Origin of the sequence: Corynebacterium sp. AOP12-C2-36 (assembly GCF_052379185.1) — a bacterium.
GTDB lineage: Bacteria > Actinomycetota > Actinomycetes > Mycobacteriales > Mycobacteriaceae > Corynebacterium.
The window spans coordinates 115,344-198,019 of the sequence record NZ_JBQSYJ010000006.1; the positions used below are offsets into that span (position 1 = coordinate 115,344).

Below are 82,676 nucleotides of genomic sequence, written 5' to 3' on the forward strand. Positions count from 1 at the left end.
TGGCGTTCAGCCCGAGGTTCCGGCCCTTGATGACCTTGATGTAGTCGTCGGCGAAGCCGAGCCCGCCGAGTGCCAGGGTCAGTCCCAGCACCAGCCAGCCGGAGACACCGGGGCCGGTGCCGTTGGTCAGCAGACCCACGAGCACGGCGGCGAGGTAGCCGACGGTGATGCCGGCGAGGATGGCGATACCGCCCATGGTGGGCGTACCGCGCTTACGCAGGTGGGACTTCAGCCCCTCCTCGCGGATCTCCTGGCCGATGCCCTCGGCGGAGAACCGCCGGATCAGGACCGGGGTCAGGAAGATCGAGACGAAGAACGCCGCGAGTGCGGCGACGATGATCTGTGTCATGGCTGCGGTTACCTGCTCTCTTCTTCACCGACGAAAAGGCCTTCGGCGACACTCCACAGGCCGTCGGCGTAGGACGCCTTGACCAGGACCACGTCGTTGGCACCGACGTTGAGGTCCAGGAAGTTCACCGCGGCGTCGGCGTTCTCGACCTGGCGCACGGAGACCCCGTGGGCCTCCGCGGACTCGGCCAACGCGTTCTGGTTGACACCGTTGCCGACGACGACGGCATTGCCGATGCGGCGCTGTGCCAGCACCTCTCCGAGCAGGGCGTGCTCCTCGCGGGCCCCGTCGCCGAGTTCACCCATCTGTCCGAGGACGGCCCAGCTCTGCGCGTCGGGACGTCCCGTGGCGGTGTAGGCCAGGGCGTCGACGCCGGCGCGCATGGAGTCCGGGTTGGCGTTGTAGGTGTCGTTGATCACCGTGACGCCGTCGGCGCGGGTGCGCACGTCCATCCGGTTCTCGCTGGCGGCGACGTGGCTGTTCAGCGCGCCGGCGACGGTGGCGGCGTCCAGGCCGCTCTCCATCCCGACCGCGGCGGCGGCCAGCGCGTTGGACACCTGGTGGGCGCCGAAGACGCCCAGGGTGACCTGCACGGGCTCGCCGTGCGGGTGGTGCATCGTGAACGAAGCACGTGCCACCTCGTCGAGGGTGATGTCGGAGGCGCTGTAGTCCGCCTCGTTGCCGTGCATGGAGAACCGGACGATGCGGGCGTCGGTGCGCGAGCGCATCGCCGAGACGAAGTCGTCGTCGGCGTTGAGCACGGCCAGGCCGCCGTCCGCCGCCGAGGGCAGCGACTCGACGAGCTCACCCTTGGCGCGGGCGATCGCCTCACGCGAGCCGAACTCGCCGAGGTGGGCGGTGCCGACGTTGAGCACGACACCGACCCGCGGCGGGGCGATACGCGCCAGGTGGGCGATGTGCCCCTGGCCGCGTGCGGACATCTCGGCCACGAGGAAACGGGTGTCTCGTCCCGCCTTGAGGGCGGTGTAGGGGTGCCCGATCTCGTTGTTGAAGCTCCCCGGGGGCGCCACGGTCTCACCGCCACGGGTGAGCACGGCGCCGAGCAGGTCCTTCGTGGAGGTCTTGCCGGCCGAACCGGTCACGCCGACCACGGTGAGGCCTTCCTCGGCGACGAGGGTGTCGGTGTTGTAGCGGGCCAGACGCCCGACGGCGGTGAGCACGCGCTCCCCGACCCCGTCCGGGTCGCTGTCCAGGTAGGCGGCGTTGCGCTGGGCGGAGTCCGCCCCCTCACCGGCGCTCTCGTCGGTGCAGAGCAACGACGGGGCGCCGACGGGGCGTCCGACCATGACCAGTGCCGCACCGTCGCGCAGGGCACCGGGGACGAAGTCGTGGCCGTCGACGCGCTGGCCCGGCAGCGCCATGAAGACGCTGCCCGGGGTGATCCGACGGGAGTCGAACTCGACAGGCCCCGTCACGACGGTCTCCGCGGTGGCGCCGTCGACGAGCTGCCCTCCGGTGACCTCGGCGATGGTGCCGCTTGTCATCTCTATCATCGTGTCGGTTCCTGTCCGTCCTGTCTATCCCTGAGTGCTTGTGCAACTACTGCCACGTCATCGAACTCGAGGACGGTGTCCCCGACGATCTGCCCGGTCTCGTGGCCCTTCCCGGCAACAATGACGATATCGCCCCGACGGGCCCAGGCGACCGAGGCCCTGATCGCGTCGGCCCTGTCACCGATCTCACGGAGGTCCACACCCGTGTTTCCGCCACGGGCCGCGAGCTCCCCGCGGGCCCCGGCGAGGACCTCGGAACGGATCGTCGCCGGGTCCTCGTCGCGTGGATTGTCGTCCGTGACGACGACCAGGTCGGCGACCTTCGCCGCCTCGGAGCCCATCAGCGGACGCTTCTCGTGGTCACGGTTGCCACCGGCGCCGAGCACCACGCCGACCCGCCCACCGTGGCCGGCCCGCTCGATCTGGTCGGCGAGGGTGGACAGGGCCGCGGCGACGGCACCCGGCTTGTGGGCGTAGTCCACCAGGACGAGGAAGTCATCGGGGTAACGCGAACCGTCTGCCTCCACCGTCACCGACTGCATGCGGCCCGGGACGCGGACGTCGCCGAGCTTCGCGGCGACGGTCTCCTCCGACTCCCCTGTGCCGCCGGCGGCCGCCACGCAGGCCAGCGCCACCGTCGCATTGGCGACGTTGAAGGTGCCGGGCAGGGAGACGGGGAAGGTCACGTCCTGACCAGCGTGAACGGCGGTGACGTGCTGCAGACCGTCGGTACCGACCTCCACCGAGGACACCGACCAGGTCGCGGCGTCCTGCCCGTGGGCGCCGGTGGTCGACACCGTGACCGGCGAGGTGCCGCTCGCCGAGAGCGTGCCGGCGAGGCTGCGGCCCCACTCGTCGTCCACGCAGACCACCGCCGCCGGCAGCCCGGCGCCGGGATCCTGCGGGGTGGTGAACAGCAGGGACTTCGCCTCGAAGTAGTCCTGCATCGTGGGGTGGAAGTCCAGGTGGTCGCGGCTGAGGTTGGTGAAGGCGGCGACGTCGAAGTCGACACCGCGCACCCGTCCCATCACCAGCGCGTGCGAGGACACCTCCATGACGACGTGCGTCACGCCCTCGTCGCGCATCCGGGCGAACAACGCCTGCAGCGTCGGTGCCTCCGGGGTGGTCAGCGAGGTGGGCACCGCGGTGCCGTTGATCCGGGTACCGGTGGTGCCGATGAGGCCCACGCTGTGGTCGTCGAGCAGCATGCGCTCGACCATGTACGAGGTCGTGGTCTTGCCGCTGGTTCCGGTCACCCCGATCACGGTCATCGACCGGGAGGGGTGGCCGTTGATCTCCGCCGACACCGGGCCGAGCCACGCACGGCAGTCGTCGACCACCAGCACGTCGGTGGTCACGCCGTCGGCGCGCAGCACCTCCAGGCCGGCCTCGTCGGTGAGCACGCTCCCGCCTGCGGACTGGTCCGCGTAGGACGCACCGTGCGCCCGGGTGCCGGGCACGGCCATGAACATGCCGCCGGACGGCACCGAGCGCGCGTCGATCGCCGCGCCCGCGACGACGGTACCGGCGGCAGCACTGGAGTCACCAGGGTCACCGCTCTCGCCGAGCGCCACCAGGCGCCCTCCTGTCAGTTCCGCGAGTGCGGACAGGGTGGGTGGTTTCACGCTCACTGCGCCTCCAACGTCAGTCGAGGTGCGGCCTCCGGGGAGAGCGGCACATTGTAATGGTCGAGCAACCAGGACGTGATGTCCCGGAACAACGGGGCGGCGGACTGTCCGCCACTGCCGTCGGTGCCCCGCTCAGGGTCGTCGAGCATAATCGCCACGACGAAGCGGGGGTCGTCCGCCGGCGCGATGCCGGCGTAGGTGATCCAGTAGTCCGAGTTCGAGTAGGCCCTCGTCTCCGGGTCGATCTGCTGGGCGGTACCGGTCTTTCCGCTGGTCTGGTAGCCCTCGATGCCCGCGGTGGGAGCGGTGCCCTGCTGGACGCCGCTGGGGTCGGACTGGTTGACCGCGCGGAACATGTCCACCACGCTGCGTGCCGTCTCCGGGGAGACAACCTCCACCGACTCCGGCTCGTCCTGCGGGATCTCGTTGCCGGAGGCGTCCGTGGCGGACTTGATGATGCTGGGAGTCACCCGCACACCGTCGTTCGCCATGGTCTGGTAGATGCTGGCCATCTGGAGCAGGCTCATCGACATGCCCTGGCCGATCGGCAGGTTGGCGAACGTGCCGCCCGACCACTGGGAGAGGTCGGGGACGTACCCGCTGGTCTCACTCGGCAGGCCCAGGTCGGTGGCCTGGCCGATGCCGAACTTCTGCACGTAGTCCCAGAAACTCTCCTCGCCCACCCGGTCGGCCAGCATCAGCGTGCCGACGTTGGAGGACTTACCGAAGATACCCGTGGTCGTGTACGGCACCACGCCGTGGTCCCAGGCGTCCTTCACCGTGACACCGGACATGTCGATACTGCCCGGTACCTGCAGGACCTCGTCCGGGGTGGTCTTGCCGTCCTCGATCGCCGCCGCGGCGGTGATCACCTTGGCCACCGAACCGGGCTCGTAGGCGTCCTGCACCACACGGTTACCGAAGACCTTGCCGTCCTCCAGCTGCTCGTCGATGTTGCCCTGCGGGTTGATGGTGTCGGACGTGGCCATCGAGACGACCTCGCCACTGGCCGAGTCGAGCACCACCGCCGAGGCGGAGTCCGCCCCGGACTTGTCCTTGGCCTGCTGCACGAGCTGCTGGATGTAGGTCTGCGCCTCCAGGTCGAGGGTGAGCTCGTAGGCGTCCCCGTCGACGGCCGGGTGACGGTCACGGGTGGACCCCGGGATCGCCAGACCGTTGGCGCCGACGTCCACGGTGCGCGAGCCGTTCGTGCCCTGCAGGCGGGAGTCCTGGGCGAGCTCCAGGCCGAACTGGCCCTCGTTGTCGCGGCTGATCTTGCCGACGACGTTCTGGCCCACCGCACCGTTCGGGTACTGACGGATGTCCTGGCGCTCCACGGTGATCTCCGGGTACTCCGCGCTGACCTTCTCCGCGACGTCCGGGTCGACGTCGCGCACCAGCACCTCGTAGGTGGAGTCGGAGTTGAGCTTGTCGAGGATCTCGTCGGACTTCACCTCCGAGGCGGTGGAGGCCTCGTCAGACTCCGACTCCCCGGACTGGGCGTCCGACTCCTCCAGCAGACCGGGCAGACCGTCGGCGATCTCCTTGATGCGTTCCTCGGGCTCCGACACCCCCTCCGGGTCGAGGTCGTGGCGGTCCTGCATGAAGGACTCCAGCAGGTGCGGGTTCACCGACAGTGAGCGTGCCTCCATGGTGTAGGCCAGCCGCTGTCCGTTGCGGTCCACGATGTCTCCACGGTGGGCGGGTTCGGTGATCACCGCGGTGCGCTGCTCACTGGCCATCGCCGAGAGTTCCGGCCCCTTGATCAACTGGACCCACACGAGCCGCAGCAGCAGGGCGAGCACCAGGATGACGACGATGATGAGCACCACGGCGCCGCGGCGTCCGAAGCTGCCGACACCGATGTCGAGGGTCCGCCAGGAGTTGCCGGGCACACCCCCCTGGGCCGGACGGGACTGGCGTTGCGGGGGTCGCTGACCTCGGTTGTCGCGCCCGGCGTGCCTACTCCGGTCCCTGTCCTGGGCCAATGTGACCTCTCCCTTCCGCGAAGCTCAACACAAGATCGTCTCGACCGGGCCCCTGACGACCCGCAGCGAATGCATGCCGTCCATTGTCGTGCCACGGACACCACACCCGGGGCATTGGACTCCGGGCGTGTCTTTGAAGTGTCTCAGTAGGGAAGCTCTCCGGTCGAGGCCGCACCGTTGTTCTGATCGGCGGGAGCCCCGTCGTCATTACCGTTGTTGCCGGTGTTGCCGTCGTTCCTGTCCTCCAGCGCCTGCGGGGCGAGCCCCGGGACCTGGTCGGTGGCGTCGGGGTCACTGGTGGGACGCTGGGCGGTGACCTCACCGTTGATGTCGGTGATCGGCAGCGTGGAGCCGGAGTCCGCCGCGCGCAGCTCGTTGACCTCGTCACCGTCGACGTTCAGCACGCCGGCCTGCGCCGGGGCGACCATACCCAGGCGGGATGCCTCGGCGGCGATGCGCTGGGTCGAGGAGGCGTCCTCGACGTCGCGGTGGAGCGACTCGAGCTCATTGGACAGCGACGTGCTCTGCTCCTGGGCCTCGGACAGCTGGAAGGACTGCTCGGTGGTCTTGCCGGACAGGTACATGGCGAACGCCACACCGGCGACGAAGATCAACAGCAGGACGACCCACGTCCGGACGACGGAACGTTCCTTCGCCGTGGGCACCGACACGCGCCGACCGCGGACGGAGACCTGCTGGCGCGAGCCGCGGCGGCGCACCGGACTGCTGTGCGTCTGCCGGCGGTCGAGGCTGCTCGGGCCCGAACCCGACCGACCGGTGCGGACGGCGCCGTGGGCGCCCGAAGTGCCGTGGTCGTCGCGTCCGGTCGAACCGGAGTGCTCGCGGGTGCGCTGACGGGCTGCGGTGGCGGTGCTCATCTGGTTCCTCGCTGTGCGTCTCGGTGGGTGTTCTGGGAGTTCTGGATGCGGGTGACGGCCCTGACACGGACCGGCGCGGCCCTCGGGTTCTGCTCGATCTCGACCTCGGAGGCCTTCTCTGAACCACGTGTGACCAGTTCGAAGTCGGGGGCGAACTCCGGGAGCGCCACCGGCAGGCCCGGCGGCGTGTGATCCACCGTCAGGTCGGCGAGCGCCTTCTTGACGATGCGGTCCTCCAGGGACTGGTAGCTCATGAAGACCGCCACGCCCCCGACGTGCAGTCGCGCCGTCGCCTCGGGGATGACCGCCGCGAGGGAGTCGAGCTCGGCGTTGACCTCGATCCGCAACGCCTGGAAGGTGCGCTTCGCCGGGTGCCCACCGGTACGTCGCGACGCCGCCGGGATCGTTCGGTAGAGAAGCTCGACCAGGCGGGCCGAGGTGGTGAACGGCTCGACCTCACGCTCGCGCAGCACCGCCGAGGCGATCTTGCCGGCGAAGCGCTCGTCCCCGTAGGTCTTGAGGATCCGGGCCAGGTCGCCGTGGGCGTAGGTGTTGAGGATGTCCGCGGCGGTGACGGGCAGGTCCGGGTCCATGCGCATGTCCAGCGGCGCGTCCTGCGAGTAGGCGAACCCGCGGCCGGCCTGGTCGAGCTGCATCGACGACACACCCAGGTCGAAGAGGTAGCCCGAGACCCCGACCTCACGGGCGGTGGCGGGGATCCTCCCCTGCTCCACCAGGGTGTCGATCGCGTCACCGAGCCCGTCGAACCGGGTGCGGTAGGCGACGAACCGCTCGCCGAACCGGGCGAGGCGCTGCTCCGCCTGGGCGATGGCGGCCGGGTCGCGGTCGAGTCCGACGACGACGGCCTGCGGGAATCGTTCGAGGAAGACTTCGGTGTGGCCACCCGCGCCCAGGGTTCCGTCGACGATGACGGGGGTCTCGGGCGCCTGCCCGGAGTCCGTGCCCGTGCCGACGCCCTTGCCGACCAGGTCGACCATGCGGTCGCGCATGACCGGGACGTGCCCGTGCTCGCCAGAGACGCGTGGCTGCTTCTCGTCGTCGGCGACGGTCATCGGGGTGGTCCTTTCTTCAGGGGCGCTCGTCCGGTCCTGTTGTCTTCACGTGGTCATCGCAACGCCGCCGGGACTGTACACGGGGCCTCACCTGCACGGGCCAGGTTTGATGTCGGGGAAGTACATCAAAGTCAAGGTCGTCCGCGCAGATGAGGGCCGGCACACAGTCCCACCGGCGTCGCGGGGCATACGGCGGAGGGCGGGCGGTAGCTCAGATGATCCCGGCGAGGGAGTCGTCGTCACCGTCGGCGAAGTCCGACTCGTGTTCCGCCAGGTAGGCGTCCCACGCTTCGGCATCCCAGATCTCGATGAAGTCGACGGAGCCGATGACCACGCAGTCCTTGTTGAGTCCCGCGTAGTCCCGGTGCCCCGCAGAGAGGGTGATCCTGCCCTGCTTGTCGAGCTCCTGCTCGTCGGCGCTGGCCGCCAGGTTCCTGACGTAGGCCCTCGCCTGCGGATTCGACCGGGAGGCTGCGGCGGCTTTCGACGCGCGCACCTGAAACTCCGCCTTCGTGTGCACGGCCAGGCTGTGATCCTGACCGTTGACGACGACGAGGCCGTCCGACAGCTGCTCACGAAACTTGGCGGGAAGGGTCAGCCGACCCTTGTCGTCAAGCTTCGGGGTGAAGGTGCCGAAGAACATGTCGGCTCCCTCCCCCGGCCATCCCGGGCATCTGAAATGTTGTTGCCGTATGCGATCTCTGTGAAGTTGTCCCGGGGACCATTGTGCCCCAGTGCGCCCCACAGTACCCCACTTCCAACCACACTGACTAGCCCATCAGTCACACAAGACCACAGAAGTTGCATCTCATGCCGGAGACCTGAAGATAGCCTCGACACTGCAGGCGCGTGAACTGCAGATATAAGAACAGGTGCATGGTGGGGGAAGGTGGGGGAAGTTTTCGTAGAACTCACTGGGAGCGCCCGCAGGCCCGTGTCGCCGGAGCGCAGACAGGGCAGAACGAGGGACTTTAGGCACGCCAGAGCCCTGCCGAGGCGCATCGGGGTCGACACCCACCGGGCCGGGTGGAGCAAAGTGGGGAAAGCGTGGTGACACACGACAACAGCGGGCGGGTCCGATCAATGATCGGACCCGCCCGCTGGCGGTGTGTGCGGCAGGTTGCTGGTCTCCCCTGACCGGCGGCCTACTGCGGCTGCCTACTCGAAGCGCTTACGGAAGCTGTCCTCCATACGGTCGGCGACCCCGCCGCCGGAGGACCCGGAGCCCTGCTTGCCGGAGGAGGGGTTGGCCTTCACCTTGCCGTTACCCGACCCGGACGGCCCGCGGAAGGCCAGCAGCCCGCCGCCGAACATCACGAGGAACCCGACAACACTGAGGCCCACGAACCACAGGCTGTTCTGCGAGAGAGCGATACCGGCGATCAGCAGACAGACGCCGAGGAGGAAAACCCCCACAGAGCGGATCCCGATATTGAAGCCACCGCCGACGGAGGTGTCCCCGGCTGCCTGCCGGGCGAGGTTGGGGTCGTCGGCAATCAGCGCCTGCTCGATCTCCTGCAGCATGCGCCGTTCCTGTTCCGAAAGTGCCACGATCGTCCTCCCCTGAGGTGTCGGGTGTAGATGTTGACGGTTGTTCTGTCTCTACCGTGTTAACGCACAAGGAGTGAGAAAAGTTCCGCCTCGATGTCCACCAGCCTACCCCAGGGTGAACACAGACCTGTCACGCTACCTCGGGGAGGTATCCGACCATGCCCCGGACGGCGTCGAGGAACTCGCAGGCATCGTGGTAGACCTCGGCCACGGTGTGCTCCCCGAGGTCCGGGACCAGGCCCATCTCCACCTGCGCGACCAGCCGGGCGTGCGGGGCGAAACGGTCGCACCACCGCTCCATCTCCTCGTCACCCGCCAAGGCACGGACCTTCTCCCAGGCACTGCCCGGGGGCAGCCGGCGGCGCTTCTTCCGGGCGAACTGGATGACCGCCCCCGCCGCACGGAGTGCAGCCCGGTAGGCCCACGTGAGCCGCTCCTCCCGGACCAGGTCGGTCCTGCTGAGCTCCAGCAGACGTTCCGCCTCGATGACGAACGTCTCGGGCAGGACCGCCCCACCCCGGCGCGACCGCGCCATCCTCGCGACATTGTCGCCTGCTCCCTGAACCATGACCGCCTCCTTACGTCCCGTTCCACGTTGCGATGATGCACCTGAAACTACGGGGCACCCCGGACACGAAACTGGCGACCGGAACTATACTCGAACAGATGTTCTAGTTTCGGGGAATCCGCCGTCCCTCCTCCCCTGGTTTGCCACAATGGTGGGGTGAACGACGACCTCCGTATCAGTGTGTGCCCCCTGTCCGCCCAGGACTACGTGCGGAGGATCGACCAGCTCGTCGACATCCACCTGCGGGCCATGGACTACCCTCCGGAGACCTTCAGCCAGCGCCGTCAGCTCTGGATCGCCAACGCCCGGAAACCCGGGTTCCGCTGCGTCGTCGCGCTGACCCATCCGGCACACTCCACCCCGGACCCCGGCAGCTCGCGGCACCGCGCGGTGGGCGTGGCGTACGGATTCCCCGGCGACCTGCACAGCTGGTGGTACCGGGAGGTCCACCGTGGGCTACGGACTGCCGGCAGCACGCCCGATGAGGCGGACGACCTGCTCAGCGACTACGACGAGATCTCCGAGGTCCACGTCCACCCCGACTACCAGGGGCACGGCACCGGCCGGGCGATGTTGGACGCCCTGCTCCCCCATCTCCACAGCCCCGTCGCGTTGCTCTCCACCCCGGAGGTTCCCGACGAGTCCAACGCGGCCTGGTCGCTCTACCGGGCGGCAGGTTTCGGGGACCTGCTGCGTGACTTCCGTTTCGGCTCAGACCCCCGCCCCTTCGGCATCCTCACCCTCCCCAGGCGCTGACGCCCCCGACGGCACCCCGTCAGCGGACCATGTCCTGCCCGAGCTCCGGGCCCCAGGCCGGTGCCATGCCCAGGTTGTGCAGCACCTCCTGGGTGGCGCGCACGTTGTTCATCGTCATGAAGTGGAGGTCGGGCGCGCCCTCGGCGATGAGCCGCTCCGCCATCCTCGAGGTCACGTCGATGCCGGCCTCACGGATGGCCGCGGCATTCTTCACCTCGTCACCGGCGGCCGCCCTGGTCAGCTCATCCTCCAGCAAGGCCGGCAGCGACGCCCCCGCCAGCTCCATCTGCCGGCGCACGGAGCGCAACGACGTGATCGGCATCAGACCCGGGATGATCGGCTTGGCCCCGTGCACCGGGTCCGCCGCCGCCAGCCGGTCCCGCAGACGCAGGTAGTGGTCGACGTCGAAGAACATCTGGGTGATCGAGTAGCTCGCACCCGCCTGCAGCTTCTGCAGCGTGTAGCGGGTGTCGTTCTCCAGGCTCCCGGCACGGTAGTGCCCCTCCGGGAAGGACGCGATGCCGATGTCGAAGTCGGAGCACTCCGGCATCGACCGCACGAGCTCGATCAGTTCGTGGGCGAAGTTCAGCCCACCGTCGACCGGCGACCAGTCACCCGTGGGGTCACCCGGCGGGTCGCCGCGCAACGCCAGCAGGTTCGTCAGGCCCAGGGAGGCGAACTCGCGGAGGATGTCGCGGAGCTCCTCCTCACGGTGGTCCACGAGGGTGAGGTGCAGCAGCGTCGTCAACGGCTTGACCGACAGGCGGGATGCGACGCGCTCGGTTCGTTCCCGGCTCGAACCGCCGGCACCGTAGGTGACGGACACGAAGCTGGCGCCGAGGTCGTGGAAGGCCTCCGCGGCGGACCAGAGGCGTTGCTCCGCGTCGTCGTTGCGCGGGGGCATGAACTCCACCGAGAAGGGCACACGTCCGGGCGTACCCCACTTGAGGGTGTCTGCGACGGCGACCTGCAGGCTCGCCGGGGCGGGGCGGTGAGTTTCGCGGTGAATTTCGTTGACCATAGCGCCCCATCCTAGAAGACCACCCGGCGTCTCGGGCAGGTCGAGGTCCGCTTTCCGCGCACCGGTCCCTACTATGGGGATGAATCACCCCGTCCCCTACTTCTTCACGTTACGGAGGCACCCCCCGATGGCCGACGCCGCCCCGACGCCGACCTGGCACGTGGACAGCCCGCTGTCCGACGTCCCGCCGGTCGTCGACGCCACCCTCACGGACTTCCTGGCCGCCAGGCACGCGGAGTTCGACGGCATCGACCCCGTCATCGAGCAGGGCATCAACGAGCTCTCGGCGTTCATCGTCGGCGGTAAGCGACTGCGTCCCCTCTTCACCTGGGCCGGGGTGCGTTGTGCCCTGGAGGGTGGCGGCGGGTCGCTCGACGAGGGGACGGACGCCACCTCACTCGTCGCCGCGGCCAGCTCCCTGGAGTTCATCCAGGCCTGCGCCCTGGTGCACGACGACATCATCGACCGCTCCGACACCCGCCGCGGACGCCCCACCGTGCACCGTTCCTTCGAGGCCCGGCACCGGCACGACGGATGGCTCGGCGACGCCGGCGCCTACGGGGTCAGCCAGGCGATCCTCGTCGGCGACCTGGCGTTCGCCTGGGCCGACGACATGCTGGCCGACTCCGGGGTCTCCGCCGCCGCGCTGCGCCGGGCGCGTGAACCGTGGCGTGCCATGCGCACCGAGGTCATCGCCGGGCAGATGCTCGACATCTCGGTGGAGGCCAGCGGCTCCGAGGACCCGGAGGCGCCGTGGAAGGTCAACACCTACAAGACCGCCGCCTACACCGTGGAGCGTCCCCTGCACCTCGGCGCCGTTCTGGCGGACGCGCCGGCGGAGACCGTCCGGATGCTGCGCTCGGTGGGCCGCGACATCGGCATCGCCTTCCAGTTGGAGGACGACCATCTCGGCGTCTTCGGTGACCCCTCGGTCACCGGCAAGGCCTCCGGCGACGACCTGCGCTCGGGCAAGCGGACCTACCTGGTGGCCTCCGCTCTGCGCGCCGCCGACGCCGCGGACCCGTCCGCGGCCGCCCGGCTGCGCGCCGGCATGGGGACGGTGACCACGGAGGACGAGGTCGACGTCCTGCGCGGGATCATCGTCGACTCCGGGGCGGCGACCGAGTCGACCGCGCTGATCCGTTCCCTCACCGACCGGGCCGTGGCCACGCTGCGCGCCGGCGGGCTCGGCGACGCCGTCACCGACGACCTCGTCGGTGTCGCCGAACAACTCACGGAGCGGAGGAGCTGAACGTGCTGACACGGACCGGGGCCCGGCTACGGGACATGCCCCGTCGCACGGCCGTCATCCTCGGGGTGGTCGGCTCGGTGCTGCTGGCACTGTGCTCGCACTCCGTGGGCGCCACCCGTAACCGCGGTGGCCTCCTGCAGGAACTGGGCTGGTCCAACCTGGGGTTCGGCCACCTCTACGGCATCGTGGTGGTGTTCATGTGGGTGGCGATCCTGCTGATGATCACCTCGTGGATCGTCGTGGGCGGACGGATCGTCCGGCTCGGCGAGAGGCTCGGCGCCTCCACCATCGTCGCGTGGGTCGCCCCGCTGTTCTTCGCCGGCCCGCTGATGAGCCGCGACATCTACTCCTACCTGATGCAGGGCACCCTGGCCCGCGACGGCCTCAACGCCTACGAGGTGGGCGCCTCCGCCAACCCCGGACGCATGTTCTTCGAGGTCAGCGGCGACTGGCGTAACACCACCACGCCCTACGGCCCCCTGCACCTGTGGATCGGCGACGGGATCACCCGGATCACCGGGGACAACATCACCGCCGGGATCATCGCCTACAAGATCCTCTCGCTGGCCAGCTTCGCCGTCCTGGTGTGGGCGGTGGCCGGCCTCGCCCGCAGTATCGGCAGCTCCCCGGAACTCGCCGTGTGGATCGGTGTCGCCAACCCGCTGGCGGTCATCCACTTCATCGGCGGAATGCACAACGAGGTCACGATGATGGCCCTGGTGTGCACCGGCCTGTACCTGGGATTCAGGGCCGCACCGGTCCGTGGGCTGGTCTACGGCTCCGCCCTGGTCGGCGCAGGCGTGGCGCTGAAGGCCACCGCCCTGTTCGCCCTGCCGTTCCTGGTGTGGGTCTTCGTTGCACGTCGTGCCGGCGAGGCCCCCGGGGCGAACGGTCCCCGTCGTAGCTTCCGCGAGGTACTCCGTGACCTGCCCCGCATCACCCCTGCCCGTCTGGTCTGCATGCTGCTCGGCGGACTGGGCTCGGTGGCGGTCATGCTGGTCTCCGTTGCGGCGATCACCTGGGCCAGCGGGCAGACCTGGGGCTGGGTCGCCGAGATCAGCGGCAACACCAAGGTGATCAACCCGCTGTCCCTGGCGTCCCTGTTGGCAGGGTTGCTGGTGCGTCCGCTGAGCCTGTTCAGCGAGGAGATCTACTTCAACGAGATCGTCGCGGTCCTGCGTCCGGTGACCATGGTCCTCATGCTTCTCGGACTCGTGGTCTGCTGGGCCGTGTGGCGCCGTGGCGCCAGGGACGCCATGGTCGGGGCGACCGCGGCCTACGCGGTCACCTGCGTCCTCAACGCCGTCGTCCTGCCCTGGTACTACATGGCACCGCTGGCACTGTTCGGCGTCTGGGTCCGAGACCGTCGCGCGGTGATCGTGGTCGCGTGGCTGTCGATGGTGATGTCGATGACCTTCGACGGCGGCGGCAACAACCGCCTCTACTCGCTGTGGTGGCTCGTGGTCGTCGGCCTGCTGATGTGGTGGGCAACGACCTCCTGCCTCCGGAGCAGCGGGGACAGGTCGCAGACGTCAGGCGATGGCCATGGCCTGGGCGCGGCGCATGACCTCCCGGGCGAGGTGCCCGTGCAGGGCGTCGACGGGACGACCCGGCAGTGACTCGTCCTCGGTGAACAGGAACTCCAGGATCTCCGCGTCGCTGTAGCCACCGTCGGCCAGCAGGGCGACGAGCCCCGGGACGAAGCGGTTGACCTCGCCGCCGTCGGTGAAGAAGCGGGCCGGGACCTGGCGCACGCCGTCGACGTGCACGGCGACCAGGCGGTGACTGTTCAGGTCGTCCATCACGCGGGTCACCAGGACGTCGAGCACCTCGGCGACCTCGGGCACGTTGAGGACCTGCGTACCTGCGGGCAGGCCCGAGACCGCCTCGGCGAGGCGACGGCCGGTGGAGTTGTCGGACGGGATGTTCTCGGAGGTGGCGTCGGAACCGACGCCGTCGTTTTTCTCACTCACGGTCCCCAGCCTATCCCGTCCCACGCACTTTCCGGGCTTTGCCCGCCCTCCCCGTATACTTCCCCGGTAGCCGTAGAAGAAAGGAGGCGGGCCGAGCATCATGGAGCCCCAGCTACAGCCAGGTGACCTGCTGGACAACCGGTACCGCATCGGCGAGACGATCGCCCGCGGAGGAATGTCGGTGGTCTACCACTGCGTGGACACCCGACTGGACCGCGACCTCGCCGCCAAGGTGCTGGATCCCGGGTACGCCCGCGAGCCCGCCTTCCGCGCCCGGTTCGAACGCGAGGCCCGCGCCGTGGCGCGCCTCAACCACCCGTGTCTGGTCAACGTCTTCGACCAGGGGGTGGACCGACGTCCCGACGGCGACCACGTCTTCCTGGTCATGGAGCTGATCAGCGGCGGAACCCTGCGTGAACTGCTGCGCGAGCGCGGCCCCATGCCGCCGCACGCCGCACTCGCGGTGATGGGTCCCGTCCTCGAGGCCCTCGCCCTGGCACACGACGAGGGGATGGTGCACCGCGACGTCAAACCCGACAACGTGCTCATCCGCGACGACCACCAGGTGAAACTCGCCGACTTCGGGCTGGTGCGCGCCTCGCGCCGCGACGTCTCCACCGGCGGACCGGTGATCGGCACCGCCGCCTACCTCTCCCCGGAGCAGGTCCGCGGTGGCCACGTGGGCCCGCAGGGCGACGTATACTCCGCCGGCGTCCTGCTGTTCGAGCTCCTCACCGGACGCACCCCGTTCCGCGGGTCGACCCCGGAGGAGACCGCGCTGATGCGCCTCGACAACGAGGTCCCCGCCCCCTCGTCCTACATCGCCGGCGTACCGCCGGAACTCGACGAACTGGTGCTGCGCGCCACCGGGCGCGAACCCGCCGCCCGCTTCGCCGACGGCAACGGGTTCCTGGAGGCGGTGCGCTCCACCCGCCGCGAACTCAACCTCCCGGACTTCCTCGTCCCCGCACCGACCGCCAGCGCCGTCCACCGCGCACTCGAGGGCTCGCACGTCTCCGACCGGCTGAGCTGGGACGACGACGCGATGGCCACCGGCGTCTTCGGCACCACCGAGACCCGTCAGGACTTCCCGTCCGCCCACACCGCCGAGACAAACCTCGTCGCGCCCTACGCACCCGAGCCGCCGGACGAGCCCCCTGCCGCTCACCCGGAGGAGCACGCCCCGCAGGAGGGCGGACAGAATGCCCCGGTGCCGCGCAACCAGCGACCGCTGACCAACCGCGGCGGGGCCGCCACCCTGGTGTGGGGCGTCCTGCTCGTCGTCGTGGTCGTCGCCGTGGCCATCGCCGGCTGGTGGGTGACGTCCGGACGCTACGGCGAGATCCCCCAGGTCCTGGGGCAGGACGTCACCGGTGCGCGTTCGGCCGTGGAGGCGGCCGGGTTCACCGCCGTGGTCAACGACGTCTACTCCGACGAGGAGCCGCAGCAGACCGTCACCGGAACCGACCCCGACGCGGGGGAACGCGCCGTGCGCGGCGACGACGTCGCCGTGCTCGTCTCCCGGGGGCGTCCCACCGTCCCCACACCCGGGGCGACCGACAGTCTCAGCGCCTACCAGTCGAAACTCTCCGACCGGACGTTGAGCTGGAACGTGGAGGAGTCCGTGTACTCCGACGACGTGGCCGAAGGCATGGTCGCCGAGGTCTCTCCGCAGGCCGGCCAGGAGGTCAACACCGGCACGGTGGTCACCGTGCAGGTCAGCAAGGGCCCCCGCCCGGTCACCGTGCCTGACGTGAACGGCATGTCCGAGAGCCAGGCCCGCCGAGCCATCGAGTCCGCCGGCCTGGAGGTCGGCGAGGTCACCCGCCGGTTCGACGCCGACGTCGACGGTGACGACGCCATCGGCACCGACGTCGACGCCGGAACCGAGGTCCCCGGCGCCTCCTCGGTGACGCTGGTGCTCTCCAACGCGATCACCGTGCCCGACCTCGAGGGGATGGACGCCGAGGAGGCCGCCGCCGAGCTGCGCGACCTGGGACTGTCCCCCACCACCGGTGACGGCGTGGCCGACACCTCGGTCTCCCGCGGTGACATCGCCGCCCAGGAGCCCTCCGCGGGCACCCGGGTGGATCCCTCGTCGTCCACCACGGTGACCCTGAACGAGTCGACGATGGTGCGCGTCCCCTTCATCATCGGACGTTCCGTGGAAAGCGCTCGAGAGGCCCTCGAGGACGAGGGCCTCTCGATGGAGGTCGACGGACGGTCCGACGGGCGGGTCATCACCCAGTCGCCGGGACCGACCTCGCGTGCCGCCGTCGGCGACACGGTGACGGTGCGCACGCTGTAGCGCACCGCGCGGGGCGGCTACTTACGCAGCATCTCCGCTACGAGGAAGGACAGCTCCAGGGCCTGCTGGGTGTTCAGGCGGGGGTCCACCACGGTGGAGTAGCGCGACGGCAGATCCAGGTCGGTGATGTCCTGGGCGCCGCCGACGACCTCGGTGACGTCCTCACCGGTGAACTCGATGTGCACACCGCCGGGGTGCGAACCTGCGGCCCGGTGCACCTCGAAGAAGCCCTGGACCTCGTCGATGATGCGGTCGAAGTCGCGGGTCTTGTAGCCGTTCGAGGAGGTGTAGGTGTTGCCGTGCATCGGGTCGCACTGCCAGATGACCTTGTGCCCGGTGGCCTCCACGGCCTCCACGATCGGGGGCAGGGCGTCGCGGATCTTGTCGTAGCCCATGCGGGTGATCAGCGTCAGCGAGCCCGGCTCGTTGTTCGGGTCGAGCTTGTGGACGTAGGCGACGGCCTCCTCCGGGGTGGTCGTCGGCCCGATCTTCACGCCGACCGGGTTACCGACCATCGCGGCGAAGGCGATGTGGAAGTCCTCCAGGCCACGGGTCCTCTCACCGATCCAGATCTGGTGGGCGGAGAGGTTGTAGAGCACGTCCTCCCCGTCGTCACCGTGGGCCAGGCGCAGCATGGCGCGCTCGTAGTCGCGCACGAGGGCCTCGTGGGAGCAGTAGATGTCCGCGGTCTGCAGGGTGGAGTCCTGCACACCACAGGCACTCATGAACTCCAGGCCGCGCTCGATCTCGCCGGCCAGGGCCTCGTAGCGGGCACCGGCGCGCGAGTTCGCCACGAACTCACGGTTCCACAGGTGGAGCTTCGCCAGGTCGGCGGTTCCCGAGCTGGTCAGTGCGCGGATGAGGTTCATCGCCGCACCGGAGTTGGCGTAGGCGCGCACCATGCGAGACGGGTCGTGGCGACGGTCCTCCTCGGTGGCACCGATCCCGTTGACCAGGTCGCCGCGGTAGTTGAGCAGGCCGTTGGAGTCGCGGTCGGCCGACCGCGGCTTGGAGTACTGCCCGGCGATACGGGCCATCTTCACCACGGGCGTGGACGCGCCGTAGGTCAGCACGACTGCCATCTGCAGCAGCGTCTTGACGTTGCCGCGGATGTGCGGCTCGGTGTTGGACTCGAAGGTCTCGGCGCAGTCACCACCCTGCAGCAGGAACGCCTTGCCCAGTGCCACGTCGGCGAGCTGGGCCTTCAGCCGGCGGATCTCCGGTGCCACCACGATCGGCGGCACGGACTCCAGGATCTTGCGCACGCGGTCGGCGTGCCCCTGGTCCCACGACGGCTGCTGCTTAGCGTCGCGTGCGATGGTGTCCTGAAAGACCCGTTCCAGGGCGCCGGGCAGCGGCGGCAGATCAGGAAGCTCTTCGAGAGGTGCGTCTATTGTCCAACCCATGAGCGTCATCATACGAGACCCGCTGTCCGAATGGTGAACCGCCCTATCTTGACAGGCGGAACTTCACCACATTGGCGCGGGCGTCCTCCAGCGCGTCGTGCGCGCGGGCGGGAGCGGCGGGCAGCTCGGGACGTCCCGCAGACTCCCAGAGCTGCTTGAGCTCGTGGGTGAACCGGGGCAGTTCCTGCGGCAACGCGGTCATGTCCCCCCACAGCTGGGCCAGCGCCACATGGTCGTAGGCGCCCACCCACGCCCACAGCTCCGGACGCTTCGACGCCGGCAGCCAGTCCCCCTCACGGTGCCCCGGGACCAGGAAGGCGAACAGCCGGGCACGGATCTCCGCCCTCGACATCCAGGCCGGGTCGCTGCGCGGCGGCAGCAGCGGCAGGACGTTGCGGCGTACCCAGTCACCGGCCTTACGCTCGCGGAACTCGGTGGAGATCGCGTAGAACTCCCGGCCGTCCTCGGCCACCACCCCGATCGACACCAGGTCGATCGTGGTGCCGTCCTCGATGAACTCGGTGTCGTAGAAGTATCGCACGGGGAGTCAGTCTAGACCGCGACGTTCTCCCGGGCCGCCTCGCGGGTACGTCGGGACGTCCTGCGCGGCAGGGCCGGCGGGTGCAGCACCCACTTGAGCACCGGGGTGCGGCCGACGAGGTAGAACACGAAACCGGCGACCGCGCAGGTGAGCAGACCGGTGTAGACCATCGCGTTGGTGCCGGCCAGGAAGCCCCACGTCTCCGGGTCGTTGGCGAGCAGCGAAGGCACGACCACGGCCATCACCAGGTGTAGCGCGGCGTGGTGGGAGACGTAGATCGGCAGGGTGTTGCGTCCGATGGCCGACAACACGCCGGCGACCACCGGCGTCCGTGAGAGCCACGTCGCCACCAGGATGCCCGCCGGTACGGCCGTGAAGATCCGGACCATGGCGAGCAGCCCCATCAGCGAGGCTTCCCCGGTGCTCCACCCGCCGGGACGCACGTGGTCGGCGACCGCGGAGAAGATCCACTCCCACCCCAGGAAGACCACGAACACCGTGGCGATGACGGCGAGGTTGCCGGCGTGCGCGGCGAGCCGCAGGAACAGCTGGCGGAAGTGCAGGCCCACGAAGAACGCCGGCGCGTACTGGGTGATGTGGGTGATCTCCGGGATCGACGACAACCCGGCCGCCGCGACGACGAGCGCGGGGATGAAGGACACCGCCACCGACCAGACCGGCGGCAGGTGGCGCAGCAGGCAGGCCAGGATGTTGAAGATCATCAACACGTAGAGGAACCAGATCCCCGGGTCACCCAGCAGGATCGCCCGGCCCAACGAGGTCCAGCTCAGGTCGTCGGCCATGTCCAGACGGATCGCCGCCTGCACGGGTGTGAACACCAGGTAGGGCACGAGCAGGAACCACAGTCGCCGGTACCACAGGTCGCCGAGGGTGCGTTCGATCACGCGGTGGGCGAACAGTCCGGAGATGACGAAGAACAACGGCATCCGGATCGGGTCCATGAACTCGTTGAACCAGTTCCACGCCGTGTCGGTCGCACCGGGTACACCGGTGACCACGTGCATGTAGCAGACGCCGATGATCGACAGGCCCTTCGCGCAGTCCGCCCACAACAGACGACCACCGGCAGGGCGCGGCGCGGTGTCGGCTGCGGCGGCTGCATCGGCGGTGGCTGCGGTGGTGGTTTCAGGGGTCCCGGATCGGTCAGACACAGAACCCCACGTTGCCCCATGCCGACGGAAGAATCAATTGAGTGTGCCCTGATATAGAGTCGTATCCCGTGGAAAACCCCAGCAAACCCGATCTCCGTCGCCGCAGCGTTGTGCTCTGTTACCTCGGAGTCCTCCTCGCGGTCACCGTGGCCGGCGTCCTCAGGTTCGTCATCAGCGACGACACCGTCACCTACCACTTCGACTACGACATCTACCGCGGTGGCGGGCAGGCCGTCCTGGACGGGGCGAGCCTGTACAACCAGAGCTTCCAGGCGCAGGGCATCACCCTGCCCTTCACCTACCCTCCCCTGTCCGCCCTGGTCTTCGCGCCGCTGGCGTTGGTCTCCAGCAACCTGGGCTTCACCGTCTTCACGGTGCTGAGCGTGCTCGCCCTCCTGGCGACCACCGTGATCGTGCTGAACGCCCTGGCCGGAGAAGTCGCCGGACGCACCGGGTTCACGGTCACCCGCCGCCAGCTCACACTCGCCGCCCTGTTAGTGCTGCCCCTCGCCGTGTGGCTGTGGCCCGTGACCCACACCCTGGAGTTCGGCCAGATCAACGTGATCCTCATGCTGATGGTCGCCGCCGACCTGCTGCTCCCCCGCACGCCCTGGCCGCGAGGCATGATGATCGGTCTGGCGGCCGCCCTGAAACTCACGCCCGCCGTCTTCGGCCTGTACCTGCTGCTGCGCCGGCAGTGGGGCCCGGCGGTCACCAGCGTGGTGTCCGGCCTCGGGGCCAGCGCCCTGGCCTGGCTGGTGCTGCCGGCCGACTCACGCCAGTACTGGACGGAGACCATCAGCGACCCCTCCCGCATCGGCGGGCTCGCCTACTCCGCCAACCAGTCGGTGCGCGGCATGATCGCCCGGTTCACCGACGACCCCCTGCAGACCGGCCTGTGGTACGTCTTCGCCGCGGTGACCGTGGTCCTGATCGCCGTGGTGATGGTCCGGCTGTTCAGCGTGGGCGCCTACACCGCCGCAGTGTGCACCAACGCCCTGCTGGCCCTGCTGGTGTCCCCGGTGTCCTGGGCACACCACTGGGTCTGGGTGCTGCCGCTGATGCTGGTCGTCGGGGTGTCGCTGTGGACACGGGTGGCGGCCCACCGTACCGGCCCCGGCGTGATCCCCCTCGCCGTGCTCGGTGTGGTGCTCGTGCTGGTGTCCACCGCGTTCCCGGTGCACGTCTACCTGCCGTCGGCCCACGGGGCCGAGCAGGACTGGTCCCTGGTGATGAAACTGCTGGGTTCGGAGTACGTGCTCGCCGCACTGCTGTGGCTCGGAGTGGCCGGGGTGTGGCCCCGGGTCTTCCGGCCCGTCCATCCAGGAGCTGCAGAGTCCCCAGGGGCCCCGGAGTCACCGGAGTCCGGAACCGAACTCAGAGACGGAAACGAAGGAATCGCGGGCGGGGCTTGCTCCCCAGCACCCGGCCCGAACCCGGTTCAGACCCCTCCGGATAACCCCGACCGGCGGTCAGCGACTCCTTGACGTCGGCGGCGTACGCACCCTCCACGTACTCCTGACCGGAGAGTTCGGCGATCCGCTCCATCGTGTAGTCCGTCAGGGCACGGGCGGGGGAGACACCCTCCCCGGCGTCGGCGAAGTCGGCCGGGTCGATCGGGTCACCGACGACGACGCCCACCCGGTGCGGACGCAGCAGCCAGGAGCCGGCCACGTTCGCCTTCTGGGTGTCGATCATCGCCACGGGGTAGATCTTCGCCCCGGAAGCCAGGGCGATACGGGCCATGCCCGTCTTGCCGCGGTACATCCTGCCGTCCGGTGAGCGGGTTCCCTCCGGGTACATGCCCAGCGGGTCGCCCTTGTCCAGAACGCGCAGGGCGGTCTCCAGGGCGGCGTCCTGCGAGTCCTTGTCCTGCCGGTCGATGGGCACCTGCCCGACCGAGGTGAAGAACCACTTCTGGATGGCCCCGGCGAAGCCCGGGGTGGTGAAGTACTCCTTCTTCGCCAGGAAGGTCAGCTGACGCTCCGCCAGCAGCGGGAAGTACAGCGAGTCCATCACCGCGAGGTGGTTGGAGGCCAGGATGGCCGGGCCCTCGGCGGGGATCTTGTCCAGACCACTGGAGTACGGCCGGTTCAGGACCCACAGCCACGGTCCGATGACCACCTTCTTCAACCACCAGTAGGTGCGGTTCTGCACTGATCTATCCCTTTCGCAAGCAGGTCGTGGACGAACTCAGGTGAGCATGCCCGGCAAGGAGCGCCACGCCGATCATACCCGCCTCGGAACCCAGGGACGCCGCTTCGACGCGGGCCATCGGCCGGAAACCCGAGCCGACCACCGAGGCCTCCATCTCGGCGCGGGCCCCGGGAAGGTACAGGTCGGCGTCCGCCGACACCCCGCCGCCGAGCACGATGAGCTCGGGGTCCAGCACCTCCTGGACCGCCGAGAGGCCACGTCCCAGCCAGAGGGCGAAGTCGTCGATGACCTCCATCGCCAGCGGGTCGCCGTCACGTGCCAGGCGCACCACGCTTCGTCCCGTGATCTCCTCCGGGCGCGAGTGGAAGATCCCGGCGAGCATGCTGTCGGGGTGGCGTCCGGTGGCGATGAACTCCAGCGCCGTGGTCTCCAGGGCGCTGCCCGAGCAGTAACGCTCCAGGCAGCCGCGCTTGCCGCACGGGCACGCCCGACCGCCGGGAACCACGGTGAGGTGGCCGAACTCCGGCGCTGCGCCGTAGGAGCCGCGGTAGAGCTGCCCCTCGGTCACCAGGGCGCCGCCGATGCCGGTGCCGACGGCGAAGAGAACCCAGGTGGCGGCGTCGCGTCCGGGGCCGAGGATCTGCTCGCCCCAGGCCGCGGCGTTCGCGTCGTGCTCGAGCACGACGGGCAGGCCCAGGCGCCGGGTCAGCCGGTCACGCACGTCACGGTCGCGCCACGGAAGGTGCGGGGCGAAGCGCACGCGCTCCTGGTCCGCGGTGATGAAACCCGCCACGGCGAGGCCCACCGCCCCCACGGAGTGCCGGGAACACAGGATGCCCACCGCGTGGGCGATCGCCGTCTCGAGCGACTCGACCGTCGACGGGGTGGGCAACTGCTCCACGTCCAGCACCCGTCCGTCCGGGTCGACCACAGCGGCGCGCAGGTTCGTCCCCCCGATGTCGATGCCGATGGTCAGTTGCGTCACTTGTCCTCCTGTACGTCTCGCACCGGCGTCCCGGCGCAACCCGTTCAGGGTATCGGTCACATCCGCCAGTTCCAACTGTGGCGCGGCGGGCGGGCCGCCCCGCCGTCCAGGACGTTGACGAGCTGCTGGCCGAGCACGTCCCAGTTCCAGGCGTCCCGGACGTAGCGTCTCCCCTGCTCGGAGTAGCGTCGCGCCCGTTCCGGGTCGGCGAGCAGGGCGGCGACGCAGGCGGCGACCGCGGCGGTGTCCTCACCGTCGACGACGTCGCCGGTCACCCCGTCCTGCACGGTCTCCGGGGCGCCGCCGCCGTCGCCGGCGATGGTGGGCACACCGCAGGCCTGCGACTCCAGGAAGACGATGCCGAGCCCCTCCACGCTGAAACCACCGCCCTGGGTGCGCACGGGCATGGCGAAGACGTCGCCGGCACAGTAGTGGGCGACGAGTTCGCCGTAGTCCACCGGGCCGGTGACCGTCACCCGGCCCGCCACGCCCAGCGTGGTCGCACGTGCGGCCAGGCGTCCGGTGTCGTCGCCGGGGCCGACGATGAGCAGGTGTGCGTCCGGCACGGCGGCCAGAACCTCCGGCATCGCCTCGACGAGGGTGTCCTGCCCCTTGCGCGGGACGATCCGCGAGACGCACACGATCACGCGGCGATCCTGCAGCCCCAGCCGGGTACGCACCGTCTCCCGGCCCGCGGGGTCCGGGCGGAAGACGTCGGCGTCGACGCCGCCGGGCATCGGTTCCCAGGCCACGTCCGGCCCGAAGGCCGAGGCGAACCGGCTGCGCGCGTAGCGCGAGACGTAGGTCAGGCAGTCCGTCCGGCGGCCGATGGCGCGCAGGACGGAACGTCCGCCCGGCACCATCGACCAGCCGACCTCGTGGCCGTGGGTGGACGCCACCACGCGGGTCGCGCCCGCGGTGCGTGCCGCCCCTCCCATCAGACCCAGGGGCGTGGAGGAACCGAACCACACGGTGTCGATGCCGCGCTCACGGATGACCTCGGCCATCCGGGCGGCGGTCGCCGGGGTGGGCAGCATGACCTTGCGCGGCCAGCGGACCACGTCGTAGGGCAGACCTGCGTCGTGGGACGCGGCGGCCGCGGCGTCCTGCGTGGACGCCAGGACCGTCAGACGCCCCGGGTCGCGGCGTTCCAGCTCCGCGCAGTAGTCGCGCAGGTAGCTCTGGATGCCGCCGACGGCGGGCGGGAAGTCGTTGGTGACCAGCAGGACGCGGGAAGCCACGGGCGAGGGCGTGCGCGCTCTCAGTACCGGGCGGCGCCGGCGAAGGGCATGCTGTCGACGCTGACGACCTGCACCGGGATGCCGTAGTCGGACGCGTGGACGATCTTGCCGTCGCCGATGTACATGCCCACGTGGGTGACACCCGGGTAGAAGCCGACGATGTCGCCGGGCTGCAGGGCGTCCCGCGAGACCGAGGTCCCGCCGGACACCTGCGCGGCGGAGGTGCGCGGCACGGTGGTGCCGATCTGCTGGTAGGCCCAGTACATCAGGCCGGAGCAGTCGAAGGCGTCCGGGCCTGCGGCACCCCAGGAGTAGGGGGAACCCAGCTTGGACATCGCGGCGCCCACGGCGCCGTCCGCGATCGCGCTGACCGCGGCGGCGGCGTCGCCGGCGGCACTGCCGACCCTGCCGAGGAACTCGTCGACATCGACGTCGATCGGGCCGTTGCGGTCCACCCAGCGCTGCTTCTGCTCCGGGCTGAGGCCGTCCACCGCGGTGGAGATCTGGTCCTTGAGACCGTCGAGCTCACTGATGCGCTCGTCCAGGGCCGTCTGCCGCGACTCCAGCTGGCTCAGCTGGAAGTCGGCGGAGGCCTTCGACCGGTTCGCCTTCGACTCCAGGTCCGCCGCCTCCGACAGCCCCTCCTGGAAAGCGGAGAGAGTGGAGGTGCGGTCGTTGTTCAGCGCGGTGGCGAAGGCGCGACGGTCGATGGCGTCCTGCGGGTTCGCAGAACCGGTGACCGCGGAGACCGGGTCGATGACCGCGCCACGGTAGAGCGACTGCGACAGCTCGGTGACGGGACCACGGTTCGCCTCGACCTCCTCGCGGGCCTGGGTGGCCTGCTCGGAGTAGTGCTCGGAGGCACGCACGGCCCGGTCGAGCTGGGCGTGGGTCTCGTCGAGGGCACCGGTGTTCTCCTGCACCGCGTCGCTGGCCTCCTGGGTCTGGCGGGAGACCTCGGCGAGTCGGTCGAGGAGACCGTCCGCGTCGTCCGGGAGGGGTGAGACGTCGATCGCGTCAGCGGCGTCGGAACCGTCAGAGCCTGAGGTGGCTGCGTCCGGGTCCGCGGCGACGATGGAGGTGGAGGTGACGGTGAGCACGACAGCGGCACCGATGCCGATGATGGCCCTGGCCGACGCACTACCGGTGGAACGCTTGGCCCCCGAGGGGCGGATCCTGCTCACAGTAACTTGAACCTCTTCACCTTGTCACGAAAGTCAACGTCGATATAGTGCCATACCAGTACGGGAGGGACGTAGTCCCACACGCACGGCGCCCCAGGTGGGGGTACCCCGGCGGGTACCCACCACGCTGGAGCTGCGGCCGAACACGTCGAACGCGTCCTAGAAGCGGACGGCGTTGTTGATCGGCATGTAGTTCAGGTCGTTGACCTGGACCGGGGAGCCCTCGTTGAGGGCGTGGACGATCTTGCCGTCGCCGATGTAGATGGCGACGTGCGAGGCGCCGGAGTAGTAGGAGACGACGTCTCCCGGCTGCAGGGAGTCGATGGAGACCGGGGTGCCGGCGCCCGCCTGCTCGCCCGAGGTGCGCGGGATGGACTTGCCGGCCTGGCTGTAGGCCCAGCTGGTCAGTCCGGAGCAGTCGAAGGCGTCCGGGCCGGCGGCGCCCCAGGAGTAGGGTGCGCCCTGCTTCGACATGGCGGCGTCGGCGATCTGCTGGCCGACACTGTCGGAGGAGGAGGATGCCGGGGCCTCGGAGGAGCCGGCGGCGGGTGCGGCCTGCTCGGCCGCGGCGATGAAGGGATCCACGTCCACGTGCTGCTTGGCGAAGTCAACGGCCTCGTTCGGAACGTCGACGCTGATGTCGGAGTTCGGAACCTCGACGGTAACGGCCTGAGCGGTGGCAGGCAGGGCGAGGACGGCGCCCATGCCCACGGCAGCGACGGCTACGGCGTTGCGGCGGGAGTGGTCCTTCTTCATACGGTGCTTGCCCATGAGGGATGTTGCCTTTCTGATTGCTGTCGGGGACGTCCCGGATACGTCACGGCGTCGCCCCTTAAGGTCACGAGAAGATTACGAAAACTGCGCGACCGTGTCCAACTGCCGGGCCGTGACCAAGCCGTGAGCAGTTCGTTATTTAACCGTTATCCAATCGCGACCAAAGCTTGACCCGATTCCCCCAACCAGGCAAGTAGCCGAACCTGAACGCCATGACCAGCAGGGACGTTGCCGTCACGCCGACCGGAAGCTGCGGACGCCGCCTCACGCCACCGCCGCAAGAAACTCTACTGTGATCCTCGTCACACTTGCCGCACGGCGGGGCGCCATCGCCACATCGACCACACCCGTACCACCGTCGTGACCTTCCATGTGCGTCTCTATCCGTCCGTGTCGGTCCATGTCCGTGCCGCGCCGTAGACTCTGTGCCTGTGAACACCCCCCTCGAGCACGAACTCGCCGCCGCACTCTCCGACTGCGTGGTCATCGACTGCGAGACGACCGGGCTGGACCCGTCCTGCGACCAGATAATCGAGTTCGCCGCGCTCTCCGTGGTGGACGGTCGACCTGCGGGCCTCTACCACTCGCTGGTGAGCCCCGGGCGCCCTCTGGACCGCGACATCAGCGAACTGACCGGTATCGACGACGAGACGTTGAGCGACACCCCCACCTTCGCCCAGATCGCCGACGACATTGCCTCCGTGGTCGGGGGCCGGTTGGTCGTCGGGCACAACGTCTCCTTCGACATCGCCTTCGTCGACGCGGAGTTCCGGCGCCAGGAGCGCGAGAGCGTCCTGGATGCGCGTCGTTCCGTGTGTACCGCGGCCTCGGCGCGTGAGCTCCTCCCCCGCTCCATGGTCGGCCGGTACAAGCTGGCGACGCTGGCGGACGTCCTGGAGCTGGAGCACCGTCCCTCCCACCGTGCCGTGGACGATGTGCTCGCCACCGTCGACCTGCTGTCCAGGCTGTATGCGGTGGCTGCAGGCGGGGACTGACGGCAAGGACCACGGGTAAGGGCTAAGGAGGGTAAGGAGGGTAAGGAGCGACACGAAGAACCCCGCCCCGCCGACCGTGGTGACACGGTGGGCGGGGCGGGGTTCTCACGGGGTGGAGAGGGTTCAGGGGTTCTCGTGACCCTCGTCGCTGAGCTTGCGACGGTTCTCCTCCTGGAGACGCATCAGCATCTCCTTGTGCTCGTGCTCGTTGGCCTCCTCGATCTCCTCGACCTGGGACACGATGTCCTCCGGGTCCGGGGAGAACAGAGAGCCACGGCCGGGCTGGCCGGCGAAGCCGAGCTGGTTGAGGCGGCGCGGCACCGCGGCACCGGCGTAGTCGAGCGGGATCGGGTGACCGTGCTCGTCGACCGGGCCGAGGGGCTGGTGGACCTCGATGAAGCCACCGGAGGGCAGCTGCTTGATCGTACCGGTCTCGATGCCGTGCTCGAGCACCTCACGGTCGGAGCGCTGGAGACCCAGGCAGATCCGGTAGGTGACGAAGTAGGCGATCGGGGGCAGGATGATGAACCCGATACGACCGATCCACGTCATGGCGTTCAGCGAGATGTGGAAGAACACTGCCACGTGGTCGTTACCACCCGAGATGGTCAGGATCGCGTAGGCGACCAGGGCCATCACACCGAGGGAGGTACGCACCGGCACGTCGCGGGGACGCTGCAGCAGGTTGTGGTGCGCCTTGTCCTTCGTGAAGTGCTGCTCGATGAACGGGTAGGCGAACAGCAGCATGACCAGGATGCCCAGCAGGATCGCGACCCAGACAACGGCGGGAACCGTGTAGCTGCCGAGGTAGAGCTCCCACGCCGGCATGATTCGCGCGGCACCGTCCGTCCACAGCATGTAGATGTCGGGCTGGGAACCGGCGGAGACCTGCGACGGGTTGTACGGGCCGAGGTTCCAGATCGCGTTGATCTGGAAGACACCGGCGAGCAGTGCCACGAAGCCGAAGGTGATCAGACCGAAGGCCGAGGAGTGCACGGCGAACACGGGGATCACGCGGGCACCGACGACGTTGCGCTCGGTACGGCCCGGTCCGGGGAACTGGGTGTGCTTCTGGTACCAGACCAGCGCCAGGTGGGCGGCGATCAGTGCCAGCAGGATCGCGGGGATCAGCAGGACGTGGGCGATGTACAGGCGCGGGATGATGATGTCGCCCGGGAAGTCGCCGGCGAACATGATCCAGTGCAGCCAGGTACCGATGATCGGCAGACCGATGATGATCGCGGACATGATGCGCAGACCCACGCCGGAGAGCAGGTCGTCCGGCAGCGAGTAGCCCATGAAGCCCTCGGCGATGGACAGCAGCAGCAGGACGCAGCCGATGATCCAGTTCGCCTCACGGGGCTTGCGGAACGCACCGGTGAAGAAGATGCGCATCATGTGGACCATGATCGACACGGCGAACAGCAGTGCCGCCCAGTGGTGCACCTGGCGGATGAACAGACCGCCACGGACCTCGAACGAGATGTTCAGGGCCGTCTCGTAGGCACGCGACATCTCCACACCGTTGAGCGGTGCGTAGGCGCCGTCGTAGATGACCTTCGACAGCGAGGGATCGAAGAACAGCGTCAGGTAGACACCCGACAGCAGCAGGATGATGAAGGAGTAGAGCGCGATCTCACCGAGCATGAAGGACCAGTGGCTCGGGAAGACCTTGTTCATCTGCTTCCGGAGACCGCCGGCAGCAGTGTAACGCTCGTCGAAGTTGTTGGCCGCCTCTGCGAGACGGGAGGGCTTTGTGGGTGTGCTCATGACTGACGCTCCCAGAAGGCAGGGCCGACGGGCTCGACGAAGTTCTTGTCCGCGTACAGGAACCCGTCCTCATCGACGTTGATGGACAGCTCGGGCAGGGCGCGTGCGGCCGGACCGAACACCGGCTTACCCCAGTGCAGCGCATCGAACTGCGACTGGTGGCACGGGCAGAGAATACGGTTGGTCTGCTGCTCGTAGAGCGACGTCGGGCAACCGATGTGGGTGCAGATCTTCGAGTAGGCGTAGTAGTCGCCGTAGTGGAAGTCCTCCTGGCCCTCACGCTGGACAGCCCGGACGGCGTCGGCGTGACGGAGGCGGATGAGCATCACGGCGTTGCGCGAACCGTGGATCGAGTGCATCTGCTCCTCGTACACGTCGCGGGTTGCGTCGAAGTCGTCGTGGTCGTTGACCATCTCCTCGGTCATCGGGAAGACCGTCTCCATACCGCCGGCGTCGAGATCCTCCGGGCGGACACGGATCAGGCGGTTGACGCCCTCGGTGCTCCAGTGACCGTCGTGCTCCTCGGCGATAGCACCGGTGTCGCGGCCGAGGTACACCTTCTCCCCCTCGTTGACGAGGGTCCAGCCGGTGGTCCACAGCGTGCCGTCGCCGTCGATGCCCATCGCACGGGGCTTCCACGGGTTCCTCACGATACCGCCCAGCGGCAGGGCGATCGCCACACCGGCGAGCGCCACTCCGGCGCCACCCAGGCCCATGAGGACCTTGCGGCGTCCGAGGGTGGAGGTCTTCCACGCGTCGTTGAGCAGCGCGGTCATCGTCCGGCGGTCCACCTCGTCGGAGGGGCCGTCGTGACGCTTCTGGACCGCGATCTCCTCGGGGACGAACTTCTTGGAGAACTGCACCGCGCCGATACCCAGCGTGATGATCGACAGACCGGAGGTCACACCGAGCAGCGGGGTGTAGAGGCTGTAGACCCACAGCCCGTCCTGCTCGAGGTGCTTGTACTCCCACGGCCAGAACAGGTAGACCGCGATGAATGCGAGGCCGAAGACGACGGAGAGTGCCCACCAGAAGCCGACGCCGCGGGCGGCGCGCTTCTCGGCCGGGTCGTTCTCCACCGGGAAGCGCTCCTTGCGGAAGGCAACGGTGACGTCGTCGAGCTCGGTACCGAGGCGGGCGAGCTCCTCGTCGCTCATGCCCTTGATCTCTTCTTCAGAGTAGGTGCTCTTGATCTCACTCATGACCGGGTTCCAATCCACATGGCCGTGCCGATCAGCACGACGATCCCGACGATCCACATCAACATGCCCTCAGTGACCGGGCCGATCCCGCCGAGGCCGAGGCCGCCGGGGTTGGGGGTCTCCTTGGAGGACTTGATGTACGCGATGATGTCCTTCTTCTCGTCAGCGGTCAGCTGACGGTCGGAGAACTTCGGCATGTTCTGCGGGCCGGTGAGCATGGCCTGGTAGATCTCCTGCTCGTTGGCCGCGTCGAGGTCCGGGGCGTACTTACCGCCGGACAGGGCTCCGCCACGACCGGTGAAGTTGTGGCAGGAAGCGCAGTTCAGGCGGAAGAGGTCGGAACCACGCGAGACGTCCGAGGGGTCGATCTCGCCGTCGTTGTTGTGGGATCCGCGCAGGGACTCCATGGCGATGGTCCCGTCCTCGTCCTTGACGATTCCGGGGCCGCCGCCGTTGGCGTTGACGTAGGCCGCGAGAGCCAGCGTCTGCGCCTCGTTGAAGCGCGCGTCCTTACGGTCGGCCTGGGCCTCGTTGCGCTTCATCGGCATGCGGCCGGAGTGCACCTGGAAGTACACGGCACCTTCGCCGACGCCGACCAGGGACGGACCGCGGTCCTGGACGCCCTGGAGGTTGGCGCCATGGCAGGTGATGCAGGCGACCTCGTAGATCTCCTGGCCCTGGGTGATCATCGACTGCGCGTCCTGCTGCGCGGTCGCGGACTGCGGGTCCGGGGTGAAGGCCTGGGCGACCAGACCTGCGCCGGTCAGACCGAGCACGAGCGCCAGCGCTCCAGCCATGGTCCGGCGCAGTTTACGCCGGGTACGACGCTTCTTGCGTGTTGTGGATGCCGGGGCGGAGGCCGCCACCGGGGTCTCCCCCTCGGGAGTTGGATTGTTCGTATCCATCTTGTTCCCTTAACTCGTCATTTGGAAGGCGATGGGCTTAACGGCCGAGCGTCACACATCGGCCCGTCCGGCCTACTGGATGAAGTAAATGGTGATCCACAGTCCGATCCACACGACGTCGACGAAGTGCCAGTAGTACGACACGACGACGGCGGCGGTGGCCTGGGCTGGAGTGAACTTCGACTTCACCGTGCGGAGCAGCACGACCACGAAGGCAAGCACGCCGGCGAGGACGTGTGCGCCGTGGAAGCCGGTGGTGATGTAGAACACCGACCCGTAGACGCTGCTTGAGATCGTGGTGCCGTGCTGCACGAGGTGGATGTACTCGTACGCCTGCCCGGAGAGGAAGATCAACCCCAGGACAACCGTGAGTGCGTACCACTTCCGCAGACCGAACACGTCCCCGCGCTCCGCGGCGAACACCCCCCACTGGGCGGTGAACGACGACGACACCAGAATCACGGTGATCGCCAGAGCGAACGGGACGTTGAGCTCGGTAGGCTCGGAGGGCCAGTTTCCGTTCGAGTTCGCCTTCGAGACGAAGTACATCGCGAACAGGCCCGCGAAGAACATCAATTCCTGGGACAGGAACACAATCGTGCCGACGCTGACCATGTTCGGTCGGTTCAGCGTCACGGCACGCTGCGGTGCTGCCATGCTTTGGTTTCCAACTGCGCTCGTCACGCGTACAAGTATGACCGACCCCGGCCCCCTAGTCGATTCGCAACCCCGGCGAGTTCAGGGGTTTCTGCAAAACCGCTGGTAGTGGCTTCACGTTTCCTGGCAACTCACCACAAACGGGGTTAGCCGGGAACTCTTGCCGATCATTTACGACGCACCCGCATCACCGCAGGTTGACCGTCTGTCGCGCCGTCCCCCGACGCATCCCCGCCCTCCGTCGCGCCCCTCTCCGACACCCCCGTACCGGGGGGTTGGGAACTGCCAGGAACCTGACCCGTCAGAGACCGGCAGATCACCTGGGCCGTAGAGGCCGATCCATTCCGGGAAGTCTACCCAAGACACGCTGCGACGACCCAATCAGCGGCCCCTCTCCCCCGCCCCTGAACCACGCCGGACCACGTGCCGCGTCCTGCGCCGTCCTGAACGGCCCCGGCGCCGCTGCACGTAATAGGATGGCAACGTCCCCAGGCGGACACAGCCAACGACCAGACCCACCGAGAGGACGGCACCGATGCCGGACGACCTGACCCCGAAATCTCCCGACCACGTCACGCCCCTGGGCTCCGACCGTCTCCCCGGGAGCTACTTCACCTGGCCCGGGGTCCTGGACCGCATCGGACGCCACGAGGAGCTCAGCGAGTCGCAGATCACCTGGGCCGTCAGCCAGGTGATGGAGGGAGGCGCGACGGACGCCCAGCTCGCCGCCTTCGCCTTCGGCCTGCGCGTCAAGGGCATCACCGCCGCCGAGCTCTCCGCCGCGGCCTCCGCCATGCGCTCCTTCGCCACACCGGTCGACTTCAGTGACATCCCCGACGCCGTCGACATCGTCGGCACGGGCGGCGACGGCCACCACACCGTCAACATCTCGACGATGGCGTCCTTCGTCGTCGCCGCGACCGGCGCGCCGGTCGTCAAGCACGGCAACCGTGCGGCGTCCTCAAAGTGCGGCGGGGCGGACGTCCTGGAGGTGCTGGGCCTGGACATCGACCGCTCCCCCGACACCATCCACGAGGACGCCCTCAAGACAGGTTTCGCGTTCATGTTCGCCAAGACCTACCACCCGGCGATGCGCTTCGCCGGCCCGGTGCGTTCCGAACTCGCCGTACCGACGCTGTTCAACCTCCTCGGCCCCATGACCAACCCCGCCGGCCCGAAGTTCGGCCTCATCGGCTGCGCGTTCCGCGACATGATGCCGATCATGGGCGGCGCCTTCGCCCACCAGGGTGTACGCGCCCTGATCGTGCGGGGGCTCGACGGGATGGACGAGATCAGCGTGTGCGCCCCCACCGAGGTCGTCACCGTCGACGAGGACGGCCGCACCGGCGAATTCACGATCAACCCGCGCACCTTCGGCCTCGACGTCTACGACGACGACGCGCTCAAGGGCGGCGACCCGGAGTACAACGCCGACATCGCACGCCGACTGATGGCCGGGGAGATCACCGGCGCAGTCAAGGATGCTGTCCTGATCAACGCAGCCGCCGCCCTGACCGCCGTGCACGGCTGGGACGGCGACCTGAAGTCGGCCCTCGCCGAGCAGCTCGCCGTCGCCCGTGAGGCGTTGGAGTCCGGCGCCGCGGAGAAGAAGATGAACGACATCATCAACCTCTGAGCCTGATCCGGGGGCCATCCCCCGGACATGCCGAAAGGAGCACCCGCGAGGAAGATGCGGGTGCTCCTTGTCACGTGTACCCCGTCGTCAACGGGGCGCAGGTGTCGTTACTCCTTCTCCGGCGGGAGGCCGTACTGGAGGTTCAGCATCGTGGTGGACCAGACCAGCATGACCGCGCCGAGCAGGATCAGCCAGATGAGGAAGAAGGCGATGCCGTAGGCCATCATCACGATGGCCAGGGACATCAGGAAGGGCCAGCCCGAGTGCGGGGAGAAGAAGCCCAGCACGCCGGCGCCGTCCTCGATCTCGGCCTCCTCCCAGTCCTTCGGCTCGATGTCGGCCTTGGAGTTGCTCAGGTGGAAGTACACACCCAGGAACAGGGTCAGCAGGGTCGCCAGGACAAGCCCGGTTCCACCCGCCCACTCGATACCCTGGACGTTTGCGCCGTCGTTCAGCTGCGACGTCGCGTAGAAGTACACGACCGCCATCACCGTCAGGAACAGTGAGAGTCCGTACATCAACTTGGCTGTCTGCCGCATTGTTGTCTCCTAGTGTCTCGTCGCCGACTAGGCGGAACGGTCGATGTAGTTGTCGCCCTCGACACCCCGGGTAGCCTCACGGCCGGGGAGGAAAGGCTGGGTCGAGGTGGCGTAGGGGTCCTCGCCGATCTCCGCCAGCGCCTCAGCATTGGTGGCCTCGGGGTTGGCCTCGCGGTAGGCGATGTAGGCCGCGAAGTTCTCCGGGCTCACAGCACGCACCTCGAAGTTCATCATCGCGTGGTAGGTACCGCACATCTCGGCGCAACGGCCCACGAAGGCGCCTTCGCTGTCGATGCTCTCGATCTGGAACCGTCGCTCGGACTGGTTCGCCTCGGGGTGCGGGAACACGTCGCGCTTGAACAGGAACTCCGGAACCCAGAAGGAGTGGATCACGTCGGAGGACGCGAGGTTGAACTCGATCGGGGTGTTCGTCGGCAGGACGAGCACCGGGACCTCCTCGGAGGTACCCAGGGTCTCGATCTGGTTGTAGTGCAGGTAGGTGAAGTCCTCGGCGGACTTACCGTGGATCGGGCCCACGGACTGGCCGTGCTCGTCACGGTCGTCCTGCGGCACGGCGGCGTTAGCCTCGGCCGCGTCCGCACGGTCCTGGTCCTGGCCCACGTACTCCTGCCCGTCCTCGGTCAGGTCTCCGCTCACCTCGCCGTAACCGAACTTCCAGTTCCACTGGTAGGCCGTCACGTCAACGGTCACCTGCGGGTCCTTGTCCAGTGCGGTGACCTTGTCCTGGGTCTGCACGGTGAAGAAGAACAGGCCCATGACGATCAGCACCGGGATGACGGTCAACGTCAACTCCAGCGGAACGTTGTAGGCCGTCTGCCTCGGGAACTCCGGCTTGCCCTTCTTGGCAGCGCGCTTGTCGCTGTCCCGGAAGATCACGAGGAACATGAGAGCCCACATGATGATTCCGATGATCCAGGCTACGACCCAGGTCCACACCCAGAAGTTACCCATGGACTGGGCCTCCGGGGTGATTCCGTCGGGCCAACCCATGCGCAGGGCATGGAAGAAACCGTTGTCGGGGGGTGCGACATCGCAGCCGACCAGGGCAAGGGATCCGAGTCCCAGCACGCCGGCGAGGCCGAGCTTGCGACCTCTTCCGTGAACTTTTCGCTGTACCACGCGAGTATGCCTTCCTCAATCACACGTCGTGTTCATCGGAACGCCGGTGTCCGTCGCCTGCAGAGGACGGACTCGGGTCCCGTGTCATGATCCGACAATAGTGCATGGAGGGGGCTGCCCCTGCATCATGCACACCATTGTGATTTTCTGTCGGCCCTATTCGGGGTTGCTGGGGGTCAGCTGGAAGCCCACCCGGGTGTCCCGCATGTCCCGTCTGTGCCAGGCCAGCGCCGGGTAGTATCCTAAAGGGCTTACGCACGCGCACGAGGCTGACGTCCGCCGACCGCATCCCCCACCGATGAATCGGCGCAGGGATCCGTCCGGCACCGCGACGTCGGCCACCGACGACACTTACGGAGATGACCCCCAGACCTCATGTGTGGACTTCTTGGATTTCTGACGGCACAGGGTGACGCCCCCGACTACGTGGACACCACCGCCCACGCCCTCCCCTGCATGCGGCACCGCGGCCCGGACGAGGACGGCACCTGGAACGACGACGACGTGGTCTTCGGCTTCAACCGCCTGTCGATCATCGACCTCGAGCACTCCCACCAGCCTCTGCAGTGGGGGCCGGCCGACCAGCCCGCCCGCTACTCGATGACCTTCAACGGTGAGATCTACAACTACCTCGAGCTCCGCGAGGAGCTGCAGGCCGAGGGCTACGAGTTCGAGACCTCCGGCGACTCGGAGACCATCGTCGTCGGCTTCCACCACTGGGGGGCCGACGTGGTCAACCACCTGCGCGGAATGTTCGCCTTCGCCGTGTGGGACGCCGTGGACCGCACGATGTTCCTCGCACGCGACCCCTTCGGCATCAAGCCGATGTTCTACGCCACCACCCCGGCAGGAACCGCCTTCAGCAGCGAGAAGAAGTCGATCCTGGCGATGGCCGAGTCCATCGGTCTAGGCCTCGACCTTGATGACCGTGCGATCACGCACTACACCGACCTGCAGTACGTTCCGGAGCCGGAGACGCTGCACGCCGGGATCCGCCGCCTGGAGTCCGGCTGCCACGCCACCCTCACCCCGGGAGGCGAGGTCAAGGCAGTGCGCTACTTCGAGCCGACGTTCCCCGTCACCCCGGTTCCCGCGGGTTCGGAGCAGGCGCTGTACACGAAGATCGCCGACGCCCTGCAGGACTCCGTGGCCAAGCACATGCGTGCCGACGTCACCGTGGGGTCCTTCCTCTCCGGCGGCATCGACTCCACCGCCATCGCCTCACTGGCCAAGCAACACAACCCCGACCTGTTGACCTTCACCACCGGGTTCGAGCGCGAGGGCTACTCCGAGGTCGACGTGGCCGCCGAGTCCGCCGCGGCGATCGGCGTGGAGCACATCGTCAAGGTCGTCTCCCCCGAGGAGTTCGCCGCCGCCGTCCCGAAGATCATCTGGTACCTCGACGACCCGGTGGCCGACCCCGCCCTGGTGCCCCTGTACTTCGTGGCCGCGGAGGCACGCAAGCACGTCAAGGTCGTGCTGTCCGGTGAGGGCGCCGACGAACTCTTCGGTGGCTACACCATCTACAAGGAGCCGCTCTCCCTCGCTCCGTTCGAGAAGGTCCCCTCCCCGATCAAGAAGGTCCTGCGCACCCTCGGCGACGCCCTGCCGGACGGGATGCGCGGCAAGTCGCTGCTGCAGCGCGGCACCACGCCGATGGAGGAGCGTTACTACGGCAACGCCCGCTCCTTCAACTACGAGCAGCTCGAACGGGTGCTGCGCATCGCCCGCCCGGAATGGGACCACCGCGAGGTCACCGCCCCGATCTACGCCAAGTCGAAGGACATGGACCCGGTCGCCCGGATGCAGCACCTCGACATGTTCACCTGGCTGCGCGGCGACATCCTGGTCAAGGCGGACAAGATCACCATGGCCAACTCGCTGGAGCTGCGCGTGCCCTTCCTGGACCGTGTGGTCTTCGACGTGGCGCAGACGATCCCCCACGAGCTCAAGGTCGGCAACGGGACCACGAAGTACGCCCTGCGCCGCGCCCTGGAGCTCATCGTCCCCGAGCACGTGATCAACCGGAAGAAGCTCGGCTTCCCGGTCCCGCTGCGCCACTGGCTCGCCGGCGACGAGCTCTACGACTGGGCCAAGCGCAACATCGAGGAGTCCAACACCGACCACATCTTCGACAAGGCGCAGGTCCTGGCGATGCTGGACGAGCACCGCGTGTCGATGACCACCGGTTCGGGCCCCGACCACTCCCGGCGCCTGTGGACGGTCATCGCGTTCATGATCTGGCACGGCATCTTCGTCGAGGACCGCATCCACCCGGACATCGACGAGCAGGACTACCCGGTCCAGCTCTAGTCCCCCGCGGCGGTCCCCGCCGCAGTCTCCCCGGGAAAGACGAAACTCCCCGCACCCAGGTCACTGGGGCGGGGAGTTCGGCCGTCCGGGGCCAGACCGTGAGGTCTAGCTGAACGAGTCGCCGCAGGCGCAGGACCCGCCGGCGTTCGGGTTGTCGATGGTGAACCCCTGGGACTCGATCGTGTCGGAGAAGTCGATCTTCGCACCGGTCAGGTACGGCGCCGACATCTTGTCCACGATCAGCCGGACGCCCTCGACCTCGTCGACGAGGTCTCCGTCCAGGGTGCGGTCGTCGAAGAAGAGCTGGTAACGCAGCCCGGCGCAGCCACCAGGCTGCACCGCGATACGCAGGGCAAGGTCGTCGCGACCCTCCTGGGCCAGCAGGCCGGCGGCCTTACCTGCGGCGGCGCTGGTCAGCTCGACACCGGTGGACTTCTCGGCGGTCTTCTCGGGAGCGGTCATGAATTTCCTCCTCGGTAATGCGGATATGCCCAAACTACTATCCATCAACCATGAAATCCAGTGATCTATTCCCGCACCCGGCCGCACACCGGCCCACCAGCCCCGCCCGGATCATCACCCTCGTTGGTCGGGTGAACCTCCCGTGCTCTAGCCTGTGAGGTGTGAAACTTCCGTGGAAGAAAGACGACGACAGCGAGGTGGCGGCCGGTGACGCCACCCTGGACGGCATCGACGGCGCAGCGGACGACGCCGCCCAGACCCCGAAGGGCTACACCCCCAAGAAGGGACGCCCGACCCCGAAGCGCAACGAGGTCGAGCGCTCCACCGGCGTACGGCGCGTCCACTACGACGCCCCGATGACGCCCAAGGAGGCCCGTCAGCGCAAGAAGGACTACAAGAGCTCGATGTCCAAGGACGAGTACAAGGAGGCCAAGCGCAAGCAGCGCGACGAGGCCGCCGAGTCCCGCCGCAAGGCCAACGAGCGCATGATGGCAGGTGACCCGAACTACCTGCTGGCCCGCGACCAGGGCAAGGAGAAGCTGTTCGTCCGTAACTACGTGGACTCCCACCGTTACCTGATGAACTACTTCCTCCCCCTGGCGCTGATCGTGGTCGTCGTGATGATCCTCGGCACCCGTCTGCCCGTACTCGCGCAGTACCTCAGCCTGTTCATGATGGTGATCATCATCGTGCTCATCGTCGAGGGCCTCTTCCTGGGCCGCAAGGTCAACAAGCTGGTCAATGAACGCTTCGCCGACAACTCCTTCGGCAAGTGGTCGATCGGCTTCTACGCCTTCACCCGTGCCACCATGATCCGCAAGATGCGCACACCCGCCCCCCAGGTGAATATCGGCGACGCGGTCTGATGACCGACCAGCCGGTACTCCAGCACCTCGCCGGGTGGGCGGGGTCGACCGGCTGCGCCGAGGCACTCCGGGAACGGGACGTCCGCCCGGAACTGCTCGTCGCGGCCGCCGACCACGCCATCGCCGACCCTGCCGTGGCCGACCCTGCCGCGGCTGGTCCCGCTGACGGGACGGCGAGCCCGGTGTCGACCCTGCCCTGGGGCCATGCCGTGACAGAGGCCGCCCGGATCGAGTCCGGGGACTCGCCGCTGTCCGCCTTCGCCGAGCAGGCGGGTGTCGACGTCACAGTGACGCAGTTCGACTCCACCGACTCCACCGCCGACGGGGATTCCCCGCACTCCCGGTGGCTGGACGCCGGCGCCGAGACGGCGGACGCCCGTGCCGACTCCGGACGCCCCCTGCTGCTCACCGGCACCGTGGGTGCCGGGGCGACCACGACCGCAGCGGCGCTCATCGGCACGCTGTGCAACGTCGAGCCGGTGAAGGTGGTGGGACGCGGAGGCGGCCCCACCCCGATCACCGACGAGCAGTGGAAGCACAAGACCGTAGCGGTGCGCGACCTGATGTTCCGTACCCGGTCGCGGCGTCGACGTCCCGTCGACGAGACGGCCGTACGTGAGATCCTCGACGAGATCGGCTCCCCCGACATCGCCTTCCTCACGGGCCTGCTGTCGCAGTCCGCCGTGCGACGCACCCCGGTCGTCCTCGACGGCGTGACGGGTCTCGCGGCGGCACTTCTCGCCGACGCGGTGTCCCCGGGCACTGCCCGCTGGTGGCTCGTTCCGGACGCGTCCACCGAGCCGGCGTCGGCGCCGGCACTGCGTCGCCTGGACCTGACGCCCGTCATCGACCGGGCGCTCGGCGCCCCGGCCGCGGCGTCCGGCCTGCTCGTGCTCCCCCTGTTGTCCGCGGCCTGCGCCGTGAACTAGCGCCCTGCACTAGCGCCCAGGACCAGCCCCAGGCAGACAGCAACCCCGTGAGGTCGGCGCCACCGACCTCACGGGGTTGTTCCGTGCGTCCTACGCCTGGACGAGGGTGTGGTTCCACCCGTGGGTGTCGTCCACAGTGCCGCGCTGGATGCCGGTCAGCCGCTCGCGCAGGCGCATGGTGATCTCGCCCGGCTCGCCGCCGTTGATCTGGAACTCGCCGTCACGGTCCTTCACGGTGCCGACCGGGGTGATCACCGCGGCGGTGCCGCAGGCGAAGGCCTCCGCCATCTCGCCGGACGCCGCGGTGCGCCGCCACTCCTCCACGGTGAAGCGACGCTCGGTGACCTTCAGTCCCTCGTCCGCGGCGAGCTGGAGCAGGGAGTCGCGGGTGACACCGGGCAGCAGTGAACCGGAGAGCTCCGGGGTGACCAGCTCTGCCGGGCCGCCGTCGGTACCGCCGAAGATGAAGGCGAGGTTCATGCCGCCCATCTCCTCCACGGTGGTGTGCGTGGCGGCGTCCAGCCACACGACCTGGTCGCAGCCCTTCTCCTCGGCGTACGCCTGCGCGGCCAGGGAGGCGGCGTAGTTGCCGGCGAACTTCGCGGCGCCGGTCCCTCCCGGGGCGGCGCGCACGTACTCGGTGGACAGCCACACGCTGACCGGGGTGACCCCGCCCTTGAAGTAGGCGCCCGCCGGCGAGGCGATCACGTAGTAGCTGTAGCTCGACGAAGGGTGCACGCCCAGGCCGACCTCGGTGGAGATCAGGAAGGGGCGCAGGTACAGCGCCGCCTCACCGCCGGCGGCGGGGACCCACTCGCGGTCGACGTCGGTCAGCTGCGCCAGCGACTCCAGGAACAGGTCCTCCGGGACCTCCGGCATGGCGATGCGCCGGGCGGAAGAACGGATCCGGTCGGCGTTCTTCTCGGGGCGGAAGGTGGCGATCGAGCCGTCCGGCTGGCGGTACGTCTTGAGGCCCTCGAAGATCGCCTGCCCGTAGTGGAACACCGACGTCGCCGGGTCCATCGGCACCGGGGCGTAGGGCACGACCCGCGCATCGTGCCAACCGGCGTCCTCGGTCCAGTCCACGACGACCATGTGGTCGGTGAAGTACGTGCCGAACCCCGGGTTGGTGAGTACGTCGGCGATCGTGCCGGACGCGGTGGGGTTCTCCGTCAGTGTGCGGGAGAAGACGGGGGACGATGAGTTGTCGGGCGCGGAATCAGACATGGCCTGTATCTTAGACCCGTCGGTTCCTTCCCGAAACACAAGCCCGGGACACATGCCCGCAGGGGACCGCCCACGACCACTCCGACCAACACTGAGGTGAAGGATGACATCCGCACGCCTGCCCCGGGGCACCATGCCGCCACTCGAACTGCTCACCGACACCACGACGGTCGCCGGTGCGGACGTGGACGTGCTGGTCGTCCCGTCCTTCTCCGGGGACAACGGTGTCGAGATGTCCGTCGGCTCCTCCGCCTTCGACCGGGAGACCCAGGTGGCAATCTGGAAGTCGCTGGTGGCAGCCGGGGCGTCCGGACGCGCCGGCGAGACGTCCCCCCTGCCCACCGTCCCGGGTATCGCGGCGCGTCGGCTGCTGGCCGTCGGCCTCGGTGACGCCGACGCCCTGACCGACGAGGGGCTACGCACGGCGGCCGGGGAGGCGTCCCGCGCGCTCGGCCGCATGGCCGCCACGAGCGCCCCCACAGGGGCCTCCACGGGGACCCCCGGCTCCGCCGGCATCAGCGCCCTGAGCCTGCTGGGCACCCTCGGCACCGGGCCCGCCACCGAGGGCCACGGCCTCGGGGCGTACACCTACACGGGCTTCAGGAGCATTCAGGACGCTGCGCAGGACGCCGTGCTGGACGCCGGGGGCATCGCGCGGCTCATCGTCGCCGCCCCGTCCGGGCCGACGGCGGCGGACGCCGCGCGGGAGGACTTCTCCCACGCCTGCGTCGTGATCGAGGCGGTGAGCTGCGCCCGCGACCTCGTCAACGCGCCGGCGAACGTCCTGTACCCGCAGAGCTACGCCGAGGTCATCTCCGGGCTGGCCACACAGTCCGGGCTCGAGGTCGAGGTGCTCGACGAACAGGACCTGGCGGAGCAGGGGTTCGGGGCGATCATCGGCGTGGGCCGCGGGTCCACCCACCCGCCGCGCCTGGTGCGGGTGTCGTACCGGCCGGACGCCACGGTGTCCGGTTCCTCCCCCGCCGCGCCGCACGTCGCGCTCGTCGGCAAGGGTGTGACCTTCGACACCGGCGGGATCTCGTTGAAGCCCGCGCCGCGCATGGACAACATGATCTCCGACATGGGCGGTTCGGCGGCGGTGGTCGCCGCCGTGGTCGCCGCGGCGGAGCTGGAGCTCCCGGTGCAGGTCACCGCGACCGTGCCGCTGGCGGAGAACATGCCCGACGGCACCGCCACCCGCCCCGGTGACGTCCTGCGCCACTACGGCGGGACGACGACCGAGATCCTCAACACCGACGCCGAGGGGCGCCTGATCCTCGGTGACGCCATGGCCCGCGCCGCCGAGGACGACCCCGACTTCCTCGTGGAGACCTCCACGCTCACCGGTGCCCAGGTCCGCTCCCTCGGCGACCGCGTGCCGGCGGTCATGGGCTCACCGGTGTTCCGCGACCGGGTGTCCGCCGTCTCACGGGCCACCGGCGAGGACGCCTGGCCGATGCCCCTGCCCGCGGAGATCGCCCGCGACATCCGCTCCGACGTGGCGGACCTGCGCAACACCGGCAAGAAGCCCTGGGGCGGCATGGCCGCCGCCGGCCACTACCTGGCGGCGTTCGTGCCGGACGGTCTGCCGTGGGTGCACATCGACGTGGCCGGGCCGTCGTACAACACCGCCGGCGCCCACGGGTACACGCCGCGGCGCGGGACCGGTGTGCCGGTCCGCACGATCATCGCGCTCCTGGAGGAGCTCTCCGCGACGACGGCCGACGACCCCGCCTGACTCACTCCCCGTCCGCGCGGCGCTCCTCGAAGCGCGCCCGGCGCTCCTGCTGCTCGAGACGCTTGCGGATGATCCGGTCGCGTTCGATCCGGTCGCGCATGCGCTGCGGGTAGCCGGTCTTCTCCGCGTCGAACAACCGGACACCGGTGACGTCGGCCACCTCGTCCACGCCGCGGGGACCGCCGATACGCCGGCGCGTCCACTCCCCGGTGGCGTCCACGCGCACCACGGACATCTCGTTGACCAGCGTCTCAGGCTCCACGAACCCCTCCACCCCCTGGCGCTGCGCAGCCCAGTGGCGCAGGTAGTCGAGGTCGTGTTGCCGTGCCTTACCACCCGGGGCCCGGGGCGGGCGGGGTCCGGAACGACGTGATCGGCCAAAGATGTTGAACACGTCACCGATACTAGGTGAACTCCGTACATCCCGACCACGGCCCCGGCTCAGGTCGACTCAGAGCCGGCCTGGGACGGGTCAGGCCCCCGGTTGTGGGAACCCCGTGCCAGCAGAACGACTCCAGCAGCGGTACCATATATAGTATTCGGTCAGAGACCACTTCTCTGTTTTTCTCTGCGTACTTCTCTGGGTACCGCGGACCGATCCACGTACTCCACATCTGTACCCCGTCGTTAACTAGGAGCTTCAACACCATGGCGCACTCCGTCGAAATGCCCGAGCTGGGCGAATCCGTCACAGAAGGCACTGTCACCCAGTGGCTGAAGAAGGTCGGCGACACCGTGGAGGTCGACGAACCCCTGCTCGAGGTCTCCACGGACAAGGTCGACACGGAGATCCCCTCCCCCGCCTCCGGTGTTCTGCTGAAGATCATCGCCGACGAGGACGACACCGTTGACGTCGGTGCCGTCATCGCCGAGATCGGTGAGGAGGGCGAGACCGCAGGTTCCGCCGACTCCGCTGACTCCGCTGACGAGGAGCCGGCCGAGGAGCCTGCCGACGAACCGGCCGAGGAGCCGGCTGCAGAGCCGGCCGCGGAGTCCAAGCCCGCAGCGTCCAACGGCGGTGGCGCGGGCACCGACGTGACGATGCCGGAGCTCGGCGAGTCCGTCACCGAGGGCACCATCACCCAGTGGCTGAAGAAGGTCGGCGACGAGGTCGAGGTCGACGAGCCCCTCCTGGAGGTCTCCACCGACAAGGTCGACACCGAGGTTCCGTCCCCGGTCGCGGGTACGCTGCTGGAGATCCTCGCCGAGGAGGACGACACCATCGACGTCGGCGGTGTGATCGCCCGCGTGGGCGACGCCTCCGCCGCACCGGCCGAGGAGCCCGCCAAGGAGCCGGCCCCGGAGCCCGAGAAGGAGCCGGAGAAGAAGGCCGAGCCCGCCAAGGAGTCGGCACCGGAGCCCAAGAAGGAGGCCCCGAAGAAGGAGGAGCCCAAGGAGGAGAAGGCTCCCGCGTCCGACGCCGGCGAGCCCTCCGACGGCAACCTGCCCTACGTGACCCCGCTGGTGCGCAAGCTCGCCGAGAAGCACGGCGTGGACCTCTCCTCCGTGGAGGGCACCGGTGTCGGTGGACGCATCCGTAAGCAGGACGTCCTCGCCGTCGCCGAGGGTGGCTCCACCAAGAAGGCCGAGAAGGCTCCCGCCAAGGGCGTCGACCCGGAGAAGGCGTCGCTGCGCGGCACCACCCAGAAGGTCAACCGCATCCGTGCGATCACCGCGAAGACCACGCTGGAGTCCCTGCACGGTGCGGCCCAGCTCACGCAGGTCCACGAGGTCGACATGACCCACGTCGCCGAGCTGCGCAAGGCGTCCAAGGCCGCCTTCCAGGACAAGCACGGCCTGAACCTCACGTTCCTGCCGTTCTTCGCCAAGGCCATCGTGGAGGCGCTGGTCGCCCACCCGAACGTGAACGCGTCCTACAACGCCGACACCCAGGAGATGACCTACCACGGCAAGGTGAACCTCGGCATCGCCGTGGACACCAAGGACGGCCTGCTGTCCCCGGTCATCCACGACGCGCAGGACATGTCCCTGCCGGAGCTGGCCCAGGCCATCGCCGACATCGCCGACCGGGCCCGCAACAAGAAGCTCAAGCCGAACGACGTCACCGGTGGCACCTTCACCATCACCAACATCGGCTCCGAGGGCGCGCTGACCGACACCCCGATCCTGGTCCCGCCGCAGGCCGCGATGATCGGCACCGGCGCGATCCGCAAGCGCCCGGTCGTCATCACCGAGGACGGCTCGGACAGCATCGCCATCCGCAGCATGGTCTACCTGCCGATGACCTACGACCACCAGGTCGTCGACGGTGCTGACGCCGGACGGTTCCTGACCACCGTCCGCGACCGCCTGGAGAACATCGACTTCAGCTCCGACCTGGAGATCGGAGTCCGCTCCTGACCCCGTCCTACCCCGTCCCCGCACTTGTGCGGCGGCGGGGTAGAGTCGTTAGTCATGGGATATCAACACGGATCCATCCGGCTGTCGGACTCTCCGGTCACCGTCGACGACCTCGGGACGGTGGACTACCTGTCCACCTGGGACCGTCAGGCCGAACTCGCCCGCCGCCGTGCCGACGGCGAGATCGACGACACCGTGCTCCTGCTCCAGCACCCGCCGACCTACACCGCCGGCAAACGCACCCAGCCCGAGGACCTGCCCACCAACGGCCTGCCCGTCGTCGACGTGGACCGCGGTGGCCGGATCACCTGGCACGGGCCGGGGCAGCTCGTCGCCTACCCGATCGTGAAGCTCGCCGACCCGATCGACGTGGTCGACTACGTCCGTCGGATCGAGGAGGCCGTCCTCGCGACGTGCCGTGAGGTCGGGCTGGAGAACGCCGGACGCGTCCCCGGACGCTCCGGCGTGTGGCTGCCCGCCGGGCTGCGCCGCGGCGAGCTCGTCCCCGCCCGGAAGGTCGCCGCCGTCGGCATCCGCGTCACCCGCGGGGTCACGATGCACGGTGTGGCACTGAACTGCGACAACACCCTGGAGTACTACGACCACATCGTGCCCTGCGGCCTGGCGGACACCGGGGTGACCACCCTGTCGGAGGAACTGGGCCGCGACGTGACCGTCGCCGACGTCACCGGGATCTTCACCGGACACCTGCTCGACGCACTGGACGGGGCGCTCGAGATGTCGGAGGTGGACGTCCCGGAGGAGCTCGCACACGGCGCCGTACCGTCCTGAACAGGCTTTTTGGTCTGCTTTCGACGATGGGAGTCAGTTAGCGTCACTGAACGATGCAGCGTAGGGTGGGGGCCGTGACTGTTACATCAGACGGACGACGACTTCTCCGCATCGAGGCGAAGAACTCCCAGACCCCCATCGAGCAGAAGCCGCGGTGGATCCGCACGCAGGCCAAGATGGGCCCGGAATACCGTGACATGAAGTCCCGGGTCGCCGGTGCCGGGCTGCACACGGTGTGCCAGGAGGCCGGCTGCCCCAACATCCACGAGTGCTGGGAGGAACGCGAGGCGTCCTTCCTCATCGGTGGCGACACCTGTTCTCGTCGATGTGACTTCTGCCAGATCAAGTCCGGCAAGCCCACCCCGCTGGACCGTGACGAGCCGCGCCGCGTGGCGGAGAACATCCGCGAGATGGACCTGCGCTACGCCACCATCACCGGCGTGACCCGCGACGACCTCGACGACGAGGGCGCGTGGCTGTACGCCGAGATCGTGCGCAAGGTCCACGAGGTCAACCCGCACACCGGCGTGGAGAACCTCACCCCGGACTTCTCCGCGAAGCCCGACCTGCTGGCCGAGGTCTTCGAGGCACGCCCCGAGGTCTTCGCCCACAACCTGGAGACCGTGCCGCGCATCTTCAAGCGCATCCGTCCGGCCTTCCGCTACGACCGGTCCCTGGAGGTCATCCGTGCCGCCCGTGACTTCGGCCTGGTGACGAAGTCGAACCTGATCCTGGGCATGGGTGAGACGGCCGAGGAGGTGCAGTCCTCCCTGACCGACCTGAAGGACGCCGGCTGCGACATCATCACCATCACCCAGTACCTGCGCCCGACCTCGATGCACCACCCGATCGAGCGGTGGGTGAAGCCGGAGGAGTTCATGGAGCACTCCGAGTTCGCCAAGGAGCTCGGCTTCGGTGCGGTCATGTCCGGCCCGTTGGTCCGTTCGTCCTACCGTTCCGGGCGTCTCTACGCCGAGGCCAAGGCCGCCCGCGGCGAGTCGCTTCCGGACAACCTCACCCACCTCGGCGAGACCCTGGGGTCCACCACCAGCCAGGAGGCCAGCACCCTGCTGGACAAGTACGGCCCGTCGGTCGAGACCCCGGTCTCGTCCGCCCGGTAAGTTGTTCCCCGCCCCGGCGGATGGCCGTTGTCGGTCCTGGGGCTCCGATGTTCTAAGGTAGGCGGTATGGCGAAGGATCCCCGGGAGAAAGAAAACAAGCGGCTCGAGAAGGCCGCCAAGAAGTCACGTCGCAAGCAGACGCGAGGCCAGATGTGGCAGGCCTTCCAGATGCAGCGCAAGAAGGACAAGAAGCTCATCCCCTACATGCTGCTGGGGTTCCTTGTCCCGGTGCTGGTCATGCTGGGGCTCAGCTACTTCTTCGGCTGGTGGTGGCTGAACCTCATCGTGGGTATCGCCATCGGTGTGATGGTGGGCTTCTGGGTCTTCTCCCGCCGTCTGCAGGCCGGTGTGTACGACCAGATCGAGGGCGAGGCAGGTGCCGCCGGTTGGGCGCTGCAGAACCTGCGTGACGGTGTCGGCGTCAAGTGGATCACCGAGACCGCCGTGGCCTCGAACACCCACATGGACGCCATCCACCGCGTGGTCGGCGTGCCCGGTGTGGTGCTCGTCGGCGAGGGAAGCCGGCACCGTCTGAAGCCGATGATGGCCCAGGAGCGCAAGCGTCTGGCCCGCATCCTCGGCAACACCCCGATCTACGACGTGTACGTCGGCGAGGGTGAGGACGAGGTCCAGATCCGCAAGCTGCAGAACCACCTGGTCCGTCTGCCGCGCAACATCAAGAAGAACGAGGTCGACGGCCTCAACAGCAAGGTGGAGTCGATCGCCCGCCTGCACTCGCGTGAGTCGATGCTCCCGAAGGGTCCGATGCCGCGCAACGCCGCGAACCCGGCCGGCGTGAACCGCCGTGCCCGTCGCGCCGCCCAGCGCAACAAGAAGGGCTGACCCCTCTCCCAGAGGGCCTGAAGAACCCCCGGGGACCGTCCGACACGTGGACGGTTCCCGGGGGTTCCTCGTACGTCGCGCCGCAGTGCACGAAACCCCGCGCGGATGTCGGTCTGAGGGGTCAGGACCACCATCCGCGCGGGGTTTCGTGTGCGAGGTCCGCGACGGTCAGCGGGTGCGGATCACCGCGGTACCCGTCGCCCGGTCGTGCATGCCGCGACTGTCGGTGTCCTGGATCAGCGGCGGGAACAGGAAGATGGTCAGCACGGTGCGCACCACCGCGCGCACGAAGCCGACACGGGCGTCCGGGTCGTCCACGCGGGCGACGCCGATGCCGAGCAGTGCGTGGCCCGGTGACTGCCCGAACAGCCACACCGTGACGACCCGCCACACGACCCAGACCATCAGCACCACGGTGGACACCCCGCCCAGCGCGTCGGTCATCTGGGTGATGAAGAAGGCGATGCCGTAGCAGATCAGCCAGTCCACCAGAAGAGCCAGCGTGCGCGGGAAGATCGGGGAGACCGAGCCCGGCCCGGACGCAGGCAGTCCGAGCAGTTTGCCCGGGTAGGAGCTCAGGTCGTGGGGGTCCTCGTACTTGCCGGGGACCTGGGGCCCCTCCAGCCAACTCGGTTGCCGGGCACGGTCCTCCCGCATGCCTTTGCGACGCTGACGACGCTCATCACCGGTACCACTGCTGTTCTGCCGTTTCGCCATGATGCTCAAGCGTACCGGCCCTGTGACGGCCCCCCAATTCTGCGGTGGTACACCCCGACTGTGCACACCCGAATGCCACTGCCCGTATCCTTGAGGTCACGCCCCGGCCGGGGACGACCATTTCGGCCCCGGAGCGCAACCCCTTTCGTCCCACCGGCAGTGACGACCAGTTACACGCCGGTAACATTGGATTGACATTAGGGCAACAACCCCACAATAGAATCGCTCCCGACGCACCCGGCAGGGTGAAATCCCATCGTGAGACAACGAGACAACGAGTTGGGTCGAACATGACTGCAAGGAGTCCAGAAGTGGCATTTAAGACGGCCGAAGAGGTCACGAAGTACATCGCGGACAACGACATCGAGTTCGTCGACGTCCGATTCACTGACGTCCCCGGCGTGGAGCAGCACTTCACCATTCCCGCGGCCGCCTTCGACGAGGACGCCATCGAGACCGGCCTGGCCTTCGACGGCTCCTCGGTCCGCGGCTTCACCACCATCGACGAGTCGGACATGAACCTGCTGCCCGACCTGGCGACGGCGAAGGTCGACCCGTTCCGCAAGACCAAGACCCTGAACGTGAAGTTCTTCGTCCACGACCCGTTCACCCGTGAGCCCTTCTCCCGGGACCCGCGCAACGTCGCCCGCAAGGCCGAGGAATACCTCGCGTCCACCGGCATCGCCGACACCTGCAACTTCGGCCTGGAGGCCGAGTTCTACCTCTTCGACAAGGTGCGCTACTCCGCCGACCAGAACTCCGCGTTCTACGAGGTCGACTCCAACGAGGGCTGGTGGAACCGCGGTAAGGACACCAACACCGACGGCACCCCGAACACCGGCTACAAGACCCGCGTCAAGGGCGGTTACTTCCCGGTCCCGCCGTACGACCAGACCGTGGACGTGCGCGACGAGATGGTGAAGAACCTCGCGGCCTCCGGTTACGACCTCGAGCGCTTCCACCACGAGGTGGGCACCGGTGGACAGCAGGAGATCAACTACAAGTTCAACACCCTGCTGCACGCCGCCGACGACCTGCAGTCGTTCAAGTACATCATCAAGAACACCGCCGCCGCCCACGGCAAGTCGGCGACGTTCATGCCGAAGCCGCTGGCCGGTGACAACGGTTCGGGCATGCACGCCCACCAGTCGCTGTGGAAGGACGGCAAGCCGCTGTTCCACGACGAGGCAGGCTACGCCGGCCTGTCCGACCTGGCCCGCTACTACATCGGCGGCATCCTGCACCACGCCGGTGCGGTCCTGGCGTTCACCAACCCCACGCTGAACTCCTACCACCGTCTGGTGCCGGGCTTCGAGGCCCCCATCAACCTGGTCTACTCGCAGCGTAACCGCTCCGCCGCGGTGCGTATCCCGATCACCGGCTCCAACCCGAAGGCCAAGCGCCTCGAGTTCCGCGCGCCGGACCCCTCGGGCAACCCCTACCTGGGTATGGCAGCGATGATGCTCGCCGGCCTCGACGGCATCAAGAACCGCATCGAGCCGCACGCCCCGGTCGACAAGGACCTCTACGAGCTTCCCCCGGAGGAGGCCGCCACCATCCCGACCGCGCCGACCTCCCTCGAGGCCGCGCTGAAGGCCCTGGAGGACGACAACGAGTTCCTCACCGAGGGTGGCGTCTTCACCGACGACCTGCTGGAGACCTACATCGCGTACAAGTACGAGAATGAGATCTCCCCGGCCCGTCTGCGCCCGACCCCGCACGAGTTCGAGCTGTACTACGACTGCTAGTCCGGTACACCTCGACGGCACGGAGCCGAACCCCCGCCACACGTTCTTGTGGCGGGGGTTCTCCCGTATGTCTGCCGGACGCCCTGCCGGTCGCCCGGACGACGCCCCCGCGTCACGTGCCGGATCCGTCCCTCCGCCGGCACGCGAAGACCGAATCCGGCACGCGGCGCGGGGTGCTCCGTGTGGTGCCCCGTCCTAGCCGTAGGTGAACAGTTGGTTGTTCAGCAGCGCACTCGGCGTATCCACCAGCCCCTTGGACGCCACACCCTCTCCCCTGGCCTCGAGTACGCCGCCGTAGAGCTGCCGGAAGCCGGTCAACGCCGCCGCGTAGTGGCTGACCGCGGTCTCGTAGGTCACGCCGATGCCACCGTGCAGCTGGATCGACTCCTCGGCCACCACCCGGGCCTGCCGGGCGAGGAAGACGTAGCTGTCCAACGCCGCGGCCTCGAGCTCCTCAAGACCAATTTCGCCGTTGTCTGCCGCCTCTGCCGTCTCCGCCATGGCCGCAGCCCACAGGGCGGTGGAACGGGCCAGCTCCACGTCCGAGTACAGCTGGGCGGCCCTGTGTGTCAGCACCTGGAAGTTGTTGAGGGTCACGCCGAACTGCTTGCGGACCTTCAGGTACTCCACGGTCCGCGTCATCGCCGCGCCCATCAGCCCCGCCGCCCGACCGCCCTCGACGACACGCGCCAGTGCGACGGCACGGCGCAGAGCCTGTTCCGGCGCCTGTTCCGGTGCCTGCTCCGAGCCGTCGCCGTCGAGCCGCTCGGCCGGGGCGTCGCGGAACTCCACACTCCCGACCGGGGCCCACTGCGCGTCACGGTGGACGCTCACCGTCACGCCGTCGTCGGCGGTGACGAGGTAGACGCCGAGGGCACCGTCCTGCACCGCGGTGACGAGGAAGGCGTCCACGTCGCCGGGGGCGGCGACCGCCCGCTTGGTGCCGCTGAGCCGACCGTCGACGACGGTGGCGCCACGCGGGTCGGACCAGCCCGTGCCCGCTTCGGCGTGGGCGAGCGCCACGAGCCGCTCACCGGTGGCGATGCCCGGCAACCATGTCGACTTCTGGTCCTCTGAGCCGAGGTCCTGCAGCAGCCACGCCGGGACGTGCGCCAGGTCGGTGACCGGTTCGGGGACGACGAGGTCGCCGAGCACGCCGGCGGCGGCGTAGGCCTCGCCCACGCCCGCCCCCGCGCCGTCGTACCTCTCGTCGATGACGAGGCCCGTCATCCCGAGTTCCGCGGCCTGCCGCCAGAGGTCCCGGCGGAAGGTGAGCGCCCCGTCCGGGGCGTCGGCACCACTGGTGGGGTCGTCCTCGGCGCCGGAGAAGACGCTGCGGACGGAGTCGGCGAGCATGCGCTGCTCGTCTGTCAGGGAAAGATCCATGGTCGTGTCGCTCCTAGAGTCCGAGGATGGCCTTGGCGATGACGTTCGCCTGGACCTCGTTGGTGCCCCCGTAGATGGAGACCTTGCGGTTGTTGAGGTAGCGCACGACGGCATCGCCGTGCTCGTCCCCGTGCTCGTCACCGGTGATCTCGACGGCGTCGCTGCCGAGCGCCTCGACGGCCAGCTCGTTGATCTCCTGGAGCAGGCGGCTGCCCTCGATCTTCAGCATCGAGGACAGCGGGCTGGGCTTACCGTCCGTGCTCGTGGCGGTCACCCGCAGCTGCGTGGCCTCGACCGCCTTGAGCCGCAGCTTCACGTCGTAGAGGCGGTCGCGGAACAGGGGGTCGTCGATCACGCAGCGCCCGCCGAGGGTGCGCTGCGCCGCCGCCTCCACGACGTCGGCGTACTGGCGTTGGCTCGTGCCGACCTGGGTGATGCCGTTGCGCTCGTTGCCGAGCAGGAACTTGGCGTAGGTCCAGCCCTTGTTCTCCTCTCCGACGAGGTTCTCCACCGGGATGCGCACGTCGGTGAAGAAGAACTCGTTGACCTCCACGGACCCGTCGATCAGGCGGATGGGGCGGCGCTCGATGCCCGGGGTGTCCAGGTCGACGAGCAGAAAGGAGATCCCCTGCTGCTTCTTCGGCGCCGAGGGGTCGGTACGGGCCAGCAGGAACATCCACTCGCCGTACTGGCCCAGCGTGGTCCAGGTCTTCTGCCCGTTGACCACGTAGTGGTCGCCGTCGCGCACGGCGGTTGTCGACAGGCCCGCCAGGTCGGAGCCTGCGCCGGGTTCGGAGAAGCCCTGCGCCCACCAGATGTCCAGGTTGGCGGTCTTCGCCAGGAACCGGTCCTTGATCTCCTCGCTGCCGAACGCGGCGATCACGGGGCCGACCATGCCGGTGTTGAAGGCCAGCGGTTCAGGGATGCCGGCCCGCTGCAGTTCGTTGGTGTAGATGTGGGACTGGACGGGGGTCCAGTCCTGCCCGCCGTACTCGACCGGCCAGTGCGGGACGGCGACACCGTGGTGGTTCAGGACGCGCTGCGCGGCGACGATGTCGTCGCGGGTGACGTGGCCGGCGCGCATGCGGTCGCGGATCTCCGCGGGCACGTCAGCGAAAATACCGCGGAGTCTGTCGCGGAAGGCGACGTCCTCCTCCGAGAGCTCGAGATTCACGGGCACTGCTCCTCACATATGTGCTGCATCACTGATCTTCATGGAACGTGACCCAGACTACGCCCGCGACCACACGCGGAGACGAAGCAGACGGCGCATCCGGAATAGACCGCACGGTCCACCTGTTGTGGGGAGGGACGGCGACCAGAGACGGCACCGTCACACCACACCAACAGGAGGCACAACATGACGAACATTCTCATCATCGGCGGGCACGGCAAGGTCGGACTGCTGGCAGCACCGAAACTCGTCAAGGACGGCTTCGAGGTCACGTCCCTCATCCGCAACCCCGACCAGACCGCGGAGATCGAGTCGCTCGGCGCCTCCGCCCTGGTCAAGGACGTCACCGCCCTCACCCCGGCACAGTGGGACGACGTACTCGCAGGCTTCGACGTGGTGGTGTGGACCGCCGGCAACGGTGGCCGGGCAGGTCAGGACGTGACCTACGCGGTCGACCGCGACGCCGCCCTGGCCGTCATCGACTCCCTCGAGCGGCTGCGTGACTCCGGCGACGCCGGTACCACGCCCCGCTACATCAACGTCTCCTACGCCGGTGCGCGCAACCACACCGTGCCGGAGAGCGACGACTTCTTCGCCTACGCGGACTCGAAGAAGACCGTCGACGACCGCCTCGTCGCCACCGAGGGCCTGGACTACGTGATCCTCGGCCCGGCCGCGCTCACCGAGGAGCCGGCCGGCGGCTTCGCCCCGGTCACCGCCGACCTGGACCGCGCCGACTCGCACACCGCGCGTGAACTCGTCGCCGACGCCGTGGTGGAGTTCGCCGGACGCGACACCGTGTCCGGTCAGCGCACCGTCGAGTTCGTCGACGGCGAGCGCCCCGTCAGCGAGCTCTAACTCGCCGCACCTCCGCTCAGGGGCCCCGCAGGATCCCCTTGAGCCCCGCCGCCGCGGCCCGCGGGTCGTCGGCGGTGGTCACCCCACGCACGACCACCGCGCGGCGTCCCCCGGCCGCGACGACCGCCGGCAGGGTCGCCTCGTTGACCCCGCCGATGGTGAACCAGGGTTTCGTGCTCCCGGCCGCGTCGAGCATCTCCGCGGTACGGGTCACCAGTTCCAGGCCGGTGGCGGTCCGCCCCGGCTTCGTCGGGGTCTCCCACACCGGGCCGGTGCAGAAGTAGTCCAGTGCGTCGTCCCGCATCGCCGCCCTCGCCTGCTCGGCCGAGTGGGTCGACAGGCCCACCAGCACGTCGGGCCCCACGATCCGCCGCGCCTGCGCGACGCTCAGGTCGTCCTGCCCGACGTGCAGTACGTCCGCCCCCACCAGGACCGCGACGTCCGCCCGGTCGTTGACGGCGACGAGTCCGTCGTGCTCGGCGGCGACGCCGGACAGCACCTGCAGCGCGGCAATCTCCTCGCTGGTACTGACCGAACGGTCACGGATCTGCACGATGTCCACGCCCCCGTCGAAGGCGGCGTGCAGGAAGTCCTCCAGGTCGCCCTGCTCCCGGCGCGCCGTGGTGCACAGGTAGAGCGAGGCGTCCTGCAGTCGGCTGCGACGCCGGGAGCCTGTCGTGGCGGGGTCGTTCGTGCGCTGCTGCGGGTCCATGTGGTGTGATGGTAGTCGTTAAGCGAACGACGGGAGCCCCCGACGCCGGGGCTGAGAGGACCGGGGCACACCGGTCGACCGTTCACACCTGATGCGGATCATGCCGCCGGAGGAACAGAACGCAGATGCCCGACATTCTTGTCGTCGGCGCCGGGGTGATCGGGCTGAGTACGGCCTGGTCGCTACGGCAGGCCGGACACACCGTCACCGTCGTCGACCCCGCCCCGGGGTCCGGCGCCAGCCGTGCCGCCGCCGGCATGCTCGCCGCGGTCAGCGAGGTCGTGCACGGCCACGACCGGATCCGCCCGCTGATGCTCGCCTCCGCCGCCGCCTACCCGGAGTTCATCGCCGGGCTGGAGGACGCCGTGGGCCACCCGGTGGGTTACCGCGCCACTGCCACGCTGGGGGTGGGTGCCACGCGCGGTGACGTGGCGGCGTTGTCCGACCTTGCCGAGGTGCAGCGTGCCGGGGGCATGTCGGTGGAGCAGCTCACCGTGCGGCAGGCCCGGCGGCTGGAGCCTGCGCTGTCTCCGGGGATCGCCGGGGCGTTCCTGCTCGCCGACGACCACCAGGTCGACCCGCGCATGCTGGTGGACGCCCTCCTGGAGGCGCTCACGGCGCCGAACGACGCGAGCGGCGCGCCCGGCGTCCCGGGCCCGGCGGGAACGCTGCACCGTGGCCGCGTCCGGACCGTCCTGCGTGAGGACGGTAGCGGGGCCGTGACGGGGGTGCTGCTCGACGACGGCACCCGCCTGCACGCCGACACCACCGTGCTGAGCCCCGGTCTCGCCCTGTCCGACATCGGCGGGCTGCCGGAGGCGGCACGCGTCGCGCTGCGCCCGGTGCACGGCGACATCCTGCGCGCCCGCCTGCGCCCGGGGCGTCCTGCACTGCTGGAACGCACCGTGCGCGGCCTCGTGGACGGCCGGCCGGTCTACCTCGTGCCCCGGCAGGACGGGGGCATGGTGATCGGGGCGACCGAACGCGAGGACGGCTTCGACGGCGTCTCCCTCGAGGGCGCCCACCAGCTGCTGCGCGACGCGCAGATCCTGGTGCCCGGTGCCGCCGACCTGGAGCTCACCGAGATGCTCGCCCGCGCCCGGCCCGGCACCCCCGACGACATCCCCTACCTGGGCCCGGTGCCCGGAGACGACGGTGCGGTGGACGGGGTGCTGGTGTGCACCGGCCACTCGCGTCACGGGGTGCTGCTGGCGCCGGTGAGCGCCCGGCTCGTCGGCGCGCTCGTCAGCGACTCTGCCGGCTCTGCCGGCTCTGCGGATCCTGCCGACACCTCCCTGCTCGCCACCACCTCCCTGGAAAGGACCCTGGACCAACCATGAACCAGATCACCGTCAACGGCACGCCGCGCAGCGTGGACCCGCAGACCACGGTCAGCGACGTCGTCTCCGACGTCACCGGACAGGACCCGGACTCCGACCAGCTCGGCGTGGCCGTGGCCCTGGACTCCGGCATCGTGCCGCGCAGCCGCTGGGCCAGCACCGTGACGCCCGACGGCGCGCAGGTCGAGATCATCACCGCGATGCAGGGAGGCTAGGCGCACCGTGAACACCGACGCACTAACCATCGGCTCGAGCACCCTGGGCTCCCGCCTGATCACCGGCACCGGCGGGGCGACCTCCCTGGAGGTGCTGGAGGACGCGCTCACCGCGTCCGGCACGACGATGACCACCGTCGCCCTGCGCCGCTTCGACCCCACCACCGGCACCTCCCTGTTCGGGCTGCTGTCCCGCCTGGGCATCGACGTGCTGCCGAACACCGCCGGCTGCTACACCACCCGCGACGCCCTGCTCACCGCCCGCCTGGGACGAGAGGCGCTCGGCACGAACCGGGTGAAGCTGGAGATCCTCGCCGACGACCGCACCCTGCTGCCCGACGTCGTGGAACTCGTCGACGCCACCGAACAACTCACCGCCGACGGTTTCGAGGTCTACGCCTACACCTCCGACGACCCGGTGGTGGCCCGCACCCTGGAGTCCGCCGGGGCGGTCGCGGTGATGCCGCTGGGCTCGCCGATCGGCACGGGCCTGGGGGTGCTCAACCCGCACAACATCGCCATGATCTGCGAAAACGCCACCGTACCGGTGATCCTCGACGCCGGGGTGGGCACCGCCTCCGACGCGACGCTGGCCATGGAGCTCGGCTGCGACGGGGTGCTGCTGGCCAGCGCGGTGACCCGCGCGCAGGACCCGGCGGCGATGGCCCTGGCCATGCGCCACGCCGTGGAGGCCGGGCGCCTCGCCCGCGGCGCCGGACGCATCCCACGGCGCCCGTGGGCGCGCGGCGCGGTGGCGTCCTCCCCGCAGGACGGGCTGATCGACCCGGCGGGAGTGCAGTGAATCCCCCTGTGAAACCTCTCCCGAATCCCCTCGTCGAACCGGGTCCGCAGCTCACCGCGCAGGAGTCCGCGCGCTACGCCCGGCACCTGAGCCTGCCGGAGATCGGGGTGACCGGGCAGCGTCGGCTCAAGGCGGCCCGGGTGCTCGTCGTCGGCGCCGGCGGGCTGGGCTCGCCGGTGCTGCAGTACCTCGCCGCCGCCGGGGTGGGCACCCTGGGCATCGTGGACGACGACGTGGTGGAGGTCAGCAACCTGCAACGCCAGGTCGTGCACCGCATCGATGCTGTCGGTGAACCCAAGGTCGACTCCGCCGCCGACGCCGTGGCCGGGATCAACCCGCTGGTCACCGTGGAACGACACGGAATGCGCCTGGGGGCCGCACAAGCCGTGGAGCTGGTCGGCGGCTACGACCTCGTCGTCGACGGTGCCGACAACTTCGCCACCCGCTACCTGGTCTCCGACGCCTGCACCCTGACCTCCACCCCGTGCGTGTGGGGCTCGGTGCTGCGCTTCGAGGGCCGGGTGTCGGTGTTCTGGTCGGGCCCCTCGCACGACGGGATCACCTACCGTGACCTGCACCCGGACCCTCCCCCGCCCGGATCGGTGCCCAGTTGCGCCGCCGGTGGGGTTGTCGGGGCACTGCCCGGCACGCTGGGGTCGTTGATGGCGTCCGAGGTGGTGAAGCTAGTCACCGGGTGCGGTGAGCCACTGTACGGACGGGTGCTGCTGCACGATGCGCTGGCGATGAGCTTCCGTGAGCTGCGTGTCCTCCCCGACCCCGAGGCACCCCTGGTCACCTCGGTGCAGGACATGACGCAGGCGTGCTCACCCGGGCCCGGACCCGCTGTGGCTGCGACGGTGTCGGTCGACGAGCTGGACGCCCGGCTGCGGTCCGGCGCGGTGCTGGTGGACGTGCGCGAGGACTGGGAGCGCGACATCGTGTCGATCCCCGGGGCGCGGGCCGTCCCCCTGGCCGCCCTGCAGCAGGCCGGTGCCGACGCCCTGCCGGACGGCGTCGGCGGGCGGGACGTGATCTTCCACTGCCGTTCCGGGGCGCGCTCGGCACTGGCGGTGGACGCCGTGGCGTCCTCCTTCGCCGGACGTGAGGAGTCCGTGACGCACCTGGACGGCGGCGTCCTGGAGTGGGTGCGTGTCCTGCACCCGGGGCTGCCGACCTACTGAGCAGCCTCGTCCGCGCTATCGGCTGTGGCTGTGGCAGTGGCAGTGGCTGCGGCAGTCCGGTCACGCCAGCGTTGCATCTTCACCCTGCTGACCAGCAGGCCCACGATGCCGAACACCCAGACCACCCCGAGGGCGCACCAGGCGAGGCGGAAGTCGCCCCAGGTGTAGTCCCCGCCGTCGGAGACCGCGTCCAGCACCAGCCCGGCGGCCTGGGCCGCGACCATCGCCGCGAGGAAGCCGCCCATGTTCGACAGGCCCGTCGCCGTGGCGGTGAACCTGCGGTCGACCTCCTCACGCACGGTGTCGAAACCGTAGTTCGCCACCGGGGCCAGCCCAGGCACGATGACGTTGACCACCGCGACGGCCACCAGACCACGCGGGTCCGGGGACATGAAGAACACCGCCCAGGTCGTCGCCACGATCAGCGTGGCGACCAGGGTGACCTCGGGGCGTCGGCGCCTGGCCCGCCCCGAGATCACGCCCATCACCGGGCCCAGGACAACGCTGACGACCATGTTGAGCACCAGGATCCCCGAGGCCTGCGACCCGCTCAGGCCCATGCCCAACGTCATCAGGGGCACTCCCCACAGCAGGGTGAAGACGACCTGGCTCATCAGCGTGAAGTGGATGAAGAAGCCGAGCCAGCAGGCGGGCTGGCGGACCACGAAGGCCAACGTGGCCCGGATCCCGCGCCGCTCGTCCCGCCCCCGGTCCGTCCCCCGGTCCTTCCCTGCGTCCGTGAGCGTGCGGTCCGGGAACGGGGAGTCCGCCACCGCCACCCACGCCAGCAGCGCCACCAGCACACTTCCCGCCCCCAGCGACAGGAACGCCGGGGACCAGCCGTAGGCGTGCAGCAGCATCGAGAACGGCACGGCGGACATGAACTGGCCGATGTAGCCGAGCCCACCGGTGAGCTGGGTGAACACCGGGGCCTCACGCGGCGGGATCCAGGCGGGCAGGATCCTCATCACCGACAGGAACGCAGTGGCGTCCGCCGACCCGATGATCACCCGGGCGACGATCGCCACCGGATAGGACGTGGTCAGCCCGAGCAGCACCTGACCGAGACCCATCATCAGCGCGCCGACGACAAGCATGCGGCGGGCACCGAAGCGGTCGATGAGCATGCCCATCGGGATCTGGGCGCAGGCGTAGACCCCGAGCTGCACGGAGGTGAACACGGCCAGCCGGGAGGCGTCGATGTGGAACTGGTCCATGGCCTCGACACCGGCGACACCCAGGGAGGTGCGCCCGGTGATCGCGAGGATGTAGGCGATGACCGCGGCGAACCAGACAACCAACGCCCGTCGGCTCAGCCGTCCGGACGGGACAGTTGCTTCTGCAGTTGAATCGCGCACGTGTGCCCACCTTAGACCACCGTGGCCCTGAGGGGGGCCGTGCCCCCGTCAGGCCAGGGCCATCACACCGCGGACGAGCACGGTGGCCGCGCCCAGCGAGGCGATCGTGACGGCCAGCACGCGGGCCTTCTCCCTCTCGATCCGCCGGGCGAAGACCATGCCCGCGGCGATGCCGATGACCATCGCCACCAACGCCGCCGGCCAGATCCCCCACGGCGTGCCGGAGATGTCGCCGGCGCCGGTGGCTACCTTGATGGCGAAGCTGACCACCCCGGAGACGATGAACAGGGGCTGCAGCGTGGCGGAGAAGGTGCGCTGGTCCCAGCGCGACGCCTGGGCGTAGACCGTGATCACCGGGCCGGCGACACCGGCGAGGGTGTTGCTGAACCCGCCGACGATCCCGGAGATCGCGGCGGGCAGTCTCCCGGACATCGGCGGGATGTAGCGCTTGCCGAAGGTGGTGATCCCCAGGGCGACCAGCAGCAGTGCACCGACGACGATCTGCAGGACCGCCGGGGAGATCACGTGGATGAGCCAGGCCCCCGGCACGGCCCCGACGACCATCACCGAGCCGATCAGGGCGAACTTCCCCCAGTCGATGTCGCGGCGCACGGTGACCGTGGACATCGCGGCGTTGACCGCGGCGATCACGTTGATCACCATGATCCCCTCGACCGGACCGAGGGTGATGCTGAGCACCGGCCCACCGACCAGTCCGACCCCCATGCCGGAGACCCGCTGCATGCACGCCCCCACGAGGACCGCCACGAAGACAAGAAGGATAAGTTCCATTCAGGATAATTTATACCCTTGCGGGGCCCCCGCCCGGCACCGGCCCCACCCCGTCGGCGCCGGGGACCGTACGCGGCCTACGATAAGATCCCTGCTGTGAGTTCACCCCGCCCCGAGACACCCACGCCTCCTGAGTCGGCCGCCGCCCGGCACCGCCGACTGTCCCGCCCGGCCACCGCCGCCGTCGGCTGGGTGCTCGCCCACCTCATCGCCGTGGTGTGGATCGCGGTGGCCGGGACGTCCACCGGCGACGTGCGCTACTACCACTCCGGCCTCGCCGGTCTCGACCCCACCGCGATGGACGAGTACCCCGAGGTCGGCACGTGGCCGGCCCGGATCGTCGAGTGGCTCACCCCCTCGCAGGACGCCTTCGTCGTCGGCTTCGTCGTCCTGTCGCTGCTGGTCTCGGCGTTATTCACGGTGTACCTGTGGCGGGCGGGCACACCGCGGGGCACGGTGTGGCCCGCCTGGTTCTGGATCCTGTTCGCCGCCGGGTCCGGACCGATCTTCCTGACCAGGCTGGACATCTTCCCCGGCATCCTCGTCGCGGGTTTCGCCGCCATGCTCTTCGCCGGCGCCCGCTACTCGCGTCTGGCCACGGTGCTGCTCGCGGTGGCCACGATGATGAAGCTGTGGCCCGGGGTTCTCGGCGCCGCCCTGGTCGGCGGGTTCCGGCGGGCGGGCACCTGGGTGCGCGTGGCCTGGTTCCTCGCCTCGCTGGTGGTGCTGTGTCTGCTGGTCGTCGCCCTCGGCGAGACGGACCGGCTGCTTTCCCCGCTGACCTACCAGGGCGACCGGGGCCTGCAGGTCGAGTCGATCGGTGCCACTCCGTTCATGCTCGCCGCGGGCCTGCACGACCTGATGTCGTCGTCCGCCAACCCCTGGACGGTCAGCTACGCCAGCTCGAAGAGCTACGAGATCGCCGGACCCGGTGTGGGGGTGGCGCTGACGGTGCTGACCCTGCTGACCGCGGCGAGCATCCTGCTGGCGCTCGGGTGGGCGCTGCGCCGCCTGCTGCGCGACGACTGGACGCCCGGGCGGGCGGTGACCTTCGCGATGATGCTGATCATGCTCATCATCGTGACGAACAAGGTGTTCTCCCCGCAGTACCTGGCGTGGATCGCACCGATCGCCGCGGTGGCCCTGCTGGTCAGCCGGCGGGCCGGTGGCGGCAGCACCACCAGCACCATCGGCACCATTGTCGCCGTGGAGATCCTCGTCGCCGCGCTGCTGACCACCCTGGTGTACCCGGTGTTCTACGACTGGTTGATCGCCAACCCGCCGGACTTCGCCGCCACCGTGGTGCTGGCCTTGCGCAACGTGGTCGTCCTCGTACTCACGGCGACCTGCGCCTGGTGGGCGCTCAGGCCTGCGGGGCACCCCGGGTGGAGCGAGGACGCTCCGGCGCCGGCAGACTCCGCGCGCGCAGCCGGCTGACCAGGTCGGTCGCGTCGACGTCGGTGAGGTCACGTCCGGCCATCATCACCGGACCGGGCACCAGGTCGAATCGCACACCGGCCAGGCCCAGGACCTTCTGCACCGGACCGCTGCGCAGCGTGAGCTCCTGGATGTGCGCCGGGGAGATCACCGACACCACCCGGCGCAACCGTCCGCGGTGCGACACCACCGCACGCAACTGCCCCTCCCGGTGCAGGGACGTGTCGCTGGACGGGGTGCTGGACGGGTCTGTGACCAGCGTGACGCTCTGGCGGGTGCGGTCCACCGGCGAGACCCACCTCGCAGACGGCGGGCTGAGGTAGGTGCGCACCCCGGCGCCGGACGCCGCGTCCTGCGCCCCGTCGAGCCCGTCGGGACGGCCCTGCGGGTGCGCGACAGCGGTGATCTCCGGAGTCGACAGCGGGCTGAGGAGTTCGAGCACGTGCAGCGCCACGGGCAGTTCGCCCACCGGCAGCACCGTGGTGGTGGACCCCTTCGAGCCCTCACCGTTGCCGTAGCCGGCGACGTCGACCCGTACCTTCCACCAGCCCAACAGCCGCCACACCAGGGGTTGCGACACCTCCACGGCATGCACCCGGCCCAGCGGGATCGACTGACGGCGACGTTCCGACAACCCGAAGGTGATGCCGAGGATGTCGCCGTCGAGCTTCGCGGTGAACCGCCAGCTGGCGTTGAGCACACCCCAGAACCACGGCACCGCACCCGCCAGCGCGGGCAGCAGGACCGCCGCGCCGGCCGGGGTCGCCACCGAGACGACCACACCGACCACCACCAGCAGCGAGGACCCGGACAGGGCCGCGGCCACGACCGAGCGGGTGATCGGGATCGTGGGCACCACGGTCCGGGCGGTGTCCTCGCCCGACCCCGCAGACGCAGTCGCAGTCGCAGTTGCGGGGCCGTCGTGGCGCTCCGGGAACTCGTCGGCGCCCTCCGGCGTCCCGTTGACCAGGTGCAGCAGGTCGGCGCGCAACGTCTCGGCGTCGGCCCGCGGCAGGTACTCCACGTTGACCGAACTGTCCGACCCGCCGGCGGTCTCCACCCGCACCCCGGCCAGACGGAACAGTCGCGGGGCCAGCGGCTCGACCACGTCCACGGCCTGGACCCGGTCGAAACGTGCCGTGCGCAGCTGGCGGGACAACACGCCGCGACGGACCGCGATCTCCTCGTCGGTGATGCGGTAGCCGGTGGCGCGCCACCACGGCAGGGACACCACCCAGCCGACGAAGAACACCACCGGCAGCGCGACCACCGCCACCAGGACGACCAGGGCGGTGGGCAGTGAGGTGTCCGCCAGCAGGTCACGCAACCGTCCCAGGGTCTCGGCCTGCTGTGCCAGCAGCACGGCGGCGATACCCACCAGCACGGCCCACATGCGCAGCAGCGGACTCAGCGGGTGGACGCGCCGCCAGCGGTCTCCCTCCGGAACTCCCGCCGGTTCTTCCACCGCAGCCTGGGTGCTCACAGTCCGCTCATCCTCTCGCGCGCGGCGACGGACAGCCGGTCGCGCAGCGCGTCGGCGTCGGCACCGGTGAGTCCGACGACGGTGGAGTCGCTGGTGGACGAGGCGGTGTTGAGCTTCACCTTCTTCAGGTCGAAGAGCCGGTCGACCGGCCCGGCGGTGACGTCCACGTACTGGATCCGCCCGTAGGGCACCACGGTGAAGGTCCGCCACAGCCGTCCCTTGGTGATCAGCAGTTCGTCCTCGGTCTCCAACCAGCGCCGCCGCCTGGCCTGGGTGGGGATGAACCACACCTGCCAGCAGAGGACGGCCACCAGGACCGCGGCGATGATCCACAGGGTCAGGGCGAGTCCGTCGGAGGCGAGCACCGCGCCGACGACGACCGCGACCAGCGGGATGACCGTCCACGGGAGGTCGCAGACGTAGCGGGCCGGCACGTAGCGTGGGGCCACCCGGTTCATCGAGTCGGGCGGGGAGAGCGGCGTGATGTCACCGGAGGAAGTGGCTGTGGTCATGGCCCTCATTCTCCCACAAGGTCACAGGGTCAGCGCACGGTGTACGCCTGCAGCGGCCTCCGACACGTAGCCGCCGCCGAAGACCGCGGCGTGCAGGTAGAGCACCTGCAGGCGGTGCAGCTCAAGGAGGTCACGCCAGCCGGCGTCCAGCTCGGCGGCCTCCGCGTAGGCGCCGAGGACGCGCTCCAGGTGCGGGGCGCCGAACATGGTGAGGAACCCCAGGTCGGTCAGCGGGTGGCCGCCGTGGGCGGACGGGTCGATGAGCACCGCCCCGTCGCGTCCCCACAGCACGTTGCCCGACCACAGGTCGCCGTGCAGCCGGGCCGGCGGGCGATCATCGTCGAAGTCGCCGGCGGTGAGCCGGTCGAGCAGCCGCGCGGTGCCGGGGATCCCGCCGGGCACACGACGCTCCAGCGGCCCGAGCACCACCTCGGCGTAGAAGGCGCCCCACCGGTCGTGCGGGGTCAGGGGCAGCTCGAGCAGGTTGTCGTTGGGCCCCTGGTAGCCGGGGCCGTCCCAGCCGGCCGGCCCCGAGCCGAAGGACGGCGCACCGCAGGCGTGGGTCACGGCCAGGCGGCGGCCGAACTCCTCGGCGTGCGCCGGCGTCGGCGCGACCTGCCCGACCCGCTGCAGCAGCAGGTCCTCGCCGGACGCGCCACCGGTGCCCACGACCCCGGCCACGGGTACTCCCCCGCGGTCGGCGGCGTCGCCGAGCCAGTCCAGGCAGGCGTGCTCCCACTCACCGGGGCGGCCCGGGTTGTGTTTGGTAAAGGTCAGCGTGTCGGCGAGCTGCGGGAAGGTGGTGAACATCAACGGGGCGAGGCGGTGGGCCGGGTCGTCCGGTGTGTTCGTGGTGGTGCCGAGCGGGAGCCAGCGGGCGTCGGCGATCTCGGCGGCGACGACCGGGTCGACCACCTCGCCCGGTGCGCCCTCATGCAGGAAGAGGTCCGCGGTGACCGAGTGTCCCCGCTCGTTCGCCGCCTCGGCGGTGAAGGTGCCCACCGGTGTCAGGCAGGACGCCGCGACGGCGATGCCGGTCTCCTCGGCGACCTCGCGGACCGCGGCGCTGACGGCGTCCTCCCCCGGCTCGGGTTTGCCGCCCGGGTACTGGTGGAGGTCGGTGCCCTGCTTACGGACGGTCAGGACCTCTTGACCACCGGGTGCACCGGGTGCGCGGCGGACGAAGGCGACGGCGCTGACCCGGATGTCCCCGTTCGTGGTCCCGCCTGAGCTCACTGCAGGGCGCGGCGGATCGTGGACACCGTGACAGCGCAGCTGCTGTCCGCGTCCCGCTCGTGGTAGCCACGGCAGACGTCGGAGCCGTGCTGCATCAGCAGCAGCAGGGCCGCGCTGAGCTCCTCGGACAGCAGCTCCAGCGATTCCTCGTCGACGACCAGGGAGTCGAAGACGCCCTGCAGGGAGGTGGGGTCGGCGGACTCGTCGACCGCCGGGCCGGGGCACGCCCGTGCCAGGGTGAGCCGCAGGTAGGTGTGCGCCACCAGGCCGAGGGTGTCGCCGGCGTCCTGCAGCTCACCGATGTGGCGGCGGAACTGCAGCATCGACGGCATGGTCACGTGCCGGTCGCGCCAGCGGGCCGTGGCGTGCGCGCGGTCGAGGGCGACGGCGAAACTGTCCGTGACAGCGGCCAGCGCGGTACGCATCGGAGCCAGGGCGAGCGGGTCGACGGCGAGACCCGGGGCGCCCAGTGCGGCACGCAGGATCCGCAGACCCTCCCAGTGCTGCTCGAGGTAGGCGGCGCGCCCGGCGAACGGCAGGGTGCCGTCCGACATGCGGCTGAAGACCGAGGAACGTCCCACGCAGTCCAGCGCGGAGTCACCGGCGGCGTCCAGCAGGTCGGCCACCTCGGAGGCGTGGACGGCGGCCGACGAGCCGACGAGCGCGTGGTCGTCGATTCGTGCACTTGAAGTCTGCTGCATGTCCTTCACCTTCCTGGGGCCGACGGGTCAATCACAACGATATTTCGTGAGCCTACCCTAAACCAGGTGCTCGGGCCAGTGCGGGGACAACGTCCTGCGCAGCCCCTCGAAGACACCCGAGTTGTAGGCGAAGGCCTCCCCCGCCGCAGTGAGGAGGTGACCACGCTCGGCGTCGGTCAGCTCCATGCCGTCCAACGCCTCGCGGTAGGCGTCGCGGTAGCGCTTCGGCTTGTCGATGTGCGGGAAGCTGTAGAAGGAGAGGGCCGACCCATCCACGCCGTAGTGGCGCTGCATGAGCCGGCCGATCACCTGGCCGCCCGCCAGGTCACCCAGGTAACGGGTGTAGTGGTGGGCGACGAGTGCCGGGACGTCACGCTCCCGGCCGATGCGCTGCAGTTCGGCGACATACCCAGCCGTCTCCTCCAGGGCGACGGCGTCCACGGTGCCTCCGAGTGCACGGAGGTCCTCCTGCAGGACCGCACGGCGGTCGAGCAGACGGTCCGCGACGGCGCCGAGCCGGGAGTCACCCGAGCAGGCCTCCACCGCGTCCTCCAGGGCCGAGTAGAACAGGTACGCCTGCTCCTGGAACGACACGAACGCCCCGACACCCAGACTCCCGTCCAGCAGGCGCTCCATGAACACGGAGTGCTCCGCGTTCTCGTGGGCCTGCCGGGTCTCCTCGCGAAGCAGCTCGGAGAGCGTGGTGGTGCTGGTCGTCATGATGGTGTCCGTTCAGTCCCTGTCCTCGGTCGTTCGCATTCGATGAACAACGTGTACAGGCAATGCTAACAATGGAGACCCTTACCGCGGATCATCCGAAAGTTGGAACCGTCGGCCTAATCCACAGCTCCGCACCCGCGCGGTCCACGCTGACCGGCCAGTCGTACACCCGCGACAAGCGCTCGGAGGTGCACACCTCGCCCGGCGCGCCGACGGCGTCCACCCGCCCGTCGCTGAGCAACGCCAGCCGGTCGCAGTAGCGGGCGGCGAGATTCAGGTCGTGCAGCACCACGATCACACCCACTCCCCCGGGATCGCCTGCAGCAGCGCCTTCAGCGGCGACCCGGCGCACCGAACGCATCGTGCGCTCCTGGTGGCCGATGTCCATCGCCGCCGTCGGTTCGTCCAGCATCATGCACCGGGCCTGCTGCGCCATCACGCGGGCGAAGGCCACCCGGGCACGCTCCCCACCGGACAGGGTGGTCACGTCCCGGTCCTGCATGCCGAACATGCCGACCTCCTGCAGGCACGCGTCCACCAGCGCGGTCTCCTCCGCCGGCTCAGCCGCACCTGACCAGGCCGAGCGCCCCATCTCCACCACGTCGCGCACCAGGTGGGCGAAGGACACCCGGGAGTCCTGCAGCATCACCGAACGCACCCGGGCGGCCTCCCGGCCGCGGTAGTCGGCGTAGGGACGTCCGGCCAGCAGGACCTCACCGGACACCGGTGTGGTGTCACCGGACAGCACCCCCAGCAGCGTCGACTTGCCGGCGCCGTTCGGACCGATCAGTCCCAGGACCTCGCCGGCGTGCACCTCCAGGTCCACCCCGTGGAGGATCTCGGTGGCGTCGCGGCCACCCAGCGACACCACCACGTCCTGCGCGGACAGGAGCACCTCGCCACTCATCCGACCACACCTCCCCGCTTGAGCATCCTGCGCAGCAGGATGAAGAACGTCGGCCCGCCGACCAGGGCAGTGAAGATGCCGATGGGCAGGTCGGCGAAGGCGATCAGTGTGCGCGACGCCAGGTCCGCCAGCAACAGCAGCACCGCGCCACCCAACGCCGACAACGGCACCAGCCACCGGTTCGCCGGGCCGGTCACCTGCCGCAGGATGTGCGGCACGATGAGCCCGACGAAGCCGATGATGCCGGCGAAGCTGACCGCCAGCGCCGCCAGCGCCGTCGACAACCCGATGACCGCCACCCGCATCAGCGGCACGTTCACGCCGGCGTGACCGGCGGCGCGCTCGCCGAGGCTGAGCACGTCGAGGCGTCCGGCGATGAGTACGGCGGCGACGATGCACAGCGTCACCGGCAGCGCCACGTAGGCGACCTGGTTCCACTGGGCCCCGTTGAGCGAGCCCATCTGCCAGAAGATCACCTGCTCGCGCGAGGACGTCGGCGCCAGGAAGATCAGGAAGGAGATCGCCGCGCCGGCGACGGCGTTGACCGCGATGCCGGTGAGTATCAGGGTCAGGACCTTGACCTCACCGTCGATCGAGGCCAGGCGGTAGATCGCGACGGTGGTGAGCACACCGGCGACGAAGGCGAGCAGCGGCACCGTCGCCGTCCCCAGCACCGCGATGTCCAGCACGATCGCCGCGGCCGCGCCGACCCCGGCGCCCGAGGTCACGCCGATCACGCTGGGTTCTGCCAGCGGGTTGCCGAACAGGCCCTGCAGCAACGTGCCCGCCACCGCCAGCGCCGCGCCGACGAACAGGCACAGCACGATGCGCGGCAGACGGATCTGCCACAGCACGCTGGCCGCCCGGGAGTCCTCCACCGACGAGCCGGACGCACCGGACGCCCCGCCGGGGCCGTGCACCAGCGCCGACCAGACCTGCCCGGGAGTCAACGTGAACTGCCCGAGCACCAGGTTTGCCACCACGACGACGAGGAGGGCGGCCACGAGCACACTGAACGTGGTCCACCTCGTCGCCCGGCGGCGGGCGAGAGTGTCTGTCATCTTGTCTCGGTCTCCCCTAGTCCCCGAACTCGGCGTCGGTGACCTCTTCGCCCCAGAACACCCGGTCCACCACCCGGCGCGCCCGACGCGTGGTCTTGAGGTAGTCGTCGAGGAAGCCCTGGGAGTCCTCCGGGTCCCAGTTCGCCGCCGCGGCGATGTTGACGAGCTGCGGGCCCGGGGCCGGCAACTGGTCACGACGTTTGGCGTCGGCGAGGATGATCGCGTTCCGTGCCCGGGTCGCCACGATCCAGGCGTCGCGCAGGATGTCGACGTCGGCCTCCGAGAGCAGTCCGGCGATGCGGATCTCCTCGATGACCTGCAACGTGGAGGTGTTGTGCAGGTTGTCGATCTTGTGGCAGTTCTGCATGGTGAGCAGCTGGACGGTCCACTCGATGTCCGTCAGCCCGCCGCGGCCCAGCTTGGTGTGGGTGTAGCGGTCCGCACCGCGCGGCAGCCGCTCCCCGTCCACACGGGCCTTCATCCGGCGCACCTGCTGCACCGTGGTGCGGTCGGCTCCGCCCTCCGGGTAGCGGAAGGTGTCGATGGTACGCAGGAAACGGATGCCGAGGTCCTTGTCCCCGGCGATCCACGTGGCCCGCAGCAACGCCTGGAACTCCCAGGTCTCACCCCAGCGCTCGTAGTAGGCGCGGTAGGACTCCAGCGTGCGCACCGTCGGCCCGCTGCGTCCCTCCGGACGCAGGTTCAGGTCGACCTCCAGAGGCGGGTCCTGGGAGGGACGCGACAGCCGGGTGCGCAGCCGCTTGGCGATGCCGCTCGCCCAGGTCACCGCGTCCTGATCGGTGCCTGCCTCGCCGTCGCCGTCCGCATCGAGGTCGTTCTCCCCCTCGACCGGTTCGCAGACGAACATCACGTCGGCGTCCGAGCCGTAACTCAGCTCCGCGCCGCCGAGACGTCCCATCCCGATCACGCTGATCAGCGCCGGGGCGTTGGCGTGGTTCTCGTCCTCCCACGCGCGGATCTCCGCGCGCAACGCCGCCTCCAGCACCGCGTCCCAGATCAACGACAGCGACCGGCACACCTCCGGGGTGTCGATCAGCCCGAGCAGGTCCGCCGAGGCGATGCGGGCGAGTTCCGCCCGACGCAGCGAGCGGGCGACGGCGATCGCCGCGTCCGGGTCGCGGTGGCGTCCGGCGGCGGCGACGAGCGAGTGGCTGATGATCGAGGCGTCCTGCTCGAGCAGTTTGGGGCCGTTGGCCCCGTCGGAGAGCATGCGCACCGCCTCCGGGGAGGCGATGAACAGGTTCGCGATGTACGGGGAGGTGCCGAGGATGCGCATCAGGCGTTTGCCCACCACGTTCTCGTCACGCAGCAGCCGCAGGAACCACGACCGGTCGAACGCTGCCTCGGAGAGCTTACGGTAGGCCAGCAGGCCGGCGTCCGGGTCGACGGTGTCCGACAGCCACTCCATCAACGACGGCAGGATCATCGCCTGGATCCGGTCCTTGCGCGTGGTGCCCGACGCCAGGGCCGACAGGTGGTCCATCGCCCGCGACGGGTGCAGGTAGCCCAGCGCGCCGAGCTGGCGCTGCGCGGCCTCCGGGGTCAGACGCAGCGCGTCCACCGGCATCGCCACCACCGAGGACAGCAGCGGACGGTAGAACAGCTTGTTGTGCAGCTGGCGGATCTGCCCGCTGACCTTGCGCACCTTCGCCGACAACGCCGCGTCCGCACTCTCCTGGCCCTCGCCGCGCACCCCTGCCGTGCGCGCCAGGCGCAGACGTCCGGCCTCGTCGTCGAGTTCCGGCAGGGCGTGCGTGCGGCGCAGGTGTTGCAGCTGCAGCCGGTGCTCCAGCAGACGCATGTACTCGTAGCAGTTGATGAGGATCTGCCCGTCCTCCCGGCCCACGTACCCGCCGTCCACCAGCGCGCCGAGTGCCTTGACGGTGGAGCGCACACGCAGCGACTCGTCCACCCGCCCGTGCACCATCTGCAGCAGCTGGATGGCGAACTCCACGTCCCGCAGCCCGCCGGGGCCGAGCTTGAGCTCCAGGGGAAGCAGGTTGTCCGGCACGTTGTCGATCACCCGACGACGCATCGCCTGCACGTCGGCCACAAAGTCCTCGCGCTCGGCGGCACTCCACACCATCGGCGCCAACTGTTCCACGTAGTCGCGGCCCAGGTCCAGGTCACCGGTCATCGGACGGGCCTTCAGCAACGCCTGGAACTCCCACGTGGACGCCCACCGGCGGTAGTACGTCACGTGCGACTCCAGGGTGCGCACCAACGCACCGTGCCGGCCCTCGGGGCGCAGCGCCGCATCGACCTCGAAGAAGACCCGGCAACCGATGTTGATGAACTCGCCGGCCAGGCGCGTGGTCTGCGCGTCCGCCGGCTCGGCGACGAAGATGACGTCCACGTCCGAGATGTAGTTCAGCTCCCGGGCACCGCACTTGCCCATCGCCACCACCGACAACTTCGCCGGCACCGGCCCCTCGGGGTACACCGTGGCCGTGGCGACGGCCAATGCCGCGGTCAGTGCGGCGTCCGCGGCGTCCGCCAGGCGCTCGGTGAGGACCTCGAACGACAGGCCGTCCGACGAGGCCTTCTTCTTCGCCGCGTTCTTCGCCGTGTTCTTGCGCTCGGGGCCGAACTCGCGGCCGGTCGCGGTGCCACTGAAGGTGTCCGCCAGGTCGATCGCGGCGATCCGGGCGAGGACGGTGCGGTAGGCCGTGCGCATCGCACGGTCAGCGTCCACCCCGGTCACCGTGGCGCGGAACAGCAGGGAGTCACCCTCGTGGCCCTCCACCGGCTCGGCCCCCACCGAATCGGTGAGCGCGGCCATGATCTCCTCGCGCTCCGGCAGGTCACCGGCGAGCTCCGGCCAGATGTCCGGGTTGGCCACCACATGGTCGCCGAGCAGCGTCGACCCGCCGAGCAGGGCAAGCAGCCGGACACGGAAGTCCGGGTCGGTGTCGATCTTCGACAGCAGTTCCGCCGAGGGGTGCTGGGCATCCGCCTGTTCGTCGAGGGTCTCGACGAGCCGGACCACCGCGTTCAACGCCCGGTCCGGATCCCCCGTGGACGACAGGACGCTCAACACCGCACGGTGGTCCTCGTCGTCCCACCCCAGCCTGGTCAGGTCCTCCGCAGCCGACTGCCTGGTCAGCCCCAGGGACACCGGGGAAGGAACTCGACGACGGGTGGTACGCGGTTGATTCACCGGGTGTTCAACTCCTGGGATGCGGCCTTCGACGGGGATCCGTCACGGCCGGGCTGTGGCGTGTACGCGAGCGCTGGACTCCGCCCCATCGTAATAGATGCCCGTCCCGGTAGGTGGGCACTGTGCCGATCCCGCCACTACCCCGGACGGACTGAAACCCCGCGCCGTCGTTGGTCTACCTCCCGAAGACCAATGACGGCGCGGGGTTTCAGGGACCGACGGAGCAACCCGGCGACCGCGACTAAGCGGCGGTTCCAGACCGCCGGACCCTAGAACTCCAGGTTTTGATTATGTCCTAGTTTGTATGATTCGGTGACATCACCGGAGAAAATAACCGCAGGTGAAAAGGGGTCTGTGGCGTCAACGGAAAAAGTGGAATCGGGTAGAGTAAGGCAATAAAGTGCCAATAACCTGCCACTCACCGGAGGCTGGTCGCAGTCCCGGGCCGCTCGGGTGCTCGGGGTGACCCAGCCGCGCATCTCCGATCTCTACTGCGGCAAGGTCGATCGGTTCACTGCCGAATCACTGCAGAAGATGGCTGAACCCCTCGGGATCGGCCTGACCGTGTCGCACTTCGCAGAGCCGACGATGGACCAGGTCGAACGGCACGCGCAGCTGGCCTGAGTCCCGAAACGACAACACCCCGGGCCCGAGTGGGCGCCGGGGGGGTGTTGTGCTGTGTGGAGCAACGCGGTGGGCGCGACAACAGTGGTGCAGGAATGCTCTTTACAGTGCACCACATTCTGCTAGAATCTGGTGCATGAGCGCGACACTCCCACAGCGAACCAGCCTGACCCTCCCCGATGACACTCGACAGCGCATCGAATCCCTCCCCGAGGCGGCAGTGAACGCCCACAGTACTTCGGATCTCCTGCGGGCGCTGATCGACCGCGGCGTGCAGGTCATCGAGGATCAGGTGATTGAGGACGCCTACGCCGAAATGGCCACTGATCAGGCACCGTACCGCAACCAGCAGCGGGAACGGAGGAACAGGCACCTGGCGGCACGCGAGATCGCCCTGCACGAAGCGGAGTTGCAGGAGGAGCGTGCAGCACAGCCGGCGGCGCGCCCGTCGACCCAGCCACGTGGCATACGCCTCAAGAAGTCACGTGGGCGCTCGGCTCGGACAGGGGCCTTCCTCCGTAGTGGACGCCGTGTGAAAGGCAACCGCTAGGGATGGAGATTTTACGTGGGATGGTCTACTCAGTCGACGCCGATATCTCTGACAACAACGGAGGTTTCATCCCCCCAAAACCCTGGTTGATTGTGTCACCCAATCGGCGTAACCGTTCCCTGGGTACCTACCTTGGGGTTCGGATCACCACCACGTCGAAGTTCTCGCACCTTCCGACGGTCGTCGCCCTCCCGCCCGGGGAAATCGCCAACGGGTGGGTTATGTGCGACGAGATCAACGTGCTGTACGACGAGGACTTCACAGGAAAGGTGTGGGGCGCCCTCTCCGCCAACGCAATGCGTGTGGTGGAGGGCGGTCTCCAGGCAGCGCTGGGGATGAACGAACCCGGGCGGTGAGCCCGCCGCCGCGCCGCGGGTCAGCCGTAGATCTTGTCCAGGCCGAGGCCCTTGACGGCTTCGGTGGCAAAGGTGAAGTCGGAGACCTGATCAACGGCGATTCCGCTGCTACCGTGGGGTGACCCGCTGAGGACGCCTACCAGCTGGGCGGTACCGTCGGAGTTCTTCGCGTAGACGGGAGCACCAGAATCTCCCTCGTAGGACGTCATTGCTGCCCACCCGCGGTTTCCCTCGCGCATCATCAGCTTCCCGCAGGACTCACCCGTACTCAACCCATACTTACATAGCTCCATGTCGGGGGTCAGATCGCTGGGGGCCAGAACACCAGAGATCTCGTACTTGCCAGCGATCTTCCCGTCGTAACCGTACTTGTCGTCGATGTCGATGAGGCCATAATCGCCACAGGTCTCATCAGAGACACAGTAGCTGGAGTCAAAGGTTCCAAGCGCCTGAACCTGGGAACCGCCGTCGGGGTACCACTGAGCAGCGCTCGTGCTCGCATCACGGATGCAGTGTCCCGCGGTTACACCGACCAGGTCGCCGCCCATGTCTCCTACGAATGCAAGAGTACAAACTCGGGGCCCGTCCGCTGTGGCATATTCTACTGTTGTTCCGGGGTCGGGGAGGACACGGGAAGGATATACGCGGCGTCATTCCGCTCGATCGGCTTCGTCTCGAGGCTACCGTCCGCAGCAGCGTCGACGGCCTCTACAGAGAATCCGGGAATGGCCGAAACCTCGTCGGAAGTGGACTCGAGCGAATCAGAGGAATCCAGATCCGAGTCCTGGTTACGACGGTGGTCTCGACCCTCATCCGAGGTCTCGCGGCTGTCGTCCAGCATCGCATCCGCCTGAGCAGACTCAGACCCAATACGCTCCATAGCCTCGGAGTGAGTTTCCCCCGAGTCGTCGCTGCAGGCGGTAAGCCCGGCAACAAGGGCGAGCGAAGCAACGGAAACACCGAGGAGTCGGCGTACGCGGTTGGTCTTGATAATCATGGCGGCCGGCTCCTTTCTTGGGTGGTTCTGCTGGCCTGTGAAAAGTTGTCACAGGTAACTTTACCCAGGGTCTCGGACACCCCAAACCTGCTGGGGAATTTTCCCCACGCGAGGGGTACAGGGCGGCGGGGGCTGTGGGTCGCGCGTCAAAGCACGCGGTCGATGCCGAGAGCCTTGATGGTGGGAGCGGCGAGAGTGAAGTCGGTGACCGCACCATCGGCTCCCGCCGGCGCTCCACTGAGGATCCCCACCAGCTTCACCGAGTCGCCGTCCTTGGCGTAGACCGGCGCGCCGGAGTCACCCGGCCGGGCCGGGATCCCGGCCCGACCCATGTGCCCCTCGCGGCCCATCACCTTGCCGCAGCTCTCACCAGTGACACGGCCGTACTTGCACAGCTCCATGGAGGGGGTCAGCTCGTCCGGGTCCATGACACCGGAAATCGCGTAGCGGCCGGCGATCTTCCCGTCCACCGCGCCCACGCCGGAGGTCATGGAAATCTCGGTGTGGTCCCCGCACGTGGCCTTGCTGTAGCAGTAGTCCGCAGGGAAGCTACCCAGCGCTGTGGGATCCCCGACACCGCCGGGCTTCCAGAAAGCCTGCCCGTCCGTGGAATCACGGTTGCAGTGGCCGGCGGTCACCCCAACCACGTTTCCGGCCTTCTCCCCGAGAAAACTCAGCGTGCAGGCCTGCCAGCCGCTTGCGTCCTTGAATCCCACCGAAATCCCGGGTGTTGGCGTCTCTACCGGCAGGTCGAAGTCCTCGTCGTTGCGCTCTACCGGCTTGGTCTCCAAGCTGCCGTCCGCCGCTGCATCCACGGCGGCCACGGAGAACCCCGGGAGCGATCCCCCGACGCCGCTCTCCCCACCCGGGCTGCGGGTGGGCTCCGGGTCCCCGCTTTCCCCCTCCGGCTCCTCGAACGACGCGAAGAACTGGTCCATGTCCTTCTCAGACGCGCAGCGGCGCTCCTGCTCCTGAATGCCACGCCGGGCATCGCCCCAGCCCACAGCGCCGTCCACGGAAATCCCGTCCGTATCGGTGGGCTCCACGCGCGGGCAATCCTGCGCCCGGAAATCGGCGGTGCCCGCCGTGGGCTCCAGGTTGTCCTCCGAGCCGCAGGCGACCAGGCCGGCGGAGAGCACGACCGCGCCGAACAGGCCGGCTACGCGGCGGGCGAACGAGGATGCAGCTTTGGGGTACATAAGTGCCACCGTAGCGGGGCCGGGGGGACATGAAAAAGCACGTGGGGAGAATTCCCCGTCATTCGCGGCCCCTATGGCGCTTCCCGCAGCTCCGCGCGGTAGCGCTGCACCGTGCGCGCGCTCACCCCCAGATCGGCGGCCAGAGCGGCGGCCGACACTGCCGCCGGAGCGTCCGCGATTTTCTGCACGTCAGCATCATCCAGCGCGCGAGGCCGGCCCCTGCCCTCCGGGCGCGGCGGCAGCGTCGGGCGGGCGGCCTCAGCGGCGCGCTCCACCGCCGCCGCGCCGAGAGCGACGGCGGCCTGCAAAAGCCCCACGACCCCACCGCCCTGGCTTGGCCGGACCTTCACGCGGAGGCCCGCGATAACCAGCTCGATATCCCGATCCCCCAGTCGCTCCAGGACCACCCCGAGAGCGGCGGGATCCGGCCCCAGAACAGCAAGCGAACTGACCACGATTCGGCCTCCTGGAGGGAGCACCGAAAGCACCTTCTCCAGGAGCCGCGCGCGGTCCTCCGCTGGCGCGCACAACCGCTGCGTCCTCGGGGAGAAAAGGGCACATCTCCCGCAACTGGTCGGCAAGAATACCGGCCCCACAGCCCGCCGCCGCAAAGGCCACAGCCCGTGGGACCGTATTGCCATTTGTCATGTTGGTGCTTGGTGAAGTCTCCATACCCCAGTCTACGGTTTTTGTCTGTTCTGTCGTAAGCCTGAACAGCACAAACAAGCAGATTCGCCCTCTTGGGCAGGCCGTGGGGCTCCCGGTCGGCCTCCACCACGGTTCCAGGGGCTCCCACAGCCCTCCCACACCGGGTCTGTCACGCACCCCGTCACACTCGCTGTCACAAGCGTTGTCACGGAGCCTGGCACGGGGTTCGTCACGCGGTCTGTCACGCACCTTGTCACAGCGCCCGGAATTCTGTCTTTTTTGACGTATAGCTCGCGGGCCGCAGGTGAGCGCCCCAAGGAGAGACACCGAGGGGGTTTCTGTCGCTTTTTGTCGCCCACGACCCGCGTAGGGTCTGTCACGCGGGTCTGTCACGCTCCCGGACCGCCTCCAGGGAGGCGGGTGTCGCCATCCTGGCGCACGGTTTGGGGCCCGGACGGGAGGGGCTGTATCACCCCAGAGCGGGCCGGGACGGGGCTGGAACGGGCCCGTGGTGAGCCCACAGCCGTGCCTGAGTCACGAAATGCCTATTTACCTGCACAAACGCTAGGATCCCGTGGGGTCCGGCCGATAGAATCGGGGGCATGACACTAGACCATAAAACGCCGATGACCAGCGGCTTTACCGAGAATCCGACCACGGCCGTCCTTTTCGAGGGCAAGGATTTCACGCACCTCCAGCATGACCCTGGGGACGGGAGCACTGAGAAGGGCGCTGCGGCCATGGCCGCAGCGGTCGGAGCGGGCGCAGGCTTCGGGCTGGATAAGCTCACCGGCGGGAGGGTCGGCAGCCTCAGCAAAGCATCCCCTCGGAGGGCGCTCAACACGTACGCGAAAAAGGCGCAGCGGGACCTGGCGAAAAAGACCACAGTCGAGGCCGGCAAAAAGGTGGTCGCCACCGGCGCACGCAAGCTCGGGGCGCGCGCGGCGGCCCTCGCCGTGGCGGCGGCCATTCCCGGGCCTGGCTGGGCCGCAGCGGCGGGCATCGTGATGACCATCGGCATGGAAGCCGTTTTGGGAGGGAATCGGATTTTGAAGGGGCTCTACTCGATGTTCACCAGCTCCACGAAAATCCCCTCGACAGATACGCCACCCTCGCCGCCGACGACGACCTGGCTGCCGCTTTTCGACCCCCCGGAGCAGGCCCCCGATGTACACTAGAAACTGTCCGCCACAGCGGCGGGGATTCGTCCCCGCCGGAGCCCCCGCCTTGGAGCCGCGAATCCGCGCCCGGCGGAGGCTCACCTTATTCCCCAGCGATCTCCGATTCCGCATGACATGCTGGACACAGCAAGCTAGCTCGAAGCGAAGGAGGGAAACGGCGTGGCGACGGTTCTTATAGTGGTGGGCCTTGTCGTGATCATTGCAGGTGCGGTGCTCGGAGGGAAGGTGAGCTACCCAGCCACGGTCGGCTGTGTCGTAGCCGGAGCTGTAATCGCTCTCCCAGCGATCATCTGGCGCTTTATCCAGCAGCCTCCCGCCTGGGATTCCCTGCTTTCGCACGCCGCCTTGGGACTAGCGACGGTCGCGGCGGCGTGGTGGCTGGTCGGCCATGCGAATAGCCACGAAGCCGCCGCCTGGAGTATCCGCAGGGATGACCTCCGGCGCATGTGGCGAGGACGCAACTAATCTCCCGAAAAGGGGCCGGATCGCTGGTGCCCACGGCCCCGCGCTCCGTAGCGTGCAAAGCATGAACAAAATCATGCCCCGCCTGCACGAAACTGGAGGAACGCCGTGGATCCCGTAACCCTCGCAAGGATCGAACGGACCCGAGATATCTGGCTCAGCCTCGCCGTTGTCATCAGCGCCCTCACGGGAGCAGCCAACATCGCTTTTCTCACAGCGGTAGGTTACGAGAATCAGCGGCCCTGGCTTGCACTTCTCGTAGGCCTGGCCGGCATCGTGGCCATGGCCTGGGTGTGGCCGCGCTACAACGGCGCCCGCCGGGTCGTGGCGGCCCACAACCCCGACGCCTCCGGCGTGGTGCCGCTGGAATATCTCAGCGTAGGAGGACTGGATGCGCTGGCGCGCCGTAGCCCTGAGGTGATGCGGCTTTTGCACCTGGTCGCCGGGGTGAGCAAGGACCTCCAGCCCGACGCTTCCTCATTCACGTTCGACAGCGGCGGGGCGCTGACCAGCTACCGCCTCACCGCCACCCGCCCGGGGGTACTCACCCCCGAGCCCTTCCAGGCCAAGCTGCATGCCGCACTCACTCGGTCGATGGAGGGTACCGGGTGGGATGTGCAGATCCGCTCGAACAAGGACGAGGTTCTGGTCTCGCGTGGCTCCGAGATTCCCCGCCTGGCCCTGCCTGAAATTTGGCCAGTCGTCACCAGCGCAGCAGAGGCAAAGACGCGCTACACGGGGTGGCAGCTGGAGCTTGGCCCCGGGGAGCAAGGGCCGGTGCGGATCGACCCCCAAGTTTTCCCGCACATGGTTGCTGTCGCCTCGACCGGTGGCGGAAAGAGCGTTTTCCTCAGGAGTTCCGCCGAGCAGTTCCGGGCAATCGGAGCGCAGATCTACTTCGGAGACGGCAAAGGGTCCGACTACGCCGCCTACCGGGGTCAGAGCAACGTCGTCGCTATCGGCCGTGGCTCCGGGGCACGCGGCATGGAATACGCCGCGATCATCGAGATGTGCTTCCGCATCATGCAGGCGCGGCAGGACGGTGCCGCCGAGGCCAAGCTCTCCGACCCCGATGGGTGGAAGAACTTCGCGCCGATCTTCGTCATCCTGGACGAGATGAAGGCCGTGCTGAAGAAGTGGAAGAGCGAGCTGAAGAGCGCCGAATTCAAGCTCCTTGAGTCGCGAATGAACCAGGTTTTGGCCCTGGGCCGCGAGTTCCGCGTGCACGTGTGTTTCGCCGTGCAAGATGTTTACGCCGAGAGCATCCCGAGGCCCTGGCTTTCCAATGTTGGGCTCAAAGTCTCACTGGGCAAGCCTCACGCGAAAACGCTGGAGCAGGGTTTCGACGAGGCTGTGCAGGATGATGCCCGCCGCGTGGCCGAGCGCATCGACCCGCGTGTCCGGGGCCGCGGGATGATCGCCGGCTACGACGATGACACCGGGTCGGCCCAGGTTGTGGAGTACCAGGGCTTCCTGTCGTACGCGCCCGGCGAGAGCATCGAAGGAGCACCCGCAGAAGCGCAGCAGGCCATGCAGCGTTTCAAGCGCGGCGTGTCCGACGCCGTCCCGAATCTCTATTCGAGGAAGTGGTTCCGGATCACCAGTAAACCCTCCGCACAGGTGGCGCTGGAGAAGCGGCGGGGAGCGGACCTGGGCTACATCGACTTCGAACTTTTCACCCCCACCGAGCTTGCAGACCTCCCGATCGTGAATTTGGACATGAGGGACGATCGCGGCGAGATTGTGCCGGATCCGAAGATGCGGCGGTTCGACCCTGACCCCCAGAATGTCGAGTACGTGTGCCGCCCGGTGCGCTCCGAGACGGACGCAATCACCGACATCTAACGGGCCGAACAGCCAGCCGCATTGGGACCCTCCCAATGCGGCTTTTACCTGCACTTTCACTAGGTCCCACGTGACCCGGGCCGGTAAAATTCGGGGCATCAGAGCACCCGAATAAGGAGCAATCACCATGCCCGACGTTCTCGAATTCAATCCCGATTCCAGCTACCGCCTCCGCCTCACGGACGGCGGCGCGTGGGCACCCACGGAGATCACCTCGGGGGCAGTTTCCACCGCCAAGAACATGCGCTACGAGGTCGCGCCGGAGTGGTTCGGCGACGCTCCCGAGGACGGGGAGGGAGTCGAGGTCAGGCCGCTGTCTGATGGAGGCTGGGGAATTTTCAAGTCCGGCGAGCAGATCGGGGCACTGTCGGACCAGGATGTCGCACCGCTGAGTAAGGACGCCGTGCCCTCCGGTGCCCCGGAGCCCAAGGCCGCGCCCGCCGCGCCGAGTGCCGCGAAGGAGGACGGGGACCAGGACGACGGCGCTCCCCGGCGCGCGCCGTCCATCGGCCCCGACAGCGACGGCGACGGCTGGGTCGACGGGAAGGAGCCGCTGGAGTTTGGCAGCGTGGACATGCCGCCCCTGATTTCAGGCCGTGATATCGACACGGCGTTGAAGCGCTACGACCCGAATATCGCCGCCGAGGGTCTCCGGCCGATGCTGGACGGGGTGTTTCTCCCTCGCACGGGCGATTTCGAGGCGGACGAGCAGATCAAGAGCTACGAAAACGCGCACCTCAGGACCTTCAACAGCCTGCTCGATTCTCCTGAAAACACCTTCTTGGAGGGCCCGATCCTGCACAACTTGAGCGCCACGGAGGACGCTGGGGAGGCTGCGGCGGAGGTGCTCTCGGACGCGCGCGGTGAGCTGGAGGCGCTCTACAAGGCGGGTGTCGGTGATCCCACGATGGATCAGCGCATGGCGGAAGTCGCCGGCACGCTCTCCACCCTCACCGAGACCGGCAGCGCGGTGCAGCGCCTCGGGATGGGTCTCGCGCGCAACGGCGACGCCTACAACAGCATTTCCAGCTCTATGGCGGCGGGTGTGCAGGATGCTTTCGCGCAGATCCGGGAATACGCGACGAAGCACGAGAAGTGGGATGCCTCCGGATCCCCCGCCGCCGAGCCGCGCCCCGACCTCACCTTCCTCACCACCGAGCTGGAGGAGGCTGTGGAGGACGCGCGCGACCAGCTGGAGGGCACCATCAGCGCAGAAACGATGCTGGCGAGTGCAGCGCTGGATCCCGCCGCCGGCGACTACGACGCAAGTTGGAACCAGGGCGGTTCAACCCCCGCCCCTCCCGCCGGTGGCGAGGCTCCCGCCCCTGCGCCGGCCCCCGCCGCCCCGCAGCAGGGCGGGAGCACCCCCGCGTCCTCCCCGCCAGCCTCCGGGCCCCCCGAGGAAACCAGCGGCGGCAAGGGCGGCCCGAGCAGGGAGGCCGCCGAGCGCCTGGCAGGCCTGCTCTCCGGCAGCAGCGGCGGGGCGGCCCCGCAGCCCGGCGGCCAGGCACCGCAGATGCCGCAGCAGATGCCCCAGATGCCCTCCTTCCCCATGCCGAACCTGGATCCCGGCACGGCTCAGCAGATGCCCGTCGCGCCGGTGAGCGCGCCTAGCGCGGGGATGGTCGAGACCGAGGATCCGTACGAGGCGTTGCTGAATCCGGCGACCCACCTCACACGCGATTTCGAAGCGGGCGACATGAGCCAGATTCGGGAGGGCAATGCCTCGGGTCGTGACGCCGCCCAGATCCGGCCCTACACCGCTGAGGCGCGCAGCGCCGACGCCATGCTCACCTCCCCGCCAGCAGCGGGGCCGGGGGCGGCTACCCCGAGGCCCACAGCTCTCGGTGCGGACATGCGCCCTCTCGACAAGGATTCGGATGGGAAGGTCGATAAGGATTCTGTGCCTGCAACGCGGGAGAACGTGACCGGTGAAGAGGTGAAGGCGTCAGTGACCGTGGGCGGCGAAGAGCACCCCGTGAAGGTCACCGACCCCCGCTTGTTGGAGATGATGAATCTCATGGGCGAGGCTTCCGAGGCTGAGCCGCTGGAGATCCTGGAGGCCGCCGCCGAGGCCGGCGTGCCCCTGGAGTCCTATGGCGAGATGCTGGAGGATCCGACGCAGGCCAAGGCCGGCGATGTGGTGATCTCGACAAAGGGAAACGGCTTCTACCTGGGTGACGGATCCGTGCTCCTGGAGACCGGCGAGGTCGTGCCGCTGGCGGATGTCCTGGAGCTGCGGCCGCCGCAGAGCGGGATTTTCCGTCTCGAACTGCCGGAACTCCCGGACGAGGTTGAGGAAGGCGACGGGGGCCAGGCGCCCGAGGACCCCGCAGCCAGCCCGTCCGAGGGTGGCGAAACCCCACCGGCTGAGGATGCCGCGGCGGAGGGTGAGCCCGAGGCTCCCGCGGCCCCGGCGGACGGTGGCGAGGCACCCGCACCCGCACCAGAGACCGAACCGGAGCCCCTGCCCGGCGCGGGGTTCGTGCCGGGTGAGATGCCGAACCCGGCTATCGCACCCGAGTTCGAGGACCGGGATGGGGATGGGATCCCGGACGACAACAACGGCAATGGGCTGGTCGATGTGTTGGAGCCGCTGCCCGAGGCGGCCTCCCCCGCCCCGGTAGAGGAAGCGCCAGCCCCTGAGCCCGCACCTGAGCCGGCTCCCGAGAACCAGGATCCCGAGCCTGAGGCTCCCGAGCCGTTGTTTGAGGGCTCCGCGAGCCTGAACCTCGACGCGACCGGCCTCCGCGCGACCGGCAGCGCCGAGGCCCGGATCCGCGATGTCGAGTTCGAGGGTCGCGTCCTCGGGACGGAATAACCCCCACAGCCCCCGCCATGTCCGTTGGGACCTAGCGGGGGTTTCGGCATGTTCGGAGCCCCGCGCGGATTGAGCCATCCCCCATCGCGCCGGGCGGTATCCTGGGGGAATGAACACCGCGACCACCACACTCACCGCAGCCGGGGATCCGCCGAGGCAAGCGTCGAGGTGGATCGGATCATCCCGGACACCCCGAGTGTGTTGATCAGCGGCCAGGACCACCTACCCCGGGCCATGAAGAACTTCGCTGAGGTCGGTATACCCACCTTCCCGGTCGCGGCCTTCTAGGGAAGGTCCTGGGAAAACGCAGCGTAGTGGTACCCAGCACTGATACGGTTTCCGTGGGCCGTCGGCACGCGGCCAATCCTCAGAAGTGGGAAACGTTCTGAGGCACTATGGGTCACCCCCTCGCTGCGCACCTGTCTACTCGAGCAGCGAGGGGGTTTCCTGCATACAGTCCGTGTGCAGAGACCCCATCCTGGATTCTGGCGTCATCGCCGCCTTCCGGCAGGTCGTGGCTATGCCACCCGGGCCAGCTGTGACGCCATGAACTGCGATCCGGCATAGGAGGGATGGAAAATCATGTTGTAATTCGGGGTCGTGGTATCGATCACGCCAGCGACATACCGCTGCCGATCAGGCGCACACGTGTCATGG

At 68.8% G+C, this 82,676-nt stretch carries 74 protein-coding genes and 1 pseudogene (1 of these 75 only partly in view); 28 read left to right on the top strand and 47 right to left on the bottom strand.

Annotated features, from left to right (window positions below; translation table 11 throughout):
• The 9 genes from mraY to ACT3UN_RS07110 all read right to left on the bottom strand — a co-directional run.
• Positions 1-349, bottom strand: partial view of a phospho-N-acetylmuramoyl-pentapeptide-transferase gene (gene mraY, locus ACT3UN_RS07070; protein ID WP_444656804.1) — the 5' portion only. Its footprint begins 752 nt before the window's first position; the window shows 349 of its 1,101 coding nt (coding positions 1-349); it begins with the start codon at positions 347-349; the stop codon falls past the left edge of the window.
• Positions 350-357: 8 nt separating this feature from the next.
• On the bottom strand, positions 358-1,863 hold the full coding sequence (locus ACT3UN_RS07075; RefSeq protein ID WP_301441984.1) for a UDP-N-acetylmuramoyl-tripeptide--D-alanyl-D-alanine ligase: 1,506 nt from the start codon (positions 1,861-1,863) through the stop codon (positions 358-360).
• The gene (locus ACT3UN_RS07080) at positions 1,860-3,494 is read right to left on the bottom strand and encodes a UDP-N-acetylmuramoyl-L-alanyl-D-glutamate--2,6-diaminopimelate ligase (protein ID WP_444656805.1); all 1,635 of its coding nucleotides are present in this window, start codon (positions 3,492-3,494) and stop codon (positions 1,860-1,862) included. Before ACT3UN_RS07080 ends, ACT3UN_RS07075 begins: the two co-directional genes overlap by 4 nt.
• Complete coding sequence (locus ACT3UN_RS07085; protein WP_301441986.1) at positions 3,491-5,386, bottom strand: peptidoglycan D,D-transpeptidase FtsI family protein; 1,896 nt, start codon at positions 5,384-5,386, stop codon at positions 3,491-3,493. The genes ACT3UN_RS07080 and ACT3UN_RS07085 overlap by 4 nt, the downstream gene beginning before the upstream one ends.
• Before the next feature lie 236 nt (positions 5,387-5,622).
• A complete protein-coding gene (locus ACT3UN_RS07090) occupies positions 5,623-6,357 on the bottom strand; it encodes a hypothetical protein (RefSeq protein WP_301441987.1) in 735 nt (244 codons plus the stop codon).
• Positions 6,354-7,430, bottom strand: coding sequence for a 16S rRNA (cytosine(1402)-N(4))-methyltransferase RsmH (rsmH, locus tag ACT3UN_RS07095; RefSeq protein WP_301441988.1), 1,077 nt, complete (start codon positions 7,428-7,430; stop codon positions 6,354-6,356). The genes ACT3UN_RS07090 and rsmH overlap by 4 nt, the downstream gene beginning before the upstream one ends.
• A 211-nt stretch (positions 7,431-7,641) precedes the next feature.
• Positions 7,642-8,073 (bottom strand): division/cell wall cluster transcriptional repressor MraZ, encoded by a 432-nt coding sequence (gene mraZ / locus ACT3UN_RS07100; RefSeq protein ID WP_301441989.1) that lies wholly within the window; start codon positions 8,071-8,073, stop codon positions 7,642-7,644.
• A gap of 515 nt (positions 8,074-8,588) precedes the next feature.
• Positions 8,589-8,981, bottom strand: a complete 393-nt coding sequence (locus ACT3UN_RS07105) for a DUF3040 domain-containing protein (protein ID WP_301442081.1) — start codon at positions 8,979-8,981, stop codon at positions 8,589-8,591.
• Between the two features lie 130 nt (positions 8,982-9,111).
• Positions 9,112-9,549, bottom strand: coding sequence for an SAV_6107 family HEPN domain-containing protein (locus ACT3UN_RS07110; RefSeq protein ID WP_301442082.1), 438 nt, complete (start codon positions 9,547-9,549; stop codon positions 9,112-9,114).
• A gap of 156 nt (positions 9,550-9,705) precedes the next feature.
• Here ACT3UN_RS07110 and ACT3UN_RS07115 point away from each other — a divergent pair, with 156 nt between their 5' ends.
• Positions 9,706-10,305, top strand: coding sequence for a GNAT family N-acetyltransferase (locus ACT3UN_RS07115; RefSeq protein ID WP_301442083.1), 600 nt, complete (start codon positions 9,706-9,708; stop codon positions 10,303-10,305).
• Between the two features lie 19 nt (positions 10,306-10,324).
• On the opposite strand, the gene ACT3UN_RS07120 is transcribed toward ACT3UN_RS07115, so the two are convergent.
• Complete coding sequence (locus tag ACT3UN_RS07120; RefSeq protein WP_301442084.1) at positions 10,325-11,326, bottom strand: methylenetetrahydrofolate reductase; 1,002 nt, start codon at positions 11,324-11,326, stop codon at positions 10,325-10,327.
• 127 nt (positions 11,327-11,453) lie between these two features.
• Here ACT3UN_RS07120 and ACT3UN_RS07125 point away from each other — a divergent pair, with 127 nt between their 5' ends.
• Together ACT3UN_RS07125 and ACT3UN_RS07130 are read left to right on the top strand one after the other, a co-directional pair.
• On the top strand, positions 11,454-12,578 hold the full coding sequence (locus ACT3UN_RS07125; protein WP_301442085.1) for a polyprenyl synthetase family protein: 1,125 nt from the start codon (positions 11,454-11,456) through the stop codon (positions 12,576-12,578).
• 2 nt (positions 12,579-12,580) lie between these two features.
• Positions 12,581-14,197: an alpha-(1->6)-mannopyranosyltransferase A gene (locus ACT3UN_RS07130; protein WP_301442086.1), complete on the top strand. Its 1,617-nt coding sequence runs from the start codon at positions 12,581-12,583 to the stop codon at positions 14,195-14,197.
• Here ACT3UN_RS07130 and ACT3UN_RS07135 read toward each other — a convergent pair.
• Positions 14,111-14,503, bottom strand: coding sequence for an Rv2175c family DNA-binding protein (locus tag ACT3UN_RS07135; protein WP_441582057.1), 393 nt, complete (start codon positions 14,501-14,503; stop codon positions 14,111-14,113). The genes ACT3UN_RS07130 and ACT3UN_RS07135 overlap by 87 nt on opposite strands.
• 148 nt (positions 14,504-14,651) lie before the next feature.
• Here ACT3UN_RS07135 and pknB point away from each other — a divergent pair, with 148 nt between their 5' ends.
• Complete coding sequence (gene pknB / locus ACT3UN_RS07140; RefSeq protein ID WP_301442087.1) at positions 14,652-16,859, top strand: Stk1 family PASTA domain-containing Ser/Thr kinase; 2,208 nt, start codon at positions 14,652-14,654, stop codon at positions 16,857-16,859.
• Between the two features lie 17 nt (positions 16,860-16,876).
• Here the strand turns inward: pknB and ACT3UN_RS07145 are convergent, their stop codons facing one another.
• Genes ACT3UN_RS07145 through ACT3UN_RS07155 form a run of 3 tightly spaced genes read right to left on the bottom strand, consistent with a single transcriptional unit; the run spans position 16,877 to position 19,978 of the window.
• Positions 16,877-18,265 (bottom strand): class II 3-deoxy-7-phosphoheptulonate synthase, encoded by a 1,389-nt coding sequence (locus tag ACT3UN_RS07145; protein ID WP_301442088.1) that lies wholly within the window; start codon positions 18,263-18,265, stop codon positions 16,877-16,879.
• Between the two features lie 43 nt (positions 18,266-18,308).
• Entirely contained in the window at positions 18,309-18,806 is a 498-nt protein-coding gene (locus tag ACT3UN_RS07150) for a polyadenylate-specific 3'-exoribonuclease AS (RefSeq protein ID WP_301442089.1), read from the bottom strand.
• An 11-nt stretch (positions 18,807-18,817) separates the two neighbouring features.
• Positions 18,818-19,978 carry an acyltransferase family protein gene (locus tag ACT3UN_RS07155; RefSeq protein WP_301442090.1) on the bottom strand — a complete coding sequence of 387 codons (1,161 nt, stop codon included), beginning with the start codon at positions 19,976-19,978 and terminating at the stop codon, positions 18,818-18,820.
• Positions 19,979-20,046: 68 nt separating this feature from the next.
• Between ACT3UN_RS07155 and ACT3UN_RS07160 the strand changes: the two genes are divergently transcribed.
• Entirely contained in the window at positions 20,047-21,465 is a 1,419-nt protein-coding gene (locus ACT3UN_RS07160) for a glycosyltransferase 87 family protein (RefSeq protein WP_301442091.1), read from the top strand.
• Here the strand turns inward: ACT3UN_RS07160 and ACT3UN_RS07165 are convergent.
• From ACT3UN_RS07165 to ACT3UN_RS07185, 5 genes are all read right to left on the bottom strand, one after another.
• Positions 21,356-22,135: a lysophospholipid acyltransferase family protein gene (locus ACT3UN_RS07165; RefSeq protein ID WP_301442092.1), complete on the bottom strand. Its 780-nt coding sequence runs from the start codon at positions 22,133-22,135 to the stop codon at positions 21,356-21,358. The genes ACT3UN_RS07160 and ACT3UN_RS07165 overlap by 110 nt on opposite strands.
• A 4-nt stretch (positions 22,136-22,139) precedes the next feature.
• Positions 22,140-23,120 (bottom strand): ROK family protein, encoded by a 981-nt coding sequence (locus tag ACT3UN_RS07170; protein WP_444656806.1) that lies wholly within the window; start codon positions 23,118-23,120, stop codon positions 22,140-22,142.
• Positions 23,121-23,176: 56 nt separating this feature from the next.
• On the bottom strand, positions 23,177-24,361 hold the full coding sequence (locus ACT3UN_RS07175) for a glycosyltransferase family 4 protein (RefSeq protein WP_444656807.1): 1,185 nt from the start codon (positions 24,359-24,361) through the stop codon (positions 23,177-23,179).
• A 20-nt stretch (positions 24,362-24,381) separates the two neighbouring features.
• A complete protein-coding gene (locus ACT3UN_RS07180; protein WP_444656808.1) occupies positions 24,382-25,545 on the bottom strand; it encodes an NlpC/P60 family protein in 1,164 nt (387 codons plus the stop codon).
• A 159-nt stretch (positions 25,546-25,704) separates the two neighbouring features.
• Positions 25,705-26,316, bottom strand: a complete 612-nt coding sequence (locus ACT3UN_RS07185) for an NlpC/P60 family protein (RefSeq protein ID WP_301442096.1) — start codon at positions 26,314-26,316, stop codon at positions 25,705-25,707.
• Positions 26,317-26,750: 434 nt separating this feature from the next.
• Between ACT3UN_RS07185 and ACT3UN_RS07190 the strand changes: the two genes are divergently transcribed.
• A complete protein-coding gene (locus ACT3UN_RS07190; RefSeq protein WP_301442097.1) occupies positions 26,751-27,314 on the top strand; it encodes a 3'-5' exonuclease in 564 nt (187 codons plus the stop codon).
• A gap of 123 nt (positions 27,315-27,437) precedes the next feature.
• Here ACT3UN_RS07190 and qcrB read toward each other — a convergent pair whose 3' ends face one another.
• From qcrB to ctaE, 4 genes are all read right to left on the bottom strand, one after another.
• Positions 27,438-29,084, bottom strand: coding sequence for a cytochrome bc1 complex cytochrome b subunit (gene qcrB, locus ACT3UN_RS07195; protein WP_301442098.1), 1,647 nt, complete (start codon positions 29,082-29,084; stop codon positions 27,438-27,440).
• Positions 29,081-30,286, bottom strand: coding sequence for a cytochrome bc1 complex Rieske iron-sulfur subunit (gene qcrA / locus ACT3UN_RS07200; protein WP_301442099.1), 1,206 nt, complete (start codon positions 30,284-30,286; stop codon positions 29,081-29,083). The genes qcrB and qcrA overlap by 4 nt, the downstream gene beginning before the upstream one ends.
• Complete coding sequence (gene qcrC, locus ACT3UN_RS07205; protein ID WP_301442100.1) at positions 30,283-31,191, bottom strand: cytochrome bc1 complex diheme cytochrome c subunit; 909 nt, start codon at positions 31,189-31,191, stop codon at positions 30,283-30,285. Before qcrC ends, qcrA begins: the two co-directional genes overlap by 4 nt.
• Positions 31,192-31,263: 72 nt before the next feature.
• Positions 31,264-31,875, bottom strand: a complete 612-nt coding sequence (gene ctaE / locus ACT3UN_RS07210) for an aa3-type cytochrome oxidase subunit III (RefSeq protein WP_441588138.1) — start codon at positions 31,873-31,875, stop codon at positions 31,264-31,266.
• Between the two features lie 520 nt (positions 31,876-32,395).
• On the opposite strand from ctaE, the gene trpD reads away from it, so the two are divergent.
• The gene (gene trpD / locus ACT3UN_RS07215; protein ID WP_444656829.1) at positions 32,396-33,484 is read left to right on the top strand and encodes an anthranilate phosphoribosyltransferase; all 1,089 of its coding nucleotides are present in this window, start codon (positions 32,396-32,398) and stop codon (positions 33,482-33,484) included.
• A 107-nt stretch (positions 33,485-33,591) separates the two neighbouring features.
• Here the strand turns inward: trpD and ctaF are convergent, their stop codons facing one another.
• Together ctaF and ctaC are read right to left on the bottom strand one after the other, a co-directional pair.
• A complete protein-coding gene (gene ctaF, locus ACT3UN_RS07220) occupies positions 33,592-34,023 on the bottom strand; it encodes an aa3-type cytochrome oxidase subunit IV (RefSeq protein ID WP_301442515.1) in 432 nt (143 codons plus the stop codon).
• A 27-nt stretch (positions 34,024-34,050) separates the two neighbouring features.
• The gene (gene ctaC, locus ACT3UN_RS07225; RefSeq protein WP_441579574.1) at positions 34,051-35,163 is read right to left on the bottom strand and encodes an aa3-type cytochrome oxidase subunit II; all 1,113 of its coding nucleotides are present in this window, start codon (positions 35,161-35,163) and stop codon (positions 34,051-34,053) included.
• A 375-nt stretch (positions 35,164-35,538) separates the two neighbouring features.
• On the opposite strand from ctaC, the gene asnB reads away from it, so the two are divergent.
• The gene (gene asnB / locus ACT3UN_RS07230; protein WP_301442517.1) at positions 35,539-37,476 is read left to right on the top strand and encodes an asparagine synthase (glutamine-hydrolyzing); all 1,938 of its coding nucleotides are present in this window, start codon (positions 35,539-35,541) and stop codon (positions 37,474-37,476) included.
• Positions 37,477-37,581: 105 nt separating this feature from the next.
• On the opposite strand, the gene ACT3UN_RS07235 is transcribed toward asnB, so the two are convergent.
• Positions 37,582-37,938 (bottom strand): HesB/IscA family protein, encoded by a 357-nt coding sequence (locus tag ACT3UN_RS07235; RefSeq protein WP_301442518.1) that lies wholly within the window; start codon positions 37,936-37,938, stop codon positions 37,582-37,584.
• A gap of 161 nt (positions 37,939-38,099) precedes the next feature.
• On the opposite strand from ACT3UN_RS07235, the gene ACT3UN_RS07240 reads away from it, so the two are divergent.
• Positions 38,100-38,804, top strand: a complete 705-nt coding sequence (locus ACT3UN_RS07240) for a DUF3043 domain-containing protein (RefSeq protein WP_301442519.1) — start codon at positions 38,100-38,102, stop codon at positions 38,802-38,804.
• On the top strand, positions 38,804-39,733 hold the full coding sequence (locus ACT3UN_RS07245; RefSeq protein WP_301442520.1) for a nicotinate-nucleotide--dimethylbenzimidazole phosphoribosyltransferase: 930 nt from the start codon (positions 38,804-38,806) through the stop codon (positions 39,731-39,733). Before ACT3UN_RS07240 ends, ACT3UN_RS07245 begins: the two co-directional genes overlap by 1 nt.
• A gap of 90 nt (positions 39,734-39,823) precedes the next feature.
• Here ACT3UN_RS07245 and ACT3UN_RS07250 read toward each other — a convergent pair whose 3' ends face one another.
• Positions 39,824-40,960, bottom strand: a complete 1,137-nt coding sequence (locus ACT3UN_RS07250) for a branched-chain amino acid aminotransferase (RefSeq protein WP_444656809.1) — start codon at positions 40,958-40,960, stop codon at positions 39,824-39,826.
• Positions 40,961-41,063: 103 nt separating this feature from the next.
• Between ACT3UN_RS07250 and ACT3UN_RS07255 the strand changes: the two genes are divergently transcribed.
• Positions 41,064-42,698, top strand: coding sequence for a leucyl aminopeptidase (locus tag ACT3UN_RS07255; protein WP_301442522.1), 1,635 nt, complete (start codon positions 41,064-41,066; stop codon positions 42,696-42,698).
• 1 nt (position 42,699) lies between these two features.
• Here ACT3UN_RS07255 and ACT3UN_RS07260 read toward each other — a convergent pair whose 3' ends face one another.
• Positions 42,700-43,092, bottom strand: a complete 393-nt coding sequence (locus ACT3UN_RS07260; RefSeq protein ID WP_444656810.1) for an oxidoreductase — start codon at positions 43,090-43,092, stop codon at positions 42,700-42,702.
• A gap of 254 nt (positions 43,093-43,346) precedes the next feature.
• Between ACT3UN_RS07260 and sucB the strand changes: the two genes are divergently transcribed.
• From sucB to ACT3UN_RS07280, 4 genes are all read left to right on the top strand, one after another.
• Entirely contained in the window at positions 43,347-45,059 is a 1,713-nt protein-coding gene (gene sucB / locus ACT3UN_RS07265) for a 2-oxoglutarate dehydrogenase, E2 component, dihydrolipoamide succinyltransferase (protein ID WP_301442524.1), read from the top strand.
• Between the two features lie 54 nt (positions 45,060-45,113).
• Positions 45,114-45,851, top strand: a complete 738-nt coding sequence (gene lipB, locus ACT3UN_RS07270; RefSeq protein WP_301442525.1) for a lipoyl(octanoyl) transferase LipB — start codon at positions 45,114-45,116, stop codon at positions 45,849-45,851.
• Positions 45,852-45,925: 74 nt separating this feature from the next.
• The gene (gene lipA, locus ACT3UN_RS07275) at positions 45,926-46,972 is read left to right on the top strand and encodes a lipoyl synthase (RefSeq protein ID WP_444656811.1); all 1,047 of its coding nucleotides are present in this window, start codon (positions 45,926-45,928) and stop codon (positions 46,970-46,972) included.
• A gap of 66 nt (positions 46,973-47,038) precedes the next feature.
• On the top strand, positions 47,039-47,815 hold the full coding sequence (locus ACT3UN_RS07280) for a DUF4191 domain-containing protein (RefSeq protein ID WP_441583026.1): 777 nt from the start codon (positions 47,039-47,041) through the stop codon (positions 47,813-47,815).
• A 168-nt stretch (positions 47,816-47,983) separates the two neighbouring features.
• Here ACT3UN_RS07280 and ACT3UN_RS07285 read toward each other — a convergent pair whose 3' ends face one another.
• The gene (locus ACT3UN_RS07285) at positions 47,984-48,472 is read right to left on the bottom strand and encodes an RDD family protein (RefSeq protein ID WP_301443243.1); all 489 of its coding nucleotides are present in this window, start codon (positions 48,470-48,472) and stop codon (positions 47,984-47,986) included.
• 371 nt (positions 48,473-48,843) lie between these two features.
• Here ACT3UN_RS07285 and glnA point away from each other — a divergent pair, with 371 nt between their 5' ends.
• Positions 48,844-50,280, top strand: a complete 1,437-nt coding sequence (gene glnA / locus ACT3UN_RS07290; RefSeq protein WP_301443237.1) for a type I glutamate--ammonia ligase — start codon at positions 48,844-48,846, stop codon at positions 50,278-50,280.
• Positions 50,281-50,475: 195 nt separating this feature from the next.
• Here the strand turns inward: glnA and ACT3UN_RS07295 are convergent, their stop codons facing one another.
• Positions 50,476-51,666, bottom strand: coding sequence for an acyl-CoA dehydrogenase family protein (locus ACT3UN_RS07295; RefSeq protein ID WP_444656812.1), 1,191 nt, complete (start codon positions 51,664-51,666; stop codon positions 50,476-50,478).
• A gap of 13 nt (positions 51,667-51,679) precedes the next feature.
• Positions 51,680-52,840 (bottom strand): acyl-CoA dehydrogenase family protein, encoded by a 1,161-nt coding sequence (locus ACT3UN_RS07300; protein WP_441579294.1) that lies wholly within the window; start codon positions 52,838-52,840, stop codon positions 51,680-51,682.
• Positions 52,841-53,026: 186 nt separating this feature from the next.
• On the opposite strand from ACT3UN_RS07300, the gene ACT3UN_RS07305 reads away from it, so the two are divergent.
• Complete coding sequence (locus ACT3UN_RS07305) at positions 53,027-53,698, top strand: NAD(P)H-binding protein (protein WP_301443240.1); 672 nt, start codon at positions 53,027-53,029, stop codon at positions 53,696-53,698.
• A gap of 16 nt (positions 53,699-53,714) precedes the next feature.
• Here the strand turns inward: ACT3UN_RS07305 and thiE are convergent, their stop codons facing one another.
• Positions 53,715-54,410, bottom strand: coding sequence for a thiamine phosphate synthase (thiE, locus tag ACT3UN_RS07310; protein WP_301443241.1), 696 nt, complete (start codon positions 54,408-54,410; stop codon positions 53,715-53,717).
• Positions 54,411-54,535: 125 nt separating this feature from the next.
• Here thiE and thiO point away from each other — a divergent pair, with 125 nt between their 5' ends.
• The 4 genes from thiO to moeB are packed head-to-tail and all read left to right on the top strand — an operon-like array spanning position 54,536 to position 57,948.
• Positions 54,536-55,750, top strand: a complete 1,215-nt coding sequence (gene thiO / locus ACT3UN_RS07315) for a glycine oxidase ThiO (RefSeq protein ID WP_444656813.1) — start codon at positions 54,536-54,538, stop codon at positions 55,748-55,750.
• The gene (gene thiS, locus ACT3UN_RS07320) at positions 55,747-55,965 is read left to right on the top strand and encodes a sulfur carrier protein ThiS (protein WP_301444213.1); all 219 of its coding nucleotides are present in this window, start codon (positions 55,747-55,749) and stop codon (positions 55,963-55,965) included. The genes thiO and thiS overlap by 4 nt, the downstream gene beginning before the upstream one ends.
• Before the next feature lie 7 nt (positions 55,966-55,972).
• Positions 55,973-56,767 (top strand): thiazole synthase, encoded by a 795-nt coding sequence (locus ACT3UN_RS07325; RefSeq protein ID WP_441579296.1) that lies wholly within the window; start codon positions 55,973-55,975, stop codon positions 56,765-56,767.
• Positions 56,768-56,775: 8 nt separating this feature from the next.
• Positions 56,776-57,948, top strand: coding sequence for a molybdopterin-synthase adenylyltransferase MoeB (gene moeB / locus ACT3UN_RS07330; protein WP_301444214.1), 1,173 nt, complete (start codon positions 56,776-56,778; stop codon positions 57,946-57,948).
• Here the strand turns inward: moeB and ACT3UN_RS07335 are convergent.
• Both ACT3UN_RS07335 and ACT3UN_RS07340 read right to left on the bottom strand, forming a co-directional pair.
• Entirely contained in the window at positions 57,942-59,306 is a 1,365-nt protein-coding gene (locus ACT3UN_RS07335) for an MFS transporter (protein WP_444614819.1), read from the bottom strand. The two genes, moeB and ACT3UN_RS07335, sit on opposite strands and share 7 nt — an antisense overlap.
• 48 nt (positions 59,307-59,354) lie before the next feature.
• Positions 59,355-60,098 (bottom strand): sulfite exporter TauE/SafE family protein, encoded by a 744-nt coding sequence (locus ACT3UN_RS07340; protein WP_301444324.1) that lies wholly within the window; start codon positions 60,096-60,098, stop codon positions 59,355-59,357.
• Between the two features lie 96 nt (positions 60,099-60,194).
• On the opposite strand from ACT3UN_RS07340, the gene ACT3UN_RS07345 reads away from it, so the two are divergent.
• On the top strand, positions 60,195-61,535 hold the full coding sequence (locus ACT3UN_RS07345; protein ID WP_444656814.1) for a hypothetical protein: 1,341 nt from the start codon (positions 60,195-60,197) through the stop codon (positions 61,533-61,535).
• Here ACT3UN_RS07345 and ACT3UN_RS07350 read toward each other — a convergent pair.
• The 9 genes and pseudogenes from ACT3UN_RS07350 to ACT3UN_RS07390 all read right to left on the bottom strand — a co-directional run bounded on the left by ACT3UN_RS07350 (position 61,462) and on the right by ACT3UN_RS07390 (position 71,336).
• Entirely contained in the window at positions 61,462-63,018 is a 1,557-nt protein-coding gene (locus ACT3UN_RS07350) for a PH domain-containing protein (RefSeq protein WP_444656815.1), read from the bottom strand. The two genes, ACT3UN_RS07345 and ACT3UN_RS07350, sit on opposite strands and share 74 nt — an antisense overlap.
• Complete coding sequence (locus tag ACT3UN_RS07355) at positions 63,015-63,476, bottom strand: PH domain-containing protein (protein WP_301443036.1); 462 nt, start codon at positions 63,474-63,476, stop codon at positions 63,015-63,017. The genes ACT3UN_RS07350 and ACT3UN_RS07355 overlap by 4 nt, the downstream gene beginning before the upstream one ends.
• A 75-nt stretch (positions 63,477-63,551) precedes the next feature.
• A complete protein-coding gene (locus tag ACT3UN_RS07360; RefSeq protein ID WP_441582437.1) occupies positions 63,552-64,340 on the bottom strand; it encodes a fructosamine kinase family protein in 789 nt (262 codons plus the stop codon).
• Positions 64,341-64,382: 42 nt separating this feature from the next.
• Positions 64,383-64,766 (bottom strand): annotated as a pseudogene (locus tag ACT3UN_RS07365) (NUDIX hydrolase); the annotation flags it as partial.
• A complete protein-coding gene (locus tag ACT3UN_RS07370; RefSeq protein WP_301443031.1) occupies positions 64,763-65,467 on the bottom strand; it encodes a hypothetical protein in 705 nt (234 codons plus the stop codon). The pseudogene ACT3UN_RS07365 and the gene ACT3UN_RS07370, both read right to left, overlap by 4 nt.
• 57 nt (positions 65,468-65,524) lie before the next feature.
• Positions 65,525-66,187, bottom strand: coding sequence for a heme oxygenase (biliverdin-producing) (locus ACT3UN_RS07375; protein WP_441579300.1), 663 nt, complete (start codon positions 66,185-66,187; stop codon positions 65,525-65,527).
• 91 nt (positions 66,188-66,278) lie between these two features.
• Positions 66,279-67,094 (bottom strand): heme ABC transporter ATP-binding protein, encoded by an 816-nt coding sequence (locus ACT3UN_RS07380; RefSeq protein ID WP_441579301.1) that lies wholly within the window; start codon positions 67,092-67,094, stop codon positions 66,279-66,281.
• A complete protein-coding gene (locus ACT3UN_RS07385) occupies positions 67,091-68,155 on the bottom strand; it encodes a FecCD family ABC transporter permease (protein ID WP_301443034.1) in 1,065 nt (354 codons plus the stop codon). The genes ACT3UN_RS07380 and ACT3UN_RS07385 overlap by 4 nt, the downstream gene beginning before the upstream one ends.
• 16 nt (positions 68,156-68,171) lie before the next feature.
• On the bottom strand, positions 68,172-71,336 hold the full coding sequence (locus ACT3UN_RS07390) for a bifunctional [glutamine synthetase] adenylyltransferase/[glutamine synthetase]-adenylyl-L-tyrosine phosphorylase (protein ID WP_441579302.1): 3,165 nt from the start codon (positions 71,334-71,336) through the stop codon (positions 68,172-68,174).
• A 462-nt stretch (positions 71,337-71,798) separates the two neighbouring features.
• Between ACT3UN_RS07390 and ACT3UN_RS07395 the strand changes: the two genes are divergently transcribed.
• The 3 genes from ACT3UN_RS07395 to ACT3UN_RS07405 all read left to right on the top strand — a co-directional run bounded on the left by ACT3UN_RS07395 (position 71,799) and on the right by ACT3UN_RS07405 (position 72,866).
• Positions 71,799-71,960 (top strand): hypothetical protein, encoded by a 162-nt coding sequence (locus tag ACT3UN_RS07395; RefSeq protein ID WP_444656816.1) that lies wholly within the window; start codon positions 71,799-71,801, stop codon positions 71,958-71,960.
• A gap of 136 nt (positions 71,961-72,096) precedes the next feature.
• A complete protein-coding gene (locus ACT3UN_RS07400; protein ID WP_444656817.1) occupies positions 72,097-72,510 on the top strand; it encodes a hypothetical protein in 414 nt (137 codons plus the stop codon).
• A gap of 20 nt (positions 72,511-72,530) precedes the next feature.
• Positions 72,531-72,866 (top strand): type II toxin-antitoxin system PemK/MazF family toxin, encoded by a 336-nt coding sequence (locus tag ACT3UN_RS07405; RefSeq protein WP_444656818.1) that lies wholly within the window; start codon positions 72,531-72,533, stop codon positions 72,864-72,866.
• Between the two features lie 20 nt (positions 72,867-72,886).
• Here ACT3UN_RS07405 and ACT3UN_RS07410 read toward each other — a convergent pair whose 3' ends face one another.
• The 4 genes from ACT3UN_RS07410 to ACT3UN_RS07425 all read right to left on the bottom strand — a co-directional run bounded on the left by ACT3UN_RS07410 (position 72,887) and on the right by ACT3UN_RS07425 (position 75,517).
• The gene (locus tag ACT3UN_RS07410; RefSeq protein WP_444656819.1) at positions 72,887-73,414 is read right to left on the bottom strand and encodes a hypothetical protein; all 528 of its coding nucleotides are present in this window, start codon (positions 73,412-73,414) and stop codon (positions 72,887-72,889) included.
• Between the two features lie 53 nt (positions 73,415-73,467).
• Positions 73,468-73,863, bottom strand: coding sequence for a hypothetical protein (locus ACT3UN_RS07415; protein ID WP_444656820.1), 396 nt, complete (start codon positions 73,861-73,863; stop codon positions 73,468-73,470).
• 146 nt (positions 73,864-74,009) lie between these two features.
• Complete coding sequence (locus ACT3UN_RS07420) at positions 74,010-75,062, bottom strand: hypothetical protein (protein WP_444656821.1); 1,053 nt, start codon at positions 75,060-75,062, stop codon at positions 74,010-74,012.
• A 71-nt stretch (positions 75,063-75,133) separates the two neighbouring features.
• A complete protein-coding gene (locus ACT3UN_RS07425; RefSeq protein ID WP_444656822.1) occupies positions 75,134-75,517 on the bottom strand; it encodes a hypothetical protein in 384 nt (127 codons plus the stop codon).
• Between the two features lie 795 nt (positions 75,518-76,312).
• Between ACT3UN_RS07425 and ACT3UN_RS07430 the strand changes: the two genes are divergently transcribed.
• From ACT3UN_RS07430 to ACT3UN_RS07440, 3 genes are all read left to right on the top strand, one after another.
• Positions 76,313-76,888, top strand: coding sequence for a hypothetical protein (locus ACT3UN_RS07430; protein ID WP_444656823.1), 576 nt, complete (start codon positions 76,313-76,315; stop codon positions 76,886-76,888).
• A 573-nt stretch (positions 76,889-77,461) separates the two neighbouring features.
• On the top strand, positions 77,462-79,198 hold the full coding sequence (locus ACT3UN_RS07435; protein WP_444656824.1) for a type IV secretory system conjugative DNA transfer family protein: 1,737 nt from the start codon (positions 77,462-77,464) through the stop codon (positions 79,196-79,198).
• 127 nt (positions 79,199-79,325) lie between these two features.
• Complete coding sequence (locus ACT3UN_RS07440) at positions 79,326-82,019, top strand: hypothetical protein (RefSeq protein WP_444656825.1); 2,694 nt, start codon at positions 79,326-79,328, stop codon at positions 82,017-82,019.
• The last annotated feature ends 657 nt before the right edge of the window (positions 82,020-82,676 follow it).

Bases quoted from the DNA above. Each gene is read 5' to 3' on its own strand.
- pknB (WP_301442087.1), top strand. From the start codon at position 14,652: ATGGAGCCCCAGCTACAGCCAGGTGACCTGCTGGACAACCGGTACCGC.
- ACT3UN_RS07375 (WP_441579300.1), bottom strand. From the start codon at position 66,187: ATGACGACCAGCACCACCACGCTCTCCGAGCTGCTTCGCGAGGAGACC.
- ACT3UN_RS07295 (WP_444656812.1), bottom strand. From the start codon at position 51,666: ATGGATCTTTCCCTGACAGACGAGCAGCGCATGCTCGCCGACTCCGTC.
- qcrB (WP_301442098.1), bottom strand. From the start codon at position 29,084: ATGAGCACACCCACAAAGCCCTCCCGTCTCGCAGAGGCGGCCAACAAC.
- ACT3UN_RS07145 (WP_301442088.1), bottom strand. From the start codon at position 18,265: ATGGGTTGGACAATAGACGCACCTCTCGAAGAGCTTCCTGATCTGCCG.
- asnB (WP_301442517.1), top strand. From the start codon at position 35,539: ATGTGTGGACTTCTTGGATTTCTGACGGCACAGGGTGACGCCCCCGAC.
- lipB (WP_301442525.1), top strand. From the start codon at position 45,114: ATGGGATATCAACACGGATCCATCCGGCTGTCGGACTCTCCGGTCACC.
- ACT3UN_RS07125 (WP_301442085.1), top strand. From the start codon at position 11,454: ATGGCCGACGCCGCCCCGACGCCGACCTGGCACGTGGACAGCCCGCTG.
- ACT3UN_RS07110 (WP_301442082.1), bottom strand. From the start codon at position 9,549: ATGGTTCAGGGAGCAGGCGACAATGTCGCGAGGATGGCGCGGTCGCGC.
- ACT3UN_RS07400 (WP_444656817.1), top strand. From the start codon at position 72,097: ATGAGCGCGACACTCCCACAGCGAACCAGCCTGACCCTCCCCGATGAC.
- ACT3UN_RS07415 (WP_444656820.1), bottom strand. From the start codon at position 73,863: ATGATTATCAAGACCAACCGCGTACGCCGACTCCTCGGTGTTTCCGTT.
- ACT3UN_RS07405 (WP_444656818.1), top strand. From the start codon at position 72,531: ATGGTCTACTCAGTCGACGCCGATATCTCTGACAACAACGGAGGTTTC.
- ACT3UN_RS07285 (WP_301443243.1), bottom strand. From the start codon at position 48,472: ATGCGGGAGGACCGTGCCCGGCAACCGAGTTGGCTGGAGGGGCCCCAG.
- ACT3UN_RS07420 (WP_444656821.1), bottom strand. From the start codon at position 75,062: ATGTACCCCAAAGCTGCATCCTCGTTCGCCCGCCGCGTAGCCGGCCTG.
- ACT3UN_RS07280 (WP_441583026.1), top strand. From the start codon at position 47,039: ATGGCGAAGGATCCCCGGGAGAAAGAAAACAAGCGGCTCGAGAAGGCC.
- ACT3UN_RS07380 (WP_441579301.1), bottom strand. From the start codon at position 67,094: ATGAGTGGCGAGGTGCTCCTGTCCGCGCAGGACGTGGTGGTGTCGCTG.
- ACT3UN_RS07235 (WP_301442518.1), bottom strand. From the start codon at position 37,938: ATGACCGCTCCCGAGAAGACCGCCGAGAAGTCCACCGGTGTCGAGCTG.
- ACT3UN_RS07185 (WP_301442096.1), bottom strand. From the start codon at position 26,316: ATGGGCAAGCACCGTATGAAGAAGGACCACTCCCGCCGCAACGCCGTA.
- thiS (WP_301444213.1), top strand. From the start codon at position 55,747: ATGAACCAGATCACCGTCAACGGCACGCCGCGCAGCGTGGACCCGCAG.
- ACT3UN_RS07340 (WP_301444324.1), bottom strand. From the start codon at position 60,098: ATGGAACTTATCCTTCTTGTCTTCGTGGCGGTCCTCGTGGGGGCGTGC.
- ACT3UN_RS07090 (WP_301441987.1), bottom strand. From the start codon at position 6,357: ATGAGCACCGCCACCGCAGCCCGTCAGCGCACCCGCGAGCACTCCGGT.
- ACT3UN_RS07385 (WP_301443034.1), bottom strand. From the start codon at position 68,155: ATGACAGACACTCTCGCCCGCCGCCGGGCGACGAGGTGGACCACGTTC.
- ACT3UN_RS07360 (WP_441582437.1), bottom strand. From the start codon at position 64,340: ATGTTCACCACCTTCCCGCAGCTCGCCGACACGCTGACCTTTACCAAA.
- thiE (WP_301443241.1), bottom strand. From the start codon at position 54,410: ATGGACCCGCAGCAGCGCACGAACGACCCCGCCACGACAGGCTCCCGG.
- ACT3UN_RS07255 (WP_301442522.1), top strand. From the start codon at position 41,064: ATGACATCCGCACGCCTGCCCCGGGGCACCATGCCGCCACTCGAACTG.
- qcrA (WP_301442099.1), bottom strand. From the start codon at position 30,286: ATGAGTGAGATCAAGAGCACCTACTCTGAAGAAGAGATCAAGGGCATG.
- ACT3UN_RS07430 (WP_444656823.1), top strand. From the start codon at position 76,313: ATGACACTAGACCATAAAACGCCGATGACCAGCGGCTTTACCGAGAAT.
- thiO (WP_444656813.1), top strand. From the start codon at position 54,536: ATGCCCGACATTCTTGTCGTCGGCGCCGGGGTGATCGGGCTGAGTACG.
- mraZ (WP_301441989.1), bottom strand. From the start codon at position 8,073: ATGTTCTTCGGCACCTTCACCCCGAAGCTTGACGACAAGGGTCGGCTG.
- ACT3UN_RS07410 (WP_444656819.1), bottom strand. From the start codon at position 73,414: ATGGGCGGCGACCTGGTCGGTGTAACCGCGGGACACTGCATCCGTGAT.
- ctaF (WP_301442515.1), bottom strand. From the start codon at position 34,023: ATGCGGCAGACAGCCAAGTTGATGTACGGACTCTCACTGTTCCTGACG.
- ACT3UN_RS07120 (WP_301442084.1), bottom strand. From the start codon at position 11,326: ATGGTCAACGAAATTCACCGCGAAACTCACCGCCCCGCCCCGGCGAGC.
- ACT3UN_RS07355 (WP_301443036.1), bottom strand. From the start codon at position 63,476: ATGAACCGGGTGGCCCCACGCTACGTGCCGGCCCGCTACGTCTGCGAC.
- ACT3UN_RS07075 (WP_301441984.1), bottom strand. From the start codon at position 1,863: ATGATAGAGATGACAAGCGGCACCATCGCCGAGGTCACCGGAGGGCAG.
- sucB (WP_301442524.1), top strand. From the start codon at position 43,347: ATGGCGCACTCCGTCGAAATGCCCGAGCTGGGCGAATCCGTCACAGAA.
- ACT3UN_RS07440 (WP_444656825.1), top strand. From the start codon at position 79,326: ATGCCCGACGTTCTCGAATTCAATCCCGATTCCAGCTACCGCCTCCGC.
- ACT3UN_RS07305 (WP_301443240.1), top strand. From the start codon at position 53,027: ATGACGAACATTCTCATCATCGGCGGGCACGGCAAGGTCGGACTGCTG.
- ACT3UN_RS07370 (WP_301443031.1), bottom strand. From the start codon at position 65,467: ATGCAGCAGACTTCAAGTGCACGAATCGACGACCACGCGCTCGTCGGC.
- rsmH (WP_301441988.1), bottom strand. From the start codon at position 7,430: ATGACCGTCGCCGACGACGAGAAGCAGCCACGCGTCTCTGGCGAGCAC.
- ACT3UN_RS07250 (WP_444656809.1), bottom strand. From the start codon at position 40,960: ATGTCTGATTCCGCGCCCGACAACTCATCGTCCCCCGTCTTCTCCCGC.
- qcrC (WP_301442100.1), bottom strand. From the start codon at position 31,191: ATGGATACGAACAATCCAACTCCCGAGGGGGAGACCCCGGTGGCGGCC.
- ACT3UN_RS07245 (WP_301442520.1), top strand. From the start codon at position 38,804: ATGACCGACCAGCCGGTACTCCAGCACCTCGCCGGGTGGGCGGGGTCG.